Source organism: Paenibacillus sp. Y660 (assembly GCF_057221575.1).
This window is the reverse complement of the sequence record NZ_JBXBBJ010000010.1, coordinates 57,672-172,340: the sequence shown is the minus strand read 5'-3', so window position 1 is coordinate 172,340 and position 114,669 is coordinate 57,672. Positions and strand designations below refer to the sequence as shown.

Below are 114,669 nucleotides of genomic sequence, written 5' to 3'. Positions count from 1 at the left end.
TTTATTGGTCATCATTTTATTTATTTGGATAGCAATTGTTGGCGGGCGGCTGAAAAAGCTTAGGAAGCAATATACAGCGGTCATGGGGAATACAGGTTTAACGAATATGGAAGATGTCATCGTTGAGTTGAAGGAAGGGCTGGCTGAGCAGAAGCAAGCGAACCAACAATTGAAGGATCAGCTAGCTGTTGTGCAAACGTCACTCCCCAATCAGAAAGGTAAAGTGGGCATCATTCGTTACAATGCTTTTTCCGAGCAGGGTAGTGATCTCAGCTTCTCAATCGCTATCGTTAATGAAGAGAAGGACGGTGCTGTTTTTACGGGCATCCACAGCCGGGACAATACGTATGTGTATGCAAAGCCGCTTGAAAAAGGGGAATCCGCATACCCGCTTACACCGGAAGAGCGTAAAGCTATATTGGAAGCTAAATAATGCGGCATAGTTAAACTTAAATATTGTCAGCCGCGGCCGTTTGCTCAAGAACGCTGGTGGAGAGATGGGCATGGTTTGTAATAGCTGTAAATAAGCTGATTGCAATAATTTCGGACATCTTCATAACGAGATGGAGACGTGTATTTTGCAGGACAAAGTATTCCATAAAACCGCCTACATTTACGATGCCGGTTAGATGGATATCGCCAACCGGAGGGAGATCCTTATTGACGCCAGCACCTGGGCGAACAGGACCGATTCCAAGTTGAATGCTGCCTACACTCGATACTTGGCCAAGACAAGCATCGATTCCGATAACGAACGGTTTATGGAAACGACGATTGATTTCTAAAAGTGTATCATCCAGATTCATGGCATGGACAGGATTCTCTAAGGTGCCGAATAATGAAAAATGAGGGCTGCGGTACTTTGCCAAGGACGTTCCGATTAAAGGTCCCAAGGAATCGCCAGTGGAGCGATCCGTTCCAACGCATACGACAACAATAGGGCGGTTATCCGCCATATCATCAAGGAAGGTCGTAAGGCGATTGACCAGCATGCCGATAACGTTAGGGGTCGTATAGGGTACCTTTAATGGCGTCTCTTTAATAAATGGAAGCTTCATAGAATCCCTCCGATAATACCGATATGATACTAGTATATGGATGGGACAACCATTTTATACGTCAGGTAGTTTGATATTTAAGGCTAAGCCGATGAAGGATGTTTGCCGCTGCAAACCAATGGGGGTCTTGCTCGTGTTAATTGCATTTGATTCCACTCAGCAGGCTCTGCGCGCAGAGATGCTGCTCGAATACGCTGAGATAGAAATCGACATTTGTCCAACGCCAAAGGAAATAACGGCAGGCTGCGCGTTGTCAATACATTTTCCAGAAGAGGATTTGTCTCTGGTGAAGGAAGTTATTGAGCAGGAAAATGTAGAAATTAGAGGCATATTCAAACCATTGCAATCTGGGTATGAACAACTAGAGATTTAAGCGCGAATAGTGAGGTCGAGGAGGAATGACGATGTCAATCACAGAACGATACGACAAAGCTGTTATATGGTTGACAGACAATAATGTATGGCAGGCTTTCGGCAGTTCAGCGCTGCGCGTAATACTTTTTTTGATTGTGGGACGTTTTGCGGTATGGATCATACATAAAACCATCGATCGAGTTGTGCTTGAACGCGAAAGCAAGCGGCCTCCAAACCATACAAGGCGCATGACAACCGTATGCAAGCTCCTGAAAAATGTCGTTTCTTATGTTGTCTATTTCATAACGGTCATGCTAATCTTGTCTGAGTTCGGCATTAATTTGGGACCATTGCTCGCGGGGGCAGGCGTACTGGGGCTTGCCATTGGTTTTGGTGCTCAAAGCTTGGTGAAGGATATTATTACAGGATTCTTTATTGTGCTCGAGGATCAATTCGCAGTTGGAGATGTGATCCAAACGGGGCAATTTAAAGGAACGGTAGAGGTAATCGGACTTCGAACGACGCGGATTCAGAGCTGGACGGGAGAGGTTCATATTGTTCCCAATGGCATGATTAATGAGGTTACGAATTTCTCCATAAATAATACGATTGCTGTCGTAGATATCTCGGTTGCGTATGAGGAAGAGGTTGATCGCGCTCTTGAAGTCATTCGCTATACGATGGTTACGATGAAGGATGATAATCTTATCAATGCGCCAGAGGTGCTGGGCATACAAGCGATTGCTCCTACAGGAGTAACCTTGCGCGTAATCGCAGAATGCCGTCCTAATACGCATCCTATCGTAGCTCGGAAGCTGAATATGGAAATTAAGAAGGCGCTGGACGCCAGCGGAATTGAAATTCCATATCCACGAATGGTTACATATCATCGCAATGAAAAGGGAGGCGTAAAAGATGGAGCGTAAGCAGTTTGAGCTTGGTGATGTCGTTCAAATGAAAAAACAGCATCCATGCGGCTCTAATGAGATGGAGATCATTCGAATGGGGATGGACATTCGCATTAAGTGCGTAGGCTGCAAGCATAGTGTCCTGATACCAAGAGCAAAGTTTGAGAAGAACATGAAGAAGGTGCTTCGTTCAAAAACATCGGATGATGGCATAACTGGCATATAGTCGGAAACAAACCGAATGCTAGAATTATTTTGGACAAGTACTTGCGTGAGGACATGGCGTGTGATACAATAATTTTTACATGCGGAGAGGTACCCAAGAGGCCCAAGGGGGCTGACTCGAAATCAGCTAGGCGGGTCAAACCGTGCGTGGGTTCGAATCCCACCTTCTCCGCCATTATATAACAACAGCCAAACGATTCGATCGACGAATCGTTTTTTTTATATATTCAGGGAGGTACGCTCATTGAGTACGCCAAAGCTGCCATTAACGGATGATGAACGGAAGCGGTTGCGACAAGCAAAAATCAAGCTCATCGATGTAGCAGGTTTCTCGGCAGATGAACTTAGCGTGAGCTTAAATGTACCTGAAGCAAGGGCGAACCTTTTGCTAGCGCTTGCAAAGTTTCAAGCCGTGCCTTCCATTGGCCCAAGCCTCGCGAATAATCTAGTGGAGCTAGGCTTTTATTTCCTGGAGCAGATTAAGAGCGGCGGAGAGAGAGCGCAGCTTGTGGAGCGTCTGGAACGGCTGCACGGCGTTTGGATGGACCCGTGCGTCGAAGACGTTATGCGGCTCGCTGTGCATCATGCGAACGATCCAGGAAGCGATAAGCAGTGGTGGGATTTTACGGCGGAGAGGAAAGCATACAGAAAAAAGTATGGTTATCCCGCTGACCGGCCAAGCAAAGCTTGGCACGAATAAAAATCATTAATTGTTTAAGCACCATAAGAAGAGATCAATAGAAGCTTCAAGAGGAGGGCTCTCACGAGCCCTCCTCTTGACCGTGGTTGATGGTTGTGTCGCTCAATTTCTCACTGCAAGCATGTGAAACCTTGGAGTTCTTCATGTCTTCATTCGTCAATCGGAGAAAATCAGCAGTTGCTTCATTAAACCCTTTTGAGCACAATGATACGTATCCGCTTGAACGGTTTAGCGTAACGATGCTCGAATGCGCGTGAGTGAATGTCGATCATAGAATGTCCCGAGCCAAGCTCTAATATTCAAGAAGCGCTGTTAAAATCTAATGGCCCATTCGTTTCCATTTACGCTCATGATTCGTTGTGTCTGGAAAGCGTTCACCTTTGCTTAGATGTACCTTCTTCGGATTTTGAATGCCCATATGAAAGGAGTTCACCCCATCTTCGATGTATGTGCCATCATTAGGAGCTTTATCCCCTGGCGAGAAAATTGTACCTTCACCCATTATGATCACTCTCCTCATTTTGTTAGAGCGGAACTGATAAGGTTTTATCAAGCCGCTGCCATAGTATTTGCTGCGAAGTCGATTTGCATAAGTAGCAGATAACGGCTGTAAGTTCCATTTCCATTTGCATATCTATGCATAATCGTATGCTTCTGTTATTTGCGCTTGTCATAGGCGATTAGATTTGATATAGTATAGAGATGCGAGCAGAAGCTCGTTCCTTGCTCCATTTATGGGGCCGTTAGTCCAAGAGGAGGTGAAACAATATGCGCAAATATGAAGTAATGTACATCGTTCGTCCAGACGTTGAGCAAGAAGCCTTGCAAGCGATCGTTGACAAATTCCATGGCATTATCTCCAACGGCGGAGAGGTCACAAAGCAAGATGTGAGCGGAAAACGTCGTCTTGCGTATGAGATCAATAAGCTTCGTGATGGTTACTTTGTACTGGTACATTTCAACGCAACGACTGAAGTTGTGAATGAACTTGACCGCATCATGAAGATTACGGATGAAGTTATCCGTTCGTTGATCGTCAGAGACGTCGCTTAATCCACGCTGGATTGTTCGATTGGGAGGTCAGAAACGATGTTGAATCGTGTTATTTTAATTGGTAGATTGACGAGAGACCCAGAGCTTCGATATACGCCTGCAGGCGTTGCTGTTACACAATTTACGCTAGCGGTAGATCGTCCGTTTACGAGCGGCGGTCAAGGTGAGCGTGAAGCGGATTTTATTCCGGTTGTAACGTGGCGTCAACTGGCCGAGACCTGCGCCAACTACTTGCGCAAAGGCCGCTTAACAGCGGTTGAAGGTCGCATTCAAGTGCGGAATTATGAGAACAACGAAGGCAAACGTGTCTACGTGACGGAAGTTATCGCTGATAACGTTCGGTTCTTGGAATCCAATCGAGAAGGCGGAGGAGGCTCGCGAGAAGAAGGCGGAAGCAGCTACAGCGGCGGTGCAAGCAGCAGCGGCGGCGGATCTTTCGGCGGCGGCAACAACGCTTCCCAAAGCGGTGGTAACCGTCCATCTGGTAATAACTCACGTAACGACAGCCGTGATCCGTTTCAGGATGACGGACGCCCGATTGATATATCAGAGGATGATTTGCCATTTTGATAACGGGGTAGCATCTACTTCGCGTATCAATGGAACGGTTGCACAGCCTTTATTGCGAGATAAAGCCGTTGTGTAATTGTAATATTTTCAACGATAAGGAGGATATCCATCATGGCTTTCAAGCAAAGAGATAACGGTGGCGACGAGCGTCCAGAACGTAAGTTCAGCGGACGTAAAGGCGGACGCAACAAACGCCGTAAAGTGTGTTTCTTCACTGTAAACAAAATTTCTAAAATTGACTATAAAGATGTTGATTTACTGAAAAAGTTTATCAGCGAGCGCGGCAAAATCTTGCCACGTCGTGTGACTGGAACAAGCGCGAAATACCAACGCTTGCTTACAATCGCAGTTAAACGTTCACGTCAAATCGCATTGCTTCCTTACACGACTGAATAGGTCGATAAGTGAATATGTACGAAAGCGGAGGAGCCTGTCACCAAGGGCTCCTTTTGCTTTTTTTGCAAGAGCCCGTATGTATACGGGCTCTTTTTTGTTGCATGATAATTCAATGGGTAGTGAAAGGAGTGTGTGTGCATGCAGTTCGTATTTTATTTAGCACTTATTATCATATCCACCAAGGTCGCTGGTCATTTGTCGGTACGGTTAGGGCAGCCGGCAGTACTAGGCAAGCTCCTAGCTGGCATTATTATTGGACCTGCACTGCTAGGGTGGGTTCAGCCCGATGATTTCATCGGTCATTTTGCTGAAATCGGTGTACTTCTGCTTATGTTTATTGCAGGCTTGGAGACAGACGTGGAGCAGCTCCGACAAAATTGGAAAGCTTCCTTTGCTGTTGCGGTAGGCGGTATCATTCTGCCGTTTGTAGGAGGGTATGCGGTAGCAGCAGCACTCGGTCTATCGAATTCCGAGGCGCTGTTCTTAGGTTTATTGCTATGTGCGACTTCAGTCAGCATTTCGGTTCAAACGCTGAAGGAGATGAATCAGCTGGGCACTAAAGAGGGTACGACTATACTTGGCGCCGCAGTTGTGGATGATGTCGTTGTTGTCGTGCTGCTGGCCGTTATGATGAGCTTGCTTGGAACAACCGATAATGTTTCCATCCCTTTATTGATTGGGAAGAAGGTATTGTTCTTTATTATTATAATCGCGGTCAGCATTTGGGTTATTCCGCATTTTATGAAGCTGTTCGCTCGTTTCAAAATTACGGAAGCGTCGATGAGCGCCGCTTTAATAGCCTGCTTTGCCTTTTCCTATTTTGCCGAGAAAATGGGCGTTGCCGGCATTATTGGTGCTTTTGCAGCCGGTATCGCGATCTCGCAGACGTCGTTTAAGCATGATGTGGAATCGAAGGTGGAGCCGATAGCCTATACGTTATTTGTTCCGGTCTTCTTCGTCAGCATCGGTTTAAACATTACCTTCGACGGCGTAGGCAGCCAGATCGTCTTTATTATACTGTTATCGCTTGTTGCTATCGTTACGAAGCTGCTCGGCGGAGGATTAGGCGCTAGGCTGACTGGATTTAATAATCATTCGTCGCTTGCGATAGGCGCTGGCATGATATCTAGGGGAGAGGTGGCGCTCATTATCGCAGCGACGGGCCTAGAGTCAGGGCTGCTGCTGCCTCAATATTTTACATCGGTCGTTATGGTCGTTATTGTGACGACGCTTGTAACTCCTCCAATGCTGAAGCTAGTCTTTCCACATAAGCAGCAGGATCAAAGCACAAAGGAATTTACAAAATAGATAGAATATAAATGATTTAAATTATGAAAAATGGCGAGGCAGGGGCTAGTCCTGTACCGCCATTTTTCTATTTTATTTCTGAGAAAAGCTATCTATGATATCTCCGTTATAGTGCCCTCATACGGTTGTTCCTAGCATTGTGTTCGACTTCCGCAAGCCCCAATGCCTCCATTAACGGTGGGACATACATGCCGAATCGGCCGCGAAAACCTTTCTTCAAGCCGTACCAACCGCCAATCGGATTTTCAGGAGAGCGTCCCCAGGCCTCAACCGTGCCTTCTTTTGCTGGTTTCTGTTCATCAGCACTGCCTAGTTCTATCCAGTCTCCATGTTCCTTGAGCATAGCGTATAAGTCATCGATGCAGCGATTGTCGTAATGTAGAACGGTTTTGCCTACCGTGCAAACGATAATAGCTTTGCCATCTTTCTCATCTTTGTACATTTCATATTCGGAGGTTTGTGGAGGAGTCTTTAATTTCCATGGATTTTCTTTGGTACCAAGTGTTATCGACATATTATTACTCCTTTTTTTATTTTGTTCTATACATGTATAAAATATCACAAAGCGATGTGGGAGATCTAATCAATTGTAATCAGGATAGTAACGCTCAAGGTCAGCAAAAAAAAAGTTATCGCCATTTATTTAAGTTGACACTTAATTAAGTGTATGCTAAATTAATAGCATGATCGATAAAGCCATTCAAGCCATAACGGAACCAAGGCGCAGAGATATTTTACATCTCGTGCGTAATGAGGAGCTGACCTCCAGCGCTATTGCGTCTCATTTTGACATTTCAGCACCAGCTATTTCGCAGCATCTTAAAGTTTTAGAAGAAGCAGGACTCGTCATTGTGAGGCGAGCGGGCACCAAACGATTTTATAGCATTAGGAGGGAAGGGTTCGCAGAATTGATGCAGTATATCGAGAGCTTCTGGGATGACAGCTTAATGCTGCTCAAAGCAGCCGCGGAAGAGGAGGAAAGGAGAAAATATGACATCAATCAGCAGCAATAACTCGATCAAGAAAGAGATATTTATCGAATGCAGCCCGGAGACACTGTTCTCATTTTTTACCGATCCTGTGAAATTAGTACGTTGGATGGGGCGTCACGTATTGCTCGAACCAAGTATTGGCGGCAAATACCGCATTGATGTTAACGGTAGCGACATTGCAATGGGTGAATATAAGGAAATTATTCCGAACGAGAAAATCGTCATGACATGGGGCTGGGAGAAATCGAAGGCGGTGCCTCCCGGATCTAGTAACGTTGAATTCAAACTAATCCCTAAAGATAACGGTACTCTTCTTGTCTTGACACACTACGATCTGCCGGCAACGGAAGTTGCCTCACATGAACAAGGCTGGATGCATTACATGCCTCGTCTGCAATCGATAGCACAAGGCGAGGACCCATGCGTCGATCCTTGGTCAGAACAAGCCATGCATTAATGCAAAAATAGTAAATGAATAGGAGGCTATCCATCAATGACTACATTATCATGCAGCTGCGGGATTGAAATTACGGATGAAAACAAGTATAAAGTAGAAGCAGCAATGTGGCATCACGCCATTCAAGACCACACGGATATGCTTAAAGGCATGACTATTGAAATGCTTGAGCAGTGGCTCATGAACAAGGACGAGCAATTAAAGGCGGGTGCGTAATGATGAGTGCAACGATTCATCAAGAAATTACGTTTCCGGCTATTCCTGAGCGTGTTTACGGCATCCTTATTAGCAGCGAGCAATTCAGTCAGGCTACCGGCGGCGCTCCAACTGAAATCAGCACAGAAGAAGGCGGAAGGTTCTCTTGCTTCGGAGGCATGATCTTGGGACGCAACATCGAGCTCGTAGCTAATAAGCGCGTTGTACAAGCATGGCGTGTTGCTAATTGGGAGGAAGGCGTTTACTCCGTAATCAAATTCGAGCTCAAGGAGCAAGGCAGCGGAACAGTGCTAATATTTGACCACTCCGGTTTTCCGGAAGGTCAAGGCGAGCATTTGGCATCCGGATGGCACACCAATTACTGGGAGCCTATAGCGAAGCAGTTAGCTTAATTTAGATGTAAGGCGCGCGAGTCTTATGCGCGTCTTTCATTTTTTCTAAGGAGGTGTCAGACAATAATGGTAGATGTATTTACCGAAATCGTAATCAAATGTCCTCGTGATACCGTTTCGGAATATGCGGCTAACCCCGATCATGCCCCTGAATGGTATGTTAATATTCATTCGGCAGAATGGCAAACGCCAAAGCCGCTTGTGGTCGGTTCTAAAGTTGCATTTAAAGCGGCTTTTCTCGGAAAACAACTCTCCTATGTGTATCAAATTGCCGAATATATCCCGGGGAAAAAGCTTGTAATGAGTACGGACGACGGTCCATTTCCGATGGAAACGACATACACTTGGGAATCTGCGGACGAGCAATCAACCCGAATGACTTTGCGAAACAAAGGCAATCCAACCGGGTTTTCGATGTTATTTTCTCCATTTATGTCGTTGATGATGAAGAGGGCCAATAACAAGGACCTGAAAAGAATCAAGCATTTACTAGAGGAACGTTCTTGAAGAAAGCTATTGATAAGCCTATCCAGCCATTCACAAAGAAAAGAGCAGTATCCTCAACGAGGATACTGCTCTTGCTATATGGCTCAGCGACGCCGGGTGATGCGGCTTTTGCCGGCCTTCACCGATGGCTTTGAGGTTCGCGGCTTCTTATATACTTTGCTTGAGCTGCTTTTTTGTTTGGTGTCTTTCACGATTTTTCCTTTGGATGGGGGCTTAGTCGTGATCGAGCTTTTCTTCTTATTAACGGTGGTACTCGTTTGTGAACCGTTATTCGTAGTAGGTGCCGTTGATGAAGTCGATGTCGATGCATTGGCATCCTTCGAGCGTTTGAACACCGATCCTGTACGATTCACGGTTACGGGAGGAGCGATCTTCTTATCCTCAACTGTAGGCATTCTGTACGTCGTTTTAGGCTTGTATTTATCCTTTGAGGAGTAGCCGCGGTACTTACCCTTGCCGTACTTGCCCTTATCGAATATATCGTCGAGCACGCTGGCGATTAAGTAACCTTGGAGAAAGCCTGAGCTATAATTTTGACGTACATATTCGGTTGAATCGATTTCGATAAGCGTATCTTCCGGCACGTCTGGAGCTTGCTGCAAATGGATAATTTCATCGGAATAGACAAGAAACATCCGCTCTGTGCTTACTTCGCTCTGCTGCTCCGGATTGCGCTGATCGATAAAATCATTAGCGACATCAGGGACGGAACGATTCTCAGCACGATACACATATGAGGTTTGATTGCCTGAGCCATTGACCGATTCTAACGGATATTGCTCCTTGACCGTATCCGAAACGGCGCAAGCCGTGAGAAGAGGGACGATAAAGCTCAAGAGAAGCAGGTACTTAATCGATTGATGCCACCATTTGTTCATCGTATTCCTCCTATCCGCCGCGTAGCACGCGTACATCGGCAGGCAGAACGCTTTCTCCTTCATAGAGCATGAAGCGTCCGTTTTGCCATTCAATACGAAGAAGCTTCATATCGTCAGATTGATATTGCCAGACATGCTGTTCGCCTCCCTGCATGTAAGGCGTCTTGCCGCTTGCTATGATGAATCCGGAGAATTGCTCCTCCATATGATAAGTGCGGTCATCCAGCTCCAAAATGGTAGGTACCTCGTCAATGGAATCAAGTCGCCCATCAATCGAGTCATACAGCGCATATACGGTTCTTTCCCGTTCCTCTATGGTCAAATATCGAATGGCTATGCCATCTTGGAGCGTGAGAACAATGGCATTGCGGGCACGGTTATGCGTTCTGCCCGTTATGTTATAGGTAACTAAGGAGACCTCGCATGCATCGCCAGGCGACAGCGTCATGATGCTTTTCTCTGCGATTGGAGGCTCCGCCGGAGTAAGCAGGTTTTTGATTCTTTTGAACAAGCTCATCTTATATGCTCCTTCTAAAAAGTTAGATAGATCCGATGATCAACGCACCAGCGATATGGAGCGAGCCTGCGAACAAAGCGTAACCGACCTTGCCCTCATGTATGCCTTGCTCCAGCTTCATGCCGCTGATGGCAATGACGACTTTCTCGACAATCCACTCCAGCACAAGCAAGAGGACAAATGAGACGAGCGAGATGACGAGAGCCTCCCACATTTCGCTTGATTTGCTGATCGACTGCGACAAGATATACGCTTGCGCGAACAGCTTCAATACGAAGCGGGTAGTCACTGCGGTATTTCCGTTCTTAATCTCCTGCAAATCATTGTACTTCGTGAAGCGCGAATCCAAAAACATAATAATGACTAATAAAATGGCTCCTGCACCTGTCCAAACCGGAATTCGAATAAGATCAATCCAAGACATAAGTTAGTTCCTCCAAAGTTTCAAGTTTAGAAAAAATGACCGCCTTCCGTTATAACCGGTAATCCGATTTATAACACCAGCGGTCATACTATACATTAATTGTTAGATAAATGGAAGAACTATTGTTTCTCGTACTGCTTCATAAGAGCAGCCAGCTCATCTTCCACCGCTTTGTCTTTGCCTAGCTTTTCAAATTCATCATCTAGCGACTTGCCCTTGGCGTTAATCTCGTTGCTCGCTTCGGCCTGCGCTTCCATTTGCAGCATTTTCTCTTCCATGCGCTTCATGCCGGCTGCCGCCGAATCGGTTCCGAATCCCGACATCGCTTTATTGATTTCAGTCTGAGCTTTGGCTGCGTTATAACGAGCCACAAGCGTTTCACGCTTATTCTTAAGCTCCGTGAGCTGCTTGCGCATCTCATCAAGCTTGCCACGAAGATTATCTGCAAGCAGTTTATTCTGGTCAAAATTCGCCTTGTACTCGGAAGCCTTCTGCTCAGCAGATTTCTTCTCTTCCAGGGCGCGCCTTGCGAGGTCGATGTTTTGGGATTGTGCCGCAAGATGCGCTTGCTCTCCGCGCTTCTCTACAAGCTGTGCTTGCTCTTCATAAAGCTGCTTAAATTTCTTCTCGATTGCAATTTGTGCGGCTACCGCTTTCTCTGCATCGGAAAGATCCTCTTGCATATCGCGGATATATTGGTCAGTGAGCTTAATCGGATCCTCTGCTTTCTCAATAAGTGAGTAAACATTTGATAATGTAAGGTCACGCAATCTTTTAAATATAGACAATGAAATCCCTCCTAGGATTGTAGTGCACATAAATAATGATACGCGAAGCTGATGGAAATAGTTGCAAGCAAATTGCGGAAATGACGCCATTCGCATTTATATTTACCGTAATGCTACAATTAATGAAAATAAACACCTGCATATGAAGAAAGAAGGTACATCATTATGGAAAATGTCAGAACAGGCACCGAGCGGTTCAAAACGTTTATTTTAAACAATAAATTCGTATTGTTCCTGCTTGTATTGCTGCTCGCTGGGCTCAACATTATGGTATTTACGAAGATTTCCTATATTTTCACACCATTTACCGTTCTCCTCAAAACATTGCTGCTGCCAGTCATATTGGCGGGAATTGCTTATTATTTGCTAAATCCGGCTGTCGATTATTTGGAGCGAAAGGGGGTTAAGCGGATATTTTCCATTATTGCTCTCTTTCTGATTGGCGCAGGGCTCATTACGATCCTATTGGTTATTGTTATTCCGATTCTAAATGGACAAGCTGTAAGCTTCGCACATAATTTTCCTAAATATGGGGATCAGCTGCGACAAAATTTCGAAGAGTTTATGGGCAGCAACAGCTTTATTCAAATACAGGAGTGGTTCAATTTAAATCCGTCGAAGCTGACGGGTAATATTACGGAGCGAGCTACATCGCTGCTAAATCGAACATTTTCGAGCTTAGGCTCTATTGTGGGGGCACTGAAGGAGATTATTCTTGCGATTGTGACGCTGCCGTTTATTTTATTTTATTTGTTAAAGGACGGAAAGCAGTTGCCGCAAACGATTGTTGGATTCCTGCCTAACAAGCTGCAGCCGCAAACGAAACGAATTATGGCGGAGATGAACGATCAAATTAGCAGCTATATTAGGGGGCAAATTATTGTAAGCTTCTGTATTGGGCTGTTATTATATGTGGGTTATTTGGTCATCGGACTAGAATACTCGCTTGTGCTAGCCTTGGTCGCAGCCTGTACCAGCGTTATTCCTTATCTTGGCCCGGCAATCGCGATTACGCCTGCCTTAGTTGTCGCGCTCGTAACTTCTCCCGTCATGCTGCTGAAGTTGATCGTCATATGGACGATCGTTCAGCTTATTGAAGGCAAATTTATCTCACCGCAGATCATGGGCAAAAGCTTGCAAATTCATCCGATCACCATTATATTTGTCATTTTGACGGCAGGCAATTTGTTTGGACTCGCTGGAATCGTACTGGCCGTGCCGGGATATGCAGTATTAAAGGTTGTTGTTCTCCATTTGTTCACATGGTTCAAGAACAGCTCCTCGCTCTACAAAGAGGAGCACGGCGAGAAAAATTTATAATACGCGAAACCGCTCAAGCAGCCTAAAGTATAGATAAACGCAGCCCAAGGCAAGTAAATAGGACAGGAAGGTAAAGCCAATATTCCATCCGTTCCCGTACGTTACTTTTCCAATCAGCAGTCCTATATACTCAAGCAGCGTCGTAAACAGCACGTACAAAAAAATAATGAGCGCTGTTTTGTTTCGATGCAAGAGGATGGTCCGTATCATAAAGCATGCCAATAGCGGGTATAGTCCAAGATCGAGCGGCATCGCAGATACAGACTGGTCATCCGGTATGAGGGGCGTGAAGTCCCAAAACCTCATTTGAAAGCCGAGCGAATTGATAATCATCGAAATAAGGGCGCCAACGGGGAAAATCAGCAGCAGTATTTTTGGGCTTTTTCGAACGAGGTAAATCCCAGCAAGCCAAGGAATAATGAATCCGAAAATGGTATTAACCAGCATCTCAAATTCCTCTCCTCTATGTTTTTTTATTAGAGTTCCCTTAACCGTTTTCAGCATGCGCCTTTCTAAAAAAACAAAGACGGTGTCGACAGACACCGTCTTTGTACTCGTATAAAAGGTTTATCCTACCTCGATTGAAGCAGTTTGTCATGCGGAGCGATCGATAGTTCCACCTTGTTGATGCGATGCTTGCTAACCTCGCGTACTGTGAAGGTTAAGTTAAGGAAGCTGAATTGCTTGCCGGGCTTAGCGTCCTCCATTTCACTGTACAGCCAGCCGCCAATCGTATCGACCTTCTCATGCTCCAGCTCAGTGCCGATTAGATCGCCTAGCTCCGTTAAAGACACCTTTCCATCCAGAAGGTAGGACGTATCCGACAGCATCTCAATGTCCTTGCGTTCATCCGCATCAAATTCGTCTCTAATGTCGCCGACGATCTCTTCTAATATATCCTCAATGGTTACAAGCCCTGACGTACCGCCATATTCATCAACGACGATCGCAAAGTGGACGCGCTCTTGCTGCATTCTGGTTAGAAGCGTCTTCACCGGCAGTGCTTCGGAAACAGACATGACAGGCTGAATAAGCGTTTGAAAATCAATTTCTTTGTTTACTTGGTATTGTAGAAACAGCTGCTTTGTGTTGATCATTCCGATAATATTGTCTTTGCTGTCGCCGGCAACCGGGAAACGCGTATATTGTTCCTTGCGAATAATAGCCATGTTCTCTTGCAAAGTATTGTTCTTATATAAGACGGACATATCGGTACGCGGAACCATAATTTCTTTGGATAAAATTTCATCAAAAGCAAAGATCCGGTTGACGTAGCCATATTCCGTATTGTTAATTTTTCCGCTTTCTAAACTATCGCTTAGAATGATTTGAATTTCTTCCTCGGAATGTGCTTCTTCATGCTCCTTTGCTGGCTTTAGGCCAAACAAACGAACGAGAGCGTTGGCAGAGCCATTCAAAACCCAGATAAATGGGTACATGACTTTGTAGAAGAAGATGATCGGCTTTACCACCGCAAAGCTGACAAGCTCTGCTTTTTGAATCGCAATGCTCTTAGGAGCCAGCTCACCAATGACGACGTGGATAAAGGTGATGACGATGAAGGCAATTATAAACGATAAAATATGACTCAGATCACTGTTTATCTGCCAATGTTCGAATAAAGGGAGCAGAAGCTTTTCAACTGTTGGCTCACCAAGCCAACCAAGGCCGAGTGCTGTAATGGTAATGCCAAGCTGACAGGCGGACAGATAACCATCCAAATTGCTTACGACTCGTTGAACGGCAAGTGCATTTTTCTTTCCTTCAACGACCAATTGGTCAACGCGGCTGGAACGTAGTCTAATGATAGCGAATTCTGTAGCTACGAAAAAAGCGGTTAACGCAACCAGTAAAGCAACCAAAAATAGATTAAGTCCTATACCCATAATTAATGTTCACAATCCTTTTTAATCAATTTTGTATTCAGTTACTTTAATAGTACGAACTTTCAGCCCATTCATCAAACCGTTGAATCACGGATAAAAGGCTTCAAAGAGCCAATAAAACCGATTTTAAGGCAGCAATAGATCAATATTAGCCAATACCTCGTTTTTACGAGATCACTTGTATGGTTTAATGAATGGTTCATATGAACTTATAGGCCAAACAAAAAAAGAACGGCAGCAGGCCGTCCCATTTTTGAACGAAAAGAAAGGTTAAAATTTGTTGGCTTGCTGCTCCGACCAATCGCCAATAATGGGAAGCTTGCCCAGTCTGCCTTGCAGCGTAAGCAGCATAAGTCCGATCCACAGGACGAAGCCGACAATCGGAAGAAGAAAGCCCAAAATTGCACCGAGGATTGGAATAAATACAAGAAAAATGTTTAGTACGAAAAGGGAAACGGAAACGACGATGGATTGAACGGCGTGCAGTCTGACAAAGCGGCTTTGCTTCTCGAGGATAAGAAATATAATACCGGTAATAAAGCCCCCTAGATAACAAAGCAAGCCTGCTACTTTAGGGTCAAGACCAGTTGATGATTTGTCCGGTTGAATGGAGGGAGGTAAGTTCAAGATTGTCACCCTTTCTATTCATATACTTGAAATGATTGTATTCGTCATTGAAAGTCAATAGACCTTTTTGCTTTATAAAAAAAATCCAAAATGGTATCCATCCGTTGTAAAAGTTTTGTAACCTGTTTCGACATTTTATCGTCTAAACTGAGAAAGCCATTTATAAAAGAATAGAATAGATAGGAGAAGTCATCATTTATGAATAAACGCAAATGGTTATACACGGCGTCTGCCGCAGTCGTTATTCTACTTATTGCAGGTTTTTTTAACCGAGGGGCTTTGGCCGCACTTGGATTTGATTGGTTCTTGCAAAGCCATGTTGAAAAACAATTAGAACAATCTTATAAACCGATCGATGGACGGGAACCCGTTCCGGTTAGTACAATAGATAAGGAGCAGGACCCGTTCTCCGTATTGCTGCTAGGGGTTGACCAGCGCGGCAAAGAAATTGGACGCTCGGACACGATGATCTATACGGTTGTTCGTCCGAATGACGGTGATCTGCTCATGGTCTCGATTCCGCGAGATATGTATGTGGAGATCGTTGGGAAGGACAAGAAGGATAAGATTACGCACGCTTACGCTTTCGGCGGAGCGGGAATGGCCATGGATACTGTAGAAAACTTCTTAGACGCGCCTATTCATTATTATGCTTCTATTAATTTTGAAGGCTTTCGGCAAGTGATCGACACGCTCGGCGGTATCGCGCTTCCTATTGAAGAGGATATGGTCAATGACGATCCGGATCACGAGAAATTTGTCATCAAAGCGGGCCAGGAAAGCTATAACGGCAAGGATACGCTTAATTATGTCCGTTACCGGGAGGATGCTGGCGGCGATATGAATCGTACGGAGCGGCATCAGATTTTTTTAGGACTTCTAATGGATAAAGCGAAGCAATTGAATCAATGGTCTAAAGTTCCGCAGCTTTTGGATATTATGGGCGACAACTTTAGCACGGATATGCGTCCCCAGCAGCTTGTCGACTTTAGTCAAGGCATGCTGCAGGCGAAGGAGCGTAATATTTACAGCCACTCGCTGCTTGGCAGCGGACACCGCTTGAGAAGCGGCGGAGCATGGTATTATTTTGCCGATGAGGATGATTTGGCGAAGGTGCAGGCGATGATCAAAAGCTGGTTAAACGAAGATACGCCTGCGTCCAGCCTTATTTTGCCGGATAAGTATACAGTGAACAAGCCAAAAGAGGTAGGGACGCTATCGAGCAGCGAGACGACGCTAAAGCAGCCATAAAAGCTGCTTGCTCCGTCCGTCTGCTGCCTAGGGCAAAAAAGGTTGGGAATGAGCAAACGGGACGGAGTTGTTAGGAAATGAATATTGCGTTTTTTTTGTTGCCGAAGCAGGATGTCGTATGCTTAACGCAGGACACAACATTAAGACAAACGCTTGAGAGAATGGAATACCACCGTTATACGGCGGTGCCTATCATTAACGATGATGGCGGCTATGCAGGCACGGTTACGGAAGGCGACTTGCTATGGTACATTAAGGAGCATGCTGACCTGACGCTTGAGCAGACCAATAAAATAAGGCTCATGGATGTGCCGCTTCGGATGAATAATAAGACGGTGCGAATCGATGCCAATATGGATGATCTGATCTCGCTGGCCAAGCTGCAAAATTTCGTGCCGGTCGTCGACGACATGAACCGTTTTATCGGAATTGTCCGCAGAAGTGAGATTATCGATTACTGCCAAAAAATTATTATGGAGCATCATAAAGTGCTGCAGGATAATAACTAAGACGGTGGCGAAGCCAGCCCGTTTTAAGGTACTATTTTCAAAGCTAATGGGGTATTATAGGAAGAAGTTAAGGCGGAATGGGATTGCTGTTCCGTCTTTTTGTTTTTGTATGAGCGGCGAAGCGGGTGTTCATCCTAATAGCGAGTGAGTGGGATTGTACGTGATATGTTGAGCTTTTATGCTATAATGAGTTGTAAAAGTTTCGTAAGAAACCAGATTATATAAGCAAGAGGTGAACGGTTTGAAAACCGGCTTGAAACCAGTGCTGTGGAGTTGTGCGGCACTCTTATTATTATTGTCTCTTCTCGTACCGCTCTTTAACGTCATTGCTATGCTGCTGCTTATGGTGCCTTATGTCGTGCTGTACACGACTTTGCCGCCAAAATCGATTGCATTGCATTTGCTTCCCGTATGGGTGCTGGCGTTCATTATCGGAGGACCGGCTACACTTATTATCGGATTGTTTTTCCTCATACCGTCCATTGTGATGGGCCACTTGTTCATAAAGCAAGCGACCGCATCAAAGGTTGTTCGGACGGTCGGTGTCGTAATTCTCGCTCAATTGATGCTGGAGCTGCTTATTTTCGAGGTGTTCCTCGATATTTCACTCCTTGGAGAATTAAGCACATTTGTACGTTCGACGGTAGAGGAGCTAATGGCGCAGCGCTATCTGCCTACGGAATGGGATTCAGAGCTGACGGATATCGTCATTCACACGATGATCAATTCGATCCCTGTTACCTTTATTATGATCGCGTTCGGGCTTACCGTCATTTCGCAGTTTGTCTCGCGCAGAGCCGTTAAGTGGAGCGGCGGACCAGAAGTGCCAAGGTTTACGCGTGCCAAGGATTGGCGTCTGCCACGCTTGCTCGTTGTTTTGTACCTGCTTACTTATGTAATGGAATTGTTTGCATCAAGGACGAGCGATTCTTTTTTTGCAGTAGCTTTAATGAATTTGGTTCCTCTGCTTAGTTTTGTTTTTACGTTTCAGGCTGTCGGATTTTTCTTTTTCCTTGCAAATCAGCGAGGATGGAATAAAGCGGTGCCGATCCTTATTGCGATTCCGGTGCTTTTAATCCCGCCGCTAAGCTTAATTGGTGTCCTGGATACCGCTTTCCCGATCCGCAAGTCGTTTACGAAACCATAGCACAGGAGCGGATTGGAAATGCCTAAGTTTTTGGTAACACGTTGGCACGGCATGCATCAGATATGGGCTTTCGTCTTAATGGTGCTCCTGTCGGTGGCGCTTGCCTGGTTCGAGTGGCTGCTCGGACTGCTCGGGCTGCTGCTGACTGGCGGGGTATTGTTTTATACCGTGATGGCGGAGCGGGCGTTCCGCAAAGATCTCAAATCGTATTTGGGCACGTTGTCCTATCGGGTGAAGAAGGCGGGCAACGATGTTGTGAGCGAGCTGCCTTTCGGCATTATTTTATATAACGAAGATCGAATTGTTGAATGGCATAATCCCTATATTGCAGGAATCGTGGAGCGGGAAAACGTGATCGGCGTGCCGCTTGCGGAGCTGTTTCCGACTTTGCAGCAGGTGAAGGAGCGGGAGGGTGGTACGATCGAAGCGACGATCGGATCTTCCGTGTACCAGCTCATCTTTAAGCCTAAGGAGCGGATTTTGTACGTCCAAAACATTACGGAGCGCTGGCAGCTTGGGCGGAAATACGATGATGAGAAGCTTGTTCTAGGGGTCGTCATGATCGATAACCTTGAGGAAGTGACGCAGGGCCTCGACGATCATCAGCGCAGCTCCATGCTCTCGAAGGTTACGACAGAGATTACGGAATGGGCGCAAAAATTTCATGTTTATTTGAAAAGATTAACGTCCGACCGTTTCCTGCTTGTCACCGACCAGAAGACGCTGAAGCATCTGGAGCAATCCAGATTTATTATTCTGGATGAAGTGAGAGAAATTACTGGCGACCATAAAATCCCGGTTACGCTCAGCATTGGCTTCGCAGCGGGCGCCGAGCACATCATTGAGCTTGGCCAATGGGCGCATATGAGCCTGGATATCGCGCTCGGAAGAGGCGGCGATCAGGCGGCCGTTAAGGTGGGAAGCCGCCAGTCCTTCTATGGCGGTAAATCCAATGCGGTAGAGAAGCGGACGCGCGTGCGCGCGCGGGTTGTCGCTCATGCGCTGCGTGATCTCATAAAAGAGAGCCACAACGTTGTCATTATGGGGCATAAGATGCCCGATATGGATGCAATCGGTGCAGCGATCGGCGTAATGAAGGCGGCGCAGCTATTTGGCAAAGAAGCTTATATCGTCCTTGAAGGCGTCAATCCGGCGATTCAGAAGATGATGGAGCTTATCAAGGAAGACGAGAAGCTGTCGAAGCGGTTCGTATCGCCAGAGCAAGCTTCCGCGCTTATTACGCCGCAATCGCTTGCGGTGGTCGTCGATACGCATAAGGTATCGATGGTGAAGGAGCCGAAGCTGCTCACGCAAACGGAGCGCATCGTTGTCGTGGATCATCATCGCCGCAGCGAGGAGTTTATTGCGAATGCGATACTTGTGTATATGGAGCCTTACGCTTCATCAACGTGCGAGCTCGTAACGGAGCTGCTGCAGTACATTCATGACCGCGTCGTGCTGGATGTCAGGGAATCTACGGCACTGCTTGCCGGTATTACGGTAGATACGAAGAGCTTCTCGCTTCGTACGGGAGCTCGGACGTTTGAGGCTGCTTCCTTCCTCCGCCGCAACGGGGCGGATTCGATGATGATTCAGCGAATGTTGAAGGAAGACCTTGAAGAGTATGTGCGCAAGGCGGAAATCATTAAGCATGCCGAGGTGCTCTACGAGCATGTGGCTATTGCAGTAACGGAAAGCGGTCGTAAATATTCGCAGCTGCTCATCGCGCAATCGGCGGATACGCTGCTGAATATGACGGATATACTTGCTTCCTTCGTAATTGGGGAGCGACAAGACGGTCTTATCGGCATCAGCGCGCGTTCGCTGGGCCATATGAACGTGCAGGTAGTTATGGAGAGAATGGGCGGAGGCGGCCATTTAACGAATGCTGCCGCTCAGCTTGAAGGATCAGTGGCTGAAGTAGCCGAGCGTCTGAAGCGGGTTTTGGACGAAATTGAAACGGAAGAGGGTTTATTTGAATGAAAGTGATCTTTTTGAAGGATGTTAAAGGACAAGGGAAAAAAGGGGAAGTAAAGGATCTATCCGAAGGGTATGTGCGCAATTTTCTATTGCCGCAAGGGCTGGCGAAGCTGGCATCGGATGGCAATCTGAAGACGCTTGAGGTACAGCATGCCTCTGAGCAAAAGCGCAAGGAGAAGGAAAAGGAAGATGCCGAGGCGCTTGGCAAGAAGATGGAAGAGATGACGGTAGTCATTAAGACAAAAGCTGGCGAGGGCGGAAGATTGTTCGGCGCCATCACAAGCAAGCAAATCGGCGAAGCTCTTGCAGCGCAAAGCATCAAAATCGATAAACGTAAAATCGAACTGGAAGATCCGATTCGCACGCTAGGCGTTACACAGGTTGTGGTTAAGCTTCACCCTGAAGTGAAAGCTAAGCTAAGCGTTCAGGTGTCTGAGGAATAGAAGTAGGTTTTCTACGAAAACCTTGGCATATGCTTACGAAGTAGGTTTTCTACGAAAACCTTTGAGGAGGGACCCATGAGTACAGAGCTGATGTTTGACCGTGTTCCACCGCAAAACCTAGAAGCGGAACAGGCTGTCATCGGAGCGATATTGCTGCAAGCGGAAGCGCTTATTACAGCGATGGAGCGGGTGCGCAGCGAAGACTTCTACAGCGGTCCTCACCGACAAATTTATGAGGCGATGGTCGAGATCGCCGAGAACAACCAGCCGGTTGACCTCGTAACCTTGACCGCGCATTTGCAGGATCAGCATTTGCTTGAAGAAATAGGCGGCGTCAGTTATTTGGCGAAGCTGGCCAATTCGGTGCCGACCGCGGCCAACGTCGATTACTACGCGCAAATCGTAGAAGAGAAATCGATGCTGCGGCGGCTTATCCGAACAGCGACGAACATCGTATCCGATGGTTATGCCAATTCGGAGGATGTTGGGGTGCTGCTCGGCGACGCGGAGAAGAAAATTCTCGAAATATCGAATCGCCGCTCAGGCAGCGGGTTTATTTCCATCCGCGATGTGTTGATGGAAGTATTCGAGAAGGTCGAGCAGCTGTACGCCAATAAAGGCGGCACGACGGGCATACCGTCAGGCTTCACGGATCTAGACCGGATGACGGCGGGCTTCCAGCGGAGTGACCTTATTATCGTCGCAGCCCGTCCATCGGTAGGTAAAACGGCATTTGCGCTTAACATTGCCCAAAACGTAGGCGTTCGCGCCCGCGAGACCGTCGCGATCTTCAGTCTCGAGATGTCAGCGGCACAGCTTGTTCAGCGTATGATTTGCGCGGAAGCGAATGTGGATGCGCAGCGCATGCGGACAGGCCACCTCGAGGGCGACGACTGGGAGAAGCTGACGATGGCGATAGGCTCGTTATCCGAGGCGCAAATCTTTATTGATGATACGCCGGGGATTACGGTCGCCGAGATTCGCGCCAAATGCCGCCGCTTGAAGAAGGAAAAAGGGCTTGGCATGATTCTGATCGACTACTTGCAGCTTATTTCCGGCCGCGGCAAGGCGGGCGAGAACAGGCAGCAAGAGGTATCCGAAATATCGCGTACATTGAAGCAAATTGCGCGTGAGCTTGAAGTTCCGGTTATCGCGCTCTCGCAGCTCAGCCGGGGCGTTGAGCAGCGGCAGGACAAGCGTCCGATGATGTCCGACCTTCGGGAATCGGGGTCGATCGAGCAAGATGCCGATATCGTATCGTTCCTGTACCGGGATGATTACTACGATAAAGAGTCCGAGAAAAAAGACATTATCGAGATCATTATCGCCAAGCAGCGGAATGGGCCGGTAGGCACGGTAGAGCTGGTCTTTCTGAAAAAATACAATAAATTCGTAAGTATTGACCGCGCGCATCAGGATCCGATGCAAGCATCATGAATATCCGAACAATTGCAGGGGTAGCTATGCAATTGTTCGTTTTTTAGTTTGACTTCTCGATGATGGACTGCTACACTATTAATGCTGTCTTTTGACTGAAAACATGAAGCCTTCAAAAGGAGGAAATTTCGTGCTACAGCATTTTGACGGTAATTTTCGGTGTTTATAAACACCGGACGGGGGTTATAATTATGTCTACGGTTGTTGTTGTTGGTACACAGTGGGGAGACGAAGGTAAAGGCAAAATCACTGATTTCTTGGCAGAGGGAGCCGACGTCGTCGCTCGTTACCAAGGAGGAAACAATGCCGGACACACGATCCTTATTGATAACAAAAAATATAAATTGACGATGATTCCATCGGGTATTTTCAATCATAATAAAACTTGCGTTATCGGCAACGGAATGGTTATTAATCCAGAAGCGCTGATCGACGAAATTAACTATATTCATGATAATGGCTTCTCAACCGACAATTTGAAAATTAGCGATCGCGCGCATGTGATTATGCCTTACCACCTTGTGCTTGACGGCCTTGAGGAAGACCGCAAGGGCGATAACAAGATCGGTACGACACGCAAAGGGATCGGCCCTTGCTACATGGACAAAGCGGCTCGCAACGGTATCCGTATCGCTGATTTGATGGACGCTGAGGAATTCGAAGCTAGAGTTCGCAGCATAATCGTTGAGAAAAACCAACTGATCGAGCAAGTATACGGCGGCGAGCCGCTTGATGCTGACTCCATCGTTCGTGACTACCTCGGCTATGCTGAAGTACTGCGTGCATATGTATCCGACACTTCCGTTATTCTGAACGATGCAATCGATGCCGGTCAGAAGGTGCTATTTGAAGGCGCTCAAGGCGTTATGCTTGATATCGACCAAGGAACTTATCCATACGTAACATCCTCCAACCCATCGGCAGGCGGCGTTTGTATCGGTTCAGGCGTTGGTCCATCGAAAATCAAGCAAGTTATCGGCGTTGCCAAAGCGTACACGACTCGCGTAGGCGATGGCCCGTTCCCAACGGAGCAGGATAACGAGATCGGTCAATTGATTCGTGACAAAGGCCATGAATACGGTACGGTAACAGGCCGTCCTCGCCGCGTTGGCTGGTTCGATACGGTTGTTGTCCGCCACGCGCGCCGCGTTAGCGGTATTACGGGTCTGTCCCTGAACTCGCTTGACGTATTGACAGGTCTTGAAACGGTTAAGATTTGCACAGGCTACAAATTGCGCGGCGAGGTTATCGAGACTTATCCAGCAAGCCTGAAAATGGTATCCGAGTGCGAAGCGATCTATGAGGAGCACCCAGGCTGGTCTGAGGACATCTCCGGCGCAAAAACGCTCGACGATCTTCCGGTAAATACGCGCAACTACTTGAACCGCGTATCCGAGCTTACAGGCATTCCGATTGCGATCTTCTCGGTAGGCCGCAACCGCGAGCAGACAAACCCGGTTCGTCCGATCTACGAATAAATATGAGCTTAACGAAGGATGGCCCTTGAGGTCATCCTTTTTTTTGTTTGTCTTTGGAATATAGCCCGTGAGGAGGGAATGTCTCTCTCTAAACTTGACCATAATAGTATGTAACAGATTATGGGAAATAGCAGCTGATAGAAAGGGCAACCTTCGGCTGCTGATCGAGAGGATTGGTGCGAGCGTGTTAAAGAGAATCGGATGGCTCGGAAAATTAGTTGCGGCAGGATTGATTTTAAGCTTTTTGTCGATATGGACGACGGGCTATATTGTTACAAGTTATGTAGAAACGCTGCTAAAACAGTTTAATTTGCCGCTTGAGGTGCCGCCGATGGCGATGACAGGCGTTTGGGGGAAGCTCTGGGGCGCGGATCCGCTCGTAACGACGGATACGGCTGGGAAAGAAGAGACTCCGCCTATTCATGATGAAACACAAGGCTCCAAAGAGGAAACGCCTGATTCTCAAACGGGCACGAATGAGCAGAGCGAGCCTCCAGCATCGGTAGATGCGTTTAGCGAGGCTACTGATCCTCCGTTAACAGATATTGGCATTGGAGGCGGTACACAGGCGGGTGGAGGTGCTGCGGCAGGTGGCGGAGAGGTGCAGGAGGGAACAGCAGGCACGGATGATACCGAAGCGGGTATGTCGGCTGATGATACCGAAACGGCGATGACGACCGATGATTTGACCGAGGTAAAGGAGCAAATGAGCGATGACGACAAGGAGGCGCTGTTCGAACTATTGATGACCAAGCTGCCCCAGGAATCATTGCAAACGATCTCTCAATATGTTGAAAATGGGCTGACAGAACAAGAGCTGACGGCGATTCAGCAAATCATGGCACAGCATCTCGACAAGACCGAATACGGTCAGATGATGGACATTCTGAAAAAATATTAATATTTTAAGATAGGGTAAAGGTTGCCCCAATTGTTGGGCGTATGTTAAAGTATTAGGCGAGTGATCCGACAGGATAATTCGTCTTTTTTGTATTTTTTGATGTCGGAAGCCGGAAAAAAAGTAGCATTAGCGCGAAAAGGAGAAAATCATGACCGTTTTCAGGGACCAAGGTCGGATTCAGAAGGTATGGAATCAAGCGATACAGTACTTTCGGCATGACCGATCGCAACACTTGAATGGCAAGACACAGCAACAATCCGCAAGCGGCAAGGCAAACACGTCTTTATGGCGCAAGAAGCCGGTACAGCTAGCGGGCGGGGCGCTCGTACTCCTCACAGTAGCCGGATTCAGCGGAATCCAATATGTCCAAGCAAACACAGTCGAATTTTATAACGTATATATGAATGGAGCACCTGTTGGGACCGTAAGTGATCCAGATCAAGTGGAGCAGCTTGTTTTGTTAGAAACAGAGGAAGCTCAGCAAGCTAATCCTGGCATTAATATGGTGCTGGATACAGGAACGATTACATACGAGGCAGATAGCGCATTCAAAGGAACGCCTGAAACGGATGTTACGTTGGACAAGCTTGAAGGAATGTTCACTGCTCACGCGGTTGGCGTTGAGGTGAAGGTTGACGGTAAAGTAATCGGTATCGTGAAAGACCAGCAGACGGCAGATGCGATATTGCTTCGCGTACAAAGCAAGTTTGCACCTAAGCTTGTTGCTTCGAAGAAGGATTCAAAGGAAGTTAAATCGCTCTCATTCGATTCAAGAGCAGCGGCTGTACCAGAAGAAGAGACAAAAGCTGCATCCAAGGTGCCTGGCCGCGAGATAACGGAGGTCGAATTTATCGAGGCCGTCATGACGGAGTCGATTGATACCGATCCGCAGCAGATCATGGAAGCGGAAGCGATATACAAAATGCTCGTTCAGGGCAGCATTAAACCAACGAAATATACGGTGCAAGAAGGCGACTGCGTCGGCTGTATCGCGCAGAGGTTCGATATTTCACCTGAGGTTATTTATAAGAACAATGCTTGGATTAAGGACGACAAAATTACAGTCGGCGATGTTCTCGATTTGACGGTGCTCCAGCCAGAGCTAACGGTTAAGACGGTTGAGAATTTAGTAGAGGTCGAGACGATCGAGCCGCCGGTTGAAGTGAAGAAAAATGCGAGTATGCGCGTTGGCGAGTCGAAGACTCTCTCACTAGGATCAGCAGGCTCTAAGCGAATGACTTATCGCATCGTGAAGCAGAACGGTTACGTCGTGACCGAAGAGCTGCTTTCGAAGGAAGTCATTAAGGAAGCGAAGCCGAAAATCGTGGAGCGAGGCACTAAGGTTGTTTTGGGCGAAGGATCAGGAAACTTCGCGATGCCTGTATCGGGCTCCAGACTGACAAGCAAGTTCGGAAAGCGCTGGGGACGGATGCATAGCGGCATCGATCTCACAGGAAACAAGAACATTCATGCAGCAGACACAGGCGTAGTTGAGTTCGTCGGCACGAAGCCGGGTCTTGGCAAAGCGATTATTGTTAACCATAAGAACGGCTATAAGACAGTCTATGGTCACTTAAGCTCTTACAAATCGAGCGTAGGCGACATTGTCGAAAAAGGCGATACAATCGGCATTATGGGCAGCACGGGCAACTCGACTGGCGTTCATTTGCATTTTGAAGTGCATAAAAACGGCGCAATGCAAAATCCGTTAAAGTACTTATAATTTTATACCCCATTTCAACCTCGGAGAATCACTTTCGCGCACTGCGAAGCGATTCTCTTTTTTTATTAGGGCAGAGCAGAGCGCTTCAGGAAAAACCTTGCTAACATGAGGGAAGTTTCATTGTGAACTAATGGATAACGTGTGTTAAAATAGAAGGTAATCAAAAAAAGGACAAGCGACGGGCGGGTGTAGCGATGCACGGAAAAATATTAGTGGTCGATGACGAACAGCCGATAGCAGATATTATAAAGTTTAACTTGGAAAAGGAAGGGCATCAGGTGATCTGCGCGTTCGATGGCGGAGAAGCGGTGAGGCTTGCATTCGAGGAGCTGCCGGATCTGATTTTGCTAGACTTGATGCTGCCTGTGAAGGATGGCATGGATGTATGCCGCGAGGTGCGAGCCAAGCTGCAAATGCCGATTATTATGCTAACGGCCAAAGATACGGAAATTGATAAGGTGCTGGGGCTTGAGCTTGGCGCGGATGATTATGTGACGAAGCCGTTCAGCACAAGGGAGCTGCTGGCACGGGTGAAGGCTCATTTGCGCAGGCAGCAGAAGCCGGCAGGCTCCGGTGAAGACAATGCCGGCGCTGCCGAAGCGCCAGCCGAGCAAGAACAGCAAGGCTTTAAGCTGTTTAACTTATTTATTGATACGGATATGTATGTAGTTTATAAGGATGGCGAGCCGCTTGATCTGACTCATCGCGAGTATGAGCTCGTTTACTATATGGCTCGCAATAGCGGCAAGGTGATGACGCGCGAGCATTTGCTGCAAGCGGTATGGGGATTCGAATATTTCGGGGATGTGCGAACGGTCGACGTGACGATTCGCAGGCTGCGCGAGAAAATCGAGGATGATCCGAGTCGTCCCGAGTACATTATGACCCGGCGGGGTCTTGGCTACATGATGCGCAACTCCAAATCTGGAGGCCTCGGTTAAGGATGAAGGGAAAGAGCTTCTTCCGTACGATTCAGGTTAAGCTGGTCATTATTTATTTGCTGCTCATCCTGGTGGCGATGCAGCTCATCGGCGTTTATTTTATTAGCACCGTCAAAAATTCGTTAATCGACAGCTTCACGAACAATTTGAAGGAGCAGGCAGATATTTTGTCCAAATTCGCAGCTCCGAGCTTAGCGGCAAAGCCTGAAACCGAAGGCGATTCTCCGGAGAGCACGACAGAGGATCTCAGCCTTGTCGTTCAAAATCTGTTCAGTATTACCGGTGCTGAGGTACAGGTGCTGGATTCGAACGCCAAGGTGGTAGCGACCTCCGTACAGGGCAATCAGTCGTATATCGGGAAGAAGAACAAATCGCTTGCCGTGAGCAGGGCGCTTCAAAATATTACCGATAACGAGCAAGAAATTATAGATGAGGATAATACGCGCATGAAGATGATTGCGCAGCCGGTAACGATAAACGACAACAAGGTCGTTGGCGTGGTGTATGTCGTAGCGTCCATGAACGAGCTGTACAAGACGGTGAACCGGGTCAACCAAATCTTTTTCTCGGGGACGTTAATTGCGCTTGGCCTTACAGGGGTGCTTGGCGTATTGCTCGCCCACACCATCACAAGTCCGATTCAAGGTCTGACCAAGCAAGCAGAGGCGGTTGCGCAAGGAAAATTTGATCTTCAGGTGCCGGTGCTTGGCGATGATGAGATCGGCAGCCTGAGCAAGGCGTTCAACGACATGACGATTCGGCTCAAGGAAGCATTATCGGTCAATGAAGAGGAGAATGAGAAGCTTGCTTCGATCCTCTCCAACATGAGCGATGGCGTGGTTGCAGCGGATGAGAACGGCAAGGTGATCGTATGGAACCGTAGGGCGCTCGAACTGCTGGACGTACGCACCTGCGAAGGCTGCGCACTGTCCGAGCTGTTTGATTTGTCCGAGGAGAGATTGTCTGAGCTGCAGCAAGGGCGCGGTCAAACGATGCTTATTGAGCGTAATTTCGATGAGCAGGAGCTTGGCGAGGGCAACGAAGGGCTGCTGCGTGCAACTTTTACGCCTATTCATCGTCGAGATAAAGGGACAACGGGTACGATTGCGGTGCTGCAGGATGTAACAGAGCAGGAGAAGCTGGAGCAGTCGCGCCGCCAGTTCGTTGCGAACGTTTCGCATGAGCTGCGGACACCGCTTACGACAATCAAGAGCTATGCAGAGGCGCTTAACGATGGTGCGCTTGAAGAGCGTGAGCTATCCGAGCGCTTCGTCGGCGTCATCCGCAATGAGACCGAGCGCATGATTAGGCTCGTAACCGATTTGCTGCATTTGTCTCGTCTCGATTCCAACCAAGCGCCGCTTCGGCGAAGGCAGACCAACGTGCATGATATGCTCGACGAGGTGGCTGACCGCTTCTCCTTCCAGCTTCGGCAGAAGTCGATTAAAGCGGAGGTACGGGTGGACCGCGGGCTTGAGTTCGCATGGCTTGACCGCGATCAAATCGATCAAGTGCTTGATAATTTATTTTCCAATGCGATCAAATACACGCTGGACGGTGGAACGATTGAGTTAACGGCGAAGCAGCCGGCGGATTCGGCATTCATGGCGATTAGCGTGAAGGATACCGGGATCGGTATTCCAAAAAAGGATCTTACTCGTATTTTTGACCGCTTCTATCGTGTGGACAAGGCACGCTCGCGCAATATGGGCGGCACGGGGCTCGGACTTTCAATTGCCCGGGAAATTGTGAAGGCGCATGGCGGTACGATTTCTCTCTCTTCCGAGCTCAATGAAGGAACTGCGGTTACATTCACCCTCCCGCTGCTGCAGGAAGGGGGTGAGCCTTCATGAAGGAAAAAATAAAAACGACAACGCTGATCGTGCTAGTGGCACTCAGCCTCCTGCAAAGCTATCTGCTTGCCTACAGCATGCCTGGCCTAGGCGCTACGGTAAGAAGCGACCAGGAATTATTCAACGCAGAGCCGATGGGGCCGGCGACGAGCGTGGAGAGCGTTATTTTTCCAGAGGAGCTCGTCATTCATCTGGGCAGCAACAAGCATACTGTGATTTATCCGGGTACCCAGTTCTATGACATGATTCTTAATCAGCGCATTCAGGGTAGAGAATTTAAGGGCTTCCAGCGAAACCCTTCGGACGTGCTGAACTGGGAGGAGATCCGGAAGAACGATATCGGCATCGAGCTGCGGTTCGATAACGGCATTCCGGTTGAGCTGCTGCAAAAGCTGCTTAAGCTTGAGGGCGATCTGCTGTTCTTGAACGAGACGATTGATCGGATCTGGATTTTTAAGACGACAGGCTCAGAGGAAGTGCGAACCTTCTTCTTCAGTGCGGACGGCCAAATGGTCTATGAGTCGGTTCGCGCGGATCTTACGGTACGCGACGTGCAGGATTACGTAGGCTTCGGGCAATTCCAGCCCAAGTATACGATGACGGCGGACGGTCTCTATCTCCCGGCTGCACCAATTCAGTCAAAGGAAATGGTATTTGCTTATGAGACTTATTCGCCTGATTTGATGCAGCGAAGCTTGTTCGATCCAAGCACGACAAGAGCAATCGAGGATCGAAGCGGCTCACAAATCTACACCGATGGCAAGCGGGGCTTGCAGGTGGAGCAAAATGGCAAGTGGATTAGCTATACCGATCCAAGCGCGCCGCAAATTACGGAAAATCTGCTCAGCGACAACGTGTATGCTTCGGTAGATTTTGTGAACCAGCATGGCGGCTGGGATGGCGTTCACCGGTTCGTTGCGATGCCGGGAGAGGAAGGAAAGTATATCCGATTTAAACAGTACGTGGAGCAGTATCCTGTCATTGAGACGCCGCCGTTCCGCTATGGGTATATGAAGCTGACGCTGCAGCAAGGTGTCGTAACGGAATATGCAAGATCGCTTATTACGATTGGCTCGCAATCGGAATCACGTAATGTTCGGTGGCTGCAAGGCGGCGAGGAACTGCAAAACAATCTCGAAAATTACAGAAAGCGTGATGACGTAAAAGCTTTATTCCCAGCGCTGCAAGCAGCGCCTGTGGATGATAAGCGACTGCGGTTTATACCGGTGTGGGCTGTTCGTCTCAACGATGGCACAGAAGAGGTGCTGGTAGAGGCATATCCGATCGGATTTGAGCCATCTAAGCAGGTTGATGCCGAAGAGCAAGGGGCGGATGGCAGCACGAAGGATGATTTAGGTGCAACGGCAGAAGGCGGCGCGGGTGCTGTCAGCTGGGCTGCCGGAGGAACGATGCAGCTGCTCACTGGAAATGCCGGCGATATGCGATAGTATAGACGGTTGGGGGTGAAGGCGAGTGGATTGGGGTCGGGCGAAAAACGTGCTTATTATTTCGTTTTTGCTGCTCAATATTTTGTTGGGCTACCAGCTGTGGCTGGATATCCGGGAGCAGCTGAACATTAATGTAAATTCGGCAGAGCTGCCGCAGGATAAGGTGCTGCTTATGCAGCAGAAGCGTATTTCGCTTGAAGCCAATCTGCCGCTGGAAACGCCGGAGCTTGGGGACTTAACATACTTGCTTCACTCTGACAGCCGCAAAAATGCGGAGCCTGTCATACTGGACAAGCCTGTAGATAGTACGATTATTTATTCGAAGACACAGCTAGTAAAGACTTTAGGGGACAAAATTCCCGAGCTTGATCAATATGCATTCGATCTGCTGAACAGCAGCGTGGACAAATTCGTCTTATATCGCGTAGTCGATGGTCGTCCGATGTTCGATGTGAAGCTGACGCTGTATATTAGCAATCAAAAAATAACCTCCTTTTTGCAGGACCGCGTAGAGCTGCTCGGAACGGGAGAAGCAAAGCAGGTGCTGCCGGCCGCGAAGGTAATGGCGAGCTTAATTGAAACCTATTTGCCGGATGGGGCAGTCATCTCTGATATTCAGCTTGGCTATAAAGGTCAAATCTTCGATTCGGAGAAGCAAGTATCGGTGCCATCATGGCGGGTTATGCTTGAAAATGGCCATTTGCTTTATGTACACGCAATAAGCGGCGAGGTTGCAACGGATGAAGAGCAAGGGGAAGCGGCAGCGAACGGTTTACGTTAACGGGAGCGGGAGAAGGGACAGGAAAGAGCGATTATGGGACTTCGATTTACAGTACTTGGGAGCGGCTCGACCGGGAATGCAACAATTGTACAGGGGAACGAGAAGACGGTCATTGTTGATGCGGGAATGAGCGCGAAGAAGCTGGATGAGCTAATGCGCGAGCGGGGAATAACGGGCCATCAATTGGACGCGTTGTTTGTTACGCATGAGCATTCCGATCATATTAAAGGCTTGGGCGCTTTCGCAAGAAAGTATAACTTGCCCATTTATGCGAATGAGGCAACATGGGCTGCAATGGAAAGACATGTCGGTACCATTGCCGCAGAGAATCGTGTCATAATGGAGACATGCGAGGAGATCGCCTGCGGGTCGATGATGGTGCAATCCTATCCAATCTCGCATGATGCGGCGGAGCCGGTAGGCTACAGCTTCGTAGAGGATGGCGAGAAGCTTAGTCTTGCAACCGATCTTGGGTATATAAGCGAGAAGGTCAAGCGTCAGATCATTGATTCAGATGTACTTGTGCTGGAAGCGAACCACGATACCGAGATGCTTCGAATGGGACGTTACCCATGGAATACGAAGCGTCGTATTTTAAGCGATGTAGGTCACTTATCGAATGTAGCGGCAGGCGAAGCCTTGCTTGAGCTCATGACGGACCGAACGAAACGTGTCTATTTGGCTCATTTGAGTCTTGATCATAACTTAATGGATTTAGCGATGCTGACCGTGAATACAATATTAGAGGATAACGGAATATTTTATAAGAAGGAAGAGCATCCGCTGCGTGCTACATACCATGACAGGCCTACGCCATGGGATGAAGTGAAGCGGAAATAAGCGATTCCAGCTGCGCATCAAGCGCATCGGCTTTGGAGCTGAGCTCTTCTCTCGTAATGATGCCCTTCTCTATGAATATCTCTAGCATTGCGCTTAAGGTAAGAACGGTACGGTAGTGGTCATCCTTCAAATCTGCCAGCTTTGCAGCAAGCTGTACATGTTCCCAAGCTGCGGGGGTTTTCGCTTTCATATGAGCAACTCTCCTTTGGCGGGACGGTTCAACAAAATATTTTTATGATTTCGTGTACGCGTCGTCCGAATCTATTATTATTTTAGTCATTTCTTTCGAAAACATTCCTATATTGAAAAAAATAGTCTTGATGTCCGAGAGACATCGAGAGGAGCGATCGTAATGAGCTTATTCGACGACGATTTTTATTCAACCAAAGTTTCCAAGCGCGCTGCTCGCGAGAGCAGGAAAGAAAACTTTGCTTTTCCATATAAAAGCGGCGGGCGCAAGTGGTCCAATGTCCGCATTGCCTTCGTATCCTCAATAACGAGCGCGATTGCCGCAACGCTGTTGTTCGGTGTTGTTTTTGGCGGAGGCGGCGGTATTGGCAGCGGCGGAGCTTCTGTTGCGACAGCAGGCGGTGTTCAGGCCATTGATCCGCTTGAGCGTCCTATACAAGCGTCTGCAAAGGTAAGGCCAGCCGTCGTAAGCATCATTAATTTGCAAAAGTTTTCACTCGGAATCGGCAACGGTGAAGCGCTGCCGGACGACTCGAAGGATAAAGGTACGCTGCGTGAAGCGGGTGCAGGTTCTGGCGTTATTATAAGCAAGAATGATGGCAAAGCTGTCATCGTTACGAATTATCATGTCATCGATCAAGCGCAAGAGGTGAAGGTCATACTGATGAACGGTGAGGCCCGCGATGCTCGCATAGTCGGCAAGGATCAGATTACAGACCTGGCCGTGCTTGAGATCGATGCCAAAGGCATAGATGTCGTTGCGGAAATCGGCGACTCGTCGACGCTTCGCCCTGCTGAATATATTATTGCGATCGGCAATCCGTTAGGGCTCGGGGAGTCCGTTACGACGGGCAGTGTGAGCAAGACGAAACAAATCGTGCCGGTATCGCTTAATCAGGACGGCGTGTACGACTGGGAGCAAGAGGTTATTCAAATCGATGCTTCCATCAACCAGGGCAACAGCGGCGGGCCGTTGATTGATTTGAACGGACGCGTAGTTGGGATCAACAGCATGAAAATTGCGGATCTCGGCGTTGAAGGCATCGGATTTGCGATTCCGATTAACCTGGCTATGCCAATCGTGGAGAGCTTGATTAAGCAAGGACATGTGCCGCGTCCTTATCTTGGCGTCTATACAATGGACTTGGAGCAGTATTGGGAGCAGAAGGGCTTTGAGGATTCGCAAGACGATGCTGGTGAGGAAGGCTTGCTTCCTGAGGCGGACGGCACTAGTCAAGATGAAGAGACTGGCGATGGAGATGTTCTAGAGGGCGGCGGAGCGCCTCTGAAGCTGCCGGATGAGGTTTATGACGGCGTTATCGTGCTTGAAGCGGTTGGTCCCGCTAAGGATGCGGGCCTGCTGTTCAACGATGTCATCGTTAAGCTGGATCGCCAGTCGATCGGCAGCACGATGGAGCTGCGTAAATATTTGTACACTCAGAAGAATATTGGCGATGAGATTGAGATTAGTTACTACCGGGACGGGGAGCTAAAGAAGACTCATTTTAAGCTGGGTGAGAAGAAGGATGAGGAGTAGGGCGTAAAGAGTAATGAGTAAGAGTAAAGAGCAAAGAGAAAAGAGAAAAGAGAAAAGAACAAGAGCAAAGAGCAAAGCTTAAGTAGAAACCGTGATGTCGAAATGGGGAACCATTTTGGTGTTGCGGTTTTTTTGTTGGATCTTAGGGAGAAGAAGGAACAGTATGAGGGGAATAGTTTGTAGGGATTAGTGTGGTAAGGTAGTGTGAAGAGCAAAGTGTGTAGGGATTAGTGCTGTGATGGTAGTACGAAGTGCAAAATGCGGGGCCGTGCAGAATTTGTCGTCTTCACATGGAGAGGCGTTTTCTGCTATGCTGTGTATAGATATTTTGGACAGACTGTAAAGAGAAGAAGGAAAGATGATCGGGAATACAATCAACTAGGATAGGAAGCGTGTAGAGTATGTATTGTGTGTGTAAAGAGCATATGGAAACGGCATTAGACCGATTTGTAGATGAATATGAGGATGCACCGGATGTAGTGGATCTGAAGGAGACGCAGTTTGCCGATTGGGATCCTCCGCGCAAATGCGATTTCTGTGATGAGCCAGCTACTTTTTTGGTGGTTTAGCAGAGATTTTAGAGATATGTAAGAAGATAAAGGGATGTAGCGGAGATTTTAGAGATATGCAAGAAGATAAAGGGATGTAACGGAGATTTTAGAGATATGTAAGAAGATAAAGGGCGTGTAAGGCATGCATATACAAATAGCTGCCGTAGGCAAGCTGAAGGAAAAGTATTTGGTGCTTGGCATAGCGGAATATGCCAAGCGGTTAGGGCCTTACGTGAAGCTTACGCTCACGGAAGTGCCCGATGAGAAGGCGCCGGAGACGATGAGTCCGGCGGAGGAAGCGATTGTGCGCGAGCGAGAGGGCGAGAGGCTTCTGGCGCAGCTGAAGCCTGAAGCGCATGTTGTCGCGCTCGCGCTTGAAGGCGAGCTCTGGTCAAGCGAGGACCTCGCTGGCCAGCTCGATAAATTAGCCACGTATGGGCGGAGCCACGTGGCTTTTGTTATTGGCGGGAGCAATGGTCTTGCTCCCGCTGTTCTTAAGCGCGCCCAGCAGAAGCTGAGCTTTGGGCGCATGACCTTGCCGCACCAGCTAATGCGTCTGGTGCTGGTGGAGCAGATTTATCGAGCTGTGAAGATAAATCGGGGGGAACCGTATCACAAATAATCCGAAACTTTTGACCTTAACCGCACACGGGGCGCGGAAAGGTGCCCCATAGGGCAGGGTGGGGGTGAGGCTACCCATGGGAAAGATCGTTGTGCAGGCGGGCTAGTGCGGGCTGTTTTGTTGCCCTTGAGCAGACCAGTTGTGAGCAGAACTAGCCGTTTGAGTCTTTGAGCTTTCTTAGGTTCAAGGTCTTTTCAGTAGGATCACCCATTTCGGTAAAGAAAAGAAAGTCATGAGTGAGGCTCTTCTCGTTTTTCTCATAATCTTCCCATGACCGATCGTGTTCGTAGTAGACTAGTCCCACATGCGGAGCAAAATACTCCCGGCTGGTGACGAAGGTCTTATTGTGGCCTTTGTATTCCATTGTGATTTCTTTCTCCAACACTAAACATTGTTCAAAAAGCTGTCCAGAAACAGTAACGCTTGCAACCCCTTTGGCGACCATTTTAGTGGTGTCGCTAATATCAGTCAAATCAAGATCTGAGTTATCGTAGAAATATTCTTTTCTAAATTGAATAGATAAGGGGTACTCAATCCGAGGAGTGGAACGCCACTTTATCTCACCGTTGGCTTTCTTATCCCCAGAATAAACGACTTCTTCGTCTTCTAAATTTAAAGCATATATCCTGTAAGTCATCTTGTCTGATTCACCACTAGAAAAAACATTAGCGGTGCCTGTGAGAAAATAGTCATTTACATATTCGTTTTCAAGAGAGACCGTACCATCTTCGAATGAATTGATCCAGCTCTGCAGATCCGTTCCACCAGTGGTTACGTAACGAATACTGTTACCTAACGGAAAATAGTCAAGGAAATCGACGTCTTCACTTGGCACTGTGAGGGTTCCGATTTGAACAACATCTTCTTTCTGAATGGCAATTTGTTTGGCTTCGGAAGATTCATCCTGTGATTCGTTTTCTGTAGTTGGAGTATTGGAGCTAGTAGATTCTGCAAAAGCTTCGCGTGTGGATTCAGACTTTGTACTTGAATTGTCTGAACACCCAACGATGATAGTCATAATAATGATCATTACTTGCAAAGAAAATAATCGATACAATTTCTAATCAACTCCCTGGTTGAAATTAATAAGAGAACATTACAATATTCGACGGAGGTTAATAAAAACCTCCAATTACGTTAAATAATAACGATGAGCTTTTGGGTAAGCATCGGAACTTCCCCTAACAAAGGGAAAGCCCCTTCCACCGCTGTTGCGGCAGAAGGGGCTGCTCTTAAAAAATGGTGTTGCGTCATTTCGTCGAAGATCATTTCGATCTTGTCAATCTTTTTGTCGCTTGAAACAGTGACTTTGTTGATAATCAAGTGCAAAAGTGTCTTCCGTTGGTCGAAGGAAGATTCATTCAGCAAGTAATCGAAACGTGAAATTAATGATCGAACTGCTTCGTAGGAGACTGACTGAGAATGATCTCCGTCCAACTCGAACTCCAACTCTGATCTTCGAGCGTGAAGCAGATCAAGCTCCTTTTCTAGCTCACCAAGCCGTTCCGAAAAGAGCTTGCGTTCGAATTGGTCAAGCTCATACAATTCAAGGTACTTAAGCTTCTTACCCTGGATATCGTCCAATCGAACGCGTACTGCATTGAGCTCCTCCTGAAGCGGTTTAATACGGTTGATCTTTCGATCATTGATGGTTTTTACAATCGGTCGCAGAATGTGAGGCTTTAATAATACCTCTTTGATTCGGTTAAGCACATACCCCTCTGCATACTCCTGTCGGAGTCCGTTCGACTTGCAAACGGCGCTACCCTTATTCCGAAGGTTCCCACAGACGTAATACATCCACTTTTCCGGACCGTTTTTCGACTTGTTCTTCGTTGGGTTTGCGGTCATTGCAGCGCCACATTGCGGACAACGGAGTAGCCCAGTCAACAAACACTCGCCATGGAACCGTTTGGTGGAAGCATGGCCTTTTTTATTTCTAAGAAATTGAACCTTATCCCAAAGTGATTCTGAGATGATGGGTGGATGGTTACCTTCGGTGATCATCGGTGATGGGTTTTTACCCTTTCTTCGTTTTTCGCTCCAATTGAGATACCGACAATACCGCACCTTACCCACGTAGAATGGGTTCTCGATAATATCCCTGATAGCGCAGATCGCAAATGGATTTCCTCTTTTAGTAATGTGGCCATCATGATTCAACTCATTAGCAATTGACCTGAGACCACGACCTGAGGCGTATTGCTCAAAAATCCGCCTCACGATGGTCGCTTCTTCGGGTACCACGTCGATGCGTGTTTCGCGCTTTCGTCCATTATAGGAAAGAACCTCAACCTTGTATCCGATTGGTGGTTTGGCAATGTGTCCACCGGTACTCGCGCGTTGCTGTGAGCCCATCTTGGAGTTAGCAAGGATTGTATCGCGTTCCAGCTCTCCAACGGCACCCATCATCGAAAGTGCAAATTTGCCCATCGGGGTTTCCGTCTCGAAGCTTTCAGTAAAGGAACGAAAAGTGATGTTATGCTTTCGGAGATGCTCGACGATTCGGAGAAGGTCAATGTTGGAACGAGCCAATCGATTAAACCGTAGTACCAAAACCTCATCGAAGAGTCCTTTTTCAGCATCGTGCAACAACTTTTGTAGTTCGAAGCGTTTGGTGATATTTTTCCCGCTTACGCCGCGCTCTACATACTCTTTGAAGATGACCTTCCCGTAAAGGTCGCAGTAGGCTCTCAACTGATGGAGTTGGGCATCAATGGAGAAACCGTGTTCGGCTTGTTCCTCGGTGCTGACCCTTACATAGATGGCGACCCTTGCAGGAGTTAGATTTTCTTGAGCCGGGAACATCACTCAGCTCCTAGCTCAGCCTGACGCTGATTTTCGTAATCCACGAAAGCAGCCATCATTTCTAGAGAAAATCGACCCATTGCTGTTCTTGTAGTTAAAGAGTTATCGACAGTTGTGACATGTATACCCTGTGACAGAAAAGCTTCACATATTTTGACAACATCACTAATGCTTCGCGAAAGATGACTAAGGCTGACTACCAACACTTCGTCGAACGCTCGTTCCTTCGCTCTTTGAAGCATTCGTTGGAGGGAGGGACGATCAAGGTTGTTACCACTGAACGAAGCATCAACATATTCTTCAACGACTATCTTTGATGTTAAATCGCAATCCGCCCGCAATTGTGAAAGTAGGTTTTCAATTTGGATCGCCTTTTCTTTAGTATTAGTACGGACGTAAAGAGCAACTCGATTAGATGTGTTCATTTAAAATTCCTCCATTTGGTGTGTGATTTTTATGTTCAAGAGTTCAGCGGTTCCGACAATGGTTGTGCCGCTTATATCCCTGTTAGACGGGACTATAATTTTTTCGACGAGTAAACGTAGTAACTTTTTTTGACGGTCTTCCGTAGCGGAGTCCAGTACCAGACGTAACTCTTGCAATGCATCCCTGATTTTTTCAATAGGGAATGTCTGACTAGGTTGTCCTGCTAGTTCACGTTCCGTCGCATCCTTTTGATAGTAAAGCTCCAGTTGACGGCTTTTTATGGTACTCAACGATTCCAACAGTCCTTCATGAGATAAGCTGCTGTTCTCGAATGCTTGAAAGGCCTGCTTCTGATGGCTTTCCAACTGAGATAATTCCATGTTGAACTGCTGAAGGTTATCAAGAAGCGGCTTCCTAAATTTATCCTGTTTTGCGGTAGCCGCTTCGGTAATACTCTCGATGGCAGTTGAAGAATTAAGCAGTCTTTGAAGTTGATTGAAGAACCATTTTTCTATTTGGTCCGCATTAATATGATTTGCGCGGCAGACCGCTGACCCACCGGAATTGAAGCTACAACAGAAGTAGAAGTAGTTCACACGGATGGTACCGTCTTTGCGAGTGCTTTTGTTATGTCTAGGTACCATGCTTTTTCCACATTGGGGGCACTTTAGCAAGCCTGTCAGCGGGAACTTTCTATTAATTGAGCATGTGGTCACTTTAGAACGTGTACCATAGATGTCATGAACCTGCTTCCATAGCTCATTGGCTATAAGGGGCTCTTGTTCCCCTGTAGCCCACTCAATAGGAACAGCGCCCTTTGAACGCCGGTTTTCTGTTACATTAAAGCGGATCATGCCGAGGTAATTCCGGTTTTGCAGAATTCCCTTTACGGAAAGAATGTTGAAAGGCCTTCCTGTTTTCGTTTTATAGCCTTCATTGTTTAATCGGTTGGTGATAGCTTTCAGTCCGTATTGGCCAGATGCGTAGAGCGTGAAAATGCGGCGGACCAGTTCAGCTTCCTCCGGAACAATTTCAACTTTGCCAGTTCTGGCTCTAGGGCTTCTAACCCAACGGTAGCCAAGAACATTGTTGCCGCAGTTCCATTTCCCCTGCCTGCCTCGCTCTTGTGAGCTTAGCCTTACGTTTTCGGCAATGTTGTCCCTCTCAAGCTGCGCGGCGGCACCCATCATTTGTAGAACAAAGTTGCCTAGATTGGTGTTCGTATCGAACTGCTCAGTGAAGCTTCGCAGAGAAATGTCATACTGCTTAAACAACTGGACCATTTCGAGCAGGTCCGGAAGGTTACGGGATAACCGGCTAATTCGCCAAACAACAATTATGTCGAATTGGCGCGCTTTTCCGTCCTCCAGCATGCGTTTAAGCTCTAGTCGACCACTTGTCGATTTACCTGATACCCCGGCGTCAATATAAACATCGTAAACGTCGAGTTGGTTCGCCTTGCAATACTTTCGAAGAGCTTCAAGCTGTCCATCAATGCTGTAACCGTGCTTAGCTTGTTCTTCCAGGCTGACCCGCGCGTAAAGAGCGGCGCGGGTACCTTTTAGAGGCATCATGCGATGAGCCTGTAATCCATCGTTCCGAGTAGTTCGGCGGTCATTTGGTCGTCCAGTTGAGCTTCGGATTCGCAGTCCATGATGGCAAAGACAGCTTCTCGTACTGCTGACGGTACGGAACGGCTTTCTTTCTTGCCGATGAAAGATAAAATCATATCGGCAAGAATATCGAATGCAAGCAGTAGCTGAGCGTTATTTGTAGTGGCGATGTCCATTGGATTGCTCCTTTTACTTTTTCTTTTTTTGATGCTCAATGATTTCAATGACAAGCTGTGTAGCTGCGATGACTAACGCGATAATGGCTTTTTTCATGTGATCCGCCTCAGTATTCGTCCGGCAGAAGCATCGTGCAATAATTGCCGTTGTCGATAATCCAGACAGTGACACCCGAAAGTGGCGCTCTAATGCCGGAGATTTGGTACTTCTGCTTGCGTTCAGGCTGTTCTTGTTTCTGCCGGATGCATTGGTACACTTGGCCATCGGCATGGACAATCGTAAGCGAGAACACCTGCAGGTAGTCTATTACCTTACCATCGTTCTGGTCCTGGTCGAGGATGGACCAAAGGGCATTCTGGATGTCAGAGCCAATCGAATCATTTACGCCTTTTGTCACGTACCGTGAATCCCTGGATAACATCTACATCAGCCCCCGTTCCTTCATGCTTACGAACTTGCCATCGCCTAGAATGATGTGGTCCAGCAACTCAATACCAAGTAGCGTACCGCTGTCCCGTAGCCGTTCTGTCAGTTCCACGTCCTCCGGGCTTGGAGTTGGTTCACCGGATGGATGGTTGTGCGCGGCGATGATCGAAGCTGAGTTCGCGAGAATGGCCAGCTTAAAGGTTTCGCGAGGATGCACCAGCGACGCGTTCAAGGTTCCAGTCGAAACATGATGCAGTGCCGTTGGCTCGTTTTTGGTATTCAGACAGAGAATGCAAAACGTTTCTCTGTCGCACTCACCGATGAACTGATTGAACAGATTTGAGGCATCTTCAGGTGTTCGAATCGTACGGTTCGGGTAAAGAAGCGACGTTTTTTCCCTAACCATGCGTAGCGATAGAATCTCGACGCGCTTGGAGACGGTCTTATTGCTCATCGTAAGGCACCTCCGGTCACAGCTTGTTCATCCAGCCATTTTGCAGTTTCGGCATTGATCACTTCAGAAGGGATCAGGTACTGGACAAACCAGTCGTTGTCCAGTAGTCCTCCCGCACGAAAAACGATCACACCTTCAAGGTCGAGTCGTTCGATGTACTCGTAGCCAAGCGGGCTCGCCTCAAGCAAAGCGACAATTTGATCGCCCGGATCACACAAGATGACAGGGTTTCGCAGAAGGTGCGCTTCCCGGTCCTCGAGATCAACCTCCGCTTCGAGGGACTGGAGAAGCTCGCTTGTGAAGCGGCGCAGGGGCTCGAGGAGAGTGTTAGGGTCAAGCATAAGTAAATCACTAGAGGATTGTAGTATTTTCATGATCATTGCTCCCTTTGAATTGGTATCAAAATCATGATATATTTCCGAATTTTGGTTTAAAACGATTTTGCCTACCCTTTTGCGGCTTCAAAGGGACCACTGCAGGTGTGTGGACACCTTTACAGTCCTTGGCAAGTCCAAGTTGACCCCACCAGCCCCCTTCTAGCAGGCAGGAGAGTTCCTCCGCTTTCGGAGTCGATAGGTCTCCGGTAGACTCGATCTGCTTGGCGACGGGGTGAGTTCTCAATCTGCTTGTGTTGTGGTGCTTCGCTTTAGTGGGGCAGAGTGGGGGTGGGGAGCGACCTTTTTTCCCTAGTGCCTCTCTTTCAAACTCCCACCACAAAAAAACTTCTGTCCCGCAAAAGTTACGAAACGCTCCCCCACTCTCTGCCACTGACGGTGGAAAGAGGAGGACGAGACCTGCCGTTCAAGTCGGGCGGTACTTTGCTCGTCCAAGTGGAAGGGGGAATCAAACTTTGTCGTCGGGGTCGTCCTCGAACAACTGCCGCAGCGAAGGGCTCTGATCGGCGTTCATCCTACGACCTTTTTTCAAGGAGATGCCCTCGAAGTAGTCGTTGCCGTTGCTTTTTGATTCTGTGTATTCGATCCGTTCTTCATCCAAAACCTGTCGGAACGATTCCCAAAACTTTTTAGCGGTCATCTCGGCGAGCCCCGAATGTCCGTTCTCTCGACACCAGCGTATGAATTCATCTCTAAGCTGCTTGCGTAAAACCCTTCCCGCGCCAGGGGCTGGTTCAACGTAGTCGGTGACAAACGAAAGCATCGGGTTGATTGTTGCTCGGTACTCAGCCAGCATCTGTTCGGCCGCCTCTGAATGGCTGAAATCGTAGTTTTGCTCTCTCAGCCGTTTCAGGCCTTCCAAAGCGAAGTTCAGAATGCCGGGCAATTCTGCTTCTAGCTTTTCGCGTAGATGTTTGTCAGCCGTACTCTTGCTAAATCTCGCCCGAAAGGGAAGGATGATGAGTCTGCGTGGGAACGCGGGAGACTTATCCCTGCTATACGGGAGCCTGTTTGTAGCGAAGACCAGCTTACAAATCGGCTCGTACATGAAACCCTTACCGTGCTTGACATCGACATGGATGGGATCACCGGAAACGATAGCCTTAAAATACTGCGTATTCAGCCCTTTGTCGTCAACTTCATTTTCAGCTGCGAGGTTGAGTATTTTTGAGACGATTTCATGCCGGGCGAAAGGGTTCTCCAGTTCGGCGAGCGGAACGCTGCTCGTGTTCTCGCTGCCGCAAAGCGCCTTCAGCACGCTTAGGAGTACGCTTTTGCCGTTGCTGCCCACGCCGTACAAAATAAAGGCCTTTTCCGCTCGTGTCTCCGCTGTCAGACAGTAGCCAAACATCTCCTGCACGACACGGATCAGATATTGGTCCTCTTGGAAGACCTCGTTCAAGAACAGTAAAAACTTCGGGCACTCCGCATCCGGATTGAATGGAATCCGTACCTGAATGCTTGAGTGGTAGCTGCGATCGTGCGGCAGCAAATCGAAGCTGGTCAGCGACTTCATCCCGTTCTGAAGGTTAATATAGTCGCGTTGCCCGTCCAGATCGTCTAGGTACTCGGCCTCGCGCAACAGAGCGCCGACGTACTGCTGCTCCAGTAACTCCGTCCAAAAGTCAGGCACGAGATCGTGGAGGAAGTCCCGCAACCTACGCTTGATGGCAAGATCGTTCAGTTGGTTCCAGACACCCCTCTCGTAAAGGTAGAAGCGTTCTCCATCAGCCACTCCGAGATTGAGCTGGGTCAACACGTACCGAGCGTACTTGTTTTGGTTCATCCCGGTCGGCTTACCGTTTTCGTCGATGTAAAATCCTTTCTCGGCAAGCGATCCTTCACCAGCCTGTGTTTGGGCGAGAAGGATTTTTGTGTCCCTTAGCGCTTGCTGGAAGGTTCTCATCGGTACTTTGGCAGCGCGAAGCCTCTGCTCCAGACGTGCGAAATCGGCTGGAGAATGGTTTTTCAGCCTGAGAAATGCTTGCAGGACGTGCCGCTCCAGGTGGGCACCGTGGTCTCCGGATTCCAACAGTTCGACCGCTTTTTGAGCCAACTGAAGGGCTTTCTCGGTAGGATCAGTTTTCAGGAGCCTTGCGGGACTGTTTGTTGTTTCGCCATCGGCATTGCGCCGCACGATTCCGTGGCAGCGTTCGATCTGCTCTGGGCCACACCCAAAGGTCGCACAACGGGTGGGACCGGCCTTGTCTTCGCTGTTTACTAGAAGACGAATGCGTTCCTCGCTCTCCGCGTTATGCTTTACGGAAGCACTCGAGAACGCCAGCGCGGCTTCTGTCGTTTCGCTAGATCGGATAAGCAGGCTTTCCCAATGAAACCAGTCGTTGTAGCTAATGCCGTCGTTCTGTTGGACCTGCCAGTGGTCAGCAAACTTGGCACATCCCTCGGCAAGTTTGTCGATCACATTTGGTTCAACCCCAGGACTGGCTTGTTCTACATTGACTCGAGATGTCATCTCCCTGATCAACCACAGAGGCGCGTTCGCGCAGTCTCGTTCCCAGGGGGAACCGTTCTCCTTCCACTGGTACACTGTTCCGTTATGGTGTATGGAGGGAGGCATGACAGTTAGACCACCTTCCCCAAGTAAAGAGCATTCCTGATGGTCACCATTGGCTCGCTGGGTTCTTATTCGCAAAACCATGCCATGCGGTATTTTGTACAGGAGACGTCGCCCGCTGCCTGTTGAAAACTCCCAGGTCTCTGGCAAGTCTCCTTGGCTCCACTCGGCAAGTAACTGCTCTCCACCTTCCCCATCTACGTCAATGCCTACGTAACCGGATTTGGAACCAAGCAGGAGCCCGATGTTTGCGTCGGAGAATTCTGAGCACCATCTTGAGGCTTCCTCTTCGGTTGGCACGCCTCTGTTTCGCCACTTTACGAGAGGAGCCTTCCCAGGACGGGGACACGAGTCCACGTGAGTCTCGGGGATGCCACTATGGTCGTGAGAGCAGAGTGGAATAATGGGCAGGTTTAACTTTTGATAGATTTTGAAGTGACGCTGTATTGCCCCGTGCATGCGTTCATGCAAGATCAAGTTATTTGGTTCTAACATTAGCTTCACCACCTGATGATTTTCGAAATAATCAGCGAAGTTTTGCTGACCTAAATATAGAGGCAATGGGTGTAATCTGTACGCCTCTGTGATTTCAATTCGGGGGAGCTAGGCTCCCCGTGGATCATTGTACTTGTGGAGCAAAACTGAACCGACGACCATCCTGTTCCATGACGAGCGCAATCTGCACGCTATCTGGAATGCCTTCTCCAGAGAATTCTTGCAGCTTCTCCCTGATCTCGGCATAGTGGTTTAACAGATCGCTGATACTAGAAATCTCAGCTAGACCGAAAATATCATCGGGATCATCAAATGATAAGATCCGAATGCCGCTAAGGCTGTATTCACGGGCCGAATGATCAAAAGAATGTGTGAAATCCTGGATCGCCTTCAGGACTGTCTTACTTGGAATGGCTGATCCCGTAATCGTCACTTCGACGCCTATGGGAATCATTGCTGAGTCTTCGCAAAACGGGGCCGTAGGGCGTATATGTTCCTCATTGATTTTGCTACTCATTTGCTCCTTCTCCTTTCATCGTGAATTCAGAACTTTAGACATTTAGAAGCAAGGAGGAACGCAGGTGTTCTTGATTGGCTTCCCGAAGAGACAGCGGACGGATTTCCAACTGAAGCCGTTCGAAAGTGATCGGGAAGTCAAGCGGGGCCTCGGCCAGTAGTGCGTATGCGTTCCAGACCACTTCTACGAGCTGTCCGTGGCTCCGGAGTCGAACCGGAACACTTAGGTCCCAGAAGAACAAGAAGCCTGAATCTGTTTCTTCACACCGTTCTGGTTTGGGCAATTCCTTGGGCCAGTCAGACAGAGGATTGGGAGTAGAGTAGGGCGTCAGAAAATAGCTGCCGACAAGGCCCAGCAGCGATATTTCCATTTGATTAAAATCCTCCCATGATACCGAATGAAGTTGAGGTTCGTTAAACCAATTTCTCATGCTTTATGTCTCCTTTGGCGGTAATTGATGTTGAAATAGATGCTGGTTCTTTAGACTCACAAGGAAGAAGCTTGGAGAGTGAGAATCCAAGCCCCGCTGGCAAGGTGTACCTTATTCAGCTTTTTTCCTCAAAAGCTTCTTACGGAGACTGGGTAAGGCATCGGAGTCACTTGTTTCAGAGTCTGCCGGGATTTCCAGTAGATCCATCTCCGGCACCGTCGAATCATCTTCTCCAATTCGTGCTGATGGCGGCGGGAGCATTGTCTCATTTTCCTGCTCAGACGAAGTTGACTCGAGTACTGACGTCAGCTCTGTTTGTCTCAGCGGAACAAATGCAACAGGTACTCCATGTTTGGTTAGATTTTCGACCTCGTAAAATGAAATGCTGGATCGGCCCTCGAAGTTGAGATTGAACATGGCCGTCAGCATTTCTACCAATTGACCGGAATACACGCACGGTTTTTTGCCAGCCTTCCGTAGGACGAAAGATGTACCGCCTCCATCGGGAAGGAATTCACTTATGCCGATTCCTTCCGCATTGGCAGTTATTTGAATGCTTGCTGGCGATCCGATGTATTCGATCACCTGCTCACCAAAGACTGCGCGTTTACCGAATTTCGACGTGTTAACAAGCGTGAACGGACTATTCCTGGCAGATGCATGGTTGCTCTTGTATACGACATGCAGCGGTACCAAATCGTCATAGCTCCGTTTCTGTGGATCAAGCGGGTGTTCGTTGTTCTTGTCATTAATGTTGGTTTCCATAAGTACCCCTTCCTTTGGCAACAATTCATTGCCATTTCGATTTTGTTTTGCAGTTCACGACGGTCTGTAGTTGACGCTTTAAGGTAGGGGCTCGATTTTTGGTCACGAGCCTCTTTCCTCTGGATGGTTTAATAGACGTTTGTGCCCGTATTTCATGCGGTAAACGTTTCGTGGAGGTTAAAGGCTTGAATCTCCTCAATAAACGGGTGTGCTGCAAGAAATATTGATCAAACGCCTATACAGATTAGTTCAATGTTAAAATTTCAAAAAAGTGTACCACTGCAAATAGAAGCATCTTGTCGTGGTTACTTTCAATGAATTAAACTGAAATAACGATTCAATACAGTAGAGGGGTTCTAGATTTGTTAGAGGTCGAGAAGCAGCGGGAAATCGTTTATCTTAGGCTAGTTGAGGGTCTTTCCAAGCGAAGAGTAGCTGAATTGTGTCAATGTCATCGGAATCAGGTTAGTAAATACGAAAGCATATTTATGAAGCATATAAAGTTGGAGCAGGAATCTCAAAAGATGGATTTCTCCCATTCAGAATTGATTGATTACATAAATACCGGCAGGTGGGTGAGGGAACCACTTCAAAAGAGCCTAATCAGGGAGGTAAGGCAAGTTGAAGAGAAGATAGCAAAGAGGAAGCCAATTGAACGTCCTGTTAAAACAATGAAGATTTTTGAGCAGATGAGAGATCAAAAGGAATATTCAAATGATTCGGCTGACCTTGAACAGAAGGGCTTGAGTTATTCCACGATATATTTAGTCCATAAAGCAAGTAAAGAAAAAAAATAAGCAAGAGCCTTCTCCTGAGCACAGGAAGAGTATCTCTTGCTTATCTAATCATACTGAATTATTGGATCTGATTCGAAAAATCCGGGAACGGAGCGTCGGGATTATCCTCGGTGCCCATCATAAACCCGTAAACCTCAGATGTTCCTTTCCGTACGAATACATTTCCACCCATTCCTTCAGCAGCAGAATAGCTAATGTAGTAGAAGTAGGCACCGTCAACTGTCGTGATATCGTACTCTGGGAAATCATACGATGCCATGAAGTTGTCCGGATCGAGGGCTTCAACGAGCTTGATGGCATCCGCTGCAGTTTGGGCCGTATTGGCCGAAACAGGCTCTTGTTCGGTTTCCTCATTTTCAGCTGCAGCACTCTCTTTTTGACTTTGAAGGAATGTATCGACTTCCTCTTTAGTCACCCTAGTTAGTTTTAGATTGTCGTTTCCTCCAGATTCATTAATGGCAAGCGAGTCTTTGCTTAAGACTTCTAAGGTCGTCTGATTATTTGGATCATCCGAGAAAGAAATGTCTGCTGAATCTGAAGTCGAATTTATGACTTGAATAGCCTGTTCGGTAGTAACGCCTTGTGGATCGTAGCTGATAATCTTTGAGTCTTTGGTAAACTCCATATAGGCCTGTCCATCTTCTTCACTAATAGTGAGTTTCCAGAAGCCGACCAGATCGTTCAGTGTCACGAGCTTTTCGTAAAGCATAAAGTCAAGGAAATAGATGTTGTTGTAATCGGTGACTTTATCCAGTGCTTTTACAGGCTGTTCATGCCGATTTGTGCGAACAAACACCTCGCCAGAAGTCGTTTGATAAGCAAGATAGGTTAAGCTCGGATCAGCCGAGTAGGCTTCAACGCTCTCGGCCAGTTTGATTTTTTCCTTAACAGGACTTGCCGGGCGATCGGTTTCGGATTTGTCGTTTTTCTTATCCGATTTCGAGTCTAGTGTCAGGTCAATGGTGTAAAGCGCCTTATCCTTGTCCCAGAAGAGGACGGAATTATTGTATAGATGAAAGCTGGCCAGATTGCTTCCGATCTTGACCTTTTGCTCGCCGGACCGCTTAAAATATAGGTTGTCATCGGTATCGGTAAAGGCGATACTGCTACCGTCCGGAGCAACTTTGAAGCCAGTTACATTATCACCTATTTTAACTTTTTCATTAGGGTTTAGCGTTTTTAAAGTAGCAGCATCGCTGTTTTGATCATTTGCTTTACCGTCACCTTCCGCGTCACTGATATCCTTCATATATAAGCTCTTATCTACATTCAGGAAATAGATGAAGTCACTCATAGCCGGAAATTGAAATAGGGTCACGTCCGAAGCGATCTTGGCTTTTTCGTAGCCAGCCTTTAAGACCATCAGTTCACCCTTCGCGGAATTTTCCCGGTATTCATCCAGGTATGCTAGTGTCAGATTGTCGTCGGCAAAGCTCGGATTAAAGAATCCTTGGGAAGCGATCTTCTCTTTATCCGTACTGGTAACGTTTTTGATGTACACGCTGCCATCCAGATTTTCCATAGCCGTTATGTTTCCATCATTGCTGACAATGAATCTGGACACATCCGAAGCGATCTTTTCTTTATCGGCTTGGTCAGCCGCTTTACGGTAAAGGGCAGACTCGGCGTCCACAAACGTAGCGATTTTTCCATCTTCCGTCAGGCTGTAGTAAGAAGTGCTAACGTTAGAAGCAATCTTCTCCTTATCACCACTGAGCGATTTGTAGTAAAGATCACCTGTGAGGCTTGAAAAGTCACCGCTATTCAAGGATTGCAGGTACAGAATCGCCGATTCATCTTTGGAAACAACGACGGAGTTAGGAAACACATCGCCGGATACTCGCTCTTCCGTTTTCTCGGCTACTTTTACCATGAGATGAAAGTCTTTATTCAGGTATACGAGCGTTTTGGTGTTGTAGAGGTATTGGAATTGACCGGCCAAAACATCGGAGGCCACTTTTTCACGTTCGCCAGTGCTTGTTTTGATGTATAAATCGCCTTGCCCTTCAGCGGCTTCATTTTCTTGGTAAAGAAGAAGCTCGTCCTTGACGATACTGATCGAAGGGTCCTCTTGATAGCCCTGATTGTTAGCTTTATTGTCCGCGTTGGAACAGCCTGCAACCATGATTGCAATTATGAGGACGGTTAAGGTAAACCATTTTTTCATATGAGATAAATCCTTTCTATTGGGAGTACTGAAATTGAGGTGATTTATTCAATAAACATATTTCTTGCAGTGTTGCCGATGATATTCGTCGAAACGCCGTCCATGACGGCACCCGTCACGCCTCCGACCAATGGAATTGCTTTGGACAAGTTCACAACACCTTTGGAGCCGAACTTGGTGAGCAGACGGAAGCCGACCTTCTGATTAATCTTTTTAATGACCTCGCCCGATAACTTTTTCAGTCCTTGTTCTGCAACTTTCTTCCCGATCACGATGCCAACATCCTTGAGTATGTCTTTGGCGGCGTTACCACAGAGACTGGCGAATGCCATTGTACGCACTTTATCGTCCTTCACATCATGCCCGCCCATGATTGCGATTGCTGCAATCATTCGAAGCTGTATGTACAGGACAGAGGCAAGATTGGCTGGTATAGCAACTGGTAACGTGATGATGCCGCCGAGACCTGTGAGAAAACCGGACGTTGCGCTTTTCGTGTTTTGCCATCGGATGAGCGTGTTGACCTGATCTTGTAGCTCCCCTTTTCCTTTTGAAAACTCCGCCGCCAACTCGTATGCATCCTGTGTTCCAGGTATCCCTCCAATGACAGCCTTTTCGTACGCCCAATCCAAAGCTTTGGAAATCGTTTGCTGATTAATTGCCACACTAAATCCTCCCCGTTTTTTCTGAGAATATTATCGAGACTTAGCTGAATAGGTAGCTATGCCTCGAATAATTATTCACAGTCCAATCCTTAATTCCTATTTGCAGTTCTTCCAGATGATCCCTTTGATCTAGATTGATTATACTAAACTTATAAGTATAGTAACAGGATAAAATGAAGTTTTAGTATCCTTCTGATCAAAGGTTTCCTTCTCTAGCATGAATAAGAGAAGGACAGGTGATCGTGATGGCGGAATTAAAGGTTTGGGTAGGGAAGCGGCTTAGGCAAATGCGGAGGGAGAAAGGGTTAACGCAGCTTGTGGCTGCTGAGCGTGCTGAAATGGCAGATACGTACTTGGCTGGCGTTGAGCGAGGGGAACGAAACATCTCGCTCGAAAGCTTGGAGAAGATCGTCAAGGCTTTGGATGCCGAGCCCATTGATGCTTTCCGCTTCGGTGAACTGGAGCCTAGCAAGGGACTGAAGGAGAAGCGGGACGTCATCCGTTTGCTCGCGGGGTTTTTGGAGGAGAGGAGCATGGAAGAGATTGAATTGGTCCGCAAGCTCGCTAAAGACGTTATGGCAACCATCGATTCCGAGAAGCGAAAGAAGGACTAAGCGTGCCCGATCCCATCTGGGAATCGGGCCGTTTCTTTACACGCTTGGATAGTGAAGATCAAGGTACTCTTGAACGGCAGCGTTTATCAAGCTCGCGATCTTGGGGAACTCGCCTTGTTGGTGCAGCTGGTGAACTCGGTTGAACAGCGGCTTCTCCAGGTAAGTCGTCATCCGCTCGTAACGTTCGTTGAAAGGAAGATCCTTTCGTGAAAGAGGTTTGAACGGTGATGCTGGAAAAACTTCGCTGCTCGGTTTCTTAGCTGCTTCGATTTCTGTCGACAGATCGATTGGCTTTGTTGCAGGTTTGGGTATTCCTTTTGGACGAAGGACAGGCCCCGGAGTTTTCGCGATTTGTGAACTGGCGACCGGCACAGCTTTTCGCGGCTGTGGCGTTTTTGCTTCAGCTTTAATATCGCTTTCGATAAGTAGTGGAACTGGCTTGGTAGTTGGATCGTTATTGTTCAGATTTTGCGACTCTGTTGAATCTGTTGGGTTTGTCTCTGAGGAAGGCAGAAGATCGTTGTCCGGTAGCCAGAACTCCCGCTGCTCTTTTGCACGTTTTGCAACGTCCCCTAGTTTAAAAGATCTTTGTTTCATAATCGGATCACTCCCTTGTAAGTATGGGTAGCGTCAAGAACAACATCGTTGTCTACGGAAATGCAGACATCGACGTCTACGTTTACGTCTACCCTAATACTTTGTTAGGGACAATCGGTTCTTTTTTTGATAAATGAATGCTCAATTAACTCCAGCCTCACGTCAAGAAGCTCATCGTCAATACTTCTTTCAATGGCACGTATAGATGTAATGAGGCGGTGCACAGTCGGCAGATGTACGCCTTCGTCTGACGAACGAATTGATTGCCAAATTGTTGCGAGCAGCAACTGGCAAGTATCCTGCTGTTTGAGCAAATCGTCCTCTCGTTCGATCAGTGCGGTATGAATTGCAATCCGTTCATTTTCCATTAGGCTACTTCCTTGCTCGGACGTATTTTGGATTAACGGCAATTTTCTCTGCCGAATGGTGGATATAAAAACGCATATCGCGGGTGGAGTTATTGGCTTGCTCGGTAAAGGCATGACGTAATGCCGGATTCTGAACGTTCCAGTAATCTCTCAATTTTTGTCCGCCAAACAAAGCAACCATAGCATAGTTGTAACTGGCAGGATTGCAGATGCCGCCAGTTCCTAACGGAAGATGATTTATCACTTCGCCAATCGATAAGTTCTCTTGTGGGAGATCTTCTGCTTCGAGCGAAAGTAAAAAGCAGGCAAACAGGATGTCGGCATTGGCTCGGTTAGTAATCTGCTCAAGATTGAAGCGCTTCGAATTGGCGGTATCCCACGAGAAAGAACGGATCGATGCCTCTTTCGTTTTGAAGTCAGCGGGGAGATTTGCGTACGCATGACGATTGCCATATATTTTAAGGAATCGATCAAGCTTGACGTTGGATTCGTTGCCGTAGGGAAGTTTTGGGGAGACGACTCGAAAAAACGTGCTGTAGTCCTGTAGAAGGCTGAAGGAAAGATCAAGAGGGACATCTTCTCCAATGCAACCGGCTGCCCTGAGTAGTTCGAGCATGGCGTCGAGCCTGTGTCGATCGACAATCTCAAACACGCCAGGCTGTTGAAGGTGGAGCAGGAACGCCGCCGCGCCAAAGCCGTGGTGCCAGTTGGGCAGCTTGTCGTGCCAAAAAGCAAAAGCCTGTTCTGGATCATGCGCGGCGGTTTCTGTGAACTCGGGCCATGCCTGGACGATCGAGGAGATCGTTTTTCGCTGGGAGAGCGGAAGATCGCCGCGTTGCCAGTTTCCAAAGTGCCAGCTGAGCGCCTGCTTTAACGTCTCTTTGGTGACATTCTTCGGATCGCAGAAAAGCGGACGCCACTCGTCCAGAGGCTCAACTGGAAATCGGGCGAACGGAAATCTGTTAAGATGTTCATCAAGCCGCTCGGTTATGGCAGCAGAAATGGCGCGCTTTTCTTTTTCATTCAACGTTAGGGTCATAAACAAGTCTCCATTCAAATAGAGTTATGAATGATTGTAAGGGCTACGATAGGATGCTTCTTCTGCATCGGTAGATACCCAGAATGGATCAGCCAATTCGGAGACCCATCGCTTAGCCAGTTCAATTGGGCTGCCTTCCGTGATCGGCGGCCCATCGGCCCATTCTTCTTCATTGCTGAAGTAAATGTCATCCGAATCCATGGTAACGCACAGGTCCGTTCCATCAAAGTACGGATTGACTACATCATCTTCCAGGTAGGTGAGAGCGAGCCTCACCTTGAGGTCAATCGCCTGTAATGGATTCACAGGGTTCAGCTGTACTGCTGATACCGCCAAGATGTGAATGGTGCCGTCGGGATTAAACGTCGAATTCAGAAAATCCAAAAGCCTCTGTTGATGATCGTGATTCATAGAAATCCTCCATTTCTTTGTATTCCAAGTCATGATATATATCCGAATACTTAGATAATACGGAGCGAGAATATTGCAACTTTAGAGTTTTCGGGAGGGGCTCGACTTAACTATCTATGAGGCTATGTAGTTGATAAAAATAGAGCTATCGTGATTCAGCAAATAAAAAGAGGCCATAGCCATTATGACTATGCGCCTCTTTTAGGTAGTAGAATATACAGATGTTTTATCTGAGATATAATTACAGAATTCTGTAACAGTTAGCAATTTTTCTCGATATTCAATCGGATAATACGAATGGTACTTGCTAGGAACTACTAAAGTTATATTATTATCATATATCTCATCTAAAATTGATGCACTTATACCTTTTTCTAGAGTTACCAGAAATAAAGAAGAAGCATTAATTTTCAAGTAATCCTTCCAGTTGTCTTTACATGTTGTACTTGGTATCAAGGTTATGCATTCGTTATCTGTGTTTAAGAGAAAACCAGTCTGTCTTCTGGAAAACTTCTCTGGAAATTTGAATGATAAGTTAGATTTACTAAAGATATAGTCAAGATGAAATTGGAATGACAGTTCTGACCTACGAGACCTTATAAGAGCAGCAGTGCTTGCAAACTTCAATAGCGTATCAATGTCGCTGAAAGGAGTATCCAGCTTGGTTTGGTAAATTCTCTTTTCTATTGACTTAAATACTTGGTACTCTAACTCAATCCATTCTAGAAGTAAGGTATCAGCATTATTGTAGTCAATATTTTTATTTTGCTGTACTTGAGAATTATTATATATTTCCCTCGTTCTTTTCGAAATTTGTCTTGGTGTAGGTATTTCCCCTGTTATTGAATCAACATAATCATTTATATCTTTTTCCAAAGCGCTTGCATCATTTGAGATCATTTGGTCTTTGATACCGTATGTTGCTGTATTGTTTGCAGGTGAAACTGAGAATGTTTCAAGGAAGGCTTCAGAATCTTCACCAGATAACACGTAACCTAAGTACTCTTCGTTAGTTACTTTTATAATAATAAGAAGATCCCCTAAGTATTCATCAGTAAAAAAGGGAAATTTCTTACCGAATCTTGTTATCCTATATTCATTTCTTGATTTTTTCCCATACCACTTAGCCATACTATCGGTGTGAAAGTCCAGTTGCTCCCAGTATATTCGTATTGGTGACTCTTTATTTTCCTCTTTAATACCCTGCTTATCAAAGACAATAGACCAGGCATTTTTGGGAACATAGATACCTGATTGATGTGTCCCCGTTTTACCAATATCATTTCCTGAAATAAATTTACAAAAGAATTGTCCGTATTGAGATGCTCTGGCTATTGCTTCATCACGAATATCTGAGTAATGAAACTTGCTTCTATCGTATCCAGATACCTTTTTATTCTTTTTTAAGGCTTTGAACATATTTTCTGCAATTTTTTCAACGACAGGGACAGCCACTGAATTTCCGAATTGCTTGTAGGCAGCAGCATCAGAAACAACAATTTTGAAATCATCAGGAAACCCTTGTAGTTTGGCGCACTCTTTAGGCGTTAACCGTCTTGGGTTTTTTTGGGACTGAGGTATTAGAATTTCCGAGCCATCTTTGTAATACCTAGCTGAAAGGGTACGTGATGGGCCATTAAAGTCAACCATTCCGAAGCCAAATCCGTTTCCGGCTTTTTGATGTTTCTCTGCATAGTTCTGAAGGTACTTCCATAAGTTATCCGTTAAAGTGTATTTAGGGTCTACATTCGATTCAAGTATAGATTTAATCGGGGGTCCATTATCGGGAAGAACGGGAAATTCAAATTCTAAGGGTTGTTTAAACCCAACCAGATATATGCGCTCCCTGTGTTGTGGAACCAATCCTTTGGCATCTAAGACAGTGTCATATACCTTGTAACCAAGCTCTTTTTGTAGCACCCTCATTATTGTACGAAAAGTTTTGTTATTATCATGTGATCGAAGATTCTTTACATTCTCTAAAAGAAACGCTTTTGGTTTTTTATCACGAATGATACGTGCAATTTCAAAGAATAATGTTCCCTGTGTCTCGTCAGCAAAGCCATGCTTACGACCCAGTGAATTTTTTTTTGAAACACCTGCAAGACTAAATGGTTGGCAAGGAAATCCAGCTAAAAGAATGTCATGGTCTGGTATTTCATCAGAATGAACATTACAAATATCACCAACAGGCTTATACCCAAAATTGGCCTCATATGTTTCTTGGGCTTTAAGATCCCACTCGGAAGAAAAAACGCATTTTGCTCCTTGACGTTCAAATGCAATTCGAATTCCGCCGATACCAGCGAAAAGATCAATAAATTTATACATTTAATTAGTCCTCTTTACTATGAAGTGACCTTATGGAATGATATTATATTGTACCATTCGCGGTTGGTGCGAACAAGTGTTTTGTTTATGGTAATTGATCAAATTACCGAGTTATTTTTTCTTTCCATTCAATTAAATCATGTATTAATTCATTGAGATCTTTATGAAAAGGATAATTCTCAGTTACCCTCTCGAACAATAGTGGATGCTGTTGATCCCAATCGGTGCTTTCCCAATTCTTACTTAGCTCCATCATGCTGTCTATACAATTATCAATACTTTCTAATATTTTATCCAAATGGGTTACCTCATTTCATTGAAATTGTCTACTTTAATATTATCACTGAAAGCAAAAAATGGTAAGTGGAAGAAACAGGTGACGCGTCAACTTAAATGTATTATCCTATTACTATAGGCCTGTAAAAATTTTCTTATCTAGGGTGGAAGTCGTATATGGATATTGGTAGATGGTTTCTTATTGATAAGAAGTTTCTTGCTGTAAGTAATGGGGGGAGTAGTTTCGTTGTTCCCACTGCGAGTGATATATTCATGACTGAATTTAAAAACAAGCATCAAATTAACGATATTAGTGTTGTAAAACCTACAGATCAACTTGCTAACTTGAAGATGTCAAAGTTTCCTTTGAATATAAAGCTTCAGATTACATGTAATTTGAATGCAGAAATAAAAATAAATACTGTGATAGATCATAATCATTCTATAATTAATGTGCCCGAATTTTTGGATAAAAATTACGATCACATTATAATAGAGAATGTATGGTATCCTCTCGTACGAGATGCGTTGGTAGAAACACAGATGATTCTTGAGCATGCCAAGATCAATCAACTTGGCAAAATTACATTGCGACAGTACGTTGCCCTTAAATCATCAAGCAATCCTATAATTTTAGATGAATTGACATCATTACCTTTAGACAAAATAGCACTGCTTGACAATTCAGAACTAGAAATTCCTGGATTTGTTGGACAGTTATACCCTTATCAGCTTCAAGGCTACCGCTGGTTGAAAATGATCTCAGAACAGGAAGCTGGTTGTATTTTAGCAGATGAAATGGGATTAGGTAAAACAGCCCAAATCATTGCACTATTATCCAGCCAAAGCAAAGGAAATGAGAAGCAATCATTAGTAATAGCACCCGTATCATTATTAGAGAATTGGAGGAGAGAAATCTCGAAATTCGCTCCAGATCTAACCGTTCTTATTCATCAAGGGGTAAGAAGGACAGGATTCTTTTCAGAACTACAAAAATACAATGTGATTATTACATCTTATGAAACAGTACTTAGAGATCTATCTCTGTTTGAAATGATTGAGTGGAATATTGTTGTAATTGATGAAGCACAGGCTATAAAGAATCCAACGGCTAAAAGGACTCTTGCTTTAAAGCAGATACCACGTAGAATATCTATTGCAGTAACTGGTACACCTATTGAAAACAGACTTCTTGACCTATGGTCTTTAGCTGATTTTGCTTTCCCTGGCTTCTTAGGGGATATGAAACAGTTTGAAAACAATTATCCAGATATTATAGAGGGGGCAATTTCTTTAGAGCCCATTATATCTCCCATAATGCTACGTCGAAGGGTTAAAGATGTAGCCAGTGATCTACCGGAACGTATTGATATTCCACAGATAATGGAACTTTCTGATAAAGAAATCGATGGTTATGAAAAAATTAGACAACAGGTGATAGATGAATATGGGAAAAATGCTTCACTTGTATCACTTATTAAACTGAGGATGTACTGTACGCACCCTTATTTGCAAGAGGGAAATCAGGGTGACCCATCAGAGTTTATAAAGTATCAAAGAATGATCGAAATATTAGAAGAAATAGTATTAAACAAAGAAAAAGTACTTATTTTTACATCCTATAAGGAAATGACAGATATTTTGGTTCAAGATCTATCAAAACGATTTCTTATAGATTGTGATTTTATCGATGGACGTGTTGAAGTAAGCGAACGTCAAACTAAAATAGATAAGTTTGGAAGTATTGAAGGTTCAGCTATTTTGATTCTTAATCCTCGGGCTGCAGGGGCGGGATTAAATATCACAGCAGCTAACCATGTTATTCACTACAATTTAGAATGGAATCCTGCTGTAGAGGATCAAGCTTCTGCTCGCGCACACAGACGTGGGCAGACAAGACCTGTAAACGTATATAGACTTTATTTAGCAGATACTGTGGAAGAGGCTATAAATGAACGAGTAATACGAAAACGCTTGTTATCTGATTCTGCAATAGTCGGTACTGATGGAACCAGCGATAATTTAGATATAATTCAAGCACTAATGAAATCACCGATCAGAAAGGGGATTAATTGAGCCGTATGAATGAAATAAATGTAAAAGCAATAAGTAAAGTATTGAGTGCCAATGATACTGGAGAAACAGGCGGACATCAGGCAGGAATGTTAATACCTAAAGTAGAAGACGTACTTTCATTCTTTCCAAAATTAGGGTCTGATACGAAAAACCCTCGAGTGGCACTTCGTTTTGAAGACGAAGAAGGGCAAGCTTGGAAGTTTAATTTTATTTACTATAATAATCGTTTCTTTGAAGGAACAAGAAATGAATTTAGATTAACTGGTATGACAACATATATTAGACAAAACAATCTTACAGCAGGGGATACTATTATCCTAAAGAGAACATTAAATAACCAATTAGAAATCTATTATGAACGTTTTGAAAACATTGAAGAAGTTCCGGATGATGTTTTACGTCTAGGATCTACATGGAAGGTGGTCAAAATATGAGAACAAAGAAATTGCCGCCACGTGCAACAAGAATGATAGAAGGTTTAAGGGATACAGGTTACGAGTTTAATACAGCAATGGCTGATATTATTGATAACTCTGTCGCTGCAGATGCCTCATTAATTGAGGTAGAAGTGAAAATGGATTATACCGGGGAAATAAGCATATACATAGCGGATAATGGGCGCGGTATGCATGAACAAGGTTTAGAAGATGCTATGACCTATGGCTCACTTGAGAGACCGGACCCTAGTAGTCTAGGAAAATTTGGATTGGGATTAAAAACGGCATCCACAGCATTTTGTAGATGTTTATCTGTTACCACCCGTCCTGGAGTGAATGAGCAAACAATTAAAGCACGTTGGGATTTAGATTACATTAGTGATGTCGCCAAGGACTGGGTATTGCAATATCCTGACGTTGACCCCTTCGAGCAAGAATTGCTAGAAAGAGTGTCAGGAGGAAAATCGGGTACCGTTGTTACTTGGCAAAATGTGGATAGGTTAATGAAAACTTACGCAGATCAAGCCGGTACACATGCTCGAAAGGCACTAGAGAAGATTACTAAGAACCTACAAGAACATGTTTCAATGGTTTTTCAGCGGTTTCTAGATGTAGATTCTACCACAGCTCCAAATGTAAAGATTAAAATTAATGGAGATGATGTTGTACCGTGGGATCCTTTTTGCAAAAAAGAAGAAGAGACAATTCTTTTGGCACATAAAGTTCAAACCGTACAAATTGATGAAAATGGTACGACGACATCATTCGAAATCAAAGCATATGTAATACCACGAAAAGAGGAATTCTCTAATGAAGATGCTTGGAGAACCGCTAACTTAAACAATGACATGCAAGGGTTTTATATATATAGGGAAAACCGACTAATTCATTTCGGAGATTGGCTTGGAATGTTTCAAAATGAACCTCACGGAACTTTACTAAGAGTTGAATTTTCGTTTGATCATACTTTAGATGAGGCTTTCAATGTTGATATTAAAAAGTCGAGAATACTTTTGAACGGTGAGTTGTACAATTGGCTCAAAGGAACATTTTTACCAGCCCCAAGAAGAGCGGCGGATGAACGTTATAGAAAAGGTGTCAGTAGCAGTGTAACAAAGGTATCCAAAGGTGCACATGATAGTTCAAATGCAGGAATCGGATCACGTGAAAATGAAGTGCAGATCTCAAAAGTGGAAGTGAAAAATCCTGCTACTAACGAAGTTGAGGTCACTAATAAAAAGGGTCGGTTTACAATAAAAATACCGGTTGTGGAGCCAACTAAGGAAGGTGAACTATTTGTTCAACCTGTAGAATCTATTAATGAGGGATTGTTATGGGAACCATGCATTATTGGTCAACATCATGCCGTCCGTATCAATACAAAACATGAGTACTATCATAAAGTTTATGTACCAAACTTAGCTTCTGGTGTAACAATTCAAGGGATGGACTCTTTGCTTTGGGCGCTCAGTGAGGCGGAGTTAGGAACTTTTAATGAATCTACTATGTATCACTTTAAAGAACTTCGTTACGAGGTTTCCAAAATACTTAGAAGATTAGTCGAGGACCTTCCAGAGCCGGAGATTAATAATGAATAGAATAGATTTATATAAGTTTAATAATTTATTGATGGACAGATTTGACATTGCTTTGCAATCATCACTTAATAATGAAGTGTTAGATATCCGTCCAATTGATCTTCAACGTGGTAGTGGGTTTGTCATTAGGGTTACAAAAGGATGGAGAAATCTTAGCGTTGAATTTATTGCGGATAATTTTTCTGCAAATCTTATTCGAGCTATAGGATTAGCAGATGCTCAGAAGAGACAATTGTTTCGTTCCATAGCTTTTACAGCTGGGCATGATGAACTAATATTTAAAGTTAATGGCAGTGACGTTAATTTAGATGAGTTGGCATCATGGCCAGCACAATGGAACCAGCTATTTTTAAAGTTGACTCGAATGCCGGTTATTAGTGAAGACTTAAATCCTTCTGAAATTCATGACTTAGTCGTAGAAATTGCAGGGAAAGTGCTTGGGATGATTGTTTGTTTACTTCCTCTGGAGGAATCTTATGAGGAGGTTAGATTGGGTTTACCTGAAGGTGCGGTATCAAAAATTGAAGTTAACCGCTATGAGAGAAGTACGTTAAATAGGGAAGCTTGTATAATCATACATGGATGTTGCTGTAAAGTGTGTAACTTTAACTTTTTGGAGTATTATGGAGCAATAGGACGGGGTTTTATTCATATTCACCATGTAACTCCAGTTTCGCAAATAGGCCCTAATTACGTTGTTAATCCAGAGACGGACTTAGTTCCGGTTTGTCCAAATTGTCATGCAATGATTCATAAGAGAAATCCACCAATTTCTGTTGAAGAACTCAAAAGTATAATAGCTTCAGGAGTAAATATTGCAAATTAATTAAAGATGGGCAGAGTACCTGCTCATCTTTATTTTAATAGTTGTTACTTTCTAAAAAATAGGGGGCTTAATATGAAAATTTATAGCCTTGAGGAAGTTTTTAATGAGGCATCGTTTCCAGAGGTTACCTTTGTTAAATCTAAATATTATCGTGAAATTAGATCGTCTATCAGGGCAGAAGGCAAACATATTACTATATCCGGACCTTCTGGATCAGGAAAGTCAACCCTCCTCAAGGGGTTGCTAAAAGATCTAAATTAATAAACCAGAGTACCATGAGTTTAACGGTAGGTCATACACCGAATACCAGTCAATAGTTGAGATACTCGCCATTGAGTTAAAGCAGCCTAATGATTTTGAATCGGTTACGGTTGAATTAGAAAAATATAAATTTATAGTTATTGAAGATTTTCATCACTTGTCAACCATTGTAAAACATCAACTGGCTGATACGCTTAAACTTTGGCATGAGAAGAATGTCAGATTCATTCTTATAGGAATTGCAAGCTCAGCCGCCGAACTAACTGGAGTGGATCCAGAATTGGCAATTAGAAATGATCCTTACGAGCTTAAGCAGGAAAGTGATGAGTTTATTGGTGAATTAATTAAATTAGGTGAAGAAGCTTTAAACATAAATCTCAGTAAAGAACTTAGAGAACAAATAATAATGGCATCAAAGGGAGTTCCATCAATAACACAAGTCATATGTAGAATCACTTGTATTACATGTGATATTGAGGGAACCGTTGAGGGTGAGACACAGGTTATTGATTTACGATTAAAAGATATCAGGGAATCAGTTTTGAGAATCTTTAATGCTAAATATTTTGATAGAATTGTTGGTCTTGCAAAAGGAAAAGAGCATGCGAGATCAGTGCATAATACGTACTATGACATTATTGTAAATATTGCCGCTGAGGACAAATCAGAAATTGCAGTTGAGACATTGCGATCTAAAATTGTAGGGAGCATTTCTGATGCTGGTGAAAGAAATAGGAAGGGAACGTCTTTTGCAAACTGTTTGAAATATCTAGCGGATGTTATTGAATCTAGAGGACTAAGTGATGCACTTTACTATAGAAAAGGTGCATCGTATATTTCAATAGAAGATCCTTCTTTTAGATTTTATTTAAATCTTGTTGATATGGAGTTAGTTAAATCAAGGTTACATATTCGTAATAATGGATATGCCTATGACGTTGCGGTTTCATTTGCGGGTGAAGTCCGTGAGACAGTAAAAGAATTTGTTGACAGTTGCAGGGAGATGGGAATTAATATTTTTTATGATTTTGATGTACAACATATTCTCTGGGGGACAGATTTACAGCCTAAGTTACTTGAAGTATATACAAATGAAGCATTATACATGGTAATCTTTATTTCTAAGGAATATCCGATTAAAGATTGGACAAGTTTTGAATCCGAAATTGGTAGGAATGCATCTCAGAAGAGAATAACTGAATACTTACTCCCAATTAAGCTGGATGATACTCCTATTGTAGGTTTGAAAAGTTCTGTGGGTCATTTAGATTTACGTCAGTTAACTGTAACACAAGTGGTTGATATTTTAGATCGTAAACTTACTGAATTTGGAGAGCAGTGAATAATAATAATTGAGAAAAATGCAGCTGACGAAGCTGCATTTTTTGAGTCCTTTCTATTTACAGTGTTAAGGGAAATTAAAAACCGCTCATACTGGTGTCCAAAAAATTTCGCCTTAGCGATGATATGCTGAACCGTATCATAAATAAAGCGAAATTCAATTTGTCAAGGAAAGATTGAAAAAAGAGTCACAATAAAGAAACTGAATCGAGTATAATGTAAATAATAAGGAAATTAACCAGTTAAGCTTGGATACGATTATAGAAAGGAGCGATAAAATTGTGAATGCCTCGTTAATGAAACGGCTGTTCAAAGCAATTAATGAAAATGGAAGCGAAAGCTTGGAAAAGCTGGCTTATGTCATAATTGAAGATGAGAAAAAGAAAGGTCATGAAGTTCTCGCTCAACAATTAGATAAAATAATTAATAATAAAGTATCTTCCCAAAGATTAATTGAAACAGTACCTCCTAATAAACATACTAACATAGGGGAAAAAAGAGCTTTAGTAAATTTACCAACGGATAGGCGTTATAACCAACCATTAGCTACATTAATTCAAAGAAATGATCTTGAGCATCACATGGTTTTACCATCAGACATTGAGAATCGATTTGCCGTTATAGAAAAAGAGTTTACAGCTAGGGAGAGGCTAGCGAAGTATGGTTTAAAACATAGAAAAAAAATACTTCTTTATGGTTCTCCAGGTTGTGGGAAAACATTAGGTGCCCAAAGAATTGCTTGGAACACGGGCTTACCTTTGTTAAAGGTAAGATTTGATTCAATACTTTCTTCTTACCTAGGAGAATCAGCAGTAAATTTAAGAAACCTTTTTGAAAGTACAGCAAGTAATCCCTGCGTTCTGTTGTTAGATGAGTGTGATTTTATCGCTAGATCAAGAGAAGGCGGTCAAGATGTAGGGGAGATACCTCGAATTGTAAATACTTTATTGCAACTTTTAGATGAGTATAACGGTAATGGCTTGATTATAGCTACAACAAATTTGCAAGGTGCGTTGGATAAAGCATTATTCAGAAGGTTTGATGATGCTTTTGAAATTCCCAAACCAGGAAATGAACAGATCGAGAAACTAATAAAAGTTACACTTTCATTACTTCACTTTTCTAATGATATTCAGTGGATAGAAATTGTCGAGCGACTGAAAGGTTTTTCTGCTGCTGAAATTGTAAAAATCGCGGAGAATTCTGCAAAAGAAGCTATTCTAAGCGGATATGATTTTGTCTCAAATAAGAATTTAATGAATGTTATTAGTCAGACAAAAAATTACGAAAATATGGGGTAATATCGAATGGTTCATCAAGGTAATTATAAGCACTTACCTTTACCCTTAATCATCAAAGACCGAGCATATCTTACCGGGGGCGGGCAAACTTCTCAAACTACGAAAGCTAATAGGAACAACAGAGTAGGACACGGTGGGAACCTTAGAAATAAAGCTACAAGTATCAATCAAGCATGGCATCAAAAAATTATTCTTAGGCAAGAAGAAGGCCTTCCTGAATTACCTAGATCAATTCCTATACTATTGGAAATAGATCCGAACGTAGATACAGATTTTCTACGTTCTTTTGGTTTTGAAGTTATATCTGAGCAAGAGGATGGATTTATTGTTATAGCTACTGAAGACATAGACATGGTGCGTTTCTTTAACAATGTTGATAAATTCATTCAAAATCTACCAAGGTCTGGGAGCTCTGCACAAATCCATCAACTGCATGGTGATGAAAACATTGATGTGCGACTACAAAGAATATTATCTGAAAAAATATATCTGGAATGGCCTGGAATCAGTGATGATGAGCACTACACAGTAGATATCGGTATTGAGTGTCTGGGCAGTTTTGTTATTCCTGATCCAGTTCAACGAAATGTTGGAGAAAATGAAGATAGATTTCAATTAAGACATTCTAAATGGGAAGGAAAAGTTCAAGAAGTATATTTACAACTTGATGAACTTAAAATGGAAAGAGAAATACTATTAGAAACCTTTATTAATGCTTATGGCGGTAATATTATTAGCATTTTTGAAGAAGGTGATGCAATTACGTCACTGTCTGATAGTTTTACTGCTAGGGTTGAGATAAATGGTAAAGGTTTAAAGGATATCACTCTAAACTTCCCATACGTTTTTGAGATAGTTGAACCTGAGGAAATGGTTTTTTTAAGGGCTCAAGATGAATTTGGCAATACTTTTACTGATGAAGTCGAAGTAATTCCTCCTGAAGAGAATGCACCCAGGATTTGTATTATTGATAGTGGAATACAAGAAGGACATAGGTTATTGAATCCAGCGGTGGATTCAAATATGTCTCATTGCTACTTACCAGATGAGACTGATATTTCAGACAGGGTAAATGGTGGTGGGCATGGAACAAGAGTGGCAGGTGCTGTCTTGTATCCAAATGAAATCCCTAAGACTGGTTTAGTGACGGCAGAGTTTTGGATTCAAAATGCTAGAGTATTAAATGAGAGGAACTTAATGCCTAGCAGATTATTTCCTCCCAAACTGTTACGTGAAATAGTTGAAAAATACTTAGAAGAGACAAATACAAGACTGTATAATCATTCAATTACTGGATTTTTCCCATTTAGACTTAAACATATGTCTTCGTGGCCTGCGGAAATGGATAACCTATCTTATCAGAATGATATTTTATTTGTACAAGCTGCAGGTAATGTACCTCCGGATTATAATGGACCGTTTAGATATGGAATAGGGCAACATCTTGATTCAGGTAGGACCTATCCTGATTACTTGTTAGAACAATCTTGCAGAATACCAAGTCCTGCTCAAAGTTTACAGGCGATAACTGTTGGTTCAATTAGTCATGGAGAGCTAGTTGATGTTGATAGAAGAACACTTGGGGGAGATGGGTGGCCATCCGCCTTTTCTGCAACTGGTCTAGGTATTTGGGATACATTGAAACCTGATGTTGCAGAATACGGTGGAACATATGTAATTGATAACGGTACGCCGAGGAGTTTTACTAATCCGTCAGAAGTTTGCCCCGAACTGATTCGCTCATCTCCACCGGCGTATGCAAAAGATAGTATTGGTACTTCGTATGCTACACCTAAGGTAACTCATGTACTAGCACACATACAAAAAACGTTACCTGATGAATCGGCATTGTTGTATAGGGCATTACTAGCACAATCAGCTAGATGGCCTAATTGGGCCTCAACAGTTCCACAAAACGAGAAAGTAAATGTCTTAAGGCACATGGGATATGGCGTGCCTAATGTAGAAAGAGCGACCTTAAATAATCCATATCGAGTAACTCTAATGACCACAGGGCGAACAGAAATCATTTCAAAAGAAGCCCATGTTTACGAAATTCCTATTCCAGATTCAATCAGAACAGCTGGGTAGGAGCATGATATCTTAATTGAAATAACTTTATCCTATGTAGCTAAACCGAGAAGAACAAGGAAGAAATTGAGGGGTTATTTAGCGACATGGCTTGATTGGAAAAGTAGTAATATTGGTGAAAGTCCTACTTCATTTACTAATCGTGTTCTCCATGGAAGAAATCATCAGCAAAGGGATGATGAATCTAATATTCCTTGGACTATCGGCAATCGTATTAATACAGGAATTGACGGTGTTTCAAGAAATTCGGGCACACTTCAAAAAGATTGGGCCGTTATAAAATCTCATGAGTTAACAAATGGGTTCAATATAGCTGTTATTGGACATCCTGGATGGAATAAAGATCCAAACATTAAAGCCTTTTACTCATTAGTAGTGAGTTTTGAAGCAATAGATGGTCATCTTGAGATTTATGATTTGATTAGGGCAGAGGTAGAAGCTGTAGTTGAAACAGAAACTGAAGTTACGGTTATCTGAAAACATCTCATTTTGTAGGGTGCCTTGTTAGGTACCCTTTATTTACATCTATTTTTATTTAAAAATAAATTGATAAATTCTTAATTAATAGCTCTATGGTTTTCTAAACTGTGCATCGCGGGTTCGAATTATCTATCCGATAAATACTACAATGATTAAATTTCCCATACTAGGGGGCGTATATGTATGTGGGACAAGTACTGTTGCGAAAATTGTTTCCAATCTACAGGCATTGTTAAGTTCATTCAGGACAAATATCAAGTGGGTAACTGTGACTATTGTCAAAGTAATGGAATATATGTTTGTCCTATAGAAGATGTCGGATGCTACGTTAGAGAATGTATTGGCAAAGCATATGAACATCTCAACGATGGAACTGGTGCCTTTTATGACTCCGAAGATGGTTGCTATTCAACCAGTGGAAAATCAGTTGTTGATATTCTCACCGAGGAAGAAGCAATATTTGACGATACCTACGTTAATACTATTGTTATAAACAAAATAATAAAGGATATGATTCGTGCTAGCGGACCAACTGATCGGGATATTATGCAAGGTGCAGAGGACGATTATAGAGATGTCCATGATCCGTGTTTAGTCTTAACAAATGAACTATACGGTAGTGAGAGCACCACTGCCTATACTGCTTGGGAGCAATTTAAATTCGCTTGCATGCATTTCAATCGATACTTTGATATTGGGGGACCACAATCAGACCGTGGAAAATTACTTAACCAGCTAGAAATTGTATTCAACTCAATGCAAGCCACACTCAATTCTCAAAACACATTGATTCGAGCAAGATCATTTGAGTTAGAAGATAGCAAAACGCTTAGTGATATTAATGCTTATAAGGAAACATCACCTGCGCCAATTAAGTATGCACCTAATAATCGAATGAGCCCTGCAGGAATTTCATACATGTATCTAGCTAATTCATTATCCACATGCCTACAGGAAATTCGCGCGATAGTAGGAGGTAAAGTAATTGTCGGCGCTTTTTATCCTAAGAAAGATATTAAAGTACTCGACTTATCAATAAAGCCACAGATACCCAAGCTCAGCATTTTTGATGAGAACTATGATCATGATCTTATTTGGATTGATGAGTTTATCACACAGTTTAAATGGGAGATTAGCAAACCCATCTTAGATAAAGAAAAAGACTTAGAATACGTTCCAACACAAGTTTTAGCCGAGTACATTCGTCAATTAGGATACCAAGGAATAGTTTATGAGAGTAGTTTGATCAAAGGAACTTATAATTATGTCCTATTCTTTGGACCAGATCCAGAATTATTTGATGATACCTACACTTCTTTCGGTTTGTGGTTCAGTCCAGCAAACGAGCTTCCTTATTTCCATAAGGAGCTGGTTTTAGGGGAGGTTCATTATTATGAAGTTCTTCACTCCAATAAACCAGGGAACCCAATAGAAATTATTACTGATATTCCAGAGATAAAGGAAAAGACTTATCATTCTCCAATGATCTCTGATGAGGATTTCCACAGCCTAATATTTCACCCGGATGAACTCTGAATTTCCAAGTACGAGGGATTCTATCGTCAGTGTCTTGCCGATTCGATGCCGATGTTGCTCGTTGGTTGGGGCATATATCGGGCCATGGACATATTATGAAACAGTGCTTTAATAAAGGAGTTGTGTCAAATGAATAAGAATAAAAGTACTGAAATGAAACGCTCTTCAAAAGCAGAAAACATTCTACCACAGATCAATAGTAAAACTAAGCTAGGCGACTTACGAAAAATCGCGAAGGACATTAAAATAGATCACGAACTAGCTATGGAACTTTGGTCAACCGAAGGGTTTTTGCCCAGACTATTGGCAATCTTAATTATGGACAAAAAACTTCTTTCAGAAGATGTGCTAAATAAGCTTGATAAGGATATGCAGATTCACACATTTGAAGAGCGAAATAACTTAATGGATTGGTTAATGGCTAATCAGCTCACCAAAGACAAGAAGAAAATTGCATTGATGGAGTTATGGGAAAATAGTCCTTCTGCTCTTCAAAGGCGAGCCTTCTGGTATTATAAAGGGCGATTGAGATGGACTGGACAAACACCTCCTGATAACACCGAAGACTTACTATCTGCAATTGAAGCTAATATGGCGAAGGAAGAACCGGAAGTTCAATGGGCTATGAATTTCACAGCAGGCTGGATAGGCGTTTATGATCAAAAGAATCGAGCACGTTGTATTGAACTTGGTGAGAAAACGGGTCTTTATAAAGATGAAATGGTATCAAAGGGCTGTACTCCCAATTATTTGCCGGAGTTCATTGCGATTGAAGTTAACAAACGAAATAATAATTAGTTACCCCTGAAAAATTTATTAGTGTTTGATGTGAAAATAAAGGAATTCAAAGCCTCAATATGGAAAAAGGATCTGAAAGTAAGCTTCCAGATCCTTTTTGCTTAAAGAATTTCGCCTTTAGAATGATATGCTGAACCTTATCACAAATAGGGCGAATTTTTGGCATTAATCTCTTTCAGGGTGCGGAAAATTGCTTCCGAAGCGACGAGGTGTCTATCTTATGGAATTATTTAAAGAGCCAATTCTTTATAACGACCCGCTACTTCGTATTCAAGTGCGCAGCTTTCACAGTAGGATCATCTGTCAGCATGGGTGGCATTTCCATCCGCAGATAGAGATTATTGCTGTACGATCTGGAAGAATGGAAATCCACACACCAGCTGAAGTTTATCACTTGCGAGCGGGGGATGTGTTGATTTTGGGTTCTTGCGAACCCCATCTTGATCAGAGAAAACAAAACGAAGTGGTTGATTATGTTGTGCTCCAATTCGAGCTGGAGGCATTCTTTGATTCTAACATGCTTCCTTTCCTTTATTTGTTCCAGGAATCAATGCTGCCTTTAGTAAAGTTAAACACATTATTTAGGGAGAATTCGGAATTGCGGCAACAATTCTACAGCACGGTAATAGAATTGCAACAGGAACATGAACAGAGGCAGAGAGGCTATGAGATGGCCATTAACTATTTGGTAAAGAAATGTCTTTTTTTATTATTACGTCATGACAATGAGGGAATGTTAGAACACAACCGATCGATGAACTATGCCAAGCTAAAGTTAGTTTTCGATTATGTGGAAGCTCATTTATCCGATAAAATAACGGTTGAGCAGGCTTGTCTTCTCGTCAGTTTCAGCTATACCTATTTCCTTAAATATTTTAAACAGACTATGGGCATTACTTTCACTGACTATGTCATTCATCGCAGAATCAAATATGCAGAACGCCTGCTTCTAACCGAAGATCTTAGCATTGCACAGATTGCTGAGCAGGTTGGCTTGCCGAACATATCACACTTCTACAAGTTGTTTAAACGAGTCCATCATTGTTCCCCTAAAAGCTTTAAAGACACCATCATAGCCAGAGCTAACGAAACCATTCATGGTATGGGCCGGATGATCACAACAGAATAGCATCATTATGGAGTGGTATCGGATATTGGAAGCCTGTTTCAATACAGATACGATAGGAGAAGAGAATAAATAATCTTCGAGGTGATTTCATACCATGCTGACTAAATTTCCAACAAAGGGATCTAAGGGTGTACGATTTGTTTATTATACGGATACTCCTGTCAATAGCGTTGCTCTAGCAGGGACCTTTAATAATTGGAATGGCGATAGAAACTACATGAACAGAATGGAGGATGCGACAGGTTGGGAGATTGAATTACCTATTCTTAAGGGAAGACATCTCTATAAGTTTGTGGTGAATGGGGAAGCGTGGATTTTAGACCCGTTGAATCCGAGTGTATCGGAAGATGGGCAGAATAACTCTGCGATTACTGTAACTGAATATGGTGATGTACTGATCAGAACAAATGAGATTTCAAAAAATCACCCAGGATACATGTATGAGAACTTTACAGCCCTTTCTAGTCCTGAATGGATTAAAAAATCGGTCATTTATGAGCTTCATCTCCGTGCGTATACAGAAACCGGTTTCCGAGGACTGGCTGATAAGATCGGCTATTTTAAAGAAATGGGAATCAATACGCTGTGGCTGATGCCGTTTAACGAAGTGGGACATGAACGTAGGATTGGTAAATACGGTGACCCTTATGCGGTAAAAGATTTTTATTCGATAGATCCAGAATTCGGAACCAAAGATGATTTATTGTTATTTATGCGCAAAGCTCATGCAAACGGGATCAGGGTCATATTGGATTGGGTCTTGAACCGCACCAGTGTGGATCATATTCTGACAGGAAGTCATCCAGAATATTTTACACATAATGAACAAGATGAGATCTACTATGATGTGCCCCATCGAGAGTATTTTGCTGGTTTAGATTTTAGCAGCTGCGACATGAGGAAATATGTAATTGAGGCTATGAAATACTGGATTACCGAGTTTGATTTTGACGGAATTCGATTGGATGATTCGGACATTACTCCCTATGATTTCCTCACAGAGATCAAGCAAGCCCTGCTGGAAGTAAAAGGGGATCTCATCCTGATCTCTCAGTCATACGATGAATATCATCATATTGAAGCCTGTGATTTAACCTATAACGGGAATCCTCGAATTCTTATTCGTCAGATGATTGACAGAACGATTACACAGACTGATTTTATAACGATTTATAACTCTTACAAGTACAGCTTTCCTAAAAATTCTCTGAGGATGAATTGGCTTGAGGAGAAAGAACAGTCCAGAGTCAGGGAGTATTTGGGTGTGGAGCATGCAGGACCTGCTGCTTCAATCTTACTGACGCTCGAAGGCGTTCCCCTCATCATGATGGGACAGGAATTTAATGAGAATACGATGGAAACATGGACGTCCTTATTCGATGAGTATAAACTCAACTGGGATTCGTTTGATACAAGGATATTCGAGCACTATAAATTCCTGATCCATCTTCGAACAAATCAGCCGGCATTTTGGGCGGGCGAATTAGAGTTCATACGGAACTCGGAAAAAATGGTGTTATCCTACATAAGGCAGCACAATGGCATCAAGTTTTTGATTATCGTTAATTTGTCAGAGGCTCCTGTGCTCGTTCAGTTTGACAAGGAAACCCAAGCAGACGAATTTCTCAAAGATAGGAAAAATATGCTCTATCGCACTGGAAGGGACGATCTTCACATCGAGAAAGAGTCTTCAGCATTATGGGCGAATAGCTATGAAACAATCATATATAAAATGGATGATTGCATGGAAGAGGGAGGCCGCCAAGATGTACCCTCAATTTGATTTGACTAACAAGATTGCCATGGATAACAAGAGCTAGTAAAGGTATCGGGTTTGGGCTTGCAAAAGCAATGGCTCACGCTATTAATAGACCCTTCTGCCACAACACAGAAGGGTCTATTCTTAATATGCTAGGCTTATTCCTTCACCATTCCAAGTCTAACGGCATTCCTTCACTCTAAAAATATCCCGAAAGTCGTTCATATGAAAATGACGTTGATAGACGAAATGATCGACGTCTAGAACGATATCCAAGTCCAGCACCTTGCACATAAGTTCGAGTGTATCATATAACAAGGCGATTTCTTTCTGTTCAAGCTTCTTCAGTTTGAAGTAACCAAGCGATACGTGGGGCACATAGGGCTTGCGTTCAGGAAAGATCTTCTCCATCCGGTTGTATAAATCGATTAATATGTTGTAATCACACTCGGATGCTGGAACATATTTAATACTGACGGCATCTTTGCCGCTGGTGCTTGCTCCAAGTGCACGCATTCGAATGCACTGCCCTCTGTATTGTGCGGCTATGCTCCGATATTCCGACTCGATAGCTTCTTCAAGCTGCGCCAAATTTTCCTGAATGACCTGTATGCCAATAGGTGTGTTATTGACATTGTTGAAAGTATGGATCGTCAAATGGAACGTCTCGGGTACGAGTTTTACTATTCGATGCTCCAACACTTCAAGCAGCCGCTCTTGAGCAATCCGGCACTTTTGGCGATCAGAGTCGGACAATGGGATAACAGAGGTAGCACCGTAAAAGTCATTCATTTGCCCGTCCTGCGTTATTTTGCTCGCTAGACTCTTCGAAACGACCCATTCCTCCGGTCTATTGCTCATATCTTGATTCCATCGTCTTTCTAGATCGGAAACGAATGTTTCAAAGCTCATAAAAATTCTCCTTGTCTGCGTGATTAATCATTATTTCACAGCTCCGTCCGTTAAACCGGATATGAAAAACCTCTGTAAGAACACAAACACCAAAATGACCGGAATAACAGCTAGAAGTGCGGCAGCCGAAGCGGCATTCATATTGTACATAAATTCCGAGAAAAACTTGGAGATGGCCAGTGTTATCGTCTGCTTCTCCTCGTCTTGAAGGAAAAACAGGGCATACCCGTAGTTATTCCAAGCGCCGAGCCCTTTCAATATAATGACCGTTGCTGTTACTGGTTTGAGTTGGGGCAGGATTACGCGATAGAAGGCGCTGTATCGGTTGCATCCATCGACGACTGCGGCTTCGTCCAGCTCCTTAGGGATGGTATTAATGAAATTCGCGTAAAGGAAAATACCCATCGGCAAATTGTTTGTCGTTAATACAAGAATCATGCCCCAGTATGAATTGATCCCGCCCATGCTGTGCAATACGCTGTACAAGGGTACGATAATACTGAGCGAAGGAATCATCATGACCGCCAAGATCACGTTCATAATTATTCTGCTCGCCTTGGATTTGATGCGTGACAACGGATACCCGGCCATGGAGCTGAAGAGCACGACGAGTACGACGGTCGCCACGGTCATGATCATCGTATTCGAGAATGCTCGAAGCAAGCTCGCTTCCTCAATCGCCCTTAGGAAGTTATCAAACGATAAATAATTAGGCAAAACCCATCGGGAACTTAAATCCGATTTATGCTTGAGCGCTACAGTGACAGTGATATACAACGGAACGAGATGGACCGCCATAATAAGCAAGCCAATGAACGGGAAAATTCGATTTTTCATAGCTTAAAACTCCACTTCTTTTTTGTATAGGAACCGATTCGTTACCAAAGTCAGAACGATAACCAACACGAATAGTCCTACGCCGAGAGCTGCCGCATAACCGGCATTCTGATTGCCATGATACAAATAACTGATCATAGTTGAGATAGAATGAGTGCTGAAGCCGGGTCCCCCGCTAGTTAGCGCCATGATTTTATCGAATAGCTGCAAGCCCGCGATCAGCTTGAGTGTCACACTCGTAATGATGGCTGGCATTAATAACGGTAACGTAATTCGGAAAAAGCGGCTCAACACACTAGCACCGTCGATTTCGGCCGCTTCGTAGTACATGTGGGGAATAATCTTTAATCCGGCTAGATAGATAATCATCGCTTGACCGACATACTGAAGGCTGGTCACCCACACGATAATATGAACGGCACGGTCGCCGTCTGCAAGCCAGTCGATGGGCTCGGCACCTACCAGCAGCAGCAATTCGTTCAAAGCGCCGCCGTCGTACTGAACGAGAAAATACCAAATATATCCCATAATGAGGCCAGAAATAAGCACAGGCATATAGACGACAGTCCGAACCAGATTCCGTCCAGCGAAGTTTAAGTTAAGCAGCAGTGCGTATAACAGCCCCCAGACGTTCTGAATAATCGTTGTGCCGAACCCATAAATGAAGGTGTTCATTAGGGCTTTCTTGATTTTTTCATCTGTGAACAGGTGGGTATAGTTGTCTAATCCAACGAAATGATACTTCGGAGAATAGCCGTTCCAATCGGTCAACGAAATTTTTATGCCGTGAATGAGCGGATAAAACTGAAACACAGCAAATAAAACAAGTGCGGGAATACAAAGGAGGAATAAGTTGTTACTGACAAACCTCCGATAGTATCGCTTCAACATCATTTAGGCATCCTCCCTGAAGTCAGGCGCGTGGGGTTTCGCTAATATGATTTGCAAAACCCCATTGCACCCTGGTGTGCTAGTTACTTCGCGGCGTTGCGGAGGCGATCGTAATCATCCTTCATTGCTTTCGACACTTGATCCGGATTCATTTCTCCAGCCAACAAGGAAGGACCAACCGATTTCAACGTATTCCACATTCCATTAGGCAAATAGTCGCGGTCGAAATGGTTTAAAACTTGAACATTGGAGTATTTGGAAAATACAGCTTGCAGTGGTCCTAGGTCCACCTCCACACCTTTGATACCTGCAGGTAAGGAGTAGCTTTGGGCGACGGTGCGAACATTTTCCGGATTAGCCAAGTACTCGAGGAATTGTAACGCTTCTTTTTGATGCTTGGAGTCTTTCCATACCCCTACGGCATCGCGTTCACCGCTAATTAGAAAAGGCTGATCCTGCGTACGGGCAACGGGCAAACGCATCAAGGAGATTTTCGCTTCTGGATTCAGCTTCAAGATCTCAACGATGGACAGATTGGATTGGAAGGCAAAAGCTACTTTATTTTGTGCCATTCCTGTAAATGTACCTTGCTTGTCTGCTGTCAAATGATCAACGTTCAAATAGCCTTTATTTTTGAGATTAAGAATAAATTCCGAAACCTTACGGAAGTTGCTCCAGTCGAAATTTCCGCTGGTCAGTTCTTCTCCATACTTGTATTCACTATTTCCGATTAATAACGACAAGGAGACCCGATTGATGAATCCAGCTACATCACCGGCTTCTTTGCCACCGATATGAATGGGCGTTAAATGGGCTTGTTTGATCTTCTCGCATGCGGCCAGGAATTGATCCCACGTTTCCGGCACGGGTATGTTTAAGTCAGCCAATACCTGCTCGTTATATAGCATGCCGCTCAAGTCGACATTCAAGGGCAAAACGAAGAAGTTGCCTTGCTCGTCCGTAATCGTTGGCTTAATTTCGTCTACTAGTTCAGAAGCCCATGGCTGATCGTTGAGCGGAAGCAGATATTCACTGTATTTGCGAACCGACCAACCGTGCGTCGACCATAAATCCGGCAAATCGTTGTTTGCCATTTTGACATTGAGCAAATTTTCGTACCCGTCACTGACGCTCGTTAATTTAACGGAGACGCCGTTTTGTTCGGTATTAAACTTATCGACAATGGATTTATAAGCTTCCAACGTTCCGCCCGACGCATTAGACATAAATTCCACTTCGACAGGAGCTTGATTACTAGTGTCGCTTGGTTGGGTTTTGTTCGCGTTATCGGATTCGGCCGGCTTACCACAAGCTGTCAGTAAACATACAATCGTCATTGCAATCATCGTGCTTTTGAACCAAAATTTTATGCTCATCATTATCGCTCCCCATTTTATGACACCGTTGTCAATATTGCTTAATATTTAAACGTGTGTAAAAACACACGGAATGTTCCTTCGGTCCATCTAGGTTAGATTCGGACGCTTTCTCGGATGATCAGCTGGGGATCTACTTCAATGGATTGAATGTTTTCTTCGCCATTAAATATTTTGGCAATAACCACAAACATTTCATGAGCCAACCTCTCAAAGTCTTGTCCCATCGTGGTTAGCGGCGGTGAATAGTAGCTGGACATTGGAATGTTATCAAATCCGATGACGGAAACATCTGCTGGAATGGATATGCCGTGGCGGTTAAGAGCGTGATAAACCGCTATTGCTTTCTCATCGCCGGAAACAAAAAATACTTGAGGAAGTTCATGCTCTTGGATTTTATATTCGACAAGTTGCTTGATTTTCTCCAAAGCATTCATATGGTATACGATTTCTAGGTCGGCAAGAGGGATTTGATGACGGGTATACGCATCCGATAAGGCGTCTGCCCGTTCAATATTCACCTCGAATTCACCTCCCAGCAGAAAACAAATCCGCGTTAACTGTTTCTCGAATAAATATTCGGCGACATCTTCGACACCTTTTCGGTTGTTATTTGAGATTGAAATTGGGATTTCGTTATTTTTCTCAAAAGAGATAAAAGGAATTTGATTACGCCTCGCGATCTCAATTCGTTTGTCGTGCTTCTCGACATAAAATAAAACCAGTACATCGATAAAACCGCCGAACTGCTCCAGCATGGATCCGCTTAACTCATTGTCGTCGTAAATGACTTCTTGAATGATCGTATATTGATGACTTCTAGCGATCTGATTCGCGTGCGCCATGAAAATATCAAACCACTGTGTCGTGTTCTGTCCTGGTGTTTTACGTACCGAGACAAGTATGTTTTTCACGGTTTTACTGTTTAAATTTTTGGCAAAGAGGTTTGGTTTAAAATTAGTTTCGTCGATCACTTTCATAACCTTCTGCTTCGTAGCCGATTTCACATTGGGTTCATTATTAATGACACGAGATACCGTTTTAAAAGAAAATCCTGAAAGATTGGCGATATCTCGGATCGTATATTTTTTATCCATCATCTATCTCCTTAAACAATCTGAAGTTCAAATTCATTTGACACCGGTGTCAAAACTTGTTGTATTTTTTCTGCATCTGTAGATTACCATAGATTGATTTCTCTTAGTGTAAGCTTTTTGTAAAGGGAGATGAATTGAAGCCGTCTAAGTCCAATGCAATAGAAAGGGCACCCAAAGAGGTATCCAAATCATTTCGCCCTAGAGTTGATACGGTGAGCCTCAATAAAATATAAAGGAGCACCCAGACGGGTGCTCCTCAATTTCGTTCTACAGATATTTTGCTGCATATGGCTCCTCAAGCGGAATTTTGGAACAACATCTTATTGTTCTCGCACCTAATCTGCCATTCGGCCAGGGGGTTATTTTGAGGGTCTTTCTGCATAGGGAGCGGTTGCTGCAGCTTAATGCAATGCTGATTCTGCCTACTCGGCAAGACGGCCACCGTTTGTTTCCCCATCATATGCACTTCAAACGAATAGATTAAAACGGGACATGTTGTTTGCTTATGAAGCTGTTTGATATGGACTCGTTTGACTCCCATTATAAGATTCCAGAAAAAGAACAAAATTGGTTTCATTTTTTTTCATTCCTTTCAATTGTAAATGGGTTAACCAAGGCACACCACTGGAAATTCACAGTCTATGTGGTATTATGCAACAATTAGAGCGATCTAACTTTACGTTAACGCTAAGCGGTGCTCTGGAACAACATTTTATTATTTTCGCACCAAATCTGCCAATCGGTACGCGGGTTGCGTTGCGGGCTTTTTTGTATAGGGATGAATGGCTGCAGAGGCTCATTATTCTTTTGCCAATCCGGCAGGACGGTTATGGATTGCTTATCAATCAAGTACGCTTCAAACGAATAGATTATGCCAAGACAGGCTGGATTACCTTTATCGTTCTGATTTGCATTTTCCCGTTTGATTACCATCATTAGATTCCAGATGAACAATAAAATAGCTTCCATTCTTCCATTCCCCCCAACCTAGTATTAAGAGTTAACTAGATTATATCAAGCTTGCAATAGAACTTCTGTCGAGTTGTAAACCAGATTCATAAAAATATTTAGACAAAAATCTTTGCTCGAATGTCAACCCTGAAGCAAGGTTGTTTCATTCGAAAAGGTGACAAAGTAAGAAGAGGAAAAGGCTTGATCGTGCTGACTTTCTAGCGTTTCACGAACGATAAACGATGACGTGCTGGAAGCTAAATAGCTTGGAATGATTTGAAGTATTTAAAACAAAAATCGAGATCTTCATGTAGTAACGTGTTGTAACATTATGTTGGAAAAAGAGTGATGGTATTTTAACGATTTCGCTTGCACCTTACGTAACGTAATGTTTTACAATAGAGCTACCGGTACATAAGCTAGCGCCAAAGAGTGGAGATGGTTCATGAAGAAACATTGGAAGGTCGGAGATCTCGCCAAGCTGACGGGAATTACCGTACGAACCTTGCGGTTTTATGATCAAATCGGGTTGTTCTCTCCGTCGGGACAAACGGAATCCGGCCACAGGCTGTACAATGAATTGGACTTGTCGCGATTGCACCAGATATTATCGCTTAAAGAGCTGGGGTTATCTCTCGAGGAGATTAAGTCGGCGTTAATTGGCGGGAGGATCACTCCGCTTGAGATCGTCACCCTTCAAATAAACCAAATCAAAGAACAGATCCAACTGCAGCAGAAACTATTGGAGCAGCTCAGTCATGTATCCAAGCTTATGCAGGGCAAGGCGGATTTAACGGTTGAAGATTTCACGAGCCTTCTGCAAGCGATGAAGATGAGATTTGAGAAACCAATCATTGAGCGGCAAACGAGTTGGGAGCGGCATTTGGACCTGTTGGGAGACTTTCTTGCCGAGGAGAACGGAATACCGAAACATAAGGAGGAAAATCAATGAACGAACGATTCGTCAAGCATGGAACCTTCGTCGTCGAGCGGACTTATGCCGCTTCACCGGAGCGGGTTTATCACGCATGGGCCAACCCGATTGCCAAAGCCAAGTGGTTTTCGAAGCCAGACATCTTCGATTTCCAGGTTGGCGGGCGCGAGTATAGCAGAGGAGGGCCGCCGGAAGGGCCGATCTTTACCTTCGACGCCAGCTACCAGGAGCTTGTTCCAGAGCAGCGCATTGTCTATACGTACACCCTGGATTCGGGCGACATACGCATCTCCGTCTCGATCACAACGGTCGAGCTTATCAAGGTGGAGGGCGGTACGAAGCTGATTTTCACGGAACAAGGTGCATTCTTTGATGGACATGATACGCCAGAAATACGAGAACACGGTACAAACATCATGTTGGACACACTGGGCAAGGTAGTAGAAGGGGAGATAGGAGCATGACTATAGGTGAAAATGAACTTATTGCTTCGCGCGAGTACGATGTCCCGCGGGAGCTTGTGTTTCGGGCCTGGACAACTCCCGATTTGTTAGCAAGGTGGTGGGGGCCTGAAGGCTTTACGAACACGTTTCACGAGTGCGATATGAGACCGGGAGGCATGTGGTTATTCACCATGCATGGACCGGATGGCGTGGATTATCCTAACCATAATGTCTTTGTTGAGATCGTGCCGACGGAGCGGGTCGTGATTGATCATCTAAACGTTCACGAATTTCGGGTAACGGCTACCTTCGAGGGCTTCGATGGCCGCACCAGGGTCACCTTCCGTCAACTTTTTAAGGAGAAAGAGGAGTTTGAACAAGCCAAGCCGATCTGCATAGAAGCTAATGAACAGAACCTTGACCGGCTTGGCAAGCTGCTGGTGGAATTGGCCGACTAGCCTTGCAAAGTGATATCGGCTTTTACCCGAAAGAAATGCCACTTAAGTGATGACTCTAAAACTGTCGCCGTTCAAGATTCCTATCGGGAATCGGACGGTGATTTTTATTTTAAATAAAAATTTTATAGTTGATTAGGATGCATCTCGAAAGAGGTGCCTTTTTTTTTTTATTAAAGAAATTTTAATCCGAAAAGAGCGAAATTTTCATAAAAATTACTTTGCGATGAATTAGCGATAATGAAAACGTGTTACTTTGGGGATAGATCTGAAAAAGGGAGTGAATTGATGAGGATTGCTGTTTTTTCAGACACGTTTGTCCCCCAAGTCAATGGCGTCGCGCTTACCTTGGAGCGCTGGACCGACTATCTGTCCATGCATGGTGTTGACTGCAAGCTGTTCGTACCCACAGAGCCAGAGCCTGTCTATGAGGATCTGGTGTGCCGGCTGGCCAGTGTCCCCTTCTGGGCTTATCCGGAACATCGATTCGTTATTCCAAACTTGCTGCGTATACGCAATGAACTTGCTCAATTCAAACCCGACATTGTTCATATTGCCACTCCATTTAATGTAGGTCTTGCCGGTGCATATGCCGCCCAGAAGCTTCATATCCCCATAGTTGCCTCGTATCATACCCATTTCGACCAGTATCTCGCGTCTTATTGGTTTCCGTTTGCGCATTCCTGGTACTGGTCGTATATGAAATGGTTTCATCGTAACTGCCGTGCCATCTTCGCTCCTTCGCAGGAGACGATTAATCTATTGCAATCCAAGGGATTGAGTAATCTGGAGCTATGGTCACGGGGGGTTGACTGCGACAGGTTCACGCCCGCGAAGCGCTCCGATCGTGTTCGCGAGTTTTACGGGATCAAGGAACGTTATCTTTTGCTATTCGTTGGTCGACTGGCTCCGGAGAAAGATTTGGATGTTTTGCTACAATTAATGCATCGGTTACCGGACCGAATACGAGGTCAAGTGCATTGGCTTGTCGTTGGCGATGGTCCGATGATGGAACAAGCTCGAATGGAAGCCCCGCAGAATGTCACCTTTACCGGCTACCGGAGCGGGGAAGAGCTTGCCGAATTGTATGCATCCTCCGATTTATTTGTTTTTCCCTCTGCCACGGAAACCTTCGGCAACGTTGTGTTGGAGGCGGCGGCCTCCGGTCTCCCTGCTATAGTAGCCGACAAAGGAGGAGTGACGGAGATCGTCCAGCATGGAATAACCGGCTTGCACGCTCAAGCGGGAAATGTGGAGAGCTTTCTTGCGGCTTTGGTCGATTGGTTCGACGAACAAGGCAAATGGCAATTGTTCCGTACGGAGGCGAGGGAACATGCTCAATCCCGCACTTGGGATCATGCAATGGCGTCGATTTACACTCGCTGTCAGCAGATTGTGAAAGCGGAGCAAAATCCGGAGACGGCAGGAAGCCAACGCATTCAGGGAGAAGGTGAATCCGCTTGAAAATTGCAGTCATTGGAACGGGAATATGTCGGGTTGGTCACCGGGGCAGCCTTGGCTAGTTTTGGACACCAGGTGGTGTGCATAGATGTAAATGATGATAAAATCATGCTGCTAAAATCCGGCTTTATGCCGATCTGGGAGCCGGGGCTTGAGGACATGATCCGTGATGCAGAGCTTGAGGGATTGCTGAATTACTCGATAGTCACAGATATGTATGCGGCAGCTGCCAGTAGCGATTGCGTGGTGATTGCAACCGATTGGCATCAGTTCGGCCACTTGGACTGGGTCAGATTGAGGAAGACGATGAGGTCGCCGTACGTTTTTGATGCTAGAAATATGTTAGACACTGCGGCGATGGCCGTAAACTGTAACGATCTGGCTTGCACTATATTTCCATGGGCCGTCCTTCTATAACACCGGATTTCCCATTAACGGGTAGAGCTGAACAGAAGCTTATGACCTAAATTTCAGTGATGAGGTGATTGATATGGATACCGCAAGCCATCTTCTTCTCGGCGTGACTTTAGGCGGACTGGCAATGGTTTTATCCGATCCTGCCATCGGCAGCCATTCATCAGTTGTTTACGGATTATTTGCGGCAGCTATCGTCGGCTCGAATGCTCCCGATTTCGATTCTGTCATTCGTATACGCGGATATGAGTCATACTTATTGCATCATAGGGGGTTCAGCCATTCATTGCCGATGCTAGTCGGTTGGCCGGTTTTACTTACTCCTTTGATTGCGTATCTTTTTCATGCTTGGGATTATATGCTCCTGCTGTTCCTCTGGACAATGGCCGGTGTCGTGCTTCATGTTTTCCTCGATTTATTCAATGCGTACGGCGTGCAATGTTTCCGGCCGATCTCAAGGAAATGGTTTCATGGCGATGCCATCCCCATTTTTGACCCTGTCATTTTTGGGCTTCATTTAGCGGGTTTGTTGTTATGGCTGTTTGGCGTCATGGCGGCACAGGTTGTATTCCCTCTTTTATTTGTTCTAACTTTTCTCTTTATTGGATACCGTATTGTGCTTCAACGCTTGATGCTGCAAGTTGTTCGAGGGCGTTATGGAGTCGAAGGGCATTCCTTCTTAATTCCCAGGTGGCTGCCCCATAAATGGGGATACGTTCACGAAACCGATCAAACGTATATTGCAGGCTCAATCAGCGGAACCCTTCTAAGGGAAGAAACGATATTCCAAAAGGGGGAGCGGAACGATGTCGTTCAAGCGGTCATGGGCAGTGACGGCGTCCGCAGCTTTCTTGCATTTGCGCATCGTGTGCATATTTCATGTCAAAAAATTCAGAACGGTTACAAGGTAGAACTGCGAGACGTCCGTTTTCGGCATGGTGAAAAGCTTCCTTTCGGTATAGATATAACCTTGGATGACCATTTGCAAGTGACCGGGAACAACTTCGGATGGAAAAAGAAGCTGTGGGAACCTCCATTTTCCTAAGGGGTTTCAATTTGCTTAACCCGTGGGCACTCAGTAGAGTGCCCCTGTTTTATTTTTTAGCATATGGTTAGACTGCAAAAATACCGTCTTACCTTGAATTTTAACCGCTTAGAATAAAAGCGTTTCTAAATCTTAAGCCACCGATTTTTGTAACATCCAGTGGTCTAAAATGGAAATGAAATATCTTTCGACTAACGTATCTAATAATTCGTAATAGAATGCATTTACATAAGAACATACGTGCGATATGATGGGTTGGAATATTTGGTTATATTTAGTTAATCTTATTTTGGGAGGACGACGGCATGGACAAGAGTTCTGTTCATAGAACTAACATGATAGGCGGTGGTGAGGTTAGCGCCATCTCGGTCGACATGGATCAGCGTAGTATTCATGAAACAAATAGCGTATTTTGGGATACAAAAGGAAATGATGTTTTAGGAGCAACCGCACTTCCGTTCTATGGAGCATTTGTCTCGGAAGAAAAGTGCCAGCTTTTTGGCGATGTCTCGGGAAAAAAGATACTAGAAATAGGCTGTGGAAGCGGTCAATCCTTGCAATATCTGGGGGAACGCAAAGCATCTGAACTATGGGGGACGGATTTATCGGAAAACCAAATCGAAAAGACAAAGCAGCATTTGACGGCGAGCGGTCTTTCAGCGACATTAATCTGTTCTCCCATGGAAGAAGAATGTGGCATACCAGAGGATTATTTTGACTTTGTTTATTCGATTTATGCCATAGGCTGGACAACCGACCTTGAGGGGACTTTTCGCCGCATTGCTTGTTACCTAAAAAAAGACGGGGTATTTATTTTCAGCTGGTCTCACCCGATACACAAATGTGTTGCTGCAGACAATGATAGGCTTGTTTTTAAAAAATGTTATTTCGATGAATCTTGGTATTCGGTAACTCTTGGCGAAAGTACGCTAACATTATCGGACCGCAAACTATCAACCTATGTGAATGCGTTGGCGAAAGAGGGATTTGTCATTGAGCAAATGATTGAAGAATCTGATGATGAAATTATGCTATCGAGTAACGGCGATTTTGCAAAAAAAGCAAAGATGCTTCCTGTAACCTTTGTAATCAAGGCACGAAAACTATAGAATACGATAGTGAAATAAAGTGAAGCTCTAATTAATGAAACCACTCCATTGTCAGGATTGGTTTTTCTTTATACGCTGATGTATATTTTGTGGTCAAGCAGCACTTTGTGTTTAGATACATTACGGTGAACCGTACCACAAGTAACGGCAAGTTTTTTCGGAAAATCCCGCAGCGGGCTTGGAAAGGCGCTTTGCTGGGCATGTGTTTGGGATGGGCCACGTTAGGCGGCAAAGATGGCGCAAACGGGCATCTGTGAGATTTTTGTGGTCACAAAACGATGCGGTATCTGGAGGGGGACTTTTGCTTGCGGAAAGCACAAAGTCCTGTTGTGATTTGATGATTCGCATTCTACGTCCCTCCTGAAAACGAAAATGACCCCTCGAAAAAGGGGTCTTGGTACTGGATCATGGATATGATATAACTTTGAAAATGGCTTCGTTTCGTTTTTAAGGTAGGAAAAAAACAGAGGCCTTGGCTTAAAACCAAGAACCCCTGTGGTCTATTTACTGTCGTATCGCTTCATAAACAAATTTCTGCTTCCCATTTGTTGGTGCTTTGCCGTATTCGAAATCAGCTGATACAACCACATCCGAAAAGCCGATGCTTTCTAATACGAGTTTAAATTCTTCGATACCATACCAACGTAATGCAAAACGTTGTAATTCGGTCTGGATAAGTGTACCGTTACGCCATTTTTCGTATTTTAGATATGAAACTTTGTATTGATTGTATAAATCTGCTTCAACAAGCTTGCCTTCCATTGTGATGATGTCTCCATTCGGTAAGTTGAATGTTGACGTTCCACCAAACTGACCACACTCAAAGTTATTGTCAGGTAGGAAAAGATCAAGAATTAGACGCCCACCTGGCTGAAGATGGTTGTAAAGGCACTTCAAAGCGTTTAGTGACTCCTCTCGTTTTTCAATTAACAAGAAAGAACCACCTGGAATAATAATAGCTTCATATTTATCGGGCAAAGAAAGTTCTTGGAGATTTGATTCATACAAATTGACGACTAAGTTTCGTTCCTCACAACGTTGACGGCAAGAAGCCAACATTTCAGGAGAATAGTCAATTCCATCTACATTAAGACCTGATTCGAGAAGCGGAATGATTACACGTCCAGACCCTACCATTGCTTCAAGAATACGACCCTTACAATGTTTAAGTCTGTCACGGTAATATTCTATATCACCGCCAAAAGATTGACCGATTTTCTTAGTAAGGTCATAGACCTCTGTACATAGTTCTCCATAGTAACTAAAAGACATTTACTTTCCCTCCGTGAATTAGATTTACCACGGAAGGGATCAAATCATTTAGATTTATCCCTTCCGCACCGTATTGATGGACGTATTGGAGTTAAGCATTTGCATGAGAATCACTCACCTTCATGTATAATTATCACAATTATAGGTTCCAGGTAAAATTTGGTCAACGGGACAAGACAATTAAAACAAAACTTGCCGTTACAGACAGCGCGGTGAACCGTATCATAAATAGGGCGAAAATTCTTGATTGCGAGATTTTGCGGGGCTTGGAGTTTTCTAAATATTCGTCTCCGTATCGAAGGAAAGCACATGCTCGGGATGGAACCGTAGTTTGGCTTCCCCAAGAGCCTTAATATATCCTTTCATTCGGGTTGCGAGATAGCTGGATTGCACGTCATCCAGACAGAAGGAAGGAACCTCCAACTCTTCATAGTAGGCATTGATCATCGCGAAAGGAACGTCCTGCTCCTTGAACGACAGGTAGTAAGCGATATTGGGGTTGTATACATTGCTTCGGGTAGGCTCGATAATGAGTCCATCCACGCCGTAGGACAGCATCATTTCGAGCGCTTTTTTTCCTGCGCGATATCATTATTGGTACTGGATAACAGCAAGGAATAGTTATCTTCGTTTAATCGGCGTTCAATGCCGCGGATAATGGAAGGGAAGATGTAATCGGAGATATAGGTCGTAATGACGCCGATCGTTTTATTCATGGGCTTCCGGGTGAGAAAGCGGGTAAATTAAAGAGATTTTGGAAATAAAAAAGCTAGCAGCGTGAACAGTAGTTTGTTTAAGGCACCTAAAAGGTGCCTTTTAAATGTGTCGTTACAGAAGCTTGGAGATCCTTTTTAAAGATGCAGATGCCGATGCATGAGGGATAGAGGAGGAGATTTATTACCGAACAACCAAGCCGTATCGGCGGATGACGTCGACTTTCTTATTGGCTACAACCACGTTGCGGCGCAAGCCGTGGAGGAGTGCAAGCAACTTAATGCCATGCGTCCGATACTGGACCTTGGCGACGAGCAGCCAAATGCGAGGCTGCTTGCCCGCCGTATTATAGTCCGGCCGCAAGGAAGCGCCGACACGGACCCAGCTCGCGAAGTCGCCTTCCGCTTGTTCTTCCGCAAAGTGTCCAAGCATATCCTGCATAAACCTCTTGGTTTCGATTGCATCTACAAGAGGAATTCCATCTCCCGGCTCGGTCCCGAAATACAGTGCGCATACCCGTAGCAATAGGCTGCCGAAGGGAAGAAAGCCTGTCGTGTCCAGCATACGGACAATATAAGGCCAGTCCATCTCGGGATGCGACTTCATAATAAGCGCCATCTCGAACAGGTGCCGGAGCTTGATGCCATGATAGATGAAGTGCGAGGCGAAATGCATTACCTGGTTGATAAGCTCGTCCTCAGCCGAAAGGGCCGTGAAGGTTATGCCTTTCAGATCGACGCGGCGCGTCCGCTCCCAGACGGCTCTGTACCAGACATGCTGGTTGCGATCGCCGAAGTAATCGGTATGAATTAGATTACGATGAAGCTCAACGGTCAAGCCATCGGGCTTCTGGTATTCAATATGCAGCGCATTATAGTCGTCCGGTTCGGTCTGGACGTAGCCTTCTCGAGCCAGGATTGCTCTAGCGAGGTCCCAATGCTCCGGCCGTACGAAAATATCGAGGTCGGCCATCAACCGATGCTCCGGCTGGGGGTAGAGCCTGCCAATCGCAATTCCTTTGAGGACAATGGGGTCAAGCATCTCCTGCTCGAGCAAGTCGAGCAAAACCTTAGCTTGTCGCAGCATCCACAGATTGCGGAGAGTTTCGTTGACGAAGCGTTTCTTGAGATGGTTCCAGCTCTCTTGATTACCGCCGGATTGCACCTGCCGAAGCCGATTCAGCTGTTGGAATAAGACTGCCCCCACGCCTTGGCGAATGGCAGAGTCCATCGTCGCGTCAAGCTCGTCGGCAGACTGAAAATCCGGGGTATCGACGGGATCTGACTCGAGATTGGGAGTCAGTAGCCGGCCGAGGAGCTGAATGACGGATTCTTGGTGGCGGTTCATCATGCGCGGATGCCTCCTGAAGTCAAATAATAGAACGTCAGAGGCAGATAGACCCAGTGTAGTCATGGACCTATCTGCCCCAGTTTAAATTTTACCGCCAGCCGTTCCCCAGCCGTTGCCCGGTCTAGCTGTCCTGTAACATAATGGTCAAGCACGGATTGTCGCCCGGCGAGTCGGTGTCCAAATCCGGGAAGGTCAAGCTAAACAATGCGGCGGCAGAATCCGATTGACAATCCACGACCCAAATAAATTCGCCAATCGTTGCAGTCAGCCTTGTCGTCATAGTAGGATCTCCATATTAGTTCTTTAATACTATCATTATAAAAATATGGTAAAATAGTAGCAGTTCTAACATTCATTATAGCTTTCTTATAAAGAAGTGGCAATAATTTTCGACAAGCTACGAGTCGCCGTAGTCGTCTCGTACTGGGAATGGTATACTAGTAGAATAATTGAGTAATAGTATGATTCGGATGGTGGTGGGGGTAATACCGCAGATCGGTAAATTATTGAACAGAGGCCTGTGGCACCGTCTTCGAGTGGTTGCCAGGCTGCCATGGAAGATGAAGCTGTTGGTCGTTGCTTCCTACATCCTGATGGGCACGTTCCGGTTTGCAATTCTCGTCGTACCCTTTCGCCGATTGGCGCAAATCATGGGACGTAAGAGCGGGAGTACGCCCGAGGATGTAGAGCGCGCGCAGATGTCGCAGGCGGCCAAGGTCGGCTGGATCGTCGAGCGGGTGAGCCGGTTTACGCCTTGGGAAAGCAAGTGTCTGGTCAAGGCGCTCACGGCGCAGCTGCTGCTTCGAATTCTGCGTGTGCCGACGACGCTGTACTTGGGAGTCGGCAAGGACGATGCCAATCAAATGATCGCGCATGCCTGGCTGCGCTGCGGCAGGTTGATTTTGACAGGGGGCGACGAGAGCCCTAATTTCCGTCCGGTCGCACAGTTTGCCAGCCTGAGCGGCCGGGAGTAGACGGTCGTATAGATACTGGATAGGAGGGCAAGCGCAGTGGGAGCCATATTTGGAGTAGTGGCGTGGGAGGACATTTCCGCATTGGAGGATATAGGAGCGGCCGCGATGGCAAAGCTCAAAGTCTATCCTTTTGATCGAGTCGAGACAGAGACGGAGGTGCATGCGTTTTTTGGCTGCGGCCACACGTATCATTCACCGGAGTCGGTCAGAGAGGTGCTCCCGCGACGCGTGAAGGATCGATATCTGATTACGGCGGATGCCATTATCGACAATCGCAGCGAGCTGTTCTGCGAATTCGGCGTACCGGACGAGCGGCAAGCGGAGATGACGGACAGCGAGCTTGTTATGCTTGCGTACGAGCGGTGGGGGCATGATTGTCCCAAGCGGCTTCTCGGCGATTATGCGTTCGCGATCTGGGATCGTGAGCGGCAGGAGCTATACTTCGCGCGCGATGCCGTAGGCACGCGAGCCTTGTACTATTATGTGCAGGGACCGCTAATCGGTTTTTGTACCGTCGAGCAGCCGCTGCTCGGGACCGTCTGCCCCGAGGTGGAGCTCAATGAGAAATGGCTGGCAGACTTTCTTGCGATAGACAGCATTCATCATGAGACCGAGGCCGGCGAGACGATCTATCGGGATATCCGGCAGATGCTTCCTGCACACTACGGTGTATGGGGAGCGAGCGGCTTCCGCACGGTCAGGTATTGGGATCCGCTCGCGCATCCACCTATTCGTTTTCGAACGGACGAGGAGTATGTTGCGGCTTTTCTCGACCTGTTCCGCGAGGCCGTCAACTGTCGGCTGCGCAGCGCAGGCGAGGTCGGCATCATGCTGAGCGGCGGTATGGATTCGGGATCGATCGGGTGCGTGGCGGCAGGGCAGTTGGCGACCGACGAGAAGCGGCTGCAGGCATACAGCTCGATTCCGGTTCGGGATTTCCGGGACGAGCCCGAGAGCCGGGCCGATATTTATGACGAGTCCGGAGAGATTCGGTTGATCGGGGAGGCTTACCCCAATATAAATATTACATATTGCGACTATGCCGAGCACAATGCCTGGGTCGATATGGATAATCTGCTTCAGGTGTTCGGATCGCCGTACAAGGTGTTTCGTAATATGTCCTGGTACCGCCCTATCCTGCACAAGGCGGCCGCGGACGGATGCCGTATCATGCTGAATGGACAGGTGGGCAACGGCACCATATCTTACGGTGAATTTGTCGCGCATTTCCTGTCTCTTTTTCGTTCGGGCCGATGGATCGCTGGATATCGGGAGATTCACGGGCTAGCTCGGTTGTTCCGGCGTCCGGTGCGGCAGGCATTTAAATTTGCCATTCGCACGGCAATTCCGTATCGTCTGCGGGACCTGCGAGCACGGCGGCGTCAGCCGGCATTCGATCGATTCGACAATGTCATTGTGAATCGAACGCTAATCGACAAATGGGGCGTAGAGGAACGGTTGGACCGCATGGGAGCCAATCTGTTGACGACGCAGTTCCGGAGCTATGAGGAAGAGAAGCTGATCCGGGTGAGCCCGCTGAATCTCAGCCATATCGGGGCGATCGAGACGAAGCTGTCGCTCGAGACCGGCATAATAATCCGGGATGCTTCGCGGGATCGGCGCATCGTGGAGTTCTGTCTCTCAATCCCCTCGGATCAATACGTCCGTCATGGCAACGAGCGCTACTTGCTCCGTCGGGCGATGGCAGGAATACTGCCTGACCCGATTCGCAACAATATGAAGACCAAAGGCGTACAAAGCGCGGATTGGCTGTATCGTCTCCAAGCGGAATGGCCTGAAATTCGGCAGGAGTTGGAGCGTGTGGTCGAGTTGGAACATGCGGACCGCTATCTGGACATGGACAAGGTCCGCCGCGTGCTGGGGGAAATCCCGTACGAGGGAGCGGTTAAGGATGTACAGGTGGCTCATCACGTGCTGCTTGCTGTCATTGTCGGTAAGTTTCTACGCACTTTTCATCAGAAATTTCCAATAAAGCCGCGCTGAAGAGCCAGCGGCGCAAGTCAGGAAAGAGGAGAGCTTGTGTCAGTTATGGAAACCTATCGTTACCATGCATTCGGCATGCAGATCGAGTCTAGTTTTCCGCTTGGCGGTTACTTGCCTGGAACCGGCCGTGCCGATGTTATCGTCCGAGAGGGTCACGTTCCGGTGACATTTCCGGGTCCGTCCGGGGAGAATTCATTCGTTGTCGATCGACCAGGCTCATTCGCCTATCGAATTAAAGAAATCGCTTCTTACTTAATACAGGACGGGAGAGAAGTTGTCGTAGAGAAAGATGAGCGCAGCACGGATTATGCGTTTAGCAGCTTCTTCTCAGGGACGTGCATCGGTGCGCTGTTGCTGCAGCGGGGCAAGCTGCCGATTCATGGAAGCGCCCTGCTGGTCGATGGCAAGGGAATCATCGTGACCGGTCAGTCCGGCGCAGGCAAGTCAACGGTGACGGCTACGCTCAATAAGCATGGTTATGCCTTCCTCGCGGACGATATCGCGGCGTTGGAGCTGGAGAATGCGGAGGGCGCGACAATTTACCCGGGCTTCCCGATCCAGCGGCTATGGCGGGATACGGCCACTCGAATTTTCGGAGGTGTCGAGGCATTCGAGCGTATACCGGGCGTGCGGGACAAGTTCAATATCCCGATACCGCCGGAGCAATTCGTGACCAGCAATCGCAAGCTTCACGCTTTATTCGAGCTGGTGCCGGAAGATTGCTCAGTGGTCGAGGTAGAGGAGCTGCGAGGGGCGGATAAGATTAGCCGCCTCATCAACAATACGTATTGGTATGATCTGGTTGATGTAATGGGCTTAAGAGAGTGGCATTTTGTCCAATGCGTCCGGCTGGCTGCGCAGATTCGTGTGTTCCGTATTCGGCGCCCGCTACAAGGGTTTACGACCGATGAACAAATTCGCCAAATGCTAGAGGTATTATGAAAAAACAAAAGGACTGTCCAGCCACAACATGATGGCTGGACAGTCCTTTTATTCGTGTTGGCTAAGCTGGAGCAGCCGCTGCTCCCGGATCCGGTAGACACGATCGCAAATGTCAATGACGGATAGACGATGCGTAATCGCGATGCAAGTCCGCTGCGGTGACAGCCGCTTGATCCGCTGAAGCACTTCCATCTCCGTGTCGAGGTCGAGCGCCGATGTCGCTTCGTCCAGCAGAAGGATGGGAGCCGGTCGCAGTAGGGCACGAGCGATGGCGATGCGCTGCGCTTGGCCTTCGGATAAGCCGATGCCGTTCTCCCCGATGACGGTGTCGAAGCCGAGCGGCAACTTCTCGATGAAGTCGAGCGCGCATGCATTGAAGGTGGCCTCGCGCAACTCGTCCTCGGTGGCTGTTGGGTGGCCGATTAGGAGGTTGTCCCGGATACTGCCAGAGAAGAGAGTGTTTCCTTGTGGCACATAGGAGAAATAAGAGCGCGAATCGGCGCGAATCGGCAACACTTCGCCGTCCGTGGTCCGAATATATGCCCGACCCTCCTGCGGTTGAAGCAGTGCGAGCAACAGCCGCAGCAGCGTCGTCTTGCCTTCTCCAGAGGTGCCGACAATTGAGATGATCTCACCCGATTGGACGGTGAATGAGATATCCTGCAGCACCGGTTGATCAGTATCATAGCCGTACGAGACGCGGTCAAAGATGACCGATGCAATGGGAGCAATTGTCCTAGCCGGAGAGCGGCCTTCCGACAAACGGACGTCTTCGTCAGGCAACTGCTCTATCTCGCGCAGGCGCTCGGCTGATGCCAGTGTCGAGATGATCATTGGCAGAGTTCGTGACAGCCCCTCTAGCGGTCCTTGGACATAGGCAACCAACTGAAGGAACGCGGTAAATGTGCCGAAGGTGACGGTGCCGAGTGCAAGCCGAGAGGCACCGATGATAAAGGCAATGAAAAATCCGGCGCGATAACCGAGGGTGATGACCGTATTGACCAAGGCATTGAACAAATTGCGCTTCAGAACCCAGAACAGCTTCTGCTGCTGGAGCGATTGGACCTGCTCGAGGTTTTGCCGCTGATTCTCGAAGGTCTTAATAATGAGAATATGGCGGACGCTCTCGGTCAGGTAAGAGCGATAGCGGCTCTCGGCCGCCTGGACCTGGAGCTGCATGCGCTTCAGCTTGCGTCCGATTAGCCAGCTGAATAGGATGGACACCGGTCCGAGCAAGAACGCATAGACGGCCAGCGCGGGATCGAAGTACCATAAGGTGGCGAATGCCGCGACGAGCTGAAAAATCATGGCGATAATGGTTGGGACGGTATTGGTCCATCCATCCACAATGCTGCCGACATCACTGATGAGTCGGGTCTGGATGTCACCGTTGGGGTAGCCGTTCAGCGCCTTCCAATCGGTACGGTAATACCGCTCCATGAATCGCAGCTGAATCCCGTGGCTCAGCGTCTCACGTAGCTTGCCGGTCTGATACGTCAGATAGGGATTTGTCACGGTCTGAGCAATAAGCAGTAGCGCGAAGAGGGCGGTCAGCCATGCCGTCAGCGACTTATCATGTACCATGAAAGCGTCGATGAGCAACTTCGACACCGCCGCGACGGCGACGCCGCTCAGCGAAACCAAGACATGGAGCAAAATAACGAGAAGCAGGGGACCCTTGTGGCGATCGACCTGCTTCGCGAGCCAGCTGTAATTATGCCAAGAGGCGAGTTGTTTCAGTTTGGTTAACATAGCTCCCCCCTAATGCTCGGTGTTAGTGAGGTTACTTTACCAGCAACCGGTCGAGATGTTTCTGCATTGCTTCAAGAAGTGGTTCGCGCAGGTCCGGTGTGTTAAGCGCAAAATCAAGCGTTGTTAGAACGAATCCGATCCGCTCGCCTACGTCGTAGCGTGTGCCTTGGAAGTCGTAGGCATAAACATTCTCGAGCTCATTCAGCTTCTGAATAGCATCTGTCAGTTGAATCTCACCGCCGGCGCCGATTTCCTGCTTCTCCAGGAAGTCAAAGATTTGCGGTGTGAATACATAACGCCCCATAATGGCCAGGTTAGAAGGAGCCATACCAATCGGAGGCTTCTCGACAAAGCGGTTAACCTTATATAGCCGCCCGTTTTGCTCGGATGGGTCAATAATGCCGTAGCGATTCGTTTGATTGTGGGGGACGCTTTGTACGCCGATGACCGAGCTGCCGCTTTTCTCGTATTCATCGATGAGTTGGCGCGTGCAAGGGACATCACTGCTTACAATATCATCACCAAGAAGTACGGCGAAAGGTTCGTTACCGATGAAGCGTCTTGCACACCAGACTGCATGGCCTAGCCCACGGGCTTCCTTCTGACGGATATAGTGAATATCTACTTGGGACGAACGCTGTACTTCCTCTAGCAACTTAAGTTTACCGGACTCTAGCAGTTTCCCTTCAAGCTCGAATGAGTTGTCGAAATGGTCCTCAATGGCTCGCTTACCTCTGCCCGTCACGATAATGATGTCTTCAATGCCGGCCTCAATGGCTTCTTCTACAATGTACTGAATGGTCGGCTTGTTAATAATGGGCAGCATTTCCTTGGGCATTGCCTTGGTAGCTGGTAGGAAGCGCGTACCAAGTCCGGCGGCCGGGATAATCGCTTTTTTTACTTTCTTCATCGCATGTCTCTCCACTCTATTATCTATTTAATGAACTGCCATACTGCGCAACTCGCTAAGCAACGATCCGAATGAGCTTAAGATGAGCCAGGGTGTTGACGAACTCGATCGTCTGCGCGATGCACGTCGGCTCATCCACGTCGTACATCTCGAGCAGGCGATACACGATGGATTGCACGGAGATCTGGCTCTTTGCCAGGTGCCAGATATCGGAACTCACGCCGTCAAGCGTGAAGTAGTTGCCGGAGTCGATATGGAGCATGCTGATTTCACCGTCAATTTCGGTAGCAAGGATGTCTTCATCGACGGCGATGGTATCGGTTAGTCTTACGGATTGTAGCTGCATTTCACTGATCTCCACCTTAGGATTTATACCAAACAAAAAAGAAATCGCAAATTCGCGAACGAAGTTTGGATTTCTTTTTTGCTTGATTCTTGAACTGTCAATTAAGATTACGAGAAGGAATAGAACGTGTACTTACCGACCGTGATGACGGCGTCAGGGTTGATTTTAAGATCGTTGCCATATGCAGTCTTTGCGACTTCCAGAGCTTTAACTTCTGGTTTTTCCCATGTTTTCTTGGACATTTGTTTTCACCTCCTATTCAATTAAATGACCTGTATCCTAGATAGGTCTTGATGACTATAGTCTTGGTGATATTATAATAGAGCTGGCAAGAATAAACAAGAATAGTTTCCAAAAAATATTAGATTATGAGGAAGAAGTGTCTAGTGCTGAAGGATTACCGAATTAGCAAAAAAATAGTAGATACATGACGAGGCATATGGTACATTAGACTTATTCAAAAAGAATGGGTAGGTAGGACAAGATGCACAGATCGAATTTGCTTGCTTCAGTAAATTTGCGTCAGTTTTTTACAGACGTGCCAACTTTAGTCATTTCGTTTTTGATTTCTTATGTCATTGCAGGTCAATTTACCAAGTTGATGGCAATGGGCGAATACGTGTGGATATTATACATCTTTGCCACTGTATGGCTATTCTCTATGCATGTACAGCGAATGTATGATAGTACGACCTTTACGTATTCAGATCGTATCGTTAGAAGCGTTATTTTTTCTTCTATTGCATCAGTAATGCTACTAGGGGCTTTATTCTTTTTTATTAAAGAAACTCATATCAGCAGGCTTCTAATCACTATTTTTGTATGTTTGTCTACTGTACTGTTAGGTGCTGTGAGGTTGATCAATACTAGGCTCGCTAAGAGTTATGGTACTCAAAACAGACCAAGAGTTCTAATTGTCAGCACGCCAGGACTTTCCAAAAAACTAAGAAGGTTTCTAACCAAAACGAATGTCCAACTAGATGTTATTGGCTACATACAAGCATACCCAGAAAAGCAGCTTAAGCGCGGCTATCACCTTGGTTACTTGTCAGAGCTAGAAGAGATTGTGAAGAGTAAAGTCATCGATGAAGTGATCTTCGCTTTACCGAGAAATCATGTTGGGAAAATCGAACCATACATACTGAAATGCGAGCAAATGGGAATCACGGTTAGAATGGTTATAGACTTCTATAACCTCCAAATATCGCGTACTCATCTGTCAAGCATCGGAACCTTCCCCGTTCTGACCTTCCATTCCGTCACTATTAATCGTGTCAACTTATTCATTAAACGCTTGATCGATATTGCAGGGGCAATTGTTGGTCTCCTCATTACAGGAGTTATATCTACTATAATTATTCCACTCATTAAGCTTGAGTCGAAGGGACCAGCGGTGTTCTCTCAAGTACGAGTGGGGCTGAACGGTAGAAAGTTTAAAATCTATAAGTTCAGATCCATGTACGCAGATGCTGAGGAGCGCAAACAAAAGCTAATGAAAGAGAACCAAGTGGACGGCGGCTTTATGTTCAAAATGAAAGATGATCCAAGGATTACACGCGTGGGGCGCATCCTTCGCAAAACAAGTCTCGATGAGTTGCCGCAATTCCTCAACGTGCTAAAAGGTGATATGAGTCTGGTGGGTACAAGACCACCAACGGAAGACGAGGTAGGCAAATACGAAACATATCATCGCCGTCGGCTTAGTTTTAAACCGGGTCTTACAGGAATGTGGCAAGTAAGCGGTCGAAGCAACATAACGGATTTTGATCAAGTAGTCAAACTAGATACGGACTATATCGATAAGTGGTCATTGTGGTTGGATGTTCTGATTATTCTTAAGACAATCCGTATGGTTGTGAATCATAGAAGCGGCGCAATGTGAGTGTAAGCCCGATACTATTTTTTTAGAGAGGTGTTATTTGCTTGATTAGTAGAGTGGATAAAAAAAGGCGGAAGCGTGAAAAGAAAAGTAGGCATTTATTGGTGATTATTTCCGTTGTACTGCCCCTTGTGTTGTCCTCCTGTACGTTAGATTTAAATCAACCGGTTGTAACCACAGTGGATTCAGTTGAATTTGCTGCTACGTTTAATGGTGTGGTTGGGAAGGGAAGTATTAAAACGGAGTTGATAGGAATTGGGCAAATTGTTCCAACAAAAACGACTAGTCTTTATTTCACTAATATATCCGGGCCTCTCTCGCAACTAAATTTTAAGTTGAATGACGTGGTTAAGAAGGGCGATTTATTTGCTGAAATAACGCCTGCCGAAATCGAGAATCAAATTGTGTTTCAACAAATCGTCGTGGAGAAAGTCAATCTCAGGCTATCTCTTCTCAACGATTCGAGTGAAGCAGGTATTCAGAAGAGCATCGAGCTAGTACAAATGGAACTGATTTCTTTGCTACAGGCACAAGGGAATCAATCGGTAAAGAACCAGATGGCACTTAAGAAAGCACAGCTCGCGCATGAACAGTTAATCGCACAGAAAGAATTGACCGAGAAAACCAGGGAGACAAACGTACAAAAGCTACAGCTCCGACTCGAGCAGATTGATAACAATATTGCTTCAGCCAAAGCGACTATTCAATCGCAGCAGGAAACACTGGACCAGCTCATTGCCAACAAGAAGGCGGTAGAGGAAGCGGAAGCGATCGTTTCTGCAAGAACTAGATTGGAGCAATCCAAGCTGAATTTAAGCAATCTCGAAAAAGATAAACAGCTGGCTAAAGTGGACTTGGAAGTCGCGCAGTTTCCCTATACCCAGTTAGGATCCGAAGCAGAGGTCATGGACAGCGTGCAAATTTCTATCGATGCAGCACAGCTGTCGCTTGATGAAATTGAAAAGTCGAATGTGGAAAAGCTGGATCAGTTCGGCGAGGAAATCTCTCAGGCTAAGGTAAGATTGGAGCAGCTTAAGCTTCAGTTGGATGCGGCAAACAAGAACAGCTTCTTCGAGAGAAGGATGGCGGAGCTGGATAAGAAGAGCGCGGAGCTCTCGCTTGCTCAGTTAGAGAAAAGTTTAGCTAACAGTAAGCTATACTCACCGGTAGACGGGGTTGTCTCTCAAATAGAAAATGTGTCCATTACGGAGTTAGTGAACGGGGGGCAATTGCTAGCGAAGATTGCCGATCCGAAAATGCTTGTATTGCAGCTTACGGCGGTAGATGCTAAGTATGTAACTAGCGCTACGAGTGCCGTACTCACAATCGGTAACACGAAATATGATGTTGAAGTGCATACGCCGAAGCCTGGTGAGCAGCTTGAAGTAATTGCTAACATTCCCGGAAACAACGCAGCAAATGCAAGTAATGTATTCCTTTCTTTTAAGGGTAAGATGCCAAATCTTAAATTCGGAGAGACAGAGCAAGCCAAGTTGGAGCTAGAGAAGAAAGATACAATCGTTATTCCGAAAAGCTATATTAAAGTTGAGAATGGAAAAACATTCGTAGATATTATGAATGGCAATGAAGTGAGTACGGTAGAGGTAGTTAGAGGATTAGAGACAAAAGAAGTTATAGAAATTTTGAGCGGCATAAAAATAAACGATAAAATAGTGCGGAAATAGCGAGAAGAGGAGTTAAACAAATGAGTATATATCGACTCTATCAGGCTATAAAACGGAAAATGTGGTGGATTGTCCTTGCGGCTATTCTTAGTTCCTCATTGACAGCTGTGTTCAGCTTTATGACTGCAACGACTGTATATCATACGGAAACTTCCTTGTATATCATGAACCGGAGTCAATCGGTGTTGACGGGCGAATCGATTAATCTTCAAGATATTGCGGTTAGCCGTCAGCTCATAACCGACTACAGCCACATTTTACTGACTCGAAAAGTGCTTGAACCTGCTATGGAAGAACTTAATGCTAATGGGATTAATGCTCAGGGGATTGAAAGTGTGCTTTCTGTTGACTTAAAAGATGAATCTAACATCCTGTCGATCGGTGTTACATGGCCAGATGCCGTCCAAGCAACAAAAATTGCAAATGCAGTCAGCCGTTCTTTTACGAACGAAATTAGCAGCTTGATGAATGCAAGCTCGGTAGGCATACTTGATGAGGCAACAATTGCATACCCAATAGTACCAAATCATTTGAAGCTGATAATTAGCAGTTTCTTTGCGGGAATTTTCGCAGTGATTGGAATCATATATGTGCGCGAACTATTCGATAACACGATTCGATCAGCTGACGATATCCAAGGCCATATGGATTTAAAAGTAATTGGCATTATTCCTGACCATAACATTAGTTGAGAGGGTAGGGATGTTCGTGCAGACTAAAACATTCAATGTCTATAATCTAGAGAATAGAGCCGTTCAGGATGCGTTCGCCATGCTCTCGGCGAATATTCACTTGAGTGGTGGTAAGGATGACCAAACTAAAACGCTTGCCATTACGAGTTGCAAACCAAAGGTTGGTAAAACCTCTATTGCAATCAGCTTGGCAATTACAATGGCGGGTTCAGGTTGGAAGGTACTCCTTATTGATGGAGATACTCGCAAACCGAGTGTCGGTAAAAGATTGGGTGATAATTCTTTGCTGGGACTTTCGGATTATTTAACCGGGAACGCAAATCTTGAAGATGCTCAGTGTATGACGAATATCAATAATTTAATGTATCTGCATAGCGGTGAATCAAGATCGAATCCGATAGCTACTCTGTGCAGTGCTCGCTTCGAGGATCTTATCCGAACAACCCGGAGTCAATATGATTTTGTTATCTTTGATACGCCGGCATTGAACTCTGTTGTTGATGCGTCATTAATTGCATCACGGGTAGATGCCACACTATTGGTAGTTGAGATGGGAGAAACGTCTTTAGATTCTTTGCGACCGGCTAAGGAGCAATTGGAAAAAGTAAACGCCAATATTATGGGCGTGGTACTGAACAAGGTCAGAAAGAATGATTATAAAAAGTATTTTGCTGCGTTCGATTATTTTCTTGATGGTAAGAAATTTGTCAACCAGCGTGGCGCTAAGTTGAAGCGTAAAGCAGATTAATTGCCGTAAGGAAAATACTATGAAACCGTTGGTTAGTGTGATAGTTCCTATCTATAACGTACAACCGTATTTAACCCGCTGCGTGGAATCATTACTGAGACAAACCCTCGAGAATATTGAGATTCTGCTGATAAATGATGGATCCACGGATCAAAGCGGCATGTTTGCAGATGAGTATGGAAGAATGGACAATCGTGTAAAAGTGCTCCATCAAGAAAACGCGGGGCTATCTAGCGCAAGAAATACAGGATTGCAGCACGCAACGGGGGACTATATAGGATTTGTCGACTCGGATGATTGGGTCCGAGCTGAAATGTTCGAAACACTATATAAAAGTGCTGTTACGCATGATTCCGATATTGTGATGTCAGGTTTTTACCGAGTAACGGAGAATGGGCGTACAGAAGAACACCCTATCATTCTCCGTAAACTGTTGTATGAAGGTAAAGCGGTTATCGATGAGATATTGGTCAGCATGCTGGGGTCCCAGGCAGAGGATAAATCGGATATATGTTTAGAAATGTGCGTCTGGAAGAATCTGTACAGGCGCTCATTGCTCGTACAAAACGGAATCCAATTTCTATCTGAAAGAGAATATATCTCGGAAGATATTGTCTTCCATTTGGACATCCTATTGCTTGCTGGGAGAGTGAGCGTAGTCAATCAATCATTCTACTACTATTATTTTAATAGAGTCTCCCTAACGCAGTCGTTTAGGAAAGATCGTTTTGAGAAAGAGTGTGTACTCTTTCTCTATTTAAACAATAGGCTCAATGAATTAGATATGGGAAATTCTAAGGATAGGCTAATAAGAACATTTATTGGCAGAACTCGCGTTTGCATCATTAAAGAATCCAGGGATAATTCTGCTGATGGACTTCTTATACGTGTAAAACGAATAATTGGGATTACGACTAACTCTGTTGTAGTTGAAGCGTTAACCCAGTACCCTATTCGTTTTTTACCTTTCCGATTAAAATTTGCATCCTACTGCATGAAATATCACCTAATTATCTTTTTGCCGCTGGTTTATGTGTTGCGAAGAAGAAGTCATATAAGTGGATGGTGATTCTGAATGTGAAGTACGCGATTTGTATATTAGCACATAAGAAACCTATGTTGCTGTACAAGATTGTTAAACGTTTAAGAAGTCCCATTACGGAGATATTTATTCATTTAGATGCAAAATGCAATGTGGAAGAATACTGGTTCATTGAAGGTGTAACATTTATTACCGATAGAGTGCGCATACATTGGGGCGGGCGTACGATGGTTCAGGCGATGTATCGGCTTATCAAGCATGTCGTACACGTAACCGATTGCGACTACATAATGTTCGTTAGCGGAGAAGATGTCCCTACTATTTTGCCTCGTAGGTACATGGAGATCTTGGACCCATCAAAAAATTATTTGGAATACAACCAACTTCCATGGGAAGGATGGCCAACGGGCGGGATTAATCGAATCAATCGATATTATCTGTTTAATTCGGCCGATTCTCTGTTATCAAGGGGCTCTTTGTATGTTCAGAAGTTACTAGGCATCTACAGGCGTTATGTGAATAGACCGTTTGTCGTACATGGCGGCAGTCAATGGATCAACATTAACCGTGAGGCCGCAGAATATATACTTGACCAATGGGATGAATATTATTCTTTTTTTAAATATTCTTATATCCCGGACGAGATGATCTTTCAAACGATATTGATTAATTCACCGATCGCAAGTAAGGTTGTCAATCACAATCTAAGGTATCTCCATTTCGAGCCAAATAACCGACATCCTATATATCTGAGTGAAGAACGCTTTAAATCAATATTGGGTACTTCCGCATTGTTTGCTAGAAAAGTAGAGAATGAGGATATTTTTGAAAAGCTTGCTAGAATGGCAGATCAATTCTATGGATAAGGAGAGAAGTAAGATATGAGAATAGCAGTTGCGGGGACCGGATATGTAGGTCTTGTCACCGCTGTTTGTTTGGCGGAAAAAGGACATGAAGTCATTTGCGTAGACATCGATTCGAAAAAAATGGCCTTGCTGGAATCGGGAATCTCCCCGATCTATGAGCAAGATTTGGAAGAGTTAATGCGGAAAAATGCATCAAGGATTCAATATACGACGCAATATCAGAATGCGTATGTAAACGCGGACGTGATTTTTATAGGAGTAGGAACGCCAGAGAAGAAGGACGGCTCCGCAAACTTATCATATTTGTACGCAGTTGCAAAGGAGATTGCGCAATCTGTTGTGCATGATTGTGTTGTGGTTCTCAAATCAACGGTCCCTATCGGTACGAATGATAAAATCGAAAGAATGATGAACGAGCACAAAAATACAGATGCCAAAATTGAAGTTGTCTCGAATCCGGAGTTTCTGGCGCAAGGAACAGCGGTTCGAGATACATTGTTTCCAAGCAGAATTGTAATTGGTGCAGACAGTCAAAGGACTGAACAGGTTATGAGAGAGTTGTACCAAAACTTTAACGCTCCCCTCTTGGTAACCGACCGAAGAAGCGCCGAAATGGTTAAGTATGCTTCAAACGATTTTTTGGCCCTTAAAATATCATACATCAATGAAATTGCTAACCTATGCGAAATTGTTGGTGCTAATGTCACGGATGTAGCACAAGGGATGGGATTTGATCCTCGAATAGGTGATAAATTTCTAAATGCGGGTATCGGCTACGGAGGTAGCTGCTTCCCGAAAGATACGAAAGCTTTACATTGGCTGGCGAGCATGAATGATTATGAGCTAAAGACGATAAAAGCGGCAATCGAAGTAAATGAACAACAGAAGTTAAGATTGGTGAAAAAGACTAGGAAGTACTACGACAACTATGAAGGACTGACAGTTGCCGTACTGGGGCTTACCTTTAAACCGGGTACTGACGATTTGCGCGAAGCACCCTCGCTGGTTAATATTCCAATATTTTTGGAAGATGGGGCTAACGTAAAGGTTTACGACCCGGTTGGGGTAGAAAACTTTAAAAAAGCTATGGACCAAATGGGTGTTAGCAATGTGGACAATTTAACGTATTGTAACACGATTGACGAGACGGTCACCGATGCGGATGTTTGTTATATTTTCACGGAGTGGAAGGAAATCAAAGAGTATAAGGTTGAGAGGTTTGCGGAGCTTATGCGAAAGGCCATCGTCTTAGATGGCAGGAACTGCTATGTCAATCAGTCACTTAAAAATATTATTTATGAGTGTATTGGCAGATAGTATAGATATGAAATAGCGCAAATGAGGTGTCATATGAAAGTACTTGTAGTTGGAAATGCCAAGTCTGTTAAAGGGGGGATAAACTCGGTCATAATCTCGCTTCAGAATGGGGTCGAGCGCTGGTGTCCGCAGATTGTGACAGCCCGGTATCCCTCTTATATTGATAAGGTTAGTCCGCTGCTAAGAATCTTATTTTCGGTATTTGCGATGATCTATTTTATTGGCAAAGCGGCCCCCTATCCAATAATCCATCTCCATTCGGCGGCACACGGAAGCTTTTATCGAAAGACAGTTTACACATATTTGGCCAAGCTCTCTAGGAAGAAGTTGGTATTTCACATTCACGGCTCCAGCTTTGAACGGTTTAGAGAAAAAAATAAAATTAACGCATGGATTGTAAGAAAAACACTTAACCGAGCCGACGCTATCATAGTTTTGTCTGAACAGATGAAGGATCTAGTTCACCGTTATTCAGATAATGTATCGGTGCATGTATTGCCCAATCCGATTGAAATTCCAGATTCTTCAGGGGCAGATACAACCGGGACGACTCGGGAAAAAGTAAACGTTTTGTTTCTTGGCGAGATTGGCCAGAGAAAAGGAATTTACGATCTAGTGGAGGCTATATCGCGATTGCCCCAATTTACGCAAGATCGGCTGATGTTACATGTTTGCGGTAATAACGAAATCGAAAAGCTGCGTTCTATCGTGATCGAGCGGAGGCTAAATCATTGTATATTCGTGCACGGCTGGATTGATGGAGAACAGAAGAAACAGTTTCTAAGAGATGCCGATATCTACGTATTGCCCTCATATGCTGAGGGATTACCAATTTCCATCCTGGAAGCTATGGCATACTCCTTGCCAATAATCAGCACCAATGTCGGAGGTATTCCAGAAATTGTTCAACCAGGTACAAATGGTTACATTATGGAGCCGGGAGATGTTGATGCGTTAGCGAATTCGCTCGAGCAACTGGCAAACAACGCAGAATTGAGAAGCAACTTAGGTCAGAATAGCAGACGTTTAGTAGCAAAGCATGATCTTGAACTTGTTGTCGATCAACTACAAAAGTTGTATCTCGAATTATAGGGGAGGCATCGTAGAATTGAAAATTGCACTTGCATGTTCCGTCGGGGGACACTTAACGCAAATGAGACAGCTGGAGAAGTTGTACAAGGGGCACGACTACTTCTTCATTACTGAGAATACTTTGATGACTCGGGAATTGTTGAAAAAGGAAAAGGGCTACCTATTGCATCTAAATAATAGAAAGAAGCTCAGTTTCTTACCGTTATTCGTCATCAATACCTTTAAATCGCTCAGTTTCATGATCAAAGAAAAGCCGGATGTTGTGATTTCAACCGGCGCGCTATGCTCGATCCCTGTATGCTTAATCGCTAAATTGATGAGAAAAAAGTTAATCTTCATTGAAAGTTTCGCTAAGATGCACAGCCCGACAATCACCGGACGAGCTCTATATAGATTTTCGGATATGTTTATTGTGCAATGGGAGAGTATGAAGAAGTTCTATCCAAAAGCGATTTATGGGGGGAGTATTTATTGATACTCGTAAGTCTAGGGACACAGGATTTCCAATTTAACCGGTTGTTGCAGGAAATTGATCGACTCATTGAAGACGGTGTAATCGCAGATGAAGTATTTGCTCAAGTTGGTTACTCCGACTACAAACCAAAGCATCTTAAAACGGAACAATTTACGGACTTTGATTACTTCGAGGAGCTTTTGGATAAGTGCGATCTGTTAATTACGCACGGCGGTACGGGAACGATTGTGGGCGGATTGAAGAAGGGTAAGAAGATAATAGCTGTTCCAAGATTAAAGCAGCACAAGGAGCATGTAGATGACCATCAAACAGAAATTATCGGGCTGTTTGCTGAGCAAAATCTAATTATCGGGTTAAATGTTGTAGAGGAGCTTGAGAATGCCATTAGAAACATTAATTCTCGAGTTTTTAAAACGTTTATAAGTGGAAATGATAATATCGTTAATTTAATTCATAATTTTATAACCATTAATGATAAAGGTTTTGAAAATAAGAAGAGATATTAAACTCCAGAGGTATTATGAAGAAACTATTAACTGCAAGTCTTGCGCTATTTATCATTAGTATGTTTAGTAAAATATTGGGTTTTATTAAAGAGACACAGATTGCGTACTTTTTTGGAACATCGTTTGAAGCTGATGCGTTTTACGTTGCACTAACACCTAGTACTTTGAGTATTACCTTTGCTTTAAGTTTTGCGGGAGTTTTTATTCCCATTTACGTTTCAAAGTTAGAATTAAACAGAGCAGATGCGCAAGCATTTGCCAACAGAGTAATCTCTATATGTTTAGTGGTAACGATGCTTATCTGTCTAGTTAGTTTTATCAGAGGGGATCTGCTGGTTAACCTAATAGCCCCTGGAATTGACCCGTACGCCAAAGAACTGTCCATTACAATGATAAAGATAATGACTCCCTTAGTATTTGTTTGTATCGTCATTCAGTTATACACTTCTATGCTTAATAGCTTTAATAGTTTTGTTTTACCAGCTATCAGTATATTACCAACCAACATATTAGTCATCGTATATATGTTGTTTTTTGCAGATAGTCTCGGCATTATTGGAGTAGCGTATATCACGTTAACTTCCTTTTTTGTCCAATTGGCACTGTTACTTTTTATGTTAAAAAAGTTTGAGTATAATCTACGACCAACCATTAAAGTATTCGATGTCTCAACGAAAGAATTCTTGTTGCTACTTATCCCCCTACTCATAAGTACTGGATTTAGTCAACTAAATGCAATTGTTGATCGAGCGATGGCCTCAACATTGGAAGATGGGAGTATCTCGGCATTAATGTATGCTTTTAGACTTAGGGGATTGGCAACAGGTATCTTTATAGCTGTGGTTATTACTATTACTTTCCCTAAGGTAGCAAGGCTGGTAAACCAGGAAAATCATTTTGAACTGATAAAAATCACCCAAAAAAGCATCATTGTTCTTTGCATTGTTCTTGCACCTATGACAGTTTTCTTCCTGTCATACAGTACGGAAATCATCGAAGTGTTATTCGAGAGAGGAAAGTTTAATAATCGTGCTACTTTTATGACAGCAGGAGTATTTGGAATGTACGCATTAGGATTAATCGGAATTGCAATTAGAGATATACTGACTCGTACTTTCTACTGTTTTAAAGATACCAAAACTCCGACAATAATAATGATTGTTGGTATGATACTAAATATGATACTCTCTGTCGTACTCGTAAGATGGATAGGGCTTTCTGGGATTGGGATTGCTTCAAGCTTATCATTATCATTGGTTTCAATTGTCATGTTTTATAAATTGCAGAAAAAAATGAATGGTTTTTGGTCAGCTAATATAAGGACTAGCTTCTTAAAGATACTAGCTGCCACATTTATTACATCTATAATTATGGCTGGAAAGTTGCTTGTTCCCCATTGGTACTGGAATGACGATTACTCTAATATGGGTAAAATGGGATTACTTGGTTTAGGGTTTTCAATAAGTGCTATTGTCTTCCTTTTAGTTCTGATCGTTCTGAGAGAGCATGTTACTATACGGGTTATTCATACGGGAAAAAAGATGATTGAAAGACGGTGATGGATTTGAACATCCTGATTATTAATGCTCATTCCTCAAGAAATAAGGGTGATGCAGGTATATTGCTTTCTATGATAGATTCAATAAGAAAGCAAAATCCTAATATAGAAATTAGAATTAAAAGCAGGTTTCCAGCTGAAGATCAAAAAGCTTATGATGTTATAGTAAATGAGGCTGTTTATAATGTTTCTATTGATCCTAAGGTATCGAAAATCTCAAAGCTTAGTTCAGCATTAAAGCTATTAAAATTATTGTCTAAACAGGCCACTATAGTTGACAAAGACTATGAGTGGGCGGATATGGTTGTTAGTTGTGGCGGGGGATTCTTATTATCTCATGGTTTTAGTGTTGCACTGTTGCAACACCTTGTTCAAATTAAGGCGGCAGCTGATAATAACAAGCCACTGATAATCTACGCTCAATCCATTGGGCCTTTTTATAACAAAGCAATGCAGGTATTCACGAAGAATGTATTGAATGGTGTGCAGCGTATATTTATACGTGAAACTATATCTCAAAAATGGCTGGACAAGATAGGTGTTAAGAAGGATATTGTGGAGTTAGTACCGGATTCAGCCTTTTGTATGGCGATGAAAGAAACTTCGCTTATTGGTGATATTGTTAGTCGACTGAGAGCTAACCATGACGGACCGCTCATAGGAATTACTGCACGGGATTGGAATTTTCCGGAGGTAGTGGATAAACAATTATATCGGATGAAATATATTCGAAGCTTGCAGTCTGTCTCAGAGTATTTACATAAGCAATATAATGCAAAGGTAGTTTTTTTGCCACAGGTCCTGGGACCAAACTCCTTTAATGATGATCGAATTATTAGCAGAGAGATTTTGGATGAAATAAACGCTGACTTTGCAGAGTTAATTGACTATGACTTTCATCCGAGAGAACTGAAGTATCTGTACTCAAAGTTAGATATGTTTATCGGTACTCGCATGCATTCGAATATTTTTGCATTGTCCGCTGGAATTCCTACAGTAGCGATTAACTACGAACACAAAACCAGAGGTATAATGGAAATGCTTAATTTGAGCGACTATGTAGTAGATATAAACGAAATCACGCCTGAAGTTATCATTGAAATGAGCCAACGTTGCTGGGAAAAGAGAGATAAATTAAATGAGTACCTACAAGGGAAGATTCCAAGTGTAGTGCGAGATGCTGAAATACCCGCAATGTATATCAAAAAAACGCTTGGAATATAGGGGAAAAGTGAAAGTTGAGTAAGTGTCAAACTCCCCCCCGCTTTCGAATTGAGCAATCGCTATGAGATAATCCTCCTCAGTATCCAATCAGAGGAGGATTTTTCTATGGGCAGAGAGGAGATTTGAATGAAATGGGAAGCGCGTATCAAGGCGTTTCATGCATGTGACGTCAAGGCTACCCATTGATGCAAAGCCAGTCAAATCGATCTTCGTCAGCTTTACGCTTAAATGAAGAAGCTAGTTGTGTCATCTCTAGCTCCTCCAGTTAAATGGACGACCTTCATTCTTGTTCAGATGTCTGCATCGCACAGATATGCCGATCGTTCTCTACGACTACCGGCCGACGTGCGGCGATGAGCATCCGAGGAATTTCCTCCAAGGAATCAGTGGCTACTTGCACGTGGATGGCTATCTCGGCTACCACAAGGTCAAGGACATAACCCAAGTCGGATGCTGGGTCTATGCACACCGTAAGTTCGACGAGGTATTAAAAGCATTACCACCTGTGCAGGACAAGACGGCGTCCGCTGCCCAGCAAGGACTTGCTTTCTGCAACCAGCTATTCGCGATTGAGCGCGACCTGACCAAGGCGACAGCAGATGAGCGCAACACCATCCGTCAGGAGCGGAGTCTCCCAGTCTTGGATGCTTATTTGGCTTGGCTGAAGCAGCAGCGCTCGCGCATACTGCCGAAGAGCAAGCTCGGAGAGGCGATCAAATACAGTATAAATCAGTAGGAGAAGCTGACGGCATTCTTGAATGATGACCGGCTTGAAATAGACAACAATCGGAACGAACACACAATTAATCCGTTCGTCATAGGACGAAAGAATTGGTTGTTTGCTAATAAGCCACGCGGTGCCAAGGCAAGCGCGACTATCTACAGCATCATTGAAACGGCGAAAGAGAATGGTTTGAACCCGTTCAAGTTTCTTCAGTATCTCTTCGAACAGCTACCCCAGCTAGCCGATCCTAAAGATTCGGATACGCTGAACAAGTTGTTTCCATGGTCGTCGTCATCGCTGTTGCTAACTTGACGCGTATTTAAAAAAGAATAAACATCCAAAGCAATAGCCTTCATCTTGTTTTCAAGATGAGGGCTATTTGACGCTTACATATTAGAAAATATGTCACAGAAATACGTAGACAGCCAGCCGCTATACCGGCAGGAGTAGCAACTCACTCTCTCGGGTCAGAGCCAGTCGTGTTAAGCTATGGAAAACTGGATATTGTATGGGCGCAGACACTGAGAGCGGTTATGTGCGTATTTGTGTCTAAGATAATATGAAAATACTCCGAATGATCATCGTGCATTCCAGTGAGAAGTCTATTAAGTCGTTCATCGTTGGATGTTCGAAACTAAGCCCTGTGGGCGTCAAAGCCAGCTCGACTATAACAGCGTAGTTGAAACTGCTGTAACTTTCTCTCCTGGCCGCTCTCAAACTCGCTGATCTGGTGTATATTGTATGACGAGAATTTCTTCTTTAGATTTGTGCAGTACCGAAAGTGCGATCCCTGTTGTAATAAATATAAAAACATTTTGTGGTGCACTATTAAAGATAGGTTCACCAAGGGATTCAAGAATTGCATGTACAAAAATTAATCCTGAAAAAAGGATGAAAGTTTTAAAAATCGGAGACTTTTGACTTCTGTATCCAATGAAGAGCTCTTTGGTTATTATGACAAAGAGTGATGCCATAATAATCAGACCAAGGAATCCGGTTTCTCCTATAACACTAGGCCAGTAAGTATCAGTTGCAAAGACAGGGTTTTCCGGGCGAAGCCCCCATATCTTATCCATACCATACTCATAGTAAACCGGAGAATAGTCTGAACGAGCAATAAAGCTCCCATATCTGCCAAAACCAACCCCAATAGGAAATTCAGTTTGTCCGATCATAAAGGATACTTTATATAATGCTGCTCTAGCTGATTCGTACATGTCGACTGCGATGTATCTTTCAATTGTTAGTTTAGTTAATTCGACGACATATTGACCGCCTATAAGCCATCCGATAATGAAAAGTATAGTTAAAGGAATTGAGAAACCGAGTGCCTTTTTTACACCATCAAGTAAATAAATAATAAGCCAAATGACTAGAATGGCTAACATAGCTTTAAATCGAAAGGACAACAATGCAAATAACATAAAAAGACCTGAGACATAATAATATTTATTTTCTTTCATAATCTTTCCAGCAGCGACGCAGTATGCTGCAATGAAGACGGTAAACCAACCGAAGATTCCGGGATGAATAAATAGCGATTGAACCGACAAAATTCCGATTCTAAATTCATGCTCAAGACTCCTGTGCACCAGTTGCCTGAAACTTTGCCAAAACAATAGGTCCACTACAGCAAAAATCAATACGGTAAAGGCCAAGAGCTTGACAACTCTAATTAGCCGTTTTATATCATTCTCCGAATACTGAAGATTTGCAAATACGAACAAATACATAAGTCCTTTCATAAACAGAAACGCGCCAAATAAAGCGGTTTTTAGAGGGACATCCTGAATCATACATGATATAAAGCCTAGCGCAAGTAGCCCGAGTAAGGTATACAATATGCTTTTGCAACGTATTATTTTACCGCGAAGAGAATTAAGGATAAGGGAGGTAAACCATATGAGCAAAAAAAGTTCATCAACATATGACACTAAAGAGCCAAGAAGGGTTGAAAACATGTTAATTGTTCTTAAGAGTGTATCCTGAAAAAGAATAATAACCAAAAACCCTGGAATTATCGCTTTAATCTTCGACTCGTCAGTGAAGTACTCCGCAGAGAGGAGGTAGATCACGAAAAGTATGATTAAAAGAGATAAAAAGGGTTGTTTAAGAGACAAATAACTAATGACTACAGAAGAAATCAACGTAATAAAAGTTAAAATAATCTTACTTTTAATCATTATCATAAAAGTGTCCTTTCAAGTGGCTAAAGACTAACAGAAACAATCATGTACTTCTTCAAGAATAGTACATTTTTATGGAAATAGCTATAAAAATTAACTTCAATTTTCGGGGCAATAAGCACTTTGGATCAACTCTGGAGAAAACGGGATATAATTTTCGATTAAACTCTGGTACTATTATACTAGATCATGTCGAATTCTGAAAGTGTATATTGACGAGGATTGAGAGGAGTGGAAGAGTTGAGTGAATCGAAAAAAGTTCGGTGGATTGTTATAAGTGTTGTGTTTATCGTGCTAATTGGATTCATAGGTATAACACGTTATTTTACTGAACAAAGCGGCAAGGAATCTCAGGATAAGAGTTCAGCAATTGCGACGTATATTGAAGAGGCCGTGTCGACACATTTCGTTGTGAATCGGGAGGATACCTTTTGGAGACTTACGATTAATCACTTAGTCCGAAAAGCAGCCCATTTTATTCTCTTTTTATTCGTTGGCTTGTTCCTCTGCGGATTGTTGAATGTTATTACCCGAAAGGTATGGCTTTCGTTTTTAATATCAACCCCAGTATGTGTCGTGCTTGCTTATTTGGATGAGTTTAGGCAAAAGTTTGTAGATGGGCGTGCCGCGCAATGGTTTGACGTTCGAATTGACTCATACGGAGCGATGCTTGGCATCATTATCACATCGTTATTCTTTATTGCTCTCTTTAAGGTTCAGGATCTAAAGAAACAGGTAGAGCGACTGGAGGATAAGCTATATGGATTTAAATAGTATTTACAAAGAATAGAGCCGCAGCTAAGTCTGCTGCGGCTTCATTTCAAGGTCATGAGAATTGTATTAGTTTCGTATGAGCACGTCGTCTACATATACGGTACCGATGGTTTCCCATCCGCCGGCAATCTCAAAGCTGGATAAAGATGAGACGCGGCTTTTGAACGGGATTTTACTTGCAACCTGGGCATCATCCACATATACATCGAATTTATTAGTTGCGCTATAAGCGATAACTTTTATTTTGTGCCACTTCTTGGGGGAATGGGTCGTCAGCAAAATATCCTTTCCTTCGCTGCTTCTGTAGCAAAGGCCATTAGAAGTCAGTACAAGCTGAATCGCCTTAATAGAATTTCCCGAAATAATGAAACTTGTAAAGTCGAAGGATTTCGTATACATCATACTCCAATGCAGTTCGACTTTATTGTATTGGTTTAAAAAGTTAAGTCCGACTCTGCTATTGCCTTTTGAATTTGCGTCCGAAATCGCAATGCTTTTGTTTGCTTTATCGATCACATCGGTTACGGTCACACTGGCATTCCAGTTTTTTTTGACGGTCCACCCTTCCGGTGCTTTGCCAAGCTGATCATGATTGAAGTGGTGCTGCTTCAAGACGTTATTGCCGGTAGTGGCGGATATAAGCGTGGGAAAGGACCATGCAATATGTCCCAATACTTTTATCGGTCTCTTTTGTTCGGCAAACTTTTCGTAACTTGCATTTGAATATTTAACGGACATGGCTTCGAATAAATTATGTGGCCACCGATCATTCTTAGCAGGTGTACTCGGATTCTTGTGGTGCGGCCACTTCGAAGGGTTTTTCGTGTAATATAGCAAGTAGTCCAGGGCGCTCTTAATGGTTTTGCCACTAGGGGATTTCCAATTGTAGAGGTCCAAGCCCGTTGCGTTCTGTACGATATGAGCAGAAGCGGTCATCGGCGCCAGAGCAAAATAAGTATACCAGATCCCGTTTTCCCCTCGCTTTGTTTCTTCTGGCATCGAACCATTTGGCGCGATAGATGAATCGATCTTCTGTTTGAGTCGCTCAATCTCTTTTATGAAGTTAGCTTCATCGTCGAGGTAGTGATACCCCAGCAAAGCACCATAGATACCCCAATCCCCCCAGTTATTTTTAGCGGTTTTTATCTTATTAGCACCTTCATTGAGATAAGCGTTTAATACCCACGCCCTGAACTTTTTCTTGGAAGAAGCAGTCCATCCGGGATATCCTTCAATTAACTCTGCAGCCAGAACGAAGGAAGCTCCACCATTTACCATCACCAGTTCGCCGTCTACCCCGCTGGCACTAACATTCACGGACGCCCAGTTGTTGAGGATGGATATTGTTTTTTCTGCATACTTTTTATTTCCTGTATATTTGTATGCCAATGCTGACGAGTAGGCTGCATTTCCGTCGTTTCTCAAGATAGCTGCGGCTTTAGACTGTCTCACCGGATCGACGTAAAATCCGGGAACGTTAAAGTCCTCAATCGCGCTGGGCATTTCCTGTTGTTTGGAATCTGCATAGTGGATTAAGTCTTTGTATGCAGCCAGAATAATAGGATCTTTGTTTTCCAATTTAGCTATTGAGTCGGAGATTTGTTGCTCTGAATAGTAGCCGCCGGGGTGCGGAAGTGCCGTGGCTAAATTATTCGTAGACAATAGTATGCTGATTGACAACGCTATGAAGTTGATGAACCGCTTTCTTGCAACATTCATGCCATACCCTCCTGAAAATAAACAATTTTAATCGTTTAGAATTGGCAGCTCGCATGGAGCCTGTATCATCTCAATCGCCAGTTCATTCTTGCTCGTAAAGGATAGTCCCTTCTTCTTGCAATGTTTTCGCGAAAGTACGGACGGTAATCCAAGCATACGCCTGTCCATTTGACATAACATGCGTTGATCGGCAAGTAAAATTGAGGAAATGTAGCGCAATTCTACAAGTCTCAACATGACAATTTTTTGCAAGGATTAAGTTATTATATTCATAATAACGTTTTGGCGCTAGGAACTCGACTAAAATTAAATTTCCGACTTGCCACGGATAAAGGACGCTGTGAGACCATCGATAGGTATCGCGAATACCTATGGAATAAAAGCAGTGGAAACAAGGATACACTCGATTAGGGGAACTCTGAGCAATAAGCGTCTCCAAAATAGGTGTGCCTTGCCAGGGCCAACTATAATGCTACATATAATCTAGACAGCAAAAAAGGAGTTTCTTAGTTGTATGACGACAAGCAGAAGAAAGTTCAGCCCTGAAGAGAAAGCACGCTTAGTGCTGGAAATTCTGAAGGAAGAAAAGACGGTATCGCAGATCGCAACTGAGGAGGGTATCCATACAAATGTCCTCAACCGGTGGAAATCAGAAGCCGTCCAAAACCTATCGCAATTGTTTGTCGATGATCGTAAAGGCATCACGAAAATGAAACAGGAGTACGAGCAGCAAATCGACGAACTCAACGGGGAGGTTGGCAGATTGACCACCCAATTGTCGTGGCTCAAAAAAAAATCTGGCCTCTAACCTGTCTCGCGACGAACGAATAGACTTATGGGAATGGGACTGCCCTGAACATTCCATTCTCATACAAGCGGATCTTCTAAGCCTAAACCGCTCCAGTCTGTATTACAAGCCGCTACCTCCATTTCCAGAGGAATACGCCTCAAACACCGGATTGATGAGCTTTATACGAAGCATCCGTTCATGGGCTATCGAACGATCGCTTCCATTATGAATCGTGAGAACGATTCGATTCATGAGAACACCGTGCGGCGATATATGCGCGAAATGGGAGAACAATGTTCGCATCAGTATGGATGGAAAAGGTCGTGCAACAGACAACATCGCAATCGAGCGTTTTTGGCGTAGTCTGAAGTATAATGAAATCTATTTGAGCGAGTATAACAGCCCGCGTGAGACTCGAAAAGGCGTCAGCAGCTATATTCATCTCCACAACCACTACTTGCCGCATCATTCTCTACAGAAGCATACGCCAGCTGCTGTGTATAACCGTGAAGTTCATTTGCGCCATAGTAACTTTACTCAGGATCTTTTTTCGTACAGTTGATGTTCGACTCTAAAAAAATTTATACCTATTTATATCTCTAAACTGCTATAATTGTAAGATTATGAAAAGTTTTCATTTTCAGCAATAACAAAAATATCTAGCTGGAATGATTTTGTTTTGAGTTTATTCAACTATAGATTATTTAAAAGTTTAAATGAATATAACGAGATTCTTTTTTACTTGGATGATTTAAAAGTTCAAAATATACGCAAAAAAGGGATGGTTCCTGGTTTTGATGCGACAATGGAAATAAGATTTCTTGTAAAAAGTGAAGGGAATATGAAACGGGCATTGTATGTTACTACCCGATTAGAATCAACTATATTGGAGGCAGTGATTGTGAAGCGAATATTAGTTAATATTGTGGTTTTGATTTCTTGCTTTTGTTTGTTAATTGCATGTAGTAATAAAAATGAACCAAAAAAAAATATTGAAGATATCATTATTACAGTTTTATATTTTGATGAATCTTCGTTCTTTCAATTTTATGGTGATTATATTCGATCTCAGTTTCCTGGTTTGAATATTGTGGTGTTACCAACAAAAGGATTGAATATTAATGAAACAGAGGAGCTTATAAACCAAAAACAACCTGATATAATGGTTATTGATAATTTGAGTTTATTTAGCAAACTGATTGAAGACGGAAAACTTGCTACGTTAGATTTAGAGTCTGATGAGGATTTTAAATTCTCGGAGATAAATCCCATTATAGTGGAATCATTGAAGGAAATAGGGAATGGGAACTTATACGGACTAGCTCCTTTTTTGAACTCAAGGGCACTCTTCTATAATAAAAAGTTATTTGAGGACAAAGGAATAGATTATCCGAGAGATGGCATGACATGGCAAGAGGTTTTGCAGCTTTCTTCTGGATTTTCTGAATCAAGAGACATATATGGTTTAGATCCTTGGTTGAGCGAGTCCGATTTTATATTTAATGTTGTGGGCCGAGCCTCCAATCTTTCTATAATGCAAGCAAAAAAATTAGAAATTAGTTTAAATACAAAAGAATGGAAATCTACTTTTGAATTTGCAACAAAACCATTTAAAGATGGAGTAATATATCAAGTTAATAGTGACGACAATAAGCTGGAAATGTCTCGAAACGAATTAGTTAATGGAGATATATTCTTATCAGGCAAGGCGGCGATTGCATATAGGAGCCCTAATTTCATGACTCAGCTGAAGCAGACCGACATTGAATGGGGATTGGTTTCAGAACCTATCTCTACATCTAATCCTAATCAAGCAAGCGGGATGAGTTTTAACGAAATTTTCGCCGTTAATAATAGTACAGAAAATAAAGAAATGGTTATGCAGGTATTCAAATATTTAAACGGATCAGAAATAAGTAAAATAAGATCTAGACAGCTCCTGGGTCTCCCTGCGAGGACATTAGAAACCTTTAATGGTCATGATATTTCTTCATTGTATAAGTTAAAGCCTAAACTT

General features: G+C 44.7%; 116 protein-coding genes, 1 tRNA gene and 4 pseudogenes (2 of these 121 running past the window's edge). 73 read left to right on the top strand and 48 right to left on the bottom strand.

The features are described 5' to 3' along the window. On the top strand, positions 1–433 hold the 3' portion of the coding sequence (locus AC2TDN_RS14255; RefSeq protein WP_482066270.1) for a DUF4446 family protein. The gene continues 50 nt to the left of window position 1, outside the view; the window shows 433 of its 483 coding nt (coding positions 51–483); the start codon falls outside the window, past its left edge; the stop codon is at positions 431–433. A gap of 16 nt (positions 434–449) precedes the next feature. Here AC2TDN_RS14255 and yyaC read toward each other — a convergent pair whose 3' ends face one another. Next, on the bottom strand, positions 450–1,058 hold the full coding sequence (gene yyaC / locus AC2TDN_RS14250; protein WP_484688444.1) for a spore protease YyaC: 609 nt from the start codon (positions 1,056–1,058) through the stop codon (positions 450–452). A 118-nt stretch (positions 1,059–1,176) separates the two neighbouring features. Between yyaC and AC2TDN_RS14245 the strand changes: the two genes are divergently transcribed. The 5 genes from AC2TDN_RS14245 to AC2TDN_RS14225 all read left to right on the top strand — a co-directional run bounded on the left by AC2TDN_RS14245 (position 1,177) and on the right by AC2TDN_RS14225 (position 3,245). Beyond that, positions 1,177–1,431 (top strand): putative Se/S carrier protein, encoded by a 255-nt coding sequence (locus tag AC2TDN_RS14245; protein ID WP_482066301.1) that lies wholly within the window; start codon positions 1,177–1,179, stop codon positions 1,429–1,431. Positions 1,432–1,462: 31 nt separating this feature from the next. After that, the gene (locus tag AC2TDN_RS14240) at positions 1,463–2,338 is read left to right on the top strand and encodes a mechanosensitive ion channel family protein (protein WP_482066268.1); all 876 of its coding nucleotides are present in this window, start codon (positions 1,463–1,465) and stop codon (positions 2,336–2,338) included. Beyond that, positions 2,328–2,546, top strand: coding sequence for a DUF951 domain-containing protein (locus tag AC2TDN_RS14235; protein WP_484688443.1), 219 nt, complete (start codon positions 2,328–2,330; stop codon positions 2,544–2,546). Before AC2TDN_RS14240 ends, AC2TDN_RS14235 begins: the two co-directional genes overlap by 11 nt. An 83-nt stretch (positions 2,547–2,629) precedes the next feature. Further along, positions 2,630–2,720, top strand: a tRNA-Ser gene (locus tag AC2TDN_RS14230). A 69-nt stretch (positions 2,721–2,789) separates the two neighbouring features. Further along, a complete protein-coding gene (locus tag AC2TDN_RS14225) occupies positions 2,790–3,245 on the top strand; it encodes a helix-hairpin-helix domain-containing protein (RefSeq protein ID WP_484688442.1) in 456 nt (151 codons plus the stop codon). 319 nt (positions 3,246–3,564) lie between these two features. Here AC2TDN_RS14225 and AC2TDN_RS14220 read toward each other — a convergent pair whose 3' ends face one another. Next, positions 3,565–3,747 carry a YjzC family protein gene (locus AC2TDN_RS14220; RefSeq protein WP_482066265.1) on the bottom strand — a complete coding sequence of 61 codons (183 nt, stop codon included), beginning with the start codon at positions 3,745–3,747 and terminating at the stop codon, positions 3,565–3,567. A gap of 266 nt (positions 3,748–4,013) precedes the next feature. On the opposite strand from AC2TDN_RS14220, the gene rpsF reads away from it, so the two are divergent. The 4 genes from rpsF to AC2TDN_RS14200 all read left to right on the top strand — a co-directional run bounded on the left by rpsF (position 4,014) and on the right by AC2TDN_RS14200 (position 6,572). Beyond that, the gene (gene rpsF, locus AC2TDN_RS14215; RefSeq protein ID WP_053373427.1) at positions 4,014–4,298 is read left to right on the top strand and encodes a 30S ribosomal protein S6; all 285 of its coding nucleotides are present in this window, start codon (positions 4,014–4,016) and stop codon (positions 4,296–4,298) included. A gap of 36 nt (positions 4,299–4,334) precedes the next feature. Continuing rightward, positions 4,335–4,868 (top strand): single-stranded DNA-binding protein, encoded by a 534-nt coding sequence (gene ssb, locus AC2TDN_RS14210; protein WP_484688441.1) that lies wholly within the window; start codon positions 4,335–4,337, stop codon positions 4,866–4,868. Positions 4,869–4,979: 111 nt separating this feature from the next. Next, complete coding sequence (gene rpsR, locus AC2TDN_RS14205) at positions 4,980–5,264, top strand: 30S ribosomal protein S18 (RefSeq protein WP_056637907.1); 285 nt, start codon at positions 4,980–4,982, stop codon at positions 5,262–5,264. A gap of 138 nt (positions 5,265–5,402) precedes the next feature. After that, positions 5,403–6,572, top strand: a complete 1,170-nt coding sequence (locus AC2TDN_RS14200) for a cation:proton antiporter (RefSeq protein WP_482066263.1) — start codon at positions 5,403–5,405, stop codon at positions 6,570–6,572. A 106-nt stretch (positions 6,573–6,678) separates the two neighbouring features. Here the strand turns inward: AC2TDN_RS14200 and AC2TDN_RS14195 are convergent, their stop codons facing one another. Then, positions 6,679–7,086: a DUF6855 family protein gene (locus tag AC2TDN_RS14195; protein ID WP_484688440.1), complete on the bottom strand. Its 408-nt coding sequence runs from the start codon at positions 7,084–7,086 to the stop codon at positions 6,679–6,681. Positions 7,087–7,255: 169 nt separating this feature from the next. Between AC2TDN_RS14195 and AC2TDN_RS14190 the strand changes: the two genes are divergently transcribed. The 5 genes from AC2TDN_RS14190 to AC2TDN_RS14170 all read left to right on the top strand — a co-directional run bounded on the left by AC2TDN_RS14190 (position 7,256) and on the right by AC2TDN_RS14170 (position 9,136). Next, positions 7,256–7,585 carry an ArsR/SmtB family transcription factor gene (locus AC2TDN_RS14190; RefSeq protein WP_482066261.1) on the top strand — a complete coding sequence of 110 codons (330 nt, stop codon included), beginning with the start codon at positions 7,256–7,258 and terminating at the stop codon, positions 7,583–7,585. After that, positions 7,563–8,021, top strand: coding sequence for an SRPBCC family protein (locus tag AC2TDN_RS14185; protein ID WP_484688439.1), 459 nt, complete (start codon positions 7,563–7,565; stop codon positions 8,019–8,021). The genes AC2TDN_RS14190 and AC2TDN_RS14185 overlap by 23 nt, the downstream gene beginning before the upstream one ends. Before the next feature lie 36 nt (positions 8,022–8,057). After that, the gene (locus AC2TDN_RS14180) at positions 8,058–8,237 is read left to right on the top strand and encodes a hypothetical protein (RefSeq protein WP_484688438.1); all 180 of its coding nucleotides are present in this window, start codon (positions 8,058–8,060) and stop codon (positions 8,235–8,237) included. Beyond that, positions 8,237–8,629, top strand: coding sequence for an SRPBCC domain-containing protein (locus AC2TDN_RS14175; RefSeq protein ID WP_484688437.1), 393 nt, complete (start codon positions 8,237–8,239; stop codon positions 8,627–8,629). The genes AC2TDN_RS14180 and AC2TDN_RS14175 overlap by 1 nt, the downstream gene beginning before the upstream one ends. Positions 8,630–8,695: 66 nt before the next feature. Further along, complete coding sequence (locus AC2TDN_RS14170; protein ID WP_484688436.1) at positions 8,696–9,136, top strand: SRPBCC family protein; 441 nt, start codon at positions 8,696–8,698, stop codon at positions 9,134–9,136. Positions 9,137–9,219: 83 nt separating this feature from the next. Here the strand turns inward: AC2TDN_RS14170 and AC2TDN_RS14165 are convergent, their stop codons facing one another. From AC2TDN_RS14165 to AC2TDN_RS14150, 4 genes are all read right to left on the bottom strand, one after another. Continuing rightward, a complete protein-coding gene (locus AC2TDN_RS14165; RefSeq protein WP_484688435.1) occupies positions 9,220–10,014 on the bottom strand; it encodes a DUF4247 domain-containing protein in 795 nt (264 codons plus the stop codon). A gap of 10 nt (positions 10,015–10,024) precedes the next feature. Next, positions 10,025–10,531 carry a DUF4178 domain-containing protein gene (locus tag AC2TDN_RS14160; protein ID WP_482066255.1) on the bottom strand — a complete coding sequence of 169 codons (507 nt, stop codon included), beginning with the start codon at positions 10,529–10,531 and terminating at the stop codon, positions 10,025–10,027. A 22-nt stretch (positions 10,532–10,553) separates the two neighbouring features. Continuing rightward, on the bottom strand, positions 10,554–10,955 hold the full coding sequence (locus tag AC2TDN_RS14155) for a DUF350 domain-containing protein (RefSeq protein ID WP_482066254.1): 402 nt from the start codon (positions 10,953–10,955) through the stop codon (positions 10,554–10,556). A gap of 119 nt (positions 10,956–11,074) precedes the next feature. Further along, a complete protein-coding gene (locus tag AC2TDN_RS14150; protein WP_482066253.1) occupies positions 11,075–11,743 on the bottom strand; it encodes a PspA/IM30 family protein in 669 nt (222 codons plus the stop codon). Between the two features lie 165 nt (positions 11,744–11,908). On the opposite strand from AC2TDN_RS14150, the gene AC2TDN_RS14145 reads away from it, so the two are divergent. Continuing rightward, the gene (locus AC2TDN_RS14145; protein WP_484688434.1) at positions 11,909–13,063 is read left to right on the top strand and encodes an AI-2E family transporter; all 1,155 of its coding nucleotides are present in this window, start codon (positions 11,909–11,911) and stop codon (positions 13,061–13,063) included. Here the strand turns inward: AC2TDN_RS14145 and AC2TDN_RS14140 are convergent. The 3 genes from AC2TDN_RS14140 to AC2TDN_RS14130 form a co-directional block, all read right to left on the bottom strand. Beyond that, a complete protein-coding gene (locus tag AC2TDN_RS14140) occupies positions 13,058–13,510 on the bottom strand; it encodes a CBO0543 family protein (RefSeq protein WP_484688433.1) in 453 nt (150 codons plus the stop codon). The two genes, AC2TDN_RS14145 and AC2TDN_RS14140, sit on opposite strands and share 6 nt — an antisense overlap. A gap of 125 nt (positions 13,511–13,635) precedes the next feature. After that, on the bottom strand, positions 13,636–14,949 hold the full coding sequence (locus tag AC2TDN_RS14135; RefSeq protein ID WP_484688432.1) for a hemolysin family protein: 1,314 nt from the start codon (positions 14,947–14,949) through the stop codon (positions 13,636–13,638). A 270-nt stretch (positions 14,950–15,219) separates the two neighbouring features. Further along, positions 15,220–15,576 (bottom strand): DUF4870 domain-containing protein, encoded by a 357-nt coding sequence (locus AC2TDN_RS14130; RefSeq protein ID WP_482066249.1) that lies wholly within the window; start codon positions 15,574–15,576, stop codon positions 15,220–15,222. A 198-nt stretch (positions 15,577–15,774) separates the two neighbouring features. On the opposite strand from AC2TDN_RS14130, the gene AC2TDN_RS14125 reads away from it, so the two are divergent. The 14 genes from AC2TDN_RS14125 to AC2TDN_RS14060 all read left to right on the top strand — a co-directional run bounded on the left by AC2TDN_RS14125 (position 15,775) and on the right by AC2TDN_RS14060 (position 32,308). Then, positions 15,775–16,827, top strand: a complete 1,053-nt coding sequence (locus tag AC2TDN_RS14125) for an LCP family protein (RefSeq protein ID WP_484688431.1) — start codon at positions 15,775–15,777, stop codon at positions 16,825–16,827. A gap of 77 nt (positions 16,828–16,904) precedes the next feature. Further along, entirely contained in the window at positions 16,905–17,336 is a 432-nt protein-coding gene (locus AC2TDN_RS14120; RefSeq protein WP_482066247.1) for a CBS domain-containing protein, read from the top strand. Positions 17,337–17,577: 241 nt separating this feature from the next. Beyond that, positions 17,578–18,483 (top strand): DUF2232 domain-containing protein, encoded by a 906-nt coding sequence (locus tag AC2TDN_RS14115; protein ID WP_482066246.1) that lies wholly within the window; start codon positions 17,578–17,580, stop codon positions 18,481–18,483. A gap of 18 nt (positions 18,484–18,501) precedes the next feature. Continuing rightward, the gene (locus AC2TDN_RS14110; RefSeq protein ID WP_482066245.1) at positions 18,502–20,466 is read left to right on the top strand and encodes a DHH family phosphoesterase; all 1,965 of its coding nucleotides are present in this window, start codon (positions 18,502–18,504) and stop codon (positions 20,464–20,466) included. Further along, positions 20,463–20,906 carry a 50S ribosomal protein L9 gene (gene rplI / locus AC2TDN_RS14105; protein WP_482066244.1) on the top strand — a complete coding sequence of 148 codons (444 nt, stop codon included), beginning with the start codon at positions 20,463–20,465 and terminating at the stop codon, positions 20,904–20,906. The genes AC2TDN_RS14110 and rplI overlap by 4 nt, the downstream gene beginning before the upstream one ends. Positions 20,907–20,981: 75 nt before the next feature. Continuing rightward, the gene (gene dnaB / locus AC2TDN_RS14100; RefSeq protein WP_482066243.1) at positions 20,982–22,343 is read left to right on the top strand and encodes a replicative DNA helicase; all 1,362 of its coding nucleotides are present in this window, start codon (positions 20,982–20,984) and stop codon (positions 22,341–22,343) included. Between the two features lie 191 nt (positions 22,344–22,534). After that, a complete protein-coding gene (locus AC2TDN_RS14095) occupies positions 22,535–23,821 on the top strand; it encodes an adenylosuccinate synthase (RefSeq protein WP_484688430.1) in 1,287 nt (428 codons plus the stop codon). Positions 23,822–24,005: 184 nt separating this feature from the next. Continuing rightward, positions 24,006–24,722, top strand: a complete 717-nt coding sequence (locus AC2TDN_RS14090) for a hypothetical protein (RefSeq protein ID WP_484688429.1) — start codon at positions 24,006–24,008, stop codon at positions 24,720–24,722. Between the two features lie 148 nt (positions 24,723–24,870). After that, a complete protein-coding gene (locus tag AC2TDN_RS14085) occupies positions 24,871–26,445 on the top strand; it encodes a peptidoglycan DD-metalloendopeptidase family protein (protein ID WP_484688428.1) in 1,575 nt (524 codons plus the stop codon). Between the two features lie 194 nt (positions 26,446–26,639). Next, entirely contained in the window at positions 26,640–27,386 is a 747-nt protein-coding gene (yycF, locus tag AC2TDN_RS14080) for a response regulator YycF (RefSeq protein WP_482066238.1), read from the top strand. 2 nt (positions 27,387–27,388) lie between these two features. After that, positions 27,389–29,239: a cell wall metabolism sensor histidine kinase WalK gene (gene walK / locus AC2TDN_RS14075; RefSeq protein ID WP_484688427.1), complete on the top strand. Its 1,851-nt coding sequence runs from the start codon at positions 27,389–27,391 to the stop codon at positions 29,237–29,239. Then, complete coding sequence (locus AC2TDN_RS14070; RefSeq protein WP_482066236.1) at positions 29,236–30,687, top strand: YycH family regulatory protein; 1,452 nt, start codon at positions 29,236–29,238, stop codon at positions 30,685–30,687. Before walK ends, AC2TDN_RS14070 begins: the two co-directional genes overlap by 4 nt. A gap of 25 nt (positions 30,688–30,712) precedes the next feature. Then, complete coding sequence (yycI, locus tag AC2TDN_RS14065; RefSeq protein WP_482066235.1) at positions 30,713–31,468, top strand: two-component system regulatory protein YycI; 756 nt, start codon at positions 30,713–30,715, stop codon at positions 31,466–31,468. A 33-nt stretch (positions 31,469–31,501) separates the two neighbouring features. Continuing rightward, positions 31,502–32,308 (top strand): MBL fold metallo-hydrolase, encoded by an 807-nt coding sequence (locus AC2TDN_RS14060; protein WP_482066234.1) that lies wholly within the window; start codon positions 31,502–31,504, stop codon positions 32,306–32,308. Here AC2TDN_RS14060 and AC2TDN_RS14055 read toward each other — a convergent pair. Then, positions 32,277–32,498, bottom strand: coding sequence for a hypothetical protein (locus tag AC2TDN_RS14055; RefSeq protein ID WP_482066233.1), 222 nt, complete (start codon positions 32,496–32,498; stop codon positions 32,277–32,279). The genes AC2TDN_RS14060 and AC2TDN_RS14055 overlap by 32 nt on opposite strands. Before the next feature lie 162 nt (positions 32,499–32,660). On the opposite strand from AC2TDN_RS14055, the gene AC2TDN_RS14050 reads away from it, so the two are divergent. The 3 genes from AC2TDN_RS14050 to rlmH all read left to right on the top strand — a co-directional run bounded on the left by AC2TDN_RS14050 (position 32,661) and on the right by rlmH (position 35,207). Then, positions 32,661–34,034, top strand: coding sequence for a S1C family serine protease (locus AC2TDN_RS14050; protein ID WP_484688426.1), 1,374 nt, complete (start codon positions 32,661–32,663; stop codon positions 34,032–34,034). Positions 34,035–34,435: 401 nt separating this feature from the next. Beyond that, positions 34,436–34,603, top strand: a complete 168-nt coding sequence (locus AC2TDN_RS14045; RefSeq protein WP_063845975.1) for a CxxH/CxxC protein — start codon at positions 34,436–34,438, stop codon at positions 34,601–34,603. A gap of 124 nt (positions 34,604–34,727) precedes the next feature. Beyond that, on the top strand, positions 34,728–35,207 hold the full coding sequence (gene rlmH / locus AC2TDN_RS14040) for a 23S rRNA (pseudouridine(1915)-N(3))-methyltransferase RlmH (protein WP_053373454.1): 480 nt from the start codon (positions 34,728–34,730) through the stop codon (positions 35,205–35,207). Between the two features lie 151 nt (positions 35,208–35,358). Here the strand turns inward: rlmH and AC2TDN_RS14035 are convergent, their stop codons facing one another. The 13 genes and pseudogenes from AC2TDN_RS14035 to AC2TDN_RS13975 form a co-directional block, all read right to left on the bottom strand. Then, complete coding sequence (locus AC2TDN_RS14035; RefSeq protein ID WP_484688425.1) at positions 35,359–36,264, bottom strand: hypothetical protein; 906 nt, start codon at positions 36,262–36,264, stop codon at positions 35,359–35,361. An 80-nt stretch (positions 36,265–36,344) separates the two neighbouring features. Continuing rightward, positions 36,345–38,015 carry a recombinase family protein gene (locus AC2TDN_RS14030; RefSeq protein WP_484688424.1) on the bottom strand — a complete coding sequence of 557 codons (1,671 nt, stop codon included), beginning with the start codon at positions 38,013–38,015 and terminating at the stop codon, positions 36,345–36,347. Beyond that, on the bottom strand, positions 38,015–38,440 hold the full coding sequence (locus AC2TDN_RS14025; RefSeq protein WP_484688423.1) for a recombinase family protein: 426 nt from the start codon (positions 38,438–38,440) through the stop codon (positions 38,015–38,017). The genes AC2TDN_RS14030 and AC2TDN_RS14025 overlap by 1 nt, the downstream gene beginning before the upstream one ends. Continuing rightward, positions 38,441–40,015 carry a recombinase family protein gene (locus AC2TDN_RS14020; protein WP_484688422.1) on the bottom strand — a complete coding sequence of 525 codons (1,575 nt, stop codon included), beginning with the start codon at positions 40,013–40,015 and terminating at the stop codon, positions 38,441–38,443. Continuing rightward, positions 40,012–40,230 (bottom strand): hypothetical protein, encoded by a 219-nt coding sequence (locus AC2TDN_RS14015; protein ID WP_484688421.1) that lies wholly within the window; start codon positions 40,228–40,230, stop codon positions 40,012–40,014. The genes AC2TDN_RS14020 and AC2TDN_RS14015 overlap by 4 nt, the downstream gene beginning before the upstream one ends. Positions 40,231–40,337: 107 nt before the next feature. Then, positions 40,338–40,652, bottom strand: coding sequence for a DUF960 family protein (locus AC2TDN_RS14010; protein WP_484688420.1), 315 nt, complete (start codon positions 40,650–40,652; stop codon positions 40,338–40,340). Further along, a complete protein-coding gene (locus AC2TDN_RS14005; protein ID WP_484688419.1) occupies positions 40,653–41,111 on the bottom strand; it encodes a JAB domain-containing protein in 459 nt (152 codons plus the stop codon). After that, positions 41,108–41,485, bottom strand: a complete 378-nt coding sequence (locus tag AC2TDN_RS14000; protein WP_484688418.1) for a hypothetical protein — start codon at positions 41,483–41,485, stop codon at positions 41,108–41,110. Before AC2TDN_RS14000 ends, AC2TDN_RS14005 begins: the two co-directional genes overlap by 4 nt. 469 nt (positions 41,486–41,954) lie before the next feature. Continuing rightward, on the bottom strand, positions 41,955–43,928 hold the full coding sequence (locus AC2TDN_RS13995) for a DNA primase family protein (RefSeq protein WP_484688459.1): 1,974 nt from the start codon (positions 43,926–43,928) through the stop codon (positions 41,955–41,957). Positions 43,929–44,003: 75 nt separating this feature from the next. Beyond that, positions 44,004–44,540: pseudogene (locus tag AC2TDN_RS13990) on the bottom strand (bifunctional DNA primase/polymerase); the annotation flags it as partial. Positions 44,541–44,700: 160 nt separating this feature from the next. After that, positions 44,701–45,093 (bottom strand): hypothetical protein, encoded by a 393-nt coding sequence (locus AC2TDN_RS13985; RefSeq protein WP_484688417.1) that lies wholly within the window; start codon positions 45,091–45,093, stop codon positions 44,701–44,703. A gap of 34 nt (positions 45,094–45,127) precedes the next feature. After that, complete coding sequence (locus AC2TDN_RS13980) at positions 45,128–45,523, bottom strand: hypothetical protein (protein ID WP_484688416.1); 396 nt, start codon at positions 45,521–45,523, stop codon at positions 45,128–45,130. Between the two features lie 111 nt (positions 45,524–45,634). Next, a complete protein-coding gene (locus AC2TDN_RS13975) occupies positions 45,635–46,288 on the bottom strand; it encodes a hypothetical protein (RefSeq protein WP_484688415.1) in 654 nt (217 codons plus the stop codon). Between the two features lie 362 nt (positions 46,289–46,650). On the opposite strand from AC2TDN_RS13975, the gene AC2TDN_RS13970 reads away from it, so the two are divergent. Further along, positions 46,651–47,085: a hypothetical protein gene (locus AC2TDN_RS13970; RefSeq protein ID WP_484688414.1), complete on the top strand. Its 435-nt coding sequence runs from the start codon at positions 46,651–46,653 to the stop codon at positions 47,083–47,085. A 58-nt stretch (positions 47,086–47,143) separates the two neighbouring features. Here the strand turns inward: AC2TDN_RS13970 and AC2TDN_RS13965 are convergent, their stop codons facing one another. Both AC2TDN_RS13965 and AC2TDN_RS13960 read right to left on the bottom strand, forming a co-directional pair. Continuing rightward, positions 47,144–49,252: a hypothetical protein gene (locus AC2TDN_RS13965; protein ID WP_484688413.1), complete on the bottom strand. Its 2,109-nt coding sequence runs from the start codon at positions 49,250–49,252 to the stop codon at positions 47,144–47,146. A gap of 44 nt (positions 49,253–49,296) precedes the next feature. Then, positions 49,297–49,917, bottom strand: a complete 621-nt coding sequence (locus AC2TDN_RS13960; protein WP_484688412.1) for an EcsC family protein — start codon at positions 49,915–49,917, stop codon at positions 49,297–49,299. A 245-nt stretch (positions 49,918–50,162) separates the two neighbouring features. Here AC2TDN_RS13960 and AC2TDN_RS13955 point away from each other — a divergent pair, with 245 nt between their 5' ends. Continuing rightward, positions 50,163–50,531 (top strand): helix-turn-helix domain-containing protein, encoded by a 369-nt coding sequence (locus AC2TDN_RS13955; protein ID WP_484688458.1) that lies wholly within the window; start codon positions 50,163–50,165, stop codon positions 50,529–50,531. Between the two features lie 36 nt (positions 50,532–50,567). On the opposite strand, the gene AC2TDN_RS13950 is transcribed toward AC2TDN_RS13955, so the two are convergent. The 6 genes from AC2TDN_RS13950 to AC2TDN_RS13925 all read right to left on the bottom strand — a co-directional run bounded on the left by AC2TDN_RS13950 (position 50,568) and on the right by AC2TDN_RS13925 (position 55,575). Continuing rightward, positions 50,568–51,128 (bottom strand): hypothetical protein, encoded by a 561-nt coding sequence (locus AC2TDN_RS13950; protein ID WP_484688411.1) that lies wholly within the window; start codon positions 51,126–51,128, stop codon positions 50,568–50,570. 104 nt (positions 51,129–51,232) lie between these two features. Next, positions 51,233–51,496, bottom strand: coding sequence for a hypothetical protein (locus AC2TDN_RS13945; protein ID WP_484688410.1), 264 nt, complete (start codon positions 51,494–51,496; stop codon positions 51,233–51,235). Positions 51,497–51,500: 4 nt separating this feature from the next. Further along, the gene (locus AC2TDN_RS13940) at positions 51,501–52,535 is read right to left on the bottom strand and encodes a hypothetical protein (RefSeq protein WP_484688409.1); all 1,035 of its coding nucleotides are present in this window, start codon (positions 52,533–52,535) and stop codon (positions 51,501–51,503) included. A gap of 24 nt (positions 52,536–52,559) precedes the next feature. Continuing rightward, complete coding sequence (locus AC2TDN_RS13935; protein WP_484688408.1) at positions 52,560–52,946, bottom strand: hypothetical protein; 387 nt, start codon at positions 52,944–52,946, stop codon at positions 52,560–52,562. Positions 52,947–53,147: 201 nt separating this feature from the next. Continuing rightward, positions 53,148–55,277: a type II restriction endonuclease gene (locus AC2TDN_RS13930; RefSeq protein WP_484688407.1), complete on the bottom strand. Its 2,130-nt coding sequence runs from the start codon at positions 55,275–55,277 to the stop codon at positions 53,148–53,150. A gap of 103 nt (positions 55,278–55,380) precedes the next feature. Then, entirely contained in the window at positions 55,381–55,575 is a 195-nt protein-coding gene (locus AC2TDN_RS13925) for a hypothetical protein (RefSeq protein ID WP_484688406.1), read from the bottom strand. 155 nt (positions 55,576–55,730) lie between these two features. Here AC2TDN_RS13925 and AC2TDN_RS13920 point away from each other — a divergent pair, with 155 nt between their 5' ends. The 12 genes from AC2TDN_RS13920 (at position 55,731) to AC2TDN_RS13865 (ending at position 71,210) form a co-directional block, all read left to right on the top strand. After that, positions 55,731–57,629 carry a DEAD/DEAH box helicase gene (locus tag AC2TDN_RS13920; protein ID WP_484688405.1) on the top strand — a complete coding sequence of 633 codons (1,899 nt, stop codon included), beginning with the start codon at positions 55,731–55,733 and terminating at the stop codon, positions 57,627–57,629. A gap of 5 nt (positions 57,630–57,634) precedes the next feature. Next, positions 57,635–58,063 (top strand): EcoRII N-terminal effector-binding domain-containing protein, encoded by a 429-nt coding sequence (locus AC2TDN_RS13915; RefSeq protein WP_484688404.1) that lies wholly within the window; start codon positions 57,635–57,637, stop codon positions 58,061–58,063. Beyond that, positions 58,060–59,664: an ATP-binding protein gene (locus AC2TDN_RS13910; protein WP_484688403.1), complete on the top strand. Its 1,605-nt coding sequence runs from the start codon at positions 58,060–58,062 to the stop codon at positions 59,662–59,664. Before AC2TDN_RS13915 ends, AC2TDN_RS13910 begins: the two co-directional genes overlap by 4 nt. Next, positions 59,657–60,490, top strand: a complete 834-nt coding sequence (locus AC2TDN_RS13905; RefSeq protein WP_484688402.1) for an HNH endonuclease — start codon at positions 59,657–59,659, stop codon at positions 60,488–60,490. The genes AC2TDN_RS13910 and AC2TDN_RS13905 overlap by 8 nt, the downstream gene beginning before the upstream one ends. A 418-nt stretch (positions 60,491–60,908) precedes the next feature. Next, the gene (locus tag AC2TDN_RS13900) at positions 60,909–62,093 is read left to right on the top strand and encodes a TIR domain-containing protein (RefSeq protein WP_484688401.1); all 1,185 of its coding nucleotides are present in this window, start codon (positions 60,909–60,911) and stop codon (positions 62,091–62,093) included. A gap of 280 nt (positions 62,094–62,373) precedes the next feature. Beyond that, positions 62,374–63,393 carry an AAA family ATPase gene (locus tag AC2TDN_RS13895; RefSeq protein ID WP_484688400.1) on the top strand — a complete coding sequence of 340 codons (1,020 nt, stop codon included), beginning with the start codon at positions 62,374–62,376 and terminating at the stop codon, positions 63,391–63,393. 6 nt (positions 63,394–63,399) lie between these two features. Then, on the top strand, positions 63,400–65,484 hold the full coding sequence (locus tag AC2TDN_RS13890) for a S8 family peptidase (protein ID WP_484688399.1): 2,085 nt from the start codon (positions 63,400–63,402) through the stop codon (positions 65,482–65,484). A gap of 66 nt (positions 65,485–65,550) precedes the next feature. Then, positions 65,551–65,961, top strand: coding sequence for a hypothetical protein (locus tag AC2TDN_RS13885; RefSeq protein WP_484688398.1), 411 nt, complete (start codon positions 65,551–65,553; stop codon positions 65,959–65,961). A gap of 186 nt (positions 65,962–66,147) precedes the next feature. Then, positions 66,148–67,500, top strand: a complete 1,353-nt coding sequence (locus AC2TDN_RS13880) for an RES family NAD+ phosphorylase (RefSeq protein WP_484688397.1) — start codon at positions 66,148–66,150, stop codon at positions 67,498–67,500. Positions 67,501–67,629: 129 nt separating this feature from the next. Further along, the gene (locus tag AC2TDN_RS13875; protein WP_484688396.1) at positions 67,630–68,298 is read left to right on the top strand and encodes a DNA alkylation repair protein; all 669 of its coding nucleotides are present in this window, start codon (positions 67,630–67,632) and stop codon (positions 68,296–68,298) included. A gap of 220 nt (positions 68,299–68,518) precedes the next feature. Next, entirely contained in the window at positions 68,519–69,427 is a 909-nt protein-coding gene (locus AC2TDN_RS13870; protein ID WP_484688395.1) for an AraC family transcriptional regulator, read from the top strand. 94 nt (positions 69,428–69,521) lie between these two features. Continuing rightward, complete coding sequence (locus AC2TDN_RS13865) at positions 69,522–71,210, top strand: alpha-amylase family glycosyl hydrolase (protein ID WP_484688394.1); 1,689 nt, start codon at positions 69,522–69,524, stop codon at positions 71,208–71,210. Positions 71,211–71,366: 156 nt separating this feature from the next. Here the strand turns inward: AC2TDN_RS13865 and AC2TDN_RS13860 are convergent, their stop codons facing one another. The 6 genes from AC2TDN_RS13860 to AC2TDN_RS13835 all read right to left on the bottom strand — a co-directional run bounded on the left by AC2TDN_RS13860 (position 71,367) and on the right by AC2TDN_RS13835 (position 77,268). Continuing rightward, on the bottom strand, positions 71,367–72,098 hold the full coding sequence (locus tag AC2TDN_RS13860) for a hypothetical protein (RefSeq protein ID WP_484688393.1): 732 nt from the start codon (positions 72,096–72,098) through the stop codon (positions 71,367–71,369). A 30-nt stretch (positions 72,099–72,128) separates the two neighbouring features. Next, positions 72,129–72,935, bottom strand: coding sequence for a carbohydrate ABC transporter permease (locus AC2TDN_RS13855; RefSeq protein WP_484688392.1), 807 nt, complete (start codon positions 72,933–72,935; stop codon positions 72,129–72,131). Between the two features lie 3 nt (positions 72,936–72,938). Next, positions 72,939–73,829 (bottom strand): carbohydrate ABC transporter permease, encoded by an 891-nt coding sequence (locus AC2TDN_RS13850; RefSeq protein ID WP_484688391.1) that lies wholly within the window; start codon positions 73,827–73,829, stop codon positions 72,939–72,941. A gap of 80 nt (positions 73,830–73,909) precedes the next feature. Next, positions 73,910–75,202 (bottom strand): ABC transporter substrate-binding protein, encoded by a 1,293-nt coding sequence (locus tag AC2TDN_RS13845; protein ID WP_484688390.1) that lies wholly within the window; start codon positions 75,200–75,202, stop codon positions 73,910–73,912. A 95-nt stretch (positions 75,203–75,297) separates the two neighbouring features. Continuing rightward, on the bottom strand, positions 75,298–76,302 hold the full coding sequence (locus tag AC2TDN_RS13840) for a LacI family DNA-binding transcriptional regulator (RefSeq protein ID WP_482066218.1): 1,005 nt from the start codon (positions 76,300–76,302) through the stop codon (positions 75,298–75,300). Positions 76,303–76,986: 684 nt separating this feature from the next. Next, entirely contained in the window at positions 76,987–77,268 is a 282-nt protein-coding gene (locus AC2TDN_RS13835; protein ID WP_482066217.1) for a hypothetical protein, read from the bottom strand. A gap of 427 nt (positions 77,269–77,695) precedes the next feature. On the opposite strand from AC2TDN_RS13835, the gene AC2TDN_RS13830 reads away from it, so the two are divergent. From AC2TDN_RS13830 to AC2TDN_RS13800, 7 genes are all read left to right on the top strand, one after another. Beyond that, positions 77,696–78,202, top strand: coding sequence for a MerR family transcriptional regulator (locus AC2TDN_RS13830; protein ID WP_484688389.1), 507 nt, complete (start codon positions 77,696–77,698; stop codon positions 78,200–78,202). Continuing rightward, positions 78,199–78,648, top strand: a complete 450-nt coding sequence (locus tag AC2TDN_RS13825) for an SRPBCC family protein (RefSeq protein WP_482066215.1) — start codon at positions 78,199–78,201, stop codon at positions 78,646–78,648. Before AC2TDN_RS13830 ends, AC2TDN_RS13825 begins: the two co-directional genes overlap by 4 nt. Then, positions 78,645–79,085, top strand: coding sequence for an SRPBCC family protein (locus AC2TDN_RS13820; protein WP_482066214.1), 441 nt, complete (start codon positions 78,645–78,647; stop codon positions 79,083–79,085). Before AC2TDN_RS13825 ends, AC2TDN_RS13820 begins: the two co-directional genes overlap by 4 nt. Positions 79,086–79,322: 237 nt before the next feature. After that, positions 79,323–80,546 (top strand): glycosyltransferase family 4 protein, encoded by a 1,224-nt coding sequence (locus tag AC2TDN_RS13815; protein WP_484688388.1) that lies wholly within the window; start codon positions 79,323–79,325, stop codon positions 80,544–80,546. Between the two features lie 3 nt (positions 80,547–80,549). Beyond that, entirely contained in the window at positions 80,550–80,960 is a 411-nt protein-coding gene (locus tag AC2TDN_RS13810) for a UDP binding domain-containing protein (protein WP_484688387.1), read from the top strand. Positions 80,961–81,033: 73 nt separating this feature from the next. Next, entirely contained in the window at positions 81,034–82,002 is a 969-nt protein-coding gene (locus AC2TDN_RS13805) for a metal-dependent hydrolase (RefSeq protein ID WP_482066211.1), read from the top strand. Between the two features lie 305 nt (positions 82,003–82,307). Beyond that, a complete protein-coding gene (locus tag AC2TDN_RS13800; RefSeq protein ID WP_484688386.1) occupies positions 82,308–83,111 on the top strand; it encodes a class I SAM-dependent methyltransferase in 804 nt (267 codons plus the stop codon). Positions 83,112–83,615: 504 nt separating this feature from the next. On the opposite strand, the gene AC2TDN_RS13795 is transcribed toward AC2TDN_RS13800, so the two are convergent. From AC2TDN_RS13795 to AC2TDN_RS13780, 4 genes and pseudogenes are all read right to left on the bottom strand, one after another. After that, positions 83,616–84,383, bottom strand: a complete 768-nt coding sequence (locus AC2TDN_RS13795; protein ID WP_482066208.1) for a class I SAM-dependent methyltransferase — start codon at positions 84,381–84,383, stop codon at positions 83,616–83,618. A gap of 279 nt (positions 84,384–84,662) precedes the next feature. Continuing rightward, positions 84,663–85,096, bottom strand: a pseudogene (locus tag AC2TDN_RS13790) (type 1 periplasmic-binding domain-containing protein); the annotation flags it as partial. A gap of 184 nt (positions 85,097–85,280) precedes the next feature. After that, positions 85,281–86,327, bottom strand: a complete 1,047-nt coding sequence (locus tag AC2TDN_RS13785) for a nucleotidyltransferase domain-containing protein (protein WP_484688385.1) — start codon at positions 86,325–86,327, stop codon at positions 85,281–85,283. Between the two features lie 241 nt (positions 86,328–86,568). After that, positions 86,569–86,727 carry a hypothetical protein gene (locus AC2TDN_RS13780; RefSeq protein WP_484688384.1) on the bottom strand — a complete coding sequence of 53 codons (159 nt, stop codon included), beginning with the start codon at positions 86,725–86,727 and terminating at the stop codon, positions 86,569–86,571. Between the two features lie 280 nt (positions 86,728–87,007). On the opposite strand from AC2TDN_RS13780, the gene AC2TDN_RS13775 reads away from it, so the two are divergent. The 3 genes from AC2TDN_RS13775 to AC2TDN_RS13765 are packed head-to-tail and all read left to right on the top strand — an operon-like array spanning position 87,008 to position 90,367. Continuing rightward, on the top strand, positions 87,008–87,421 hold the full coding sequence (locus AC2TDN_RS13775) for a lasso peptide biosynthesis B2 protein (RefSeq protein ID WP_482066205.1): 414 nt from the start codon (positions 87,008–87,010) through the stop codon (positions 87,419–87,421). A 36-nt stretch (positions 87,422–87,457) separates the two neighbouring features. Further along, positions 87,458–89,425 (top strand): asparagine synthase-related protein, encoded by a 1,968-nt coding sequence (locus AC2TDN_RS13770; protein WP_484688383.1) that lies wholly within the window; start codon positions 87,458–87,460, stop codon positions 89,423–89,425. A gap of 45 nt (positions 89,426–89,470) precedes the next feature. Continuing rightward, on the top strand, positions 89,471–90,367 hold the full coding sequence (locus tag AC2TDN_RS13765) for a hypothetical protein (RefSeq protein ID WP_484688457.1): 897 nt from the start codon (positions 89,471–89,473) through the stop codon (positions 90,365–90,367). A 48-nt stretch (positions 90,368–90,415) separates the two neighbouring features. Here the strand turns inward: AC2TDN_RS13765 and AC2TDN_RS13760 are convergent, their stop codons facing one another. The 4 genes from AC2TDN_RS13760 to AC2TDN_RS13745 form a co-directional block, all read right to left on the bottom strand. Next, positions 90,416–92,119 carry an ABC transporter ATP-binding protein gene (locus tag AC2TDN_RS13760; protein ID WP_482066203.1) on the bottom strand — a complete coding sequence of 568 codons (1,704 nt, stop codon included), beginning with the start codon at positions 92,117–92,119 and terminating at the stop codon, positions 90,416–90,418. 31 nt (positions 92,120–92,150) lie between these two features. Beyond that, entirely contained in the window at positions 92,151–93,029 is an 879-nt protein-coding gene (gene galU / locus AC2TDN_RS13755; protein ID WP_482066202.1) for a UTP--glucose-1-phosphate uridylyltransferase GalU, read from the bottom strand. 55 nt (positions 93,030–93,084) lie between these two features. Further along, the gene (locus tag AC2TDN_RS13750; protein ID WP_482066201.1) at positions 93,085–93,375 is read right to left on the bottom strand and encodes a PqqD family peptide modification chaperone; all 291 of its coding nucleotides are present in this window, start codon (positions 93,373–93,375) and stop codon (positions 93,085–93,087) included. A 107-nt stretch (positions 93,376–93,482) separates the two neighbouring features. Then, positions 93,483–93,617 (bottom strand): hypothetical protein, encoded by a 135-nt coding sequence (locus AC2TDN_RS13745; RefSeq protein WP_482066200.1) that lies wholly within the window; start codon positions 93,615–93,617, stop codon positions 93,483–93,485. A gap of 242 nt (positions 93,618–93,859) precedes the next feature. Between AC2TDN_RS13745 and AC2TDN_RS13740 the strand changes: the two genes are divergently transcribed. The 13 genes and pseudogenes from AC2TDN_RS13740 to tnpC all read left to right on the top strand — a co-directional run. Continuing rightward, positions 93,860–95,257 (top strand): sugar transferase, encoded by a 1,398-nt coding sequence (locus tag AC2TDN_RS13740; RefSeq protein ID WP_482066199.1) that lies wholly within the window; start codon positions 93,860–93,862, stop codon positions 95,255–95,257. Between the two features lie 101 nt (positions 95,258–95,358). Further along, positions 95,359–96,939, top strand: coding sequence for a hypothetical protein (locus AC2TDN_RS13735; RefSeq protein WP_484688382.1), 1,581 nt, complete (start codon positions 95,359–95,361; stop codon positions 96,937–96,939). A 20-nt stretch (positions 96,940–96,959) separates the two neighbouring features. After that, a complete protein-coding gene (locus AC2TDN_RS13730) occupies positions 96,960–97,631 on the top strand; it encodes a YveK family protein (protein WP_482066197.1) in 672 nt (223 codons plus the stop codon). A 10-nt stretch (positions 97,632–97,641) separates the two neighbouring features. Then, the gene (locus tag AC2TDN_RS13725; protein ID WP_482066196.1) at positions 97,642–98,379 is read left to right on the top strand and encodes a CpsD/CapB family tyrosine-protein kinase; all 738 of its coding nucleotides are present in this window, start codon (positions 97,642–97,644) and stop codon (positions 98,377–98,379) included. Between the two features lie 19 nt (positions 98,380–98,398). Beyond that, positions 98,399–99,448: a glycosyltransferase gene (locus tag AC2TDN_RS13720; RefSeq protein ID WP_484688381.1), complete on the top strand. Its 1,050-nt coding sequence runs from the start codon at positions 98,399–98,401 to the stop codon at positions 99,446–99,448. Then, entirely contained in the window at positions 99,442–100,287 is an 846-nt protein-coding gene (locus AC2TDN_RS13715) for a beta-1,6-N-acetylglucosaminyltransferase (protein WP_484688380.1), read from the top strand. The genes AC2TDN_RS13720 and AC2TDN_RS13715 overlap by 7 nt, the downstream gene beginning before the upstream one ends. A gap of 15 nt (positions 100,288–100,302) precedes the next feature. Next, positions 100,303–101,604, top strand: a complete 1,302-nt coding sequence (locus tag AC2TDN_RS13710; RefSeq protein WP_484688379.1) for a UDP-glucose dehydrogenase family protein — start codon at positions 100,303–100,305, stop codon at positions 101,602–101,604. Positions 101,605–101,637: 33 nt separating this feature from the next. After that, positions 101,638–102,696, top strand: coding sequence for a glycosyltransferase family 4 protein (locus AC2TDN_RS13705; protein WP_484688378.1), 1,059 nt, complete (start codon positions 101,638–101,640; stop codon positions 102,694–102,696). 16 nt (positions 102,697–102,712) lie between these two features. Then, positions 102,713–103,171 (top strand): PssD/Cps14F family polysaccharide biosynthesis glycosyltransferase, encoded by a 459-nt coding sequence (gene pssD / locus AC2TDN_RS13700; RefSeq protein WP_482066191.1) that lies wholly within the window; start codon positions 102,713–102,715, stop codon positions 103,169–103,171. After that, the gene (gene pssE / locus AC2TDN_RS13695; protein ID WP_484688377.1) at positions 103,168–103,677 is read left to right on the top strand and encodes a PssE/Cps14G family polysaccharide biosynthesis glycosyltransferase; all 510 of its coding nucleotides are present in this window, start codon (positions 103,168–103,170) and stop codon (positions 103,675–103,677) included. The genes pssD and pssE overlap by 4 nt, the downstream gene beginning before the upstream one ends. 14 nt (positions 103,678–103,691) lie before the next feature. Continuing rightward, positions 103,692–105,236, top strand: a complete 1,545-nt coding sequence (gene murJ / locus AC2TDN_RS13690; RefSeq protein ID WP_484688376.1) for a murein biosynthesis integral membrane protein MurJ — start codon at positions 103,692–103,694, stop codon at positions 105,234–105,236. Continuing rightward, positions 105,236–106,459, top strand: a complete 1,224-nt coding sequence (locus AC2TDN_RS13685; protein ID WP_484688456.1) for a polysaccharide pyruvyl transferase family protein — start codon at positions 105,236–105,238, stop codon at positions 106,457–106,459. Before murJ ends, AC2TDN_RS13685 begins: the two co-directional genes overlap by 1 nt. A 304-nt stretch (positions 106,460–106,763) precedes the next feature. After that, a pseudogene (tnpC, locus tag AC2TDN_RS13680) lies at positions 106,764–107,495 on the top strand (IS66 family transposase); the annotation flags it as partial. A gap of 401 nt (positions 107,496–107,896) precedes the next feature. Here tnpC and AC2TDN_RS13675 read toward each other — a convergent pair. Further along, positions 107,897–108,979, bottom strand: coding sequence for a hypothetical protein (locus AC2TDN_RS13675; protein ID WP_482066188.1), 1,083 nt, complete (start codon positions 108,977–108,979; stop codon positions 107,897–107,899). Positions 108,980–109,609: 630 nt separating this feature from the next. Here AC2TDN_RS13675 and AC2TDN_RS13670 point away from each other — a divergent pair. Further along, on the top strand, positions 109,610–110,143 hold the full coding sequence (locus tag AC2TDN_RS13670; RefSeq protein WP_484688375.1) for a VanZ family protein: 534 nt from the start codon (positions 109,610–109,612) through the stop codon (positions 110,141–110,143). Between the two features lie 66 nt (positions 110,144–110,209). Here AC2TDN_RS13670 and AC2TDN_RS13665 read toward each other — a convergent pair whose 3' ends face one another. Beyond that, a complete protein-coding gene (locus tag AC2TDN_RS13665; RefSeq protein WP_484688374.1) occupies positions 110,210–111,862 on the bottom strand; it encodes an alginate lyase family protein in 1,653 nt (550 codons plus the stop codon). Positions 111,863–112,376: 514 nt separating this feature from the next. Here AC2TDN_RS13665 and AC2TDN_RS13660 point away from each other — a divergent pair. Both AC2TDN_RS13660 and AC2TDN_RS13655 read left to right on the top strand, forming a co-directional pair. Continuing rightward, positions 112,377–113,214 (top strand): annotated as a pseudogene (locus AC2TDN_RS13660) (transposase). A 180-nt stretch (positions 113,215–113,394) separates the two neighbouring features. Continuing rightward, positions 113,395–114,669: the 5' portion of an extracellular solute-binding protein gene (locus AC2TDN_RS13655; protein ID WP_484688373.1), read on the top strand. The gene runs 183 nt beyond the window's last position; the window shows 1,275 of its 1,458 coding nt (coding positions 1–1,275); it begins with the start codon at positions 113,395–113,397; the stop codon falls past the right edge of the window.

What these genes read in the sequence shown, in the direction of transcription:
- yyaC (WP_484688444.1), bottom strand. Translation starts at nt 1,058, where the DNA reads ATGAAGCTTCCATTTATTAAAGAGACGCCATTAAAGGTACCCTATACG.
- AC2TDN_RS14245 (WP_482066301.1), top strand. Translation starts at nt 1,177, where the DNA reads ATGGGGGTCTTGCTCGTGTTAATTGCATTTGATTCCACTCAGCAGGCT.
- AC2TDN_RS14240 (WP_482066268.1), top strand. Translation starts at nt 1,463, where the DNA reads ATGTCAATCACAGAACGATACGACAAAGCTGTTATATGGTTGACAGAC.
- AC2TDN_RS14235 (WP_484688443.1), top strand. Translation starts at nt 2,328, where the DNA reads ATGGAGCGTAAGCAGTTTGAGCTTGGTGATGTCGTTCAAATGAAAAAA.
- AC2TDN_RS14220 (WP_482066265.1), bottom strand. Translation starts at nt 3,747, where the DNA reads ATGGGTGAAGGTACAATTTTCTCGCCAGGGGATAAAGCTCCTAATGAT.
- rpsF (WP_053373427.1), top strand. Translation starts at nt 4,014, where the DNA reads ATGCGCAAATATGAAGTAATGTACATCGTTCGTCCAGACGTTGAGCAA.
- ssb (WP_484688441.1), top strand. Translation starts at nt 4,335, where the DNA reads ATGTTGAATCGTGTTATTTTAATTGGTAGATTGACGAGAGACCCAGAG.
- rpsR (WP_056637907.1), top strand. Translation starts at nt 4,980, where the DNA reads ATGGCTTTCAAGCAAAGAGATAACGGTGGCGACGAGCGTCCAGAACGT.
- AC2TDN_RS14200 (WP_482066263.1), top strand. Translation starts at nt 5,403, where the DNA reads ATGCAGTTCGTATTTTATTTAGCACTTATTATCATATCCACCAAGGTC.
- AC2TDN_RS14195 (WP_484688440.1), bottom strand. Translation starts at nt 7,086, where the DNA reads ATGTCGATAACACTTGGTACCAAAGAAAATCCATGGAAATTAAAGACT.
- AC2TDN_RS14190 (WP_482066261.1), top strand. Translation starts at nt 7,256, where the DNA reads ATGATCGATAAAGCCATTCAAGCCATAACGGAACCAAGGCGCAGAGAT.
- AC2TDN_RS14185 (WP_484688439.1), top strand. Translation starts at nt 7,563, where the DNA reads ATGACATCAATCAGCAGCAATAACTCGATCAAGAAAGAGATATTTATC.
- AC2TDN_RS14180 (WP_484688438.1), top strand. Translation starts at nt 8,058, where the DNA reads ATGACTACATTATCATGCAGCTGCGGGATTGAAATTACGGATGAAAAC.
- AC2TDN_RS14175 (WP_484688437.1), top strand. Translation starts at nt 8,237, where the DNA reads ATGATGAGTGCAACGATTCATCAAGAAATTACGTTTCCGGCTATTCCT.
- AC2TDN_RS14170 (WP_484688436.1), top strand. Translation starts at nt 8,696, where the DNA reads ATGGTAGATGTATTTACCGAAATCGTAATCAAATGTCCTCGTGATACC.
- AC2TDN_RS14165 (WP_484688435.1), bottom strand. Translation starts at nt 10,014, where the DNA reads ATGAACAAATGGTGGCATCAATCGATTAAGTACCTGCTTCTCTTGAGC.
- AC2TDN_RS14160 (WP_482066255.1), bottom strand. Translation starts at nt 10,531, where the DNA reads ATGAGCTTGTTCAAAAGAATCAAAAACCTGCTTACTCCGGCGGAGCCT.
- AC2TDN_RS14155 (WP_482066254.1), bottom strand. Translation starts at nt 10,955, where the DNA reads ATGTCTTGGATTGATCTTATTCGAATTCCGGTTTGGACAGGTGCAGGA.
- AC2TDN_RS14145 (WP_484688434.1), top strand. Translation starts at nt 11,909, where the DNA reads ATGGAAAATGTCAGAACAGGCACCGAGCGGTTCAAAACGTTTATTTTA.
- AC2TDN_RS14140 (WP_484688433.1), bottom strand. Translation starts at nt 13,510, where the DNA reads ATGCTGGTTAATACCATTTTCGGATTCATTATTCCTTGGCTTGCTGGG.
- AC2TDN_RS14135 (WP_484688432.1), bottom strand. Translation starts at nt 14,949, where the DNA reads ATGGGTATAGGACTTAATCTATTTTTGGTTGCTTTACTGGTTGCGTTA.
- AC2TDN_RS14125 (WP_484688431.1), top strand. Translation starts at nt 15,775, where the DNA reads ATGAATAAACGCAAATGGTTATACACGGCGTCTGCCGCAGTCGTTATT.
- AC2TDN_RS14120 (WP_482066247.1), top strand. Translation starts at nt 16,905, where the DNA reads ATGAATATTGCGTTTTTTTTGTTGCCGAAGCAGGATGTCGTATGCTTA.
- AC2TDN_RS14110 (WP_482066245.1), top strand. Translation starts at nt 18,502, where the DNA reads ATGCCTAAGTTTTTGGTAACACGTTGGCACGGCATGCATCAGATATGG.
- rplI (WP_482066244.1), top strand. Translation starts at nt 20,463, where the DNA reads ATGAAAGTGATCTTTTTGAAGGATGTTAAAGGACAAGGGAAAAAAGGG.
- dnaB (WP_482066243.1), top strand. Translation starts at nt 20,982, where the DNA reads ATGAGTACAGAGCTGATGTTTGACCGTGTTCCACCGCAAAACCTAGAA.
- AC2TDN_RS14095 (WP_484688430.1), top strand. Translation starts at nt 22,535, where the DNA reads ATGTCTACGGTTGTTGTTGTTGGTACACAGTGGGGAGACGAAGGTAAA.
- AC2TDN_RS14085 (WP_484688428.1), top strand. Translation starts at nt 24,871, where the DNA reads ATGACCGTTTTCAGGGACCAAGGTCGGATTCAGAAGGTATGGAATCAA.
- yycF (WP_482066238.1), top strand. Translation starts at nt 26,640, where the DNA reads ATGCACGGAAAAATATTAGTGGTCGATGACGAACAGCCGATAGCAGAT.
- walK (WP_484688427.1), top strand. Translation starts at nt 27,389, where the DNA reads ATGAAGGGAAAGAGCTTCTTCCGTACGATTCAGGTTAAGCTGGTCATT.
- AC2TDN_RS14070 (WP_482066236.1), top strand. Translation starts at nt 29,236, where the DNA reads ATGAAGGAAAAAATAAAAACGACAACGCTGATCGTGCTAGTGGCACTC.
- AC2TDN_RS14060 (WP_482066234.1), top strand. Translation starts at nt 31,502, where the DNA reads ATGGGACTTCGATTTACAGTACTTGGGAGCGGCTCGACCGGGAATGCA.
- AC2TDN_RS14055 (WP_482066233.1), bottom strand. Translation starts at nt 32,498, where the DNA reads ATGAAAGCGAAAACCCCCGCAGCTTGGGAACATGTACAGCTTGCTGCA.
- AC2TDN_RS14050 (WP_484688426.1), top strand. Translation starts at nt 32,661, where the DNA reads ATGAGCTTATTCGACGACGATTTTTATTCAACCAAAGTTTCCAAGCGC.
- AC2TDN_RS14045 (WP_063845975.1), top strand. Translation starts at nt 34,436, where the DNA reads ATGTATTGTGTGTGTAAAGAGCATATGGAAACGGCATTAGACCGATTT.
- rlmH (WP_053373454.1), top strand. Translation starts at nt 34,728, where the DNA reads ATGCATATACAAATAGCTGCCGTAGGCAAGCTGAAGGAAAAGTATTTG.
- AC2TDN_RS14030 (WP_484688424.1), bottom strand. Translation starts at nt 38,015, where the DNA reads ATGTTCCCGGCTCAAGAAAATCTAACTCCTGCAAGGGTCGCCATCTAT.
- AC2TDN_RS14025 (WP_484688423.1), bottom strand. Translation starts at nt 38,440, where the DNA reads ATGAACACATCTAATCGAGTTGCTCTTTACGTCCGTACTAATACTAAA.
- AC2TDN_RS14020 (WP_484688422.1), bottom strand. Translation starts at nt 40,015, where the DNA reads ATGATGCCTCTAAAAGGTACCCGCGCCGCTCTTTACGCGCGGGTCAGC.
- AC2TDN_RS14015 (WP_484688421.1), bottom strand. Translation starts at nt 40,230, where the DNA reads ATGGACATCGCCACTACAAATAACGCTCAGCTACTGCTTGCATTCGAT.
- AC2TDN_RS14010 (WP_484688420.1), bottom strand. Translation starts at nt 40,652, where the DNA reads ATGTTATCCAGGGATTCACGGTACGTGACAAAAGGCGTAAATGATTCG.
- AC2TDN_RS14005 (WP_484688419.1), bottom strand. Translation starts at nt 41,111, where the DNA reads ATGAGCAATAAGACCGTCTCCAAGCGCGTCGAGATTCTATCGCTACGC.
- AC2TDN_RS14000 (WP_484688418.1), bottom strand. Translation starts at nt 41,485, where the DNA reads ATGAAAATACTACAATCCTCTAGTGATTTACTTATGCTTGACCCTAAC.
- AC2TDN_RS13985 (WP_484688417.1), bottom strand. Translation starts at nt 45,093, where the DNA reads ATGAGTAGCAAAATCAATGAGGAACATATACGCCCTACGGCCCCGTTT.
- AC2TDN_RS13980 (WP_484688416.1), bottom strand. Translation starts at nt 45,523, where the DNA reads ATGAGAAATTGGTTTAACGAACCTCAACTTCATTCGGTATCATGGGAG.
- AC2TDN_RS13975 (WP_484688415.1), bottom strand. Translation starts at nt 46,288, where the DNA reads ATGGAAACCAACATTAATGACAAGAACAACGAACACCCGCTTGATCCA.
- AC2TDN_RS13965 (WP_484688413.1), bottom strand. Translation starts at nt 49,252, where the DNA reads ATGAAAAAATGGTTTACCTTAACCGTCCTCATAATTGCAATCATGGTT.
- AC2TDN_RS13955 (WP_484688458.1), top strand. Translation starts at nt 50,163, where the DNA reads ATGGCGGAATTAAAGGTTTGGGTAGGGAAGCGGCTTAGGCAAATGCGG.
- AC2TDN_RS13950 (WP_484688411.1), bottom strand. Translation starts at nt 51,128, where the DNA reads ATGAAACAAAGATCTTTTAAACTAGGGGACGTTGCAAAACGTGCAAAA.
- AC2TDN_RS13945 (WP_484688410.1), bottom strand. Translation starts at nt 51,496, where the DNA reads ATGGAAAATGAACGGATTGCAATTCATACCGCACTGATCGAACGAGAG.
- AC2TDN_RS13940 (WP_484688409.1), bottom strand. Translation starts at nt 52,535, where the DNA reads ATGACCCTAACGTTGAATGAAAAAGAAAAGCGCGCCATTTCTGCTGCC.
- AC2TDN_RS13935 (WP_484688408.1), bottom strand. Translation starts at nt 52,946, where the DNA reads ATGAATCACGATCATCAACAGAGGCTTTTGGATTTTCTGAATTCGACG.
- AC2TDN_RS13930 (WP_484688407.1), bottom strand. Translation starts at nt 55,277, where the DNA reads ATGTATAAATTTATTGATCTTTTCGCTGGTATCGGCGGAATTCGAATT.
- AC2TDN_RS13920 (WP_484688405.1), top strand. Translation starts at nt 55,731, where the DNA reads ATGGATATTGGTAGATGGTTTCTTATTGATAAGAAGTTTCTTGCTGTA.
- AC2TDN_RS13915 (WP_484688404.1), top strand. Translation starts at nt 57,635, where the DNA reads ATGAATGAAATAAATGTAAAAGCAATAAGTAAAGTATTGAGTGCCAAT.
- AC2TDN_RS13910 (WP_484688403.1), top strand. Translation starts at nt 58,060, where the DNA reads ATGAGAACAAAGAAATTGCCGCCACGTGCAACAAGAATGATAGAAGGT.
- AC2TDN_RS13905 (WP_484688402.1), top strand. Translation starts at nt 59,657, where the DNA reads ATGAATAGAATAGATTTATATAAGTTTAATAATTTATTGATGGACAGA.
- AC2TDN_RS13890 (WP_484688399.1), top strand. Translation starts at nt 63,400, where the DNA reads ATGGTTCATCAAGGTAATTATAAGCACTTACCTTTACCCTTAATCATC.
- AC2TDN_RS13880 (WP_484688397.1), top strand. Translation starts at nt 66,148, where the DNA reads ATGTGGGACAAGTACTGTTGCGAAAATTGTTTCCAATCTACAGGCATT.
- AC2TDN_RS13875 (WP_484688396.1), top strand. Translation starts at nt 67,630, where the DNA reads ATGAATAAGAATAAAAGTACTGAAATGAAACGCTCTTCAAAAGCAGAA.
- AC2TDN_RS13870 (WP_484688395.1), top strand. Translation starts at nt 68,519, where the DNA reads ATGGAATTATTTAAAGAGCCAATTCTTTATAACGACCCGCTACTTCGT.
- AC2TDN_RS13865 (WP_484688394.1), top strand. Translation starts at nt 69,522, where the DNA reads ATGCTGACTAAATTTCCAACAAAGGGATCTAAGGGTGTACGATTTGTT.
- AC2TDN_RS13860 (WP_484688393.1), bottom strand. Translation starts at nt 72,098, where the DNA reads ATGAGCTTTGAAACATTCGTTTCCGATCTAGAAAGACGATGGAATCAA.
- AC2TDN_RS13855 (WP_484688392.1), bottom strand. Translation starts at nt 72,935, where the DNA reads ATGAAAAATCGAATTTTCCCGTTCATTGGCTTGCTTATTATGGCGGTC.
- AC2TDN_RS13850 (WP_484688391.1), bottom strand. Translation starts at nt 73,829, where the DNA reads ATGATGTTGAAGCGATACTATCGGAGGTTTGTCAGTAACAACTTATTC.
- AC2TDN_RS13845 (WP_484688390.1), bottom strand. Translation starts at nt 75,202, where the DNA reads ATGAGCATAAAATTTTGGTTCAAAAGCACGATGATTGCAATGACGATT.
- AC2TDN_RS13840 (WP_482066218.1), bottom strand. Translation starts at nt 76,302, where the DNA reads ATGATGGATAAAAAATATACGATCCGAGATATCGCCAATCTTTCAGGA.
- AC2TDN_RS13835 (WP_482066217.1), bottom strand. Translation starts at nt 77,268, where the DNA reads ATGGAAGCTATTTTATTGTTCATCTGGAATCTAATGATGGTAATCAAA.
- AC2TDN_RS13830 (WP_484688389.1), top strand. Translation starts at nt 77,696, where the DNA reads ATGAAGAAACATTGGAAGGTCGGAGATCTCGCCAAGCTGACGGGAATT.
- AC2TDN_RS13825 (WP_482066215.1), top strand. Translation starts at nt 78,199, where the DNA reads ATGAACGAACGATTCGTCAAGCATGGAACCTTCGTCGTCGAGCGGACT.
- AC2TDN_RS13820 (WP_482066214.1), top strand. Translation starts at nt 78,645, where the DNA reads ATGACTATAGGTGAAAATGAACTTATTGCTTCGCGCGAGTACGATGTC.
- AC2TDN_RS13815 (WP_484688388.1), top strand. Translation starts at nt 79,323, where the DNA reads ATGAAAACGTGTTACTTTGGGGATAGATCTGAAAAAGGGAGTGAATTG.
- AC2TDN_RS13805 (WP_482066211.1), top strand. Translation starts at nt 81,034, where the DNA reads ATGGATACCGCAAGCCATCTTCTTCTCGGCGTGACTTTAGGCGGACTG.
- AC2TDN_RS13800 (WP_484688386.1), top strand. Translation starts at nt 82,308, where the DNA reads ATGGACAAGAGTTCTGTTCATAGAACTAACATGATAGGCGGTGGTGAG.
- AC2TDN_RS13795 (WP_482066208.1), bottom strand. Translation starts at nt 84,383, where the DNA reads ATGTCTTTTAGTTACTATGGAGAACTATGTACAGAGGTCTATGACCTT.
- AC2TDN_RS13785 (WP_484688385.1), bottom strand. Translation starts at nt 86,327, where the DNA reads ATGGACTCTGCCATTCGCCAAGGCGTGGGGGCAGTCTTATTCCAACAG.
- AC2TDN_RS13780 (WP_484688384.1), bottom strand. Translation starts at nt 86,727, where the DNA reads ATGACGACAAGGCTGACTGCAACGATTGGCGAATTTATTTGGGTCGTG.
- AC2TDN_RS13775 (WP_482066205.1), top strand. Translation starts at nt 87,008, where the DNA reads ATGAAGCTGTTGGTCGTTGCTTCCTACATCCTGATGGGCACGTTCCGG.
- AC2TDN_RS13765 (WP_484688457.1), top strand. Translation starts at nt 89,471, where the DNA reads ATGGAAACCTATCGTTACCATGCATTCGGCATGCAGATCGAGTCTAGT.
- AC2TDN_RS13760 (WP_482066203.1), bottom strand. Translation starts at nt 92,119, where the DNA reads ATGTTAACCAAACTGAAACAACTCGCCTCTTGGCATAATTACAGCTGG.
- galU (WP_482066202.1), bottom strand. Translation starts at nt 93,029, where the DNA reads ATGAAGAAAGTAAAAAAAGCGATTATCCCGGCCGCCGGACTTGGTACG.
- AC2TDN_RS13750 (WP_482066201.1), bottom strand. Translation starts at nt 93,375, where the DNA reads ATGCAGCTACAATCCGTAAGACTAACCGATACCATCGCCGTCGATGAA.
- AC2TDN_RS13745 (WP_482066200.1), bottom strand. Translation starts at nt 93,617, where the DNA reads ATGTCCAAGAAAACATGGGAAAAACCAGAAGTTAAAGCTCTGGAAGTC.
- AC2TDN_RS13740 (WP_482066199.1), top strand. Translation starts at nt 93,860, where the DNA reads ATGCACAGATCGAATTTGCTTGCTTCAGTAAATTTGCGTCAGTTTTTT.
- AC2TDN_RS13730 (WP_482066197.1), top strand. Translation starts at nt 96,960, where the DNA reads ATGAGTATATATCGACTCTATCAGGCTATAAAACGGAAAATGTGGTGG.
- AC2TDN_RS13725 (WP_482066196.1), top strand. Translation starts at nt 97,642, where the DNA reads ATGTTCGTGCAGACTAAAACATTCAATGTCTATAATCTAGAGAATAGA.
- AC2TDN_RS13720 (WP_484688381.1), top strand. Translation starts at nt 98,399, where the DNA reads ATGAAACCGTTGGTTAGTGTGATAGTTCCTATCTATAACGTACAACCG.
- AC2TDN_RS13715 (WP_484688380.1), top strand. Translation starts at nt 99,442, where the DNA reads ATGGTGATTCTGAATGTGAAGTACGCGATTTGTATATTAGCACATAAG.
- AC2TDN_RS13710 (WP_484688379.1), top strand. Translation starts at nt 100,303, where the DNA reads ATGAGAATAGCAGTTGCGGGGACCGGATATGTAGGTCTTGTCACCGCT.
- AC2TDN_RS13705 (WP_484688378.1), top strand. Translation starts at nt 101,638, where the DNA reads ATGAAAGTACTTGTAGTTGGAAATGCCAAGTCTGTTAAAGGGGGGATA.
- murJ (WP_484688376.1), top strand. Translation starts at nt 103,692, where the DNA reads ATGAAGAAACTATTAACTGCAAGTCTTGCGCTATTTATCATTAGTATG.
- AC2TDN_RS13685 (WP_484688456.1), top strand. Translation starts at nt 105,236, where the DNA reads ATGGATTTGAACATCCTGATTATTAATGCTCATTCCTCAAGAAATAAG.
- AC2TDN_RS13675 (WP_482066188.1), bottom strand. Translation starts at nt 108,979, where the DNA reads ATGATTCAGGATGTCCCTCTAAAAACCGCTTTATTTGGCGCGTTTCTG.
- AC2TDN_RS13665 (WP_484688374.1), bottom strand. Translation starts at nt 111,862, where the DNA reads ATGAATGTTGCAAGAAAGCGGTTCATCAACTTCATAGCGTTGTCAATC.